The sequence below is a fragment of the Pasteurella bettyae CCUG 2042 genome (genome assembly GCF_000262245.1).
Taxonomy (GTDB): Bacteria; Pseudomonadota; Gammaproteobacteria; order Enterobacterales; family Pasteurellaceae; genus Basfia; species Basfia bettyae.
The window spans coordinates 1-115343 of the sequence record NZ_AJSX01000033.1 but is presented as its reverse complement, the minus strand read 5'-3'; the positions used below and the strand labels follow the sequence as shown (position 1 = coordinate 115343).

Here is a 115343-nt window from a genome sequence, read left to right as displayed (position 1 = left end):
GCCATTTTAGTGTTTGATCATTTTAAAGTGAATAAAGTACGACAAGCTTATATTGGTGAATTATGTGAATTTGATCTTATTGTGACAGATCAACTTTTACCAACTGAATTTGAAGGAAAAATTCCTCAGATTAAGCAAAACTAATTTTTAAATTGCATTTTATATTTATCGTAAAAGTTATTGGCATAGTTGGGTCATTTATTTTATTAATTCCAACGGCATAAAATATTGTATTCAGACTGATTCAAGGCTTGAGAATACTAAAACTGCGGTGCTATTTGAGAAAATTTTTCAATATGATACCGCACTTTAGATTCAGTAAAGTGCGGTGATAGTTTAGAAAATTTTAGGCATTAAGAATATTTTGAATTTTAACCAGGCTCAGATGATATTGGTGTGGACATTGTTTCCATAAATGAAGCATTCTATGGTATTTTTCACACATAGGTGTTTGTGAATCACAACCATGTTCACATTGCATAAATGCTTGGTATTTTCCTTCGATGTTGGTAAGAAAACGCAAATAATTAAGATATTTTTTTTCACGGATTGCATCATAGCCGACAAATTGTAAGCGATGAGCTGAAAGTGCCGTTTTCTCTGTAAGATTTTCATAGGAAATTTGTAGAGCATGATACATTTCAAGAGTATCTAATACACTACGGCATTCTGCTTCAGTCATATTCAGAAAGGCGTTATCTAATTCTTTAAGTTCTAACTCAAATCCCCCTTTTACAATCATTTCGAGGCGTTCGTATTGGGTTGCATGCGTTGGATCTAATAAGCCCATTAACTTATATTGATTAGCAAGAATTAGACGTTGAGTTGATGTCATTTCCATAATGAATTCCTTAAAAGTTAGTCAATACTTTTTAAATCATCTTGTGATAAACCGGTTTCTTTTGCTTTTACATTTCCATCATTCACACGATATTCTAGGTTTTGATAGTAAGCTTCACGGAATGTAATGTAAGGATCTTGTGCTTGATTCAATAGCTCTTCTTTATCCATGGCTTTAGCTCGAGAATCCACAGTTTTAATCACCGTTGGCACTAATGACCAGGCTCCGCCAACCCATTCCCAGAACGGATAAGTATAGGCTTTATCTACCATTGATCCTGTTAATTCTCGAGGCGTGCTTGCACCATAAACAGGTAACATGACATAAACCCCAGGATCCACACCATAGCTGCCTAAAGTGTCACCAAAAGTGCGATTATTTTCAATTTTTAATGGATCACTATAACTCGCCCAATCAATAAGCCCTGCTAAACCAAAAGTAGAGTTAATAATAAAACGGTTAAAATGCACAAATGCTTTTTTGCCTTCACCCTCTAATAAACGGTTTACAAAGCTTACTGGCTCATCTAAATTTTTTGCCGCATTACTTAAACCTGTTGTTAATGGCGTAGGTAATGCGTTCCAGCCTTTAGCGGCAGGTTTTAATAGATAAGGGTCTAATACGTTATAGTTGAAACCCCACATAGTGCGGTTAAATCCTTCAAGTGGGTCTTGACGTTCACCTGTTTGTGCATCAAGGCTGGTACATCCAGTGAGTACCAATGATGCTAGAACAGAAGTCACCAGCAAGTGAGTTTTTTTCATTTTCTTAATCCTAAAATTAGAGGCTAAATAGTTTATAGATAACCACATTGTAAATGAGTTGAGAATAATCTACAAAAGAAATTCTATGTGATTTTTAGTGTGATTAATTATGCAATAAGGCTTAATGCAAAGGGATTTGATATTTACTCAATTTACATAAATAGCTTCAATATGATTCACTATAAAAAATACTTGTATATTTAATATATTTATGCAATATTTATGAATAAATATTTAATTTGGTAAATTTCATAATAAGAAAAATCTAGTATTTTTTATTCGGCACCTGCCATTTCAGTTTAATCTGCGGTGAGTTTTTTTGAAATTTATAATGAATAAATATTGTTCCATACTCAATGATTAGCAATAAAGAGGTGATAGTTTATGTCTAAATCTGCAATTCTTGTGTTGGCCGATGGTAGTGTTTTTTATGGCACCTCTGTTGGTGCTAAAGGTCAAGCTATTGGTGAGGTAGTTTTCAATACAGCAATGACAGGCTACCAAGAGGTGTTAACAGATCCTTCCTATTTTCAACAAATTATTACCTTAACCTATCCACATATTGGTAACACAGGGACCAATGAGGAGGATGTTGAATCTAATGCTGTATATGCTGCAGGTTTAATTATTCGAGATTTACCATTGACTCATAGTAATTTCCGTGCAAAACAAAGCCTATCCGAATATTTAAAAGCCAATAATGTTGTCGCCATTGCGGATATTGATACTCGTCGTTTAACCCGTTTATTGCGCGATAAAGGTGCGATGGCAGGTTGTATTATGACGGGTGAAATTGACGAGAAAAAAGCCCTCGAACTTGCCTTAGCTTTTGGTTCTATGGCGGGAAAAGATTTAGCCCAAGTAGTAACCACAAAAGTTCCTTATCAATGGACACAAGGTGAATGGAAATTAGGGCAAGGTTATGTGGAAGCTAGTCAGCCAGAATTTAATATTGTTGCCTATGATTTCGGAGTAAAACGCAATATTTTGCGTATGCTTGCTGAACGCGGTTGCAATATTACTGTTGTTCCAGCTAAAACACCAGCTAAAGAGGTGCTAGCACTGAATCCAGACGGTATTTTCCTTTCAAATGGACCTGGCGATCCAGAACCCTGCGATTATGCCATTAATGCTATTAAAGAAATTCTTGTTACTAAGAAGCCTGTATTTGGTATTTGTTTAGGACACCAACTTTTAGGTTTGGCGAGCGGTGGCAAAACCAAAAAAATGGCATTTGGTCATCATGGTGCTAATCATCCAGTACAAGATTTAGATAACCAAAAAGTGATGATTACTAGCCAAAACCACGGTTTTGAAGTAGACGAGTATAGCTTGCCTGCCAATGTGCGTGTAACACACCGTTCATTATTCGACCATTCTGTGCAAGGTATTGAACTTACCGAGCAAGTAGCATACTCCTTCCAAGGTCACCCAGAAGCCAGCCCAGGGCCGCATGATGTAGCTTATTTATTTGATAAATTTATTGAAGCGATGAGAACGGCTAAAGCCTAAAAGTGCGGTCTATTTTAAAAAAATTTTCATGAGAAAGATAAAATGCCAAAACGTAACGACATAAACACAATCCTCATTATTGGCGCTGGTCCGATTGTAATCGGTCAGGCTTGTGAATTTGACTATTCAGGCGCACAGGCGTGTAAAGCCTTGCGTGAAGAAGGGTATAAAGTGGTATTGGTGAACTCCAACCCAGCCACTATTATGACTGACCAGAATATGGCGGATGTGACTTACATTGAGCCGATTCAATGGCAAACCGTAGAAAAAATTATTGAGAAAGAACGTCCAGATGCCATTTTACCGACTATGGGCGGTCAAACGGCATTGAACTGTGCATTAGATCTATCCAAACATGGCGTGTTGAAAAAATACAAGGTGGAATTGATCGGTGCTACAGAGGATGCCATTGACAAAGCAGAAGATCGCGGTCGTTTCAAAGAAGCCATGGCGAAAATTGGTTTAAATACGCCAAAATCTTTTGTATGTCACAGCTTTGAAGAAGCTTGGGTTGCTCAAGTGGAAGTGGGTTTTCCAACTTTAATTCGTCCATCATTTACCATGGGCGGTTCTGGTGGTGGAATTGCCTATAATCGTGATGAATTTCAAGCGATTTGTGAACGTGGTTTCGAAGCTTCGCCAACTCATGAATTACTCATTGAGCAATCTGTATTAGGTTGGAAAGAATATGAAATGGAAGTGGTGCGTGACAAAGTAGATAATTGTATTATCGTGTGTTCCATTGAAAACTTTGACCCAATGGGCGTGCATACGGGCGACTCTATTACAGTCGCACCAGCGCAAACTTTAACGGATAAAGAATACCAAATCATGCGTAACGCATCCCTTGCGGTATTGCGTGAAATTGGTGTGGATACTGGTGGTTCAAACGTACAATTTGCGATTAACCCAGAAAATGGCGAAATGATCGTGATTGAGATGAATCCTCGTGTAAGTCGCTCTTCAGCATTAGCCTCAAAAGCAACAGGTTTCCCAATTGCTAAGGTCGCCGCAAAATTAGCCGTAGGTTATACCTTAAATGAATTACGTAACGATATTACTGGAGGGTTAATTCCTGCCTCATTTGAACCTTCAATTGACTATGTGGTGACTAAAGTGCCACGTTTTGCTTTTGAAAAATTCCCAAAAGCAGATGATCGTTTAACGACTCAAATGAAATCTGTGGGTGAAGTGATGGCGATGGGGCGTACCTTCCAAGAATCTATCCAAAAAGCCCTACGTGGTTTGGAAACAGGTATCTGTGGTTTTAATTTAAAAACTGAAGATATGGAAAAATTACGCCACGAAATTTCCAATCCTGGTCCTGAACGGTTGCTTTATGTGGCAGATGCTTTTGGTATTGGTTGGTCATTAGAAGAAGTACATCATTACAGTAAAATTGACCCTTGGTTCTTAATCCAAATTCAAGATTTAGTGCTAGAAGAACTTGCTCTTGAGAAGAAAACCCTTGCCGATTTAAGCCGTGATGAAATTTATCGTTTAAAACGTAAAGGTTTTTCTGATAAACGTATTGCACAGCTCGTAAAATCTGATGAAACTTCAGTGCGTAGCTTGCGTAATGCGTTTAATATTCATCCGGTCTATAAACGTGTAGATACTTGTGCGGGTGAATTTAAATCGGATACGGCTTACTTATATTCAACTTATGAAGAAGAATGTGAAGCTAATCCAACCAATCGCAAAAAAGTGATGATTTTAGGTGGTGGTCCAAACCGTATTGGACAAGGTATTGAATTTGACTACTGCTGTGTACATGCCGCACTTGCTTTGCGTGAAAGTGGGTTTGAAACCATTATGGTGAACTGCAATCCAGAAACCGTTTCTACTGATTTTGATACTTCTGATCGTTTGTATTTCGAACCCTTAACCTTGGAAGATGTGTTAGAAATTATTCACGTAGAGCAACCTTGGGGCGTGATCGTGCATTATGGCGGTCAAACCCCATTAAAATTAGCTAACGCTTTGCATGCTAATGGCGTAAATGTTATTGGGACTTCCGCAGATAGCATTGATGCAGCAGAAGACCGTGAACGCTTCCAAAAAATCCTCAATGATTTGCAATTAAAACAACCTGCAAACCGCACTGCACGTAATGCACAAGAGGCAGTTGGTTTAGCAAATGAAGTGGGTTATCCATTGGTGGTGCGTCCATCTTATGTACTCGGTGGTCGGGCAATGCAAATTGTGTATAACGATGAAGAGTTGAATCGTTATATGCGGGAAGCTGTATCTGTTTCCAATGATAGCCCAATTTTGCTTGATCACTTCTTAAATAATGCTATTGAAGTGGATGTAGACTGTATTTGCGACGGTGAACAAGTGATTATCGGTGGCATTATGCAACATATTGAACAGGCAGGGATTCACTCAGGTGATTCTGCTTGCTCATTACCGCCATATTCCTTGAGTAAACCAATTCAAGATGAAATTCGTCGTCAAACTGCGGCAATGGCACATGCACTAAATGTTGTTGGTTTAATGAACGTTCAGTTTGCTGTACAAAAAAATGTGATTTATGTGCTTGAAGTGAATCCTCGTGCCAGCCGTACCGTGCCATTTGTAAGCAAAGCCACCAGCCAACCATTGGCGAAAATCGCAACACGAGTGATGGCGGGTATGAGCTTAAAAGAACAAGGCATTCAAGGAGAAGTGGTTCCAAAAGGTTTCTTTGCGGTGAAAGAAGCGGTATTTCCATTTATTAAATTCCCTGGCGTGGACACCATTTTAGGACCTGAAATGCGTTCAACAGGGGAAGTTATGGGCATCGGTAAAACTTTTGCCGAAGCGTTCTTGAAAGCTCAAATTGGTGCAGGTGAACGCATTCCGCGCACAGGCAAAGTGTTTGTTTCTGTAGATAACGATGATAAACCACGTTTATTACCAATTGTGAAACGCTTGCAAGAACAAGGTTATGGCTTGTGTGCGACTTTCGGTACCGCAAAATTCTTACATGAACATGGCATTACTGTACAAACCGTGAATAAAGTGCGTGAAGGCAGACCGCACATTGTTGATGCAATTAAGAATAATGAAATTGCACTCATTATCAATACGGTGGGAGGCATATCAGAAAGTGTAGCAGATAGTGCATCAATCCGAGCAAATGCGTTGAAACAAGGCTTGCCAATTTATACAACGATAGCCAGTGCTGATGCGATTAGTTTAAGTGTAGCAAATTTGCATATGCACGAGGTTTGTTCATTACAAAACTTACATGCGATCTTGGCCGTATGAGTTCAGCTAAATAAAAAGTGCGGTTAGAATTTTAAAAATTTTAACCGCACTTTTGGGGTGAGAAACTGGTACGAAAGCTGTCTAGGTGAAATTATTTAGCATAATGGTCAATCAGATATTTCACAATAGCATCACCGACTTGTGCCGTTTTTGCATTGCCACCTAAATCTGGGGTAAGTGTAGTTTTTTCTACCAGTAAATATTCAATCGCTTCAATTAAGTGCTTTGCCCATTGCTTATGCCCAAAGAATTCCAGTAATTGACTCGCTGACCACAGAGTGGCTAATGGGTTGGCAAGTTGTTTACCGGCAATATCTGGCGCCGAACCATGAATAGGTTCGAACATAGATGGATATTGTCGTTCAGGATTTAAATTTGCTCCGGCGGCTAATCCCATACCACCAGAAATTGCGGCACCTAAATCAGTGAGAATATCGCCAAATAAGTTACTGGTGACAACCACTTCAAAACGTTCAGGATGCGTTACCATTAACATCGCTGCGGCATCGACTAAATAGGTTGTAGTTTTTACATCAGGGTAATCTGCTTTTACTTCATTAAAGATTTGATCCCAGAAAACCATGGAATAGTTTAAGGCATTGGATTTGCTAATGCTGGTAACTGATTTATTTTGTTTACGAGCTAATTCAAAAGCATAGCGAATAATGCGTTCACAACCTACTCGAGAAAATACGCTATCTTGAATCACCACTTCATGTGGTTTATTTTTGAATAACCAACTTCCTGTGCCTGAATATTCCCCTTCACTGTTTTCACGAATGAAGATCATATCAATGTCTTTTTCAGTTTTCCCTTTAATGGGACAAGGCGCACCCTTTAATAATTTAACGGGGCGAACATTTACATATTGTTCAAAGTTTTTACGAATAGCTAATAACAACCCCCAAAGTGAAATATGGTCTGGTACGCCAGGATAACCTACAGCACCTAAAAAAATGGCATCAAATTGACTCAGTTGTTCAATACCATCATCGTCCATCATTTTGCCAGTTTGAGAATAAAACTCACATCCCCAAGGAAAATGTGTGAAGTCGAATTGAATGTTTGAATCCAGTTGAGAAATGCAGTTGAGTACTTTGACACCTTCAGTGAGCACTTCAGGTCCGATTCCATCACCTGCGATAACCGCAATTTTGTGTGCCATAGTCGGGCTCCTTATGTAAATTGATAACTCATAGTACTGCGAATAAGTTAGTTGGGCAAAAGGTTTGTTGCAAAAGTGCGGTATGATTTTAGAAAATTTTATATGAATGAAAAAGGCACGTATTGCTACGTGCCTAAGGTTTAATTTGTTAGTTCTTGTCTAAGTTGTTTAGTAACTTTCACCATGACTTTTAATGCTTCAATGGTTTCTGACCAACCTCGAGTTTTTAAACCACAATCTGGGTTTACCCATAAACGTTCCGCAGGAATCACTTTTAATGCTTTACGTAACAGGTGTTCAATTTCATCGGCAGTCGGTATACGAGGGCTATGAATATCATAAACACCAGGACCAATATCATTAGGATAATGAAAATCTGCAAAAGCATTGAGTAATTCCATATCCGAACGTGAGGTTTCGATAGTGATGACATCGGCATCTAGAGCTGCAATAGCAGGCAAAATATCATTAAACTCGGAATAACACATATGAGTGTGAATTTGGGTACTATCTTCACAGCCAGATGAGGCAAGACGGAAAGCCTCCCCAGCCCATTGTAGATATTGTCGCCAATCAGCACGTTTTAGAGGTAAGCCTTCACGAATTGCTGGTTCGTCAATTTGAATCACTTTAATACCTGCTTTTTCTAGATCTAATACTTCATCATTTAAGGCTAAAGCAATTTGTTTGCACACTGTAGCACGGCTAATATCATTACGTACAAATGACCATTGTAAAATTGTCACAGGCCCTGTGAGCATCCCTTTCATTGGACGATTCGTGAGGCTCTGTGCATATTGCGACCAAGCTACAGTCATCGGTTGAGAACGCTGTACATCACCATAAATAATCGGTGGTTTTATGCAACGAGAACCATAACTTTGTACCCAGCCGAATTTGGTGAAAGCAAAGCCTTCTAATAATTCACCGAAATATTCCACCATGTCATTTCGTTCAGGTTCACCATGCACTAATACATCAAGATCTAATTCTTCTTGTGCTTTTACTACTAGCGCAATTTCTTTTTTCATTGCAGCTTCATATTCACTAACAGAAATTTCTCCTTTTTTGAATTTAGCCCGAGCCTGACGAATATTTAAGGTTTGTGGGAATGAACCGATAGTGGTTGTTGGTAAATTCGGCAATTGTAACCAAGCCTGCTGTGCTTTAATTCGTTGTTGATAAGGTGATTTTCGTTGATCAGCATTTTCGGGTAAATTTGCAAGTCGTTCTGCAACCTCACAACGATGAATTAACTGGCTATGAGTACGAGCTTCAGCAGCACATTGGCTTTCGTTTAGTTCGGTTTGAACTCTGCTGGGGCTTTCCACTAAGGCTTTTTTCAAAATGCTCAATTCTTGTACTTTTTGCAATCCGAAAGCGAGCCATTGGTATAGTTCAGGTTGTTTTTCCTGTAGCTGCGTTTCTATTGATAAATCATACGGGCAATGAAGCAAAGAACAGGAGCTAGAAATCCATAAACGTTCGCCTAATAATGCTTTAGCATCTTGTAAATGATCCAATATATGTGGCAGATTTGTTCGCCAGATATTACGACCATCAATAACACCAAGGGAAAGGATTTTTGGGTAATCCGCAAAAGCACTAAATTGTTTATGATCTCTAACTAAATCAATATGCAATCCTTCTACAGGTAAACTTTTTAGCAGTGGTGCATGTTCTGCAACTGAACCAAAGTAAGTAGCAAAAATTTTATTAATTTTGACCGCACTTAATTGTGCATAGGCGGTTTTATAAGCCTGTAACCATTCTGCGGGTAAATCTTGAGTGAGTGCTGGTTCATCCAATTGCACCCATTGTACACCTGCTTGGAGGAAAGCATTTAATAAACTTTCATATACAGGTAATAGTTTATTTAATAAATCAAGACGATTAAAAGTCGCACCTTTTTCCTTGCCTAGCCATAGAAATGTGATAGGCCCGACTAATGTTGGTTTGACTTGATAACCAAGCTGTTGAGCTTCGTGAATTTGCTCAAGGTAATGGTTTGGATTCGCTTTAAATTGAGTGTCCGCATAGAATTCAGGGACTAAATAATGATAGTTAGTATCGAACCATTTGGTCATTTCAATGGCAAATTGTTGCTGATTGCCTCGGGCTAGTTGGAAGTATTGATCTAAACTAAGTTGTTGGCTATCGAAACCAAAACGACCAGGAATCGCACCCGTAGCCACTTGTAAATCAAGCATATGATCATAAAAACTGAAGTCACCGACAGTAACAAAATTTGCATTAGCTTGAGCTTGATGATACCAATTTTTCTCACGGATACTTTTTGCCACATAGCGTAAATCTTGTTCCGATAATTCTTTACGCCAATAACGTTCTTGCGCAAATTTAAGTTCGCGTTTTGCTCCCACTCTAGGGAAACCTAGAAAATGTAATGTAGTCATTGTTTTTCCTCTATAAATATAATCAATTAATGTGGGCGAACACCTAAGGTATGACAAATAGCATAGGTTAATTCACTACGGTTTAAGGTGTAAAAATGAAAGTCTTTAACGCCTTCTCGGGACAGAACCTTCACCATATCAATGGCAATACTTGCTGCGACTAAATTTCGTGTTGCAGGGTCGTTATCTAAACCCTCATACATTTTTGCAAGCCAATGGGGAATTCTGACATTAGTGGATTTCGCCATTTTGCCTAGTTGTTTAAAGTTAGTCACAGGTAAAATGCCTGGCACAATTTCAGCATCAATGCCAATGGTTACACAGCGATCACGAAAGCGTAGATAACTTTCTACATCAAAGAAAAATTGGGTAATAACATGATTCGCACCCGCATCAATTTTTCGTTTGAGATTGATTAAATCTGCTTGTGCGGATTTTGCATCAGGATGTACCTCTGGATAAGCAGCCACCGAAATATCAAAATCGGCAACAGAACGTAATAGCGCCACCAGATCTGCTGCATAAAAGGATTTTTTCTGATAGCCAGAGGGTTCATCACCACGTAATGCGACAATGTGACGAATCCCATTATTCCAATAATCTTGAGCAATTTCTTTTAACTGTTCTGGACTTGCATCAATACCTGTTAAATGGGGAGCCGCTTCAATTCCTGCTTGTTGCTTAATGGATTTCACCACTTGATGAGTACGTTCTCGTTCTCCTGAATTTGCGCCATAGGTAACAGAAACAAATTTCGGTGATAAGGTTTTTAACCGATGAATTGAATTCCACAATAGTGTTTCCATTTCTGCATTTTTAGGTGGAAAGAATTCAAATGAAACATTAATATTGCCGTTTAGTTCAGAAATACATTGATTAAGAGTATTAATTTCCTTTGCATAACTCATTGAGGACCTCCATAGCGAATCAATGGTTATACAATAAGATGAACTTTATTATGCGTCAAATTCAACTTTTTCAAGTTTATTATGAATTTTATTAATGATAAAGTGCGGTGATATTGACAAAAATTTAGAAAAATGGATATGAGATCGTCTCATATCCAATTAAAGTGATTATTCAGAAATAAGATTAGATTTTATCAGAAAGTTATAAATTCCATCATTTTCAATGCGATCTGTGACATAATTAGCCACTTTTTTCAGATCTTCGTGTGCATTGCCCATAGCCACACCAACGCCAACTGTACTCAGCATTTCGAGATCATTTAAGCCATCACCAAATGCCATGACATTTTCCATTTGAAAGCCTAATTTTTTAATCGCAGCTGCAATACCACGAGCTTTTGAGCCTTCGGCATCAAAGAGATCTACGGAGTCTTTATCCCAACGAACTACACGTAAGCCATCTAAAATGCCAGCGTTGGTCACTAATTCATCTTGGCTTTCATCATAGAAAGGTAATAATTGAAAGACTTCATGATGTTTAAAGTAATCTTTATCCACAATGTAATCAGTTAAAATGGGATCAAGTGCAGATTGCTGTTTAGGATTAATCTCTGATACGGCGACATCATCGTCAGATACAAAGGCATAACTGATATTATGTGCATCAAAAAAATCTACTAATTTTTGCACTTTAGCTGTTGGAATCGGGTGTTTTTCTATTGTTTGATCTTTAAAAACAGCCAATTGCCCATTCATAGTGACAAATAATTCAATAGGTTCTTCAGCAATTAACTGTTTGATTTTGGTGGGTAAACTACAACGTGAACGTCCCGTTGCGATAGCAGGAATAATGCCATTTTGTTTGAGTTTGCGAATAGCGGGAAGCACTGTATCAGGCAAAATATCCTCAAATTTCATAATCAATGTTTCATCAATATCAAAAAATACAATTTTAATTTGGTCACGCAAATTTGCTATTGTCATTATTTATCCTTTTTAATTAAAAATTTTTTTAGATTCTAACATCATTGTGATAGAGATCGAAAAAATTGTACATAAATTATGATGTTGCTCTCATTTTCACTATGCTTTAAAAATTTCTTTTGGGAGTTTATATGAATTGGTTTGGATTTCGTTGTATTGCCTGTCATCGTTCCTTAGCCATTCCCTCGCATGGGATATGCAGTTATTGCCATCGTGAAATTAAACGTTTTAATTATTGTGGATGCTGTGGAGCACAATTGCCGATTAATACATTACATTGTGGGAATTGTTTAAGAAATATGCCGAGTTGGCATAGAATGGTCATTATTGGTAGTTATCAGCCACCATTATCAATACTTATTCATCAATTTAAATTTCAAAATTCTTTTCATTTTGACCGCACTTTAGCTCGCTTGTTATTTTTAGCAATCAGGGAAGCAAGATGTTCTCATGCTCTTCCCATGCCAGAAGTTATTTTACCCGTTCCATTACATCATTTACGACAATGGCAACGTGGCTATAATCAAGCAGATCTATTGGCACAGCAACTCGCTAAATGGTTATCCATTCCCTGTGATAATCGGTTACTTAAACGCATTAAACATACTCACACACAACGTGGTTTAACGGCTATAGCACGGCGAAAAAATTTACTTAATGCATTTTGTATCAATAAAGTTTGCCACTATAAATCAGTGGCATTAGTTGATGATGTTATTACTACTGGTGCAACACTAAATGAAATTGCAAAATTATTAAAGAGATATGGTGTTGAGCATATTCAAGTATGGGGATTAGCACGCGTATAAAAATTTGCATAAAAATGGATCTAAGCGTATTATTTCCGACTATGTTAGTCAGTTATAATGACTCGTGAGTGATTAATTTTGGGAATAATTTTATGCAACAAATTCAAATTACAGATGCGGCACAAGCACATTTTCGTAAATTATTAGATCAGCAAGAAGAAGGAACTAATATCCGTATTTTTGTGGTTAATCCTGGGACACCTAATGCGGAATGTGGGGTTTCGTATTGTCCAGCTAATGCAGTTGAAGAAACTGATACTGAAATGAAATATTCTACTTTTTCTGCTTTTGTAGATGAAGTGAGTTTACCTTTTTTAGAAGATGCGGAAATTGATTACGTAACGGAAGAATTAGGCACTCAATTAACTTTAAAAGCACCTAACGCTAAAATGCGTAAAGTGGCTGATGATGCACCGTTAATTGAACGTGTTGATTATGTCATTCAAACACAAATTAATCCACAATTAGCTAGCCATGGTGGACGAATTACTTTAATTGAGATTACTGAACAAGGTGAGGCAATTTTACAATTTGGTGGTGGTTGTAATGGCTGTTCTATGGTGGATGTTACCTTGAAAGATGGTGTAGAAAAACAATTAATTAGTATGTTCCCTGGTGAATTGACTGCTGCGAAAGACGTGACCGAACACCAACGTGGTGAGCATTCTTATTACTAATTTATAACTCTCAGTAAAATCGGCTTAAATGCCGATTTTTTATTGATTTTTTTTGAATAGACGCTGACTGCAAAGAATGAAAGTGCGGTTAAAATAAAAATAAATAATGCACTTATCCATTCTTGGGTAAATAGTTGTTCGGCAATGAATGTGCTAAACAATAAAGTGATAAGCGGAACAACATAAACGAGTAACGCTGAAAAAATGAGTGAGCGTTCTTCTAAGCCTATTTCTACCTGTTGACCCACTTGTAATGGGGTAATGGTTTCTACGGTCAGAATGTGTTCTGACATTTCTCCAGTAAGTTCAGAAAGTACTGAGGTTCCACAAGCCGTTTTTGCTGCACAGCTACCACAGGCACTTTTAGCCTGACATTTAACAGTGGCTTGACCTGCTTGGTAATTAATAACAACAGCACTTTCAGTTAGCATAATTTTCCTATTTTAGTTTAAGTTCTTCTACAATGCGTTTTGCTGTAGCAAGTGGAAGCTGACCAATAATCGTTATTTCTTTTGTATCAAGGTTCTCATTATAAATAGTAAAGGAACCTTGTTTCCACACCTGCTCTTTTTGTTCAGGTAAGGCATTATTAGACACATAAATTGTGAATGAGAATAAACCATCGCTATATAAACGACTTTCTATTTTGTCGTTATCAGTTTTTTCACTATTATAATTAATTACTTCAAAACCTTCTGGCAACCAACCTGTTTTCCAACTTAGTTTAGCTGTTGGTAATGGCGATTTATTCAATGATTGAGGAATCGGTAATTTGTTTAAGAAAGCGAGTAATGGTTCTACTATTTGTTCACCAATATAGTAATTTACTACTCTGAAGCGCTCTAATAAATTGCCATCCTGATCTAACATATCTGAACCTAATAATAAATCAGTCTCTTCATCAATAAAGGCAATATATTGATAGCGGAAATTATCTTTAGGCATAATTCTGATGGTTTGGACTAATTTATCTGCAACACGATTACGACCCATATTCACAAAATCATAATATTGATTAATTTTATCAAAATTCGCATTAATTAAATTAGGTAAGTTATCAATAATTTGAGTGCCTTGAATAGAGAAAGGATGATAACTAGGATGAAAATAACTGATCATTCCATCACGTTGCACAATTTCTTCTTTACCGCCTTCAAGAGTCACTAAATGAGCATAAGATTTATCTTTAACGTTAATATGGCTGTAACGATAAGTATCAATATCTGCCCCGACTTTTTGCATATAAGAAAGTTCGTAATTTAGTTTATCTTTAGCTTGTTGCATATTAATGAGCCATTGTTGAGGAGCAATGCCCTGCGCCCAAGTTGTAAATGATAAACTGGAAGCAAACAAAAGTGCGGTAAGTTTTTTAAACATATTGACAGAACCCTTTCTGAAGAGAATAAATAAATTCACCACCTTTAAGGTGGTGAATTATTTGTATCATATATGAATATGGATTATTTATGGTTTTGAACTGAGTCTGCATACACACGACGTTGTAGTTCATAACTTTGTAACATCGCACCAATGCGTTTATTTTTTTGTTCAAGTTGTTCTTGTGTCACAGCATCTTTATTTGGAGCGTTATAACTTACTTCTTGTACATTATTGCTAAATGGTAAGGTTTGTAACACAGGCGTATCGTTAGCAGTTTGAGAAGGTGCTGAATTAAAAGATTGAACCCCTAATACGGCAACTAAACAAACACCTGCTGCAACAGCGACTTGAACCATTGGAGCAAATAACGTTTTGAATTTTTGCATAAATGGTAAGTTTTCAACTTCTTCTGGTGTCGGTTGTGAAACTTTTATTTCTGCTTCTTCAGCAATCAACGATTCCATTTTCGCAGTAAAATCAGCACCTAAGAAAATATTGCTTTCTTCACGCATCACTGAACGAATAACATGATAATTAGACCAACTTTGTTGTAACTCATTATCACTGCATAATTCTATTGTGATATCCTGATCAACTTGTTCACCATCAATATATGCTGAAAGTAACTCTTTTTGCATTTTAAACTCCAACTCGTTTTTATTCATTTACCGTTGAATGAGTGGTTGAATTTTGCTTTCAAGGATTTCACGAGCTCGGAAAATACGTGAACGTACAGTTCCTACGGGGCAATCCATGATCTCAGCAATTTCTTCGTAACTTAACCCTTCCATTTCACGTAATGTTATGGCAGTTTTTAATTCTTCTTGTAAACTGTTAATTGTTTCAAAAACAACACGTTTTAACTCTGCCGATAGCATTTCATTTTCGGGACTATCAATATCCCTTAAATTACTACCTATATCATAGGTTTCTGCTTCATCAGCCAAAATATCTTCAGTTGGCGGACGACGACCTTGAGCAGTTAAGTAATTCTTTGCAGTATTTACTGCGATTCTATACAGCCATGTGTAGAAAGCACTCTCGCCACGAAACGACTCAATAGAGCGATATGCTTTAATGAATGATTCTTGTACGACATCGGGAATATCATTGCGTGACACATAACGGGTTAATAAACCTGCCACTTTATTCTGATAACGAGAAACCAATAAATTAAAGGCTTTCTTATCCCCTTGCTGCACTCTTTCTACCAAAGCCTGATCTGTTAGCTGTTCAGCCATATAACCTCTTGTTAATAACAAGCTCTAATATCAAGACAGCAAGCTTAAGTATTAGGTTAGAGCTTGTGAAAATAGAAAAGTTCACAGAAATCTAAAAAAAGCTAAATATTCTTTAGCTATAAGTTAGTTTTCGATGACAACTCCTTGTTTTTCAAGGATTAAATTAATCATGTTTTGTAATTCTGAATCTGTTGCTTGAGCACGTTTAAACAGCCAAGAAAATAGTTGTAAATCAGTACAACCAAGCAAGCGAACAAATGTTGCTTTTTGTTGTGCTGTTAACTGTTCAAATTGTTCTAGATAAAATGGCATAATAATTTTATCGAGTTCAAGCATTCCTCGACGACAATCCCATTCTAATCTTAATTTATCGTATTCAGCCATATTTTTCTCATCAAATAAAAATCGCAGCATTATAGCCTTAAATGAGTTTAAAACACTAGCATTTGACTAGTTTTAGTTTAACCAACGGACAATTAATATCCCAATACTTGTACAAATTAAACAACCTAAAAGATGTGATGATATTACTGCTAGTCCGATTAACCATTTGTGTTGAAAGAAGTTTTCAATGACTTCAGAGGAAAAAGAAGAAAAAGTGGTTAGGCTACCTAGAAAGCCAGTAATGATAAAAAGCCGCCACTCTTGGCTAAATTGTGGATATTGCCAAATAGTTGCAATCAGTAAGCCGATAATAAAACAGCCAAGATAATTAGCTATCAAGGTTCCGAAAGCAAAATCTACAAATAGTGGATTGAGTAGTAAACCGATTATCCAACGTAAAGATGCACCTAATGCAGCACCTGAACTAATTAGTAATAAGGATTGCCAAATCATTTAAGAAATCCCAAAGATTGCACGGATATAGCTTGCTACCGATTCATTACTATTTGAACCGATGCGTTCATGATCGGGTAACTCACCGAATAATCGTGGATCGGCATTTTGCATAATACAGCCTTTGCCCACTTCACTGAGCATTTCCATATCATTCATACCGTCGCCAAAAGCGATACAATCAGCTAGTTGATAATCACGTTGTTCAATTAAATGTGAAAGTGTGGTAGCTTTTGAGACATTTTTATTCATCACTTCTAAGCAAGTTGGTGTGGAATATACAATAGAAGTGAATTGACCAAAACGTATTTTCAATTCTTGCTCTAATTCAGCCAAATCTTCAGCATTTTTCCCAATAAAGAAAACTTTTTCTGTATCCTGTCCGTGGTGTTTGCTGAAATCCACAATTTCATACATAAAACCCGAGGCTTGATGATATTTATGTAACATTGGAACATCTTTATTAATAAACCAATTATTATTTTGATAGCTATTTAAACATATACGTGAAGTATCAAATTTTGTTTGCATTACTTCAAATGCTATGTCCTCTGGTAAAAAATTACTGTAGAGGCGGTTTCCTTGTAAATCATGGATTTGAGCACCGTTAGAGGTAATCATTGCCGCATTTTTAATTTTCATTCGGCTAAGAGTTGAAGCCACATCTGTGTAACCTCGTCCAGTGGCCATTACAATATCTATGCCTTTCTTAGCCACTTTTTCAAGGGTATCTACAGTAAAATCGCCGACAATATGATTTGTATTAAGTAAAGTACCATCCATATCAGACACAATGGCACGAAATGGAAATTGTTGCATAATCCTAGCCTAAATTAATAATATTTTTTCTATCATAACAGAATAATGGTATTGAGTTTACTGTTATCTATTGAAATAAATCAGAATGAAATTATGCAAAAAACCTAACGATAATAAAATTTTCTAAAAAACGACCGCACTTTGATTAATAAAAGCACAACTAAATACTAGATTAAAGGTTAAATCTCGTTATAATGAAAAATCACACAACATAAAAAATACAACAATTAAAAAATAAAATAGGAAGTAAAATGAATGGAGCAAATCTTGTAATTGAGTGTTTGAAAAAACATGGTGTTGATACTGTATTTGGTTATCCTGGTGGGGGCAATTATGCCGATCTATGATGCACTTTATGATGGCGGTATTAATCATTTATTATGTCGTAATGAGCAAGGCGCATCTATGGCAGCCATTGGTTATGCACGAGCTTCTGGTAAAACGGGCGTTTGTATTGCAACTTCTGGTCCTGGAGCCACTAATTTAATCACTGGATTAGGCGATGCGTTAATGGACTCAGTTCCTGTCGTTGCTATTACTGGCCAGGTTGCTAGTGCATTAATTGGCACTGATGCCTTTCAAGAAGCTGATGTATTAGGGCTTTCATTGGCTTGTACGAAACATAGTTTCATTGTACAAAATGTTGAAGAATTGCCTAAAATTATTGCAAAGGCATTTAAAATTGCCCAAAGTGGCCGTCCTGACCCTGTACTTATCGATATTCCTAAAGATGTGCAATTTGCGGAATCTTTAGCCCTTCCCGTTGTTTATGCTGTGGATAAACCCGTAGTACTTTCAAAACAAGATCTAGAAAGTGCGGTAGTTTTATTAAAAAATGCTAAACGTCCCGTGGCTTATATTGGTGGTGGCGTAGGTATGGCGAAAGCTGTTCCCGCATTGCGTGAATTTTTAAATATAACAAAAATGCCAAGTGTTTCAACTTTGAAAGGCTTGGGGGCAGTGCCTGCAGATAATCCCTATTATTTAGGGATGATAGGTATGCATGGTACCAAAGCTGCTAATTATGCCACTCAAGAAGCAGACTTGTTAGTGGTACTCGGTGCTCGTTTTGATGATCGAGTAACAGGTAAATTATCTACTTTTGCAACAAATGCAAAAGTGATTCACGTGGATATTGACGCAGCAGAAATTAATAAATTACGTACTGCAACTGTTGCATTAAGAGGTGATTTGAATCAAGCCTTGAAAGCATTCAGCTTTACTCTAGATATTGCACCTTGGTGTAAAGATGTAGAACGATTAAAACAAGATTTTGGTTTTCAGTATGGTGAGAATGACGGTGATCAAGATATTAATCCCTTATTCTTACTTCATCGTGTATCCCGTTTAAAAGATGAGAATGCGGTTGTCGTTACTGATGTGGGACAACATCAAATGTGGACAGCCCAACATATGCAATTTACAAATCCTGAGAATTTTATTACTTCTGCTGGCTTCGGCACTATGGGATTTGGTTTGCCAGCTGCGATAGGCGCTCAAAAATCACGTTTACAGGATCAAGTGATTCTGGTTTCTGGTGATGGCTCTATTATGATGAATGTGCAGGAATTAGGAACAATTAAACGTGCACAAACCCCAGTAAAAATTCTATTAATGGATAATCAACGTCTGGGTATGGTTCGGCAATGGCAATCTTTATTCTTCCATGGTCGTCATAGCTCAACAATTTTAGATGATAATCCTGATTTTGTGACGTTAGCCTCTGCCTTTGGTATTAAAGCCGAACGGATTGAAAAAGCGAGCGAAGTGAATGGGGCAATTGATCGTCTATTAGCAAGCAAAGAAGCCTATTTATTACATGTTTGCATCCATGAAGATGAAAATGAAAATGTATGGCCTTTAGTTCCACCAGGTGCTTGTAATGCTGAAATGATCGAAGAAATGATTTAACCCTATTATTTAATTAAGAATTTTCTTTTTATTTACTGAATGAAATCAAGTTGGAGAAATCTATGAAAAATGAAATGACTATTGTTGCCAATCATTCCCCTGAAACTTTAGAACGTATTCTACGCGTCGTTCGTCATCGAGGCTTTACTGTAACAAATATGAAAATGAGTTTGGAGAGCGGTAAAATCTGGTTAGATTTGAGTATTCAGAGTGATCGCGATATGTGTTTATTAGCTCATCAGTTAGCTAAATTAGAGGATGTAATTGATGTGACCGCTGATGACGAATGTGCTTTCGACGATGTTAACCATTCAGAGGTTAGCTATAAAGACGTTGGATAAGTTTTTATTTTCCAGTTGAACTGGAATTACCTAACAAATTTACTTGGAGATTTTTATGCCTAAATTACGTTCAGCGACCAGTACACAAGGTCGTAATATGGCAGGTGCACGAGCTTTATGGCGTGCAACAGGAATGAAAGAAAAAGATTTTGGTAAACCTATTATTGCGGTGGTTAACTCATTTACTCAATTTGTACCTGGTCATGTACATTTGAAAGATATCGGGCAATTGGTGGCTCGAGAAATTGAAAAAGCAGGTGGTGTAGCGAAAGAGTTTAATACGATTGCCGTGGATGATGGTATTGCTATGGGGCATGGAGGTATGCTTTATTCATTGCCTAGTCGAGATTTAATTGCTGATAGTGTGGAATATATGGTAAATGCACATTGTGCTGATGCTATGGTATGTATTTCTAATTGTGACAAAATCACTCCAGGTATGTTGATGGCTGCAATGCGTTTAAATATTCCGACTATCTTTGTCTCTGGTGGACCAATGGAAGCGGGTAAAACTAAGCTTTCAGATAAATTAGTGAAATTAGATTTAATTGATGCAATGATTCAAAGTGCTGATGCGAATGTATCAGATGCTGATGTTGATGCTATTGAAAAATCAGCTTGCCCGACTTGTGGTGCTTGTTCAGGTATGTTTACTGCAAACTCAATGAACTGTTTAACAGAAGCACTAGGTTTAAGCTTACCTGGTAATGGCTCAATGCTTGCTACTCATGCAGACCGTAAAGAATTATTCTTAAGAGCAGGTCGTGAAATTGTAGATATTTGTCGTCGTCATTATGAACAAGATGATTACAGCTTATTGCCTCGTTCAATTGCGACTTTTGAAGCTTTTGAAAATGCTATGAGTTTGGATATTGCTATGGGCGGCTCAAGTAATACCGTTCTTCATTTGTTAGCGGTGGCCCAAGAGGCAGGTGTAGATTTCAAAATGGCGGATATTGACCGTTTATCTCGTGTAGTGCCTTGCTTAAGTAAAATTGCACCAAACACTAACAAATATCATATGGAAGATGTTCATCGTGCTGGTGGTATTATGGGTATTGTGGGTGAATTAGATCGCGCGGGATTAATCCATAATCAAGTAAAAACTATTCTCGGGTTAACGATGGAAGAACAGTTAAATCAATATGATATTATGCGTAATAAAGATGCTGATTTACATAAATTCTTCCGTGCGGGTCCCGCAGGTATTCGTACCACAGAAGCTTTCTCACAAGATTGTCGTTGGGATACAGTGGATGATGATCGCCAGTCTGGTTGTATTCGTGATCGTGCACATGCAGTCACTGAAGAAGGTGGCTTAGCTGTATTATTCGGTAATATCGCAAAAGATGGTTGTATTGTTAAAACTGCGGGTGTGGATGAATCAATTTGGAAATTTACAGGTAAGGCTATTGTATTTGAAAGCCAAGAGGATGCTGTTGCCGGTATTTTAGGTGGTAAAGTGAAGGAAGGACATGTAGTGGTTATTCGTTACGAAGGCCCTAAAGGTGGTCCAGGTATGCAAGAAATGTTATATCCAACTAGCTACTTAAAATCCATGGGTTTAGGTAAAAAATGTGCCCTATTAACAGATGGTCGTTTCTCTGGCGGGACATCAGGATTATCAATTGGACACGCTTCTCCAGAGTCCGCTTCTGGTGGTGCGATTGGTTTAGTCAATGATGGCGATATTATTCAAATAGATATTCCAAATCGTTCAATTAACTTAGCAATTTCAGAGGAAGAAATGGTAGCACGCTACGCAGCAATGAAAGCTCGTGGTGATAAAGCATGGCAACCATTAAATCGTAATCGTGAAGTTTCATTCGCCTTAAAAGTATTTGGGCATTTTGCCACTTCTGCGGATAAAGGTGCGGTACGAGATAAAACAATGTTGAAATAATCAACAATAAAGGCAGACCATGATGTCTGCCTTTATTATCGGAAATTTATGAATTTTAAAGGCTAAATTGAAATGAAAAATTTATTAAATAATCCTCAACCTAGTAATAGTGAATATGTGAATGCTATTGTTAAACTTGGCTCAAAAGTTTATGAAGCAGCAGTAGTTACGCCGTTGCAAAAAATGGAAAAATTATCTGCACGCCTAAATAATCAAATTTGGATTAAACGTGAAGATCGTCAACCAGTCAATAGTTTTAAATTACGCGGTGCTTACGCCATGATTTCAAGTTTCACAGAAGCGCAAAAACAAGCTGGTGTAATTACTGCATCAGCTGGTAATCATGCACAAGGGGTAGCGCTTTCTGCAAGTAAAATGGGGGTGAAAGCCTTAATTGTGATGCCACAAAATACCCCAAGTATTAAAGTTGATGCCGTACGTGGTTTTGGTGGCGAAGTATTATTATACGGTGCTAACTTTGATGAAGCGAAAGCTAAGGCTATTGAGCTTTCTGACACTAAAAAAATGACCTTTATTCCCCCTTTTGATCATCCTTTAGTCATTGCTGGTCAAGGTACTCTTGCCATGGAAATGCTCCAACAAAATTCAGAATTGGATTATGTATTTGTACAAGTCGGTGGTGGTGGTTTGGCTGCTGGGGTTGCCGTATTACTTAAACAGTTTTGTCCAGAAATTAAGGTCATTGGTGTAGAATCAAAAGATTCAGCTTGTTTAAAAGCTGCTTTGGAGAGAGACCAGCCAACTAATTTAACACATGTGGGCTTATTCGCAGATGGTGTCGCAGTTAAACGTATTGGTGATGAAACCTTCCGTGTCTTACAAAAAAATCTTGATGATGTGGTACTCGTGGATAACGATGAAATCTGTGCGGCGATGAAAGATGCTTTTGAAAATGTGCGTGCCGTGTCAGAGCCTTCAGGTTCACTTAGCATTGCTGGAGCGAAAAAATATCTTAAACAGCATAATATTGAAGGTAAAAATGTTGCAGTAATTCTTTCAGGTGCAAACCTAAATTTCCATACGTTGCGTTATGTATCAGAACGTTGTGAAATAGGTGAAAATCACGAAGCTTTATTAGCGGTAACTATGCCTGAAAAAGCGGGAAGTTTCCTTGCTTTTCGTAAATTATTAGGTGATCGTGCAGTAACCGAATTTAGTTATCGTTATTCAGAACAACAAAAAGATGCTTGTATGTTTGTTGGGGTTCGCACAGCCAATGAAGCGGAGAAAGTGGAATTAGTAAAAGAACTTAGCCAACAAGGTTATAACGTAGAAGATATGTCAGATGACGATATTGCAAAAACTCATGTTCGTTATATGATGGGCGGGCGTGTTTCTCAAGCGGCTAATGAACATTTATATAGTTTCGAGTTTCCTGAACAAAAAGGGGCTTTGTTGAAGTTTCTAGAAATTCTAGGAACAAGATGGAATATTTCATTATTTCATTATCGAGCTCATGGGGCTGATTATGGAAATATTCTTGCTGGCTTTCAATTATTAGAACATGATATTCATGCTTTTCAACAAGCATTAGCTGAATTAGGTTATGTTTATCAGGATGTTTCCCATAGCAAGGCTTATCGCTATTTCCTAAGTTAATTTTTTTATAATATAAAAAATGTTCTGTGCCTTAGGTCGCTATAATAGTAACAACCTGAAGCACAGATTTTTTATGCGTATTTATAGTAACTATCATCATTTTATTCCGAATAATTCCAAAATATTAATCAATTAGAACAAGCATTATACAAACATATTTGTTATCATAGCACGCTAATCTGGGAAAATAAGTAGTCATATAAACAAGCGAATTTTTGCAGATTTTGAGTTCGATTATATTTGTGAAGTGAAGTAATCGTTTGCGTTATTCGCTTGATATATAAAGACCTAAAAATGTGATCTATATCACAGTAATTAAAGAACAATTTAGATACAACTACACGACCAGAAAGCTAATTAAGGAGATTCCACTATGCAAGCTTCGTTACAAGATATTCTTGATGTGGTAAAAGCAAAAAATTTAACCTATCAACAAAAATTAATGAGTTTAGGAAATATTGCTGAACGTTTATTTAATCCAATTGAATTACTCGGCTATACAAAAGAAGAATGGGAATATATTGAAAATCAAATGATTTGTGATTTAAATGAGGGTTATGCGATTTATCGTCCTCGTTATATTCTTCCTGACTATAATGTTTATATGAAAAAAGGTTGTAAATTCCTAGATTTACCTCCTCCAACTAATTTAGATGAAGCCTTAGATGGTTTATTAATTATTTATTCACATGTTCCATCCATTACCACTTTCCCTGTTTATATTGGCCGCCTAGATGTATTGCTTGACCCCTTTATCACCGATGAAGAGCAAGATTACATCAAAATCAAACGTTTCTTAAATCATATTGATAAAACCATTGCAGATTCATTCTGCCATGCGAATGTTGGTCCTTATGATACCAAAGCGGGTCGCTTAATTTTAAAAGCCGTAATTGAGCTAGAAAATACCACACCAAATATGTCCATTCGTTATGATAAACAAAAAACTTCCCGTGAATTTGCTGAACTTGCAGCAAAAGCTTGTTTGCTAGTTTCGAAACCATCTTTTGCTAATGATGCTTACTATACTCAAGATTTAGGCGAAGAATATGGTATTGCTAGTTGCTATAATGCGTTACCAGAATGTGGCGGTGCTTATACTTTAACTCGTTTGCGTTTAGGAACCATTGGACGTGCTTGTTCAAGTTTAGATGAAATGGTCAATGAATTATTACCTAAAGTGGCAAATCTTGCTCTTTCCACCATGGATAAACGCCATAAATTCTTAGTAGAACAAAGTAATTTCTTCGAAAGTAGTTTCTTAGTGCAAGAGGGTTTTATTAAGCGTACTAACTTTACAAGTATGATTGCCATTGTTGGGCTTGCTGATGCAGTTAATCACCTTCTTAAACAAGAAGGTTTGGATGAAACCTTTGGACAAAGTAAACGTGGTGATGAAATGGCAACCTTAATTATGGATAAGTTGCAATCACTCAATGATGCTCACAAAGGACTTTATGTTGAACGCACCAATAATCAATATTTGTTACATGCTCAAGTCGGTGCTAATAATCATGAAGAAGATAAACTCAATACACCGGCTCACCGTATTCGAGTTGGTCAAGAGCCGACATTATTAGCGCATTTAAAACAATCTGCACCATTCCACAAATATTTCCCATCTGGTACAGGTGATTTATTTGCGTTTGATCAAACTTACACGGATCACTTAGATGCTGTAGTTGATATTATTGATGGTTCTTTTGCACAAGGTTATCGCTATATTACAACCTACCTAAAAAATACTGATTTGATTCGTGTAACAGGTTATCTCGTGAAGAAAAGCGAGGTAGAACGTTATCGTAAAGGCGAAGCAGTATTACGTGATACTACTTGGTATGGTGCGGGTACTGATGATTGTGCGAAAGTATTCGATCGTCAATTACGTGACGAAGAAAATGTGAATGCGAAATAATTGAGCACACAATGACCGCACTTTCGGACATTTTTGTGCCACTACATCGTATTATTCCTTTTTCCAACGTGGAAGGACAAGGAAATCGCACAAGCATTTTTCTACAAGGTTGCAAGCTGAATTGCCTTTATTGCCATAATCCAGAAACGATTCCTCGTCATACGGAGGAGGCGAAACAAGTCAGCTTACAATATTTATACGATCAAGTGATGGAGGCGGTTCCCTTTATTCGAGGTGTTACCGTTTCAGGTGGCGAGCCAACCATCCATCACAAAAAATTAGTGCCATTATTTGAAGCCCTTCATCAGCAAGGGCTAACTTGCTATCTTGATAGCAGTGGCTTTTTTGAGTATGAGGTTATTAAACCACTCATTGAGGTGACGGATAAATTCCTATTTGATTTAAAAGGAGATGGTATCGGTTTACAAAGCCTTTGTTTTGATCGCAAAAATCAGCAAGGCAAAGTGCCCACCCAAGTTATTCCAACCCTTGAGCGTATGAAACCTGAAAATTTGGCTCGCAATTTACAAAATTTATCGCAATTATTACCGCTCGGTAAAGTAGAAGAGGTGCGTTTAGTCTATCTAAACGACTTTTATGATGCGCATCATTTGATTCAAAAAGTGGCAAATTTACTCACTCGATATCCTCATGTATTACTCAAAATTATTCGAGTACATACTAAAGGGGCAAGGGATGAAGAAGGGCTGAAGCCTTTCGTGCCGACTATTGAACAGACAGATCAGTTAGCCACTTTTGCTAAACAGTGTGGAATTAGAAAAATCACTACTATTTATTAATTACTTATGGAGACCATATATGGATATATTGATCAGCGTTATCGGTATTTTCGTTCTACTTGCCCTCGGTGCATTATTATCAAATAATCGTCGAGCGATTAATTTTCGTACTGTATTCGGTGCATTAACTATCCAAATCGGATTTGCAGCACTGATTCTTTATGTACCTGCAGGACGAGATGCATTGCTTGCAACGGCTAACGGCGTAAGCAAAGTGATCAATTACGGTAATGAAGGGATTTCTTTTGTGTTTGGTAATTTAGCCGATCCAAGTAATAGCAGCATTGGCTTTGTTTTCGCCGTGAAAGTATTGCCTATTATTATTTTCTTTTCTGCATTAATTTCAATGCTTTATTATATTGGTGTGATGCAATGGGTAATCAAAATTATTGGTGGGGCTTTACAAAAAGTATTAGGAACTTCAAAAGCAGAGTCTATGTCAGCCGCTGCCAATATTTTCGTTGGTCAAACTGAAGCACCTTTAGTCGTTAAGCCTTACATTAGTCGTATGACTGCATCTGAACTTTTTGCAATCATGGTTGGTGGGACAGCTTCTATCGCAGGTTCAGTAATGGCAGGTTATGCAGGAATGGGCGTTCCTCTAACTTATCTTATTGCAGCATCTTTTATGGCAGCACCAGCGGGCTTGTTGTTTGCAAAATTAATGTATCCACAAACTGAAAAGTTGGTAAGTGAAGTAGATGATAATATTGAGTTAGAAAAACCAAACAATATTGTTGAAGCTTTAGCAAATGGCGCAAGTTCGGGCGTAACATTAGCTATTAATGTTGGAGGTATGTTAATTGCTTTTATTGCGGTTATTGCACTTCTTAATGGTTTAATTGGAGGCATTGGTAGTTGGTTCGGTTATGAAGATTTAACCCTACAAATTTTACTTGGCTATCTCTTTCAACCATTAGCGTTTGTAATTGGTGTGCCATGGCAAGATGCAGATATCGCTGGCCAAATGATTGGTATGAAATTAGCGGTAAATGAGTTTGTTGGTTACCTTGAATTTGCAAAATATTTGCAACCTGATGCCATTGTACAATTAAGTGATAAAACTAAAGCAATTATTACCTTTGCATTATGTGGTTTCTCTAACTTTAGTGCGATAGCTATTCTCATCGGTGGTATCGGTAGTATGGCACCTAATCGTCGTTCAGATATCGCTCGTCTTGGATTAAAATCAGTTATTGCAGGTACTTTAGCGAATTTAATGAGTGCAACTATTGCTGGTATCTTTATTGGTTTAAGTGGTGCTGCATTAGGTTAATATGTAATCAGAATCGATAAGATCCAAGTTTAAATAAAAAGAAAAGTGCGGTAATAATTTTTAAAATTGTTACCGCACTTTTTTGTTATGGAGAGATAAGAATAGTTTCTTTATCGAGAAGTTAATTAGTTTTTAATTGATTCCAATATTTTTCATAAATCTCTGTTGCATTGCCCACATCTGATTGAAAAACACCTTTTTCAATTTCTGTTGCAGGTGGAAAGAGTAAAGGATTATTTGCATTTTCAGCACTTAATAAAGCTTTTACACCTTCATTTGGCATTGAGAAGCCCATTCTTTCTATAATCACTTTGGCATGTTCAGGGCGTAACATAAAGTCGATAAATTTATGTGCACCCTCAATATTACGTGCATTTTTAGGAATCGAATAGTTATCCATCCAGAAAATTGCGCCTTCTTTTGGATAGATAAATTTAATATCAGGGTTTTCTTTGGCTGCCATATAAGCAGAACCATTCCAAATCATCCCTAAATCAACTTCGCCTTGAATATAAGGCAATTCTGGCGTATCTGAATTAAATGCGGCTACATTTGGTAAAATTTTAGTTAATCGTTCATAAGCCGTTTTAATTTCATCTTCACTTTGTGTGTTAGGCGATTTCCCATCTAATAATAAAGCAATGTGGAACACCTCACGTGAATCAGCAGTTAATAACACTTTACCTTTAAATTGTTCTTTCCATAAATCCCCCCAGCTGGTGATTTGTTTTGGATCAATTACCGAAGTATTTAAGGCAATACCTGTTAGACCATACACGTAAGGTAAGGAAAATTTATTTTCAGGATCAAAATCTTTATGTAATAAGTTGGTTGGGATTTGTTTAACATTTTTCAATTTACTCTGATCAATTGGAGCAAGCATATTCTCTTTTATCATTTTACTGATGTAGTAACTTGAAGGAAAAACTAAATCGTATCCTGGTTTATCAGCCATTAATTTCAGTTTTGAAAACATTTCTTCATTGCTTTCAAAAGTTGAATAGTTCACTTTAATACCAGTTTCTTGGGTAAATTCGGCAACTAAATCTGATGGAATATAGTCTGTCCAGTTATAGATATACAACTCTTCTTGAGCTGCAAAGAGGGAAGTTGAGAAAAACGTTGCTGCAGTTACAAGCCATGCTCGGATTGAACGAGTGAATTGTTTTGTCATTTAAATGCCCTTATAGTGCGGTAACCAAAATAAAAATTTTTTAATTTCTCCTACTCTCTGTTCTCTAAAACATAATAAATCGGATTTTTACCGATCTAGAGTAAAATCGCGGTGAACTATAGCATACTTTACCTGTTTATGCCCCTAATTTATGAGCTATTGATTGACATCTGATCAGAGGATAGTAAGATCGCCGCAAAATTTATGGAGAATATGACTTTATGTTGGAATTTGCACATCAAGAACACATCAAAACTTATTATTATGATTCTCGTAATCAAGACATTAAGCAGCCTGCATTAACGGATCATCAATTGGCTGATGTTTGTGTGATCGGTGCGGGGTTTGGTGGGCTTTCCGCTGCATTAGAACTCGCTGAGCGTGGTAAAACGGTTATTGTGTTAGAGGGCGCTCGAATTGGCTTTGGTGCTTCAGGTCGAAGCGGTGGGCAAGCAATTAATGGCTTTGAAGATGGTATTGATGAATATGTGAAAGAACTCGGTTTGGAGCAAACTCGCAAATTATGGGAAATGTCTTTAGAAGCTATCGATATTATCGATGAGCGAGTGGCGAAATATAATATTCAATGTGATTGGAAAAAAGGTTATGCAACCCTGGCGTTAAATAATCGCCGTATGGATGATTTGATTGCTATTGAAAAAGCCAGCCATGAAACTTTTGGCTATAGCAATATGCAACTATGGGATAAAGCTCAACTTCAGCAACATCTTGGTAGTGATATTTATGTGGGAGGGCTATATGACACCAATTCAGGTCATTTACATCCTCTCAATTATTGCTTAGGTTTGGCTAAAGCTTGTTTAGATCTTGGCGTACAAATCTATGAACAATCTCCTGTAATTGATTTAGAGATTAGCCCATCAAAAGTGGTGGTTAAAACAGATCGAGGCGTTGTTACTGCGGCTAATGTGGTTATTGCTACAAATGCTTATGTGGCTGATTTACCTTATCGTATTCAACATGGTACGGCACGAAAAATTCTTCCAGTTGAAAGTTTTATTATTGCTACTGAGCCTTTATCGCAATCCTTAGCTGACAGTGTTATTAATAATGGTATGTCAGTGTGTGATAACAATCTTTTATTAGATTATTACCGTTTAAGTGCGGATAATCGTTTATTATTTGGTAGTGACTCGAGTACTAATGTGGATATGGTACAGGTCATGAGACAAAATATGCTACATGTCTTCCCACAATTAGAAAATGTCAAAATTGATTATGGTTGGGCGGGTCCCATTGATATGACTATAAACTCAAAACCTTGTTTTGGTCGTATTTCGCCAAATGTTTTTTATGCTCATGGTTACTCTGGTCATGGCGTTGCTTTAACGGGAATTGCAGGACGTGTGATTGCAGAAGCGATAGAGGGTGATGATACACGTTTTTCTGTTTTTGAAAGCTTAAAAGTACCTTCTATTTATGGCGGACGTATAATAAAAAATCTCGCTACTAAAATTGGTGTGAAATACTACAAATTATTAGATAAATATCGCTAGTGTTGTGTGTTTTTCAACCTTAAACAGTGAATAAAAACCTTATTAGTTTGATTAATAAGGTTTTTTATTTATCAATTGATTAATAATAGCTAGATTTCTCAGCTCTTTTTCTTCTTATGATGTAAGCTCTAGTCCCATTTAATAAAATCTTATAGATAAACTGAATAAAAAAATTTTTAATTTTTTTACCGCACTTTTAAAAAGTTCCCATTGTTTTTGTGATTAAGATCACGATTTGAATGATTTCTTATAATATTTCTTGCCTTATTTTTATAAATACATATGATTAGTATCGATAATTAATAGTGATATTGAGAATCGTTATATTTAAATATAACCAAATGGAATTTAAAAAGCGTTAAAAGGAATTATTTATGTTGATGAAGGGTAAACTTTCAACAATTACATTATGCATATTCAGTTATTGTCAATTTAGCTATGCAGAACATAGCACTTCAACAAGTTTAGATACCATTCAAGTTTCTGCCGAAGCACAATCCATACATGATGAAGTACAATCTCATAAAGTGGGTGAAACCGTAAAAACCGCAAAAACCTTGTCAAAACAACAGGTTGGTGATGCCAAAGATTTAGTACGTTATGATCCAGGCGTTACAGTGGTAGAAGCTGGGCGTTTTGGGCAAAGCGGTTTTGCGGTGCGCGGTGTAGAAGAAAACCGTGTTGCCATTCAAATTGATGGCTTAACACAAGCGGAAACCATTTCATCTCAAGGCTTTAAAGAATTATTTGAAGGTTATGGCAACTTTAATAACACCCGTAATAGTGCAGAAATAGAGACATTAAAACAAGTCACCATTCATAAAGGGGCGAATTCTATTAAAGCAGGTAGTGGTGCATTAGGAGGTTCTGTTGTTTTCGAAACTAAGGATGCTCGTGATTTTTTAACAGAAAAGAATTATCATTTCTCTTATAAACGTGGTTATCAGTCAGAATCTAATCAAAATCTCAATACCTTTACCGCCGCAGGACGCTATAAATGGTTTGATTTTCTTGTGGTTCGTACCGAGCGTAAAGGCCATGAAGAAGAAAACTATGGCTATCGCTATTATGATGGCAATATTCAAGGAAGACAACGAGAAAAAGCCGATCCTTATCGTCGTAAACTAGAAAGTACGTTACTTAAATTATCATTTCAACCGAATGAAAATAACCGCTTAACCGTGGCTGCAGATTTATATGATGCCACCTCAAAAGGGCATGATTTTTCTTATACCTTAAAAAGTTCGAATCTCATCAAAGATTGTAAGGATGCACATTGTATCGAAAAAGAATTACGCCATACCAATGATCAAGTAAAACGTAAAAATTATTCATTTGTTTACGAAAATTATTCAAGTAATCCTTTCTATGACACGCTACGGGTAGCTTATTCAAACCAACATATCCGCACACGTGCGAGAACAGATGATTATTGCGATGGCAATGCCAATTGCCAAGGATTTAGTAACCCGCTAGGTTTACATTTTAATGAAAATAATCAATTAGTTGGCAATGATAATAAACCTGTAGAATATAAAAATACTCCCGCAGTTATAGGGAAAGAAACAATTTTTGAAGAAAAAGTGTTTAAATCTAATGTTTATTGGCTTTTCAATCCTGAAATAAAAAAATACCAAGAAGAATTAAGAACAAAATATAATACAAAACAAGTCTCTTATGATCATTCCACTAATGAAAAAGGTGAAGATGTTATTAAATATGAAGTAACCAAAAGTAAAGAAATTTCTCCAGCGGATAAGCATCTGACCATCAATGGTAAGACATATAAAGATGAAGCGCTTCAATTTAGCCCAGTTCAATTTAATTCCACTTATACCTCTTTAATTTTAGCTTGTGATCAGGCTGGAGGAGTAAATTGTCAAAAAGATACGGTTGAAGCATTTGGACCAGATGGCACGATTAAACATTTGCCTTTTACCGTAGAAACCTTAGCTTCTGGAGAGAAAGTAGCTAAAATTACTGCTCAAAATGAAGAGAGTGCAGATACTGCACCTAGTTTAATCCTGCCTGTTGGAAAAGGTTATTTAGAGAATATTTGGACAGAACGTGATTTAAATACTATGACTCAACAAGTTAATCTCGATCTGACGAAATATCTTCAAATAGGCAGTACAGAACATAATTTATCTTATGGTGGATTATGGTCTAATTCGAAAAAAGAAATGGTGAATCATTCAGGTGATAATGCCATCGCTAAAGGCTGGTGGGCGCTTTATCCAACTGATTGCCAAAATAGTACAGATAAATATAATTCTCTCTGTAATAATCGCAATACCTACTCTTTCTTGATTCCAGTAAAAACCAAAACCGTGGCATTGTATTTTGCTGATGATGCCCGAGTAAATCAATATTGGGGTTTTGATTGGGCATATCGTTATGACCGAATTAAACATTCACCTGAATATATTCCAGGGGTGACTCCAAAAATTCCTGATGGCATGGTCAATGATTTATATACAAGAGAACCGAATTTTAATCGTTTAAACTATACCGATCCTGCAAATGATGCCTTAAGAACAGCAAATGCCAATGCCAATATTCGTGAAATTGCGAAACGGAAGAAATTTTCAGCCAGTTCTTATTCATTGGGTTTAACTCTCGATCCGTTAGATTGGTTAAAAATTCAGGCAAAATATAGTAAAGGTTTCCGTGCCCCTGCTGGTGATGAAATTTATTTCACCTTTTTGCACCCTGATTTCTCTATTGAACCGAATAGAGATTTAGAAGCAGAAACCGCAAAAACCAAAGAATTGGCGTTTACTTTCTATAAACCTTTTGGTTATTTAATGGCAAGCGTGTTTCGTACAGATTATAACAACTACATTGATTTAGCCTTTAAATGCCGTAGTGGTGAAAATGGCTGTCGTCAATTAAGTGGACGTGGGCTTGGTTATCCATTGTATAAAAATGTGAATAGACCAAGTGCCAAAGTGACGGGTTTTGAATTACAAAGTAAATTTTTATTAGGTGAAATTACACCAAGATTAACAGGTTTTAGTGTAGGTTATAAATTTACTTATCAAAAAGGCAAAATGGCATATGATCCAAACATTGACAAATATCGCCCAACGGATGGTTATATTCCGATGAATGCAATTCAGCCACCAACTTCGGTAATTAATTTAAGTTATGTTCATCCAGACAATTATTTTGGCGTGGATTTTTATATGACTCATGTAAGTCATAAAAAAGAAAAAGACACCTATAACCGTTATCACGGCGAACAGCAGGCTGCGAACAGCTATATGAAATGGCGTAGTGATGCATATACTTTATTTGATGTCGTCGGTTTTGTAAAACCAATCAAGAATCTTACTTTACAAGCGGGATTATATAATTTAACCAACCAAAAATACGCTACTTGGGATTCAATTCGTTCCATTAAGCCGTTCGGTACCTCTAATTTGATTAACCAAAATACAGGTGCGGGAATAAACCGTTTTTATTCACCAGGTCGTAATTTCCGCTTAAGTGCAGAGGTAATTTTCTAATAAAATTTTAGAAAAAGAGACCGCAGTTTATATAAGCCATTTGGAATGTTATTTCAAATGGCTTTTTAATTTATATCCGTAACAGGTTGATTTATTAACTTATGAGTTAACCCCTTTTCTACTCTTTTTAGTACGGAGCATCATTCTACTTTTGTATAATAATAAATTGATTTATTTTTATTATTAAGGTTTAATGTAGCGTATATGCTTTAATTTTAACGAATTAATCATATATTCTCATAAAATAAATATACGTGCTAAGGAGGTACTATGCAAAATAGCGCATTGATGATGGATTTCTATGCCCTCACCATGGCGAACAGTTATTTTGAACAAGGTAGAAAAGATGAAATTGCTTACTTTGATTATTTCTTTCGCCGCGTACCTGATGAAGGCGGTTATGCCGTATTTGCAGGTTTAGAACAACTCCTCTCTTATCTTGAGCAATTGCGTTTTACTGCTCAGGAAATTGATTTTTTACGTCATAAAAATCTCTTTTCCGAAAGTTTTCTTGATTATCTTAAGCACTTTCAGTTTCGTGGTGATGTTTGGGCAGTTAAAGAAGGTACGGTAGTTTTTCCACATGAACCTTTAGTTATTATCCGTGCACCCATTATCCATTGTGCATTGATTGAAGCCTTTTTGTTATTTACCCTCAATCATCAAACGTTAATTGCAACCAAAGCAGCGCGTATTGTCAGTGTGGCACAAGGGCGTAAAGTTTTCGAACTAGGGGCAAGACGTGCACATGGTGGAGATGCGGCTCATTATGGTGCAAGAGCAGCTTATATTGCAGGGATAAATGGCACATCAAATGTGTATAGTGATTTTATGTGTGGAATTCCCTCATTAGGTACGATGGCACACGCTTATGTACAAAGTTTTAATCATGAATATGACGCTTTTTTACAATATGCTAAAGATTATCTTAATAATAGCATATTGTTAGTAGATACTTATGATACTTTAAAACAAGGCATTCCTAATGCAATAAGAGTTCATAAAGAATATTTAGCCCCTCTTGGCTATTCTCTTAAAGGCATTCGTATTGATAGTGGTGACTTAGCTTACCTAAGTATTCAAGCACGTAAAATGTTAGATGAGGCAGGTTTAACCGAAACGCAAATTACCGTTTCCAATTCTCTAGATGAATATTCAATTAAAGATTTATTATCACAGGGAGCGAAAATTGATAATTTCGGTGTTGGTGAGCGTTTAATTACGGCGAAAAGCGAACCTGTATTTGGTGGTGTGTATAAAATTGTTGCTTTAGAAAAAGATGGCAAGCTTATCCCTAAAATTAAATTAAGCGAGACCTTACAAAAAACTACGACCCCTGCGTTTAAAAATTTATGGCGTTTATATGATAAAAATCATAAAGCGATTGCTGATGTGATTACTTTACATGATGAAATGATTAAAAGCGGTCAACCTTATCGCTTATTTGACCCTGAATATACTTGGAAAACTAAGCAAGTCACCGATTTTGTTGCGGAACAAAAACTCTTACAGTGGTTTAATCAAGGCAAACGAATGATTGATTCTCCCACTTTAGAAGCCATCCGAACTTACTGTCAGCAAGAAATTCAATCTTTATGGGAAGAAGTTAGACGGCTAGAAAAACCTCATGGTTATTATGTGGATTTATCACAAGATCTCTGGACATTAAAACAAGAACTTATTAAAAAACACTCGGGTAAACAAAGATGAAAACAGCAGCTTATGTGGATTATTTAGTCGCCTGGTTAGAAAGCCAACGGACAGAACTTTATGGCATGGATGGTTATACTTTAGGCGTCAGTGGCGGTATTGATAGTGCGGTGTGTTTGCATTTATTAGCACGCACCAATGCCCCAATTCAAGCCTTAGTTTTACCTGCAGCGGTGAGCAGTCAAGAAGATGTAAATGATGCGCAAGCCGTATTAAAAAGTGCGGGAGTTTCTGGGCAAATTATTTCCATTGCGCCTTGGTATGATTTGATTATGGCACAATTACAACCTGCCTTATATGCCGAGCCTGAACGTGTAAACGTACTCAAAGGCAACTTAATGGCTCGTTTGCGTATGATTGCTTTGTTTACCACGGCACAAAGTCATCGTTCTATCGTATTAGGCACAGATAATGCGGCGGAAATACTAACAGGATATTTTACCAAGTTTGGCGATGGTGCGGCGGATGTGTTGCCTTTAGCGGGGTTACGCAAAGAACAAGTGTTTGAATTAGGTCGTTATCTTGGTGTGCCTAAATCGGTATTAGAAAAAAAACCGAGTGCTGGCTTATGGGAAGGTCAAACAGATGAAGGTGAAATGGGCGTAACTTATGCAGAAATTGATGCTTATTTACGTGGTGAACCTGTGAGTGAACAAGCCTTAAAACAAATCCAATTTTGGCATAATCGATCACATCATAAACGTATGTTACCCCCAAAACCCATGGGGTTAGATGAGTTTAAAGGTAAATAAATGATAAAAATGTCCCTTGTTTTCTAAGGATTTTTTTTATGATTCTGACTAAGAATTATTTTTCATACCAGATCTTATTTACATACAATATCACCTTTCCTGAAGGTGTTTCTACTCGCACTTCATCATCTATTTGTTTTCCAATTAATGCTCGAGCAACAGGCGAATCAATAGAAATCCAGTTTTTAGCAGGATCAAACTCATCACAACCAACAATGCGATATTGTTTCACTTCGCCTTCTTCATTTTCTAATTCAATCCAAGCACCAAAGAACACTTTGCCCTCTTGTTTGGGATGATAATCCACAATCTGCAACACTTCTAAACGTTTAGAGAGAAAGCGAACTCGGCGATCAATTTCACGTAAACGACGTTTACCATAAATATATTCGGCATTTTCACTGCGATCACCCATTGCCGCAGCTTCAGATACCGCTTGTGTAACTTTAGGTCGTTCATCTTTCCATAAAAATTTTAGTTCTTGGTCGAGTACATTCCAGCCTGAACGAGTAATGTAATTGGATTTAGCCATAATATTGATCAATTCCCTATAAAAGTGCGGTCAATTATACCTGAATTTTAATAAATATTTGAGCCACTCAGATAAAACCAGTATGCTATGCACAATTTTGTAACATGGAAATATTAGAAATACGATGTTAAACCAACAAATTAGTCAAATTATTGCAACAGAACTCAGGGTTCAACCACGACAAATTTTAGCCGCTATTCAATTACTTGATGATGGTAATACAATTCCATTTATTGCACGTTATCGTAAAGAGGTGACGGGCGGGTTAGATGATACCCAATTACGTCATTTTGAAACACGTTTAATTTATTTACGTGAATTGGAAGAACGCCGCCAAACTATCCTGAAATCTATCAATGAGCAAGGTAAATTAACGGATGAATTGCATGATAAAATTAATACCACACAAAGTAAAAATGAATTAGAAGATTTATATTTACCTTATAAACCCAAACGTCGCACTAAAGGTCAAGCTGCTATTGAAGCTGGGCTTGAACCCTTGGCAGATTTATTATGGACTAAGCCTAGTTGCGATCCTGAACAAGCAGCAGAAGGTTATATTGATGCGGATAAAGGCGTAACAGATAGTAAAGTGGCATTAGATGGTGCGCGTTATATTTTGATGGAACGTTTTGCGGAAGATGCAGAATTATTGGCAAAAGTTCGTCAATATTTGCAAAAAAATGCGGTGATTATTTCCAAAGTAATTGAAGGCAAAGAAACTGAAGGGACAAAATTCCAAGATTATTTTGATCATCAAGAATTGTTAAAAAATGTGCCATCGCATCGAGCATTAGCTATGTTTCGTGGACGCAATGAGGGAATTTTACAACTTAGTCTAAATGCCGATCCAGAGGCAGAGGAAGGCAGTCGCCATAGCTATTGTGAAGAAATTATTCGTGAACATTTAGCAGTACATTTAACCAATCAGCCTGCGGATAAATGGCGTGAACAAGTGATAGCTTGGACATGGAAAATTAAAGTATCACTGCATTTAGAAACCGATTTGATGGGAGCATTACGTGATAAAGCAGAAGATGAGGCAATTGATGTTTTTGCTCGAAATCTGACCGCACTTTTAATGGCGGCTCCTGCGGGTGCGAAAACGACTATTGGTCTTGATCCAGGTTTACGTACAGGAGTTAAGGTTGCAGTGGTGGATAACACGGGTAAATTATTAGCAATAGACACTATTTATCCACATACAGTCCGTATGAATGAAGCTATGATTTCACTCTATCAATTAGGGAAAAAATATCAGGCTGAGTTAATCGCTATTGGTAATGGTACTGCTTCTCGTGAAACTGAACGCTTTGCTAAAGATGTGTTGAAGCACTCCTCAGATTGGACAGCACAAACTGTGGTTGTCAGCGAAGCTGGAGCATCGGTTTATTCTGCTTCTGAATTTGCCGCAACAGAATTCCCTGAATTAGATGTCTCTTTACGGGGTGCAGTTTCAATTGCTCGTCGTTTACAAGATCCCCTTGCAGAGCTAGTGAAAATTGAACCAAAAGCAATTGGCGTGGGACAATATCAACATGATGTGAACCAAACTCAATTAGCTCGTAAGCTTGATGCTGTGGTAGAGGATTGTGTAAATGCCGTAGGTGTCGATATTAACACCGCTTCTGCTCCCTTATTAACTCGTGTGGCGGGTATGAGCAAAGTGCTTGCACAAAATATTGTAGATTATCGAGATGAAAACGGTCGTTTTGATAGTCGCCAACAGCTCCTAAAAGTACCACGTTTAGGACCAAAAGCTTTTGAACAATGTGCTGGCTTTATGCGCATTGTTGATGGTAAAAATCCACTAGATGCTTCTGGTGTTCACCCTGAAGCTTATGCTGTGGTAGAAAAAATACTACAAGCCACCGAACAATCTATTCAAGATTTAATGGGCAATGCCAATGCCGTTCGTCAGCTTGATGCAAAACAATTTACTGATGAACAATTTGGTTTGCCAACGGTTCAGGATATTTTCAAAGAACTTGAAAAACCAGGTCGTGACCCACGTGGTGAATTTAAAACAGCAACCTTTATGGATGGTGTAGAAGATATCACAGACTTAAAACCAGGTATGATTCTAGAAGGTACGATTACTAACGTGACTAACTTTGGTGCCTTTGTGGATATCGGTGTTCATCAAGACGGTTTAGTGCATATTTCGTCACTTTCCGATAAATTTGTGGAAGATCCTCATCAAGTAGTGAAAACTGGTGATGTGGTGAAGGTAAAAGTATTGGAAGTGGATGTGGCACGTCGTCGTATTGCCTTAACTATGCGTTTAGATGAAAGTGCGGTAAAAAATTCTGAAAAATCTGACCGCACTTTATCGGCCAAATCTCGCCAAAATGATAGTCAATCACGTACAAATGGACAACGCCAAGAACGTGCTCGAGGTAATAACCAAAGCTTCGCTAATAATGCTTTTGCAGATGCATTGAAAAACTGGAAAAAATAAGATTTTTTACAAGCTGGTGCTATTCATATGGATTGTTTAGCTCACAATCCATATGCATTGCTAATATTATTTACAATAAACATTATTGTTTAGCAAATTGTACTAGTGTCGGTTTCACAATTTTTCCATAATCTTCCGTATTTAAAATGATAGAGCGTTCTAAAGTGCCTGCATTAAAAGCGAGTTCATTGTAACGTTCTAGCAAACTTGGATCAGCTATCAACATTAAACTTTCATGAAAGCTAAAAGGTGGGATAGCGCCAAATACGCAATCAGTCAATTCTGTCACTTCCGCAGGGCTTGCAAGTGAGGCTTTTGTGCCTCCTAAGTACTCAGCGATTTTGCTCAAATCCGCTTGGCGATCTGCTGGCAGAATAGCAAGTACGGTTTGCTTGATGCCATTCCCTTTTATTTTACACACAAGGGCTTTTGCGCCTTGCCCTAATTCGGTGCCTCTGATTTTGGCTACTTCTTCTGATTTACCTGCTGTTGGGTGTTCTACTACTCGGTAGCGTGCTTGCTGTTGATCTAAAAGTGCGGTTAGTTTTTGAAAAATTTGTTCAGACATATAGCCTTCCTATAAATGATTTTTGCATAGCATATCACTCTATAAATTTTAGGCAAATAGCGTTATTATTTACCTTAATTTTTAAGGTAGTTAGAAAAGAAAAATGGAAAAACTCTTTGATATTAACGAGCAAGGATTAAGTGTTCGCTGTAAGTTATATTTTGAAAAAGATATTCAGCACATTGAGAATGTAGTGATTGTTTTACATGGTTTTGGTTCATCTAAAGATTTAAAATCAAACACAAAATTTGGTGAACGCTTGATTTCAAAATATAAAAATTATGCGGCACTTGCCTTTGATTTACCTTGTCATGGAACGGATGCTCGTAAGAAGCTGTCAGTGGCAGATTGTTTGGTCTATCTACAATTAGTGATCAATTATGCTACCACTAAACTTAATGCTAAAAACCTTGATGTTTATGCAACCAGTTTTGGGGGGTATTTGGCATTGAAGTATATTGCTGAAAATGGTAATCCTTTTCATAAAATTGTTTTACGTGCCCCTGCGATTAAAATATTTCGTACTTTGATAGACAATCTGTCTGATGAGGAACGGAATAAACTCGCCAAAGGCAAGGAAGTGATGTTGGGATTTGAACGTAAAATGAAAATTAGTAAGGATTTTTTCGATGAACTGGAACAAGGCGATATTAGCAAAAACGATTATCTGGATTATGCCGATGATATATTAATTTTACATGGTACAGATGATGAAATGGTGGCGTTGAGCATATCGCAAGAATTTGCTGAAAATAATGTGATTGAACTTGTTGCGATAGAAGGCGCAGATCACCCCTTTTCCAACCCAAAATTAATGGACTTAGCTATTGGAAAAGCAGTAGATTTTTTGGGAAATATTAATTCGGGGCATGATTGATTACTCTTTTTCTTAAAAGTGCGGTAGATTTTGAAAAAATTTCAGATCATCAATGGGATTCTTTATATTGATGATCTTTTTTATTTCCTAATGCCAACAAAGTACTGAGACCTAATACAGAATATATTAATCCTTTTTTTGTCAATAGGTGTTTGGCTAGCACATTCAACGCAAATGTTTTTACCACAGGAGAAGCCAGTAAAGCGATACTGGTTTCTTTTGTCATTTTTAGAGGTTGCATTATTTCACGCTTAGTTTGTTGGGTTTGTGCTTGGAATTTCATGCGTAAAGCATTGCCTTTCAAAATCAGTAATTCTTTTTCATTAAGAGGACGAGATTCCATAACTTACTCCTTAATATTATCTTGTTTCAATTGCGTGGCTTTTTTCATCGCTTCAATATCTAATTTTACTTCTTGTAATGTGGCTTCCATGAAATGTCGTTGTTTTTTTAATGATGATATTACAATGCCACCCAAAATAAAGACGAATAGGATACCCATACCGCTAATCAAGAAAAATACCCAAACTTTTTGTTCTTCGGAGAGGATAGTATTTAAGCCAAATAATAAGCTAATAAAAGAGATGAGTAAGAAAATAGAAGACAATAACACTAATGCTAATGTTAATATAAGTTGATTTTTTTGCTCATTTAATTCAATACGAGCCATTTCAAGACGAACTTGTGCCAGCTCAAGTAGCGTAAATGCGCTGTTTTTAATTCCTGATTTTAAATTTTGTAACATATGCATAGTGATGCCCTCATAATAAGAAGAACAATAGGCTACATCAAAATGAGAGGTAGCCATCTGTTAGATTATTAGGGACTATCTTCTGCTAATTAATACACCAAGTAATAGTCCAACCACACCAGCTACACCAATAGCTTTATATGGATTTTCTTGAACAAGTATATCTGTTTGTTTTACTACTTGTTTTGCACTTTCAACGGTTTCTTCTTTTAAATTTGAAAGCTGTCCTTTGACATCATCAATTTGTTTGTTTAATTGTGTTCTGAGTCGTTTTAGCTCTGTTGTAGAGGTTTCACTTTTTTCATCTAAAAGTGCTTCTGCGCTTTTTAAGATTTCTTTAATTTCATTAGTTAACTCTTCACGTTTTGCATCTAATTCTTTGCTCATAATATCCTCCTTGGTTTAAATTTAAGGGATAAAGCAAAATATTTTGGAGCCATAAACTAAATTTTAAGCTCACTTTCAGCATACACATTTAAATAAAAATGTCAAATTTGTGTAAGAAAAATGTGAAATATCATATAAAACAATTTGTTTTTCCTATCAATATAATGATTTTAAGAGAAGATAAATTTAAATTTTTAAGTCTTATTTAATCTGTTTTTATTGATTTATTTCTTTATCTTCTTCTCGGAATTTGCAGTATTAATTCCTGAAAAAATAAAATTTAGTAATTAATTTATATACTTATAATAACTGGTATGATGTGGAATAATTATTAGAAATGATATTATGAAGAAAAAATTAAGCACTAAGTAATAACTTTTCGAAATTTTATTTTGTTAAAAATATGTTACATAGTATGATCTTGATATATTGTAAATGATGATTGTAAAAGGAAATTTATATGACCATTTTAGATATAGAAGCAGTTAAAAATCGTGTTATTCAAGGTGAAGAATTGAATAAGCAAGATGCGTTAGAATTGGCTTTACATGCTCCATTACAAGCACTTTGTCAGGCTGCAAATGAAATTCGTGAACAGCTTTGTGGGAAAAAATTTAACCTTTGTAGCATTATTAATGTGAAATCAGGACGTTGTCCTGAAAATTGTAGTTATTGTGCACAGTCAGCCAGATTTGAGACGGATTGTGAAACTTATGATGTGCTCAGTCAAGAAGCCGTTTTACAGTTTGCACAATCTCATGAAGCGGAAGATACACATCGTTTTTCATTAGTTGCAAGTGGGCGAGGTATTAAAGAAAATAGCCGAGATTTGAATAAATATTGTGCTATTTATGAAGCTTTAGAAGATAAAACATCACTGCATCTTTGTGCTTCACTGGGTTTAGCTGATGTGCCTGCACTCAAACAGTTAAAAGCAAGTGGTGTGCAAACTTACCATCATAATTTAGAATCTTCTCGACGATTTTATGCCAAAATTTGTACGACTCATACTTATGAAGATCGTGTGCAAACTTGTAAAAATGCACTTGCGGTGGGTATGGATATATGTAGTGGGGGAATTTTTGGTTTAGGTGAAAATATGGAAGATCGTATTGATATGGCACTAGAACTACGTTCGCTTGGCGTAACCAGCGTGCCAATTAATATTTTGACACCAATTAAAGGTACACCGCTAGAAAATGCACCACCTCTAACAACTGAAGAAATTTTACGCTCTATTGCGATTTATCGATTTTTATTGCCAAAAGCCTATTTGCGTTTTGCTGGAGGACGCAATAATTTGGGGTCAGAGGTAAAAACTGCATTAAAAAGTGGGATAAATTCTGCTTTAACAGGCAATTTTCTTACTACACAAGGCGATACCATTGATAGTGATAAAAAAATGATAAAATCTTTGGGATTTGATCTTGAATTAGGGGATGATCGCCGAATCAAACTCACACCTCTCCATAATCGTTATAAATCTAATTTTACAACTTACTATAAGCAAGGCATAATACCTACGATTAATCGATCCAAGTAGGATGAAGGAATGTTAGAAATCAATGTAGAAAAGCAACTTGGTGAAATGCATTTACAAGCGAATATCATGATTCCATCGCAAGGGGTAACGGCATTATTTGGTTTATCAGGTTCGGGAAAATCTTCATTAATTAATTTAGTCAGTGGTTTATTGACGCCAGATCAAGGTTATATACGGCTAAATGGAAAAACCTTAGTGGATATTTCACAAAAAATGGATTTACCCATTCATCAGCGTAAAATGGGTTATGTTTTTCAAGATGCTCGCCTATTTCCTCATTACACCGTAAAAGGCAATTTACGTTATGGAATGCCTAAAGCGCATGGAGGAACTTTTGAACGGATAGTTCAATTATTAGGCATTGAAGCTTTGTTAAAACGTTATCCTATGACTTTATCTGGTGGTGAAAAACAGCGAGTTGCCATTGGACGTGCTTTATTAACTGCTCCTGATATACTATTGATGGATGAGCCTTTATCGGCTTTAGATGCACCTCGCAAGCTCGAGTTAATGCATTATCTACAAAAACTTTCTAAAGAAATTGAAATTCCTATTTTATATGTCACTCATAGTTTGGAAGAGCTGAAAGCTTTAGCACAGCGAGTTATTTTATTGGAACAAGGCAACGTGATTGCTTATGATGAATTAGATAATATTCTTGAAAGTCCAGTATTTTCACCTTGGATAAACTCATCTATAACATAAAACTGCGGTAGGATTTTGGAAAATTTTTCGAAAACCTACCGCAGTTTTTAGGTAAATTATTTACAGATTTTTAATTCTACAGAGCTTTCTTTGAGCAATTCAAGAATTTCTTTCGGTGGTTCTTGATCGGTAAGTAAGTAATCCACATCTTTTATTGAGGCTAATTTGACAATAGCTTGACGTGAGAATTTTGAATGGTCTGTGACTAGAATGGTTTCACGAGAGCTTTCAATAATGGCTCTTTTTACTTGTACTTCGTGGTAATCGTAATCAAGTAAAGATCCATCTAAATCAATACTACTGATACCTAAAATGCCATAATCCAAACGGAATTGAGAGATAAAATTAACTGTTGCTTCTCCAATAATCCCTCCATCTTTGCGTAGCGAACCGCCTGCCATGGTGATTTGGAAGCTTTCATTCTGCATGAGAATGTGGGCTGCGTTCAGATTGTTGGTTACGATACGAAGGTTTTTGTGATCTAATAAAGCACTAGATACCGCTTCAGGTGTGGTGCCAATATCAATAAATAATGAGGCTCCGTTAGGAATGAGACGGGCTGCAACTTGTGCAATATGGTTTTTTTCAGTAGAAAAGAAATTTTTGCGTTCAAAATAATCACTATTTTCAGCACTAGATGGCGAGGCAGCACCACCATGGTGGCGACGAATCAGATTATTTTCTGCTAATTCATTTAAATCACGTCTAATGGTTTGTGGGCTCACATCTAGTAATGTGACTAATTCTTCGGTACTGATATAGCCTTGTTGTATAACCAGTTCAACGATTTTTTGATGTCGGATGGATTGTTTCATACTATCCTCTAAACGCAAATAAATAACTTGTTGATATTTTAAACCAAATTAAAACTTTTTGTGATCTTTTCTTGGATAAAACCAAGCACTAATCCGATAATGAGTCCACTAATATGTGCAGCATTTCCCATTTCAATGCCAAAAATAGGGCTGATAAATCCAAAAGCAATACCGATAATTAGCATATTAAAAAAGCCTTGTGGGAGTGCAAATTGATGATGATTCAATTTGTCGATGACAACAACACATCCTAACACTGCGTATACTACACCAGATAAGCCAAAAAAATTAGGACCCGAAGCAAAGTTTTGAATAATGCCTGTTATGATAGCTGCACATAAGTAGAGAATGATTAATTTTATTGTGCCAAAAGATTTTTCAATCGCACTAGCAAAAATCCACCACCAAACTAGATTGAAAGTAACATGCATTGTTGATAAATGGACTAATGTGTGGGTTAAATAACGCCATAATTGATGATGTTCTTGAAAATCACTAGGATAATGAGCCCATTGCATAATTTGTTCATCAAAGCCGATAATTTCAAATCCATAGACAATTACACAAATTAAAGTCATGAGTAAAGTAAAAGGACCTGTTTTGAAAAGCTGTTGACGTAAATTACTCGTAGCGTTTTTCGGTAAATCTTTAGTGATGTCTTTTGAAATGGATATATCTCCAGTTTCCCAACTGGCTTGTTCATAGCGATCATCAAGAGGATTGCGACTAAATTCTTCTAGATCTTGCATAATTTCGTCAAAGTGCGGTGTATTTTTAGGAAAATAAACGGCAATGATTTGTTGTTGGAATTCATTTTGTTCAGTTTTTAAAATGAGTTCTATTTGATATTTTTGGCGTATATAATCTCTAAATTGTCGAGGAAAAGTTGGGATTTCACTTCTAAACAGTAATTGCATTTGATATATTCCTAATCTAAATTTTGTTTATTGTAAGGGATAGGAAGGGAATGGAAAAGGAATCAATTAATCAACCACAAAAATCGCCTTCAATGCCAGAGGGTTTTAGTCGTTTTACCTGGGCAATTGCAGCTTTTTGTTTGCCTATTTTTTTATGGCCATTAGCATCATTAGTTTCTACTAACTTAGAAAAAAATCCAGCATTAAGCCAAGGTCAAGTGAGATTTATGTATCTTTGCTTATGGCTTTATCCTTTTGTATTAGCTATTGTGGCACGTATTTGTTATAAGCTGAATCAGCGTAATCATAATCTCGCTAAGAAACTATTAATAGTGAGTACAATCGCTTTTTATGGGTTACTCTATTATATCGTGAGCGTGGGTTTTGGCGCATAATATAACAACTTATGCGTTTTATATTAATCCTGTGAATAAGCGGTTTCTATTGGCATTTTTGCTTTTTCCCAATTTTCAAAGCCGCCAATAACGCTATATACATTATCGTAACCTTGTTCGATTAGGAATTTTCCAACATTGAGACTACTGATGCCGTGATAACAGCTTAGGATAATAGGATCATCAAAATCATATAAATCTTGAAACTTACCATAGGTTTGGTTTGTCAAATGAAATGCCCCTTTGGCATGGCTATAGGTAAAACGTTGTTCATCACGAATATCTAATAGCACAGCGTTTTCGCTATTCATCATGTCCCAAGCTTGTTGTGGTGTAATTTGGATAATTTCTGTCATAATTCTGAGTGATTTTGTCAACTATAAATTAGGGTGTAATATAGCAACATTTTTGTATAGGGTAAATTAAGATAGAGAAAATCTTTTATAAATTTTTAAAAATTTAACCGCACTTTGTGGCAAAGGAATGAAGATAGGAAAAATCATTTAGGTTCTTTCTCAGTCGCAGTATAATAGCTAAAGCTATATTCATTATTAAAGGGTATTTATGTTAAAAAAACTTTCTCTTGTGGCTATGATGGCGGTGCTTTCCGCTTGTTCTACATCTTGGAAAACTTATGTGCCATTTATGGGTGACAATAAGCCAGTAATTAATCTAGATAAAGAGCAAATCGATCAAAAGTCTTATGCTGTAGCTTATGCAGCAACGGTACAATCTTATAAAGGACGTATTAACTTAGATTATGATGTTAATTCTTTTGGTAGCGGAGTAAATGACTGGTATTTAAAACGTATTTTAGTGCCAGTTGAGCAAATTAGAAATAAATTAGCGAGTGGTTTAGATAGCCAATTACATGCTTATTATAGTGGCGTCGTGTTTGCAGCAGATTTACAAAATAACTTTAGTCGTTTGAGTAAAACTTGTTGGTCTAAAATTGATCCAAAAAGTATGACGCAAGGTATTTACGATGCTGTCATTGACTTACGTAAAGACAAAGTACGCTCAGATGAAGATGAATATATCACTAAAGGCAGCGAAGACTTATTAAAGGTCTGTAAATAAGCATTTTTTACTCAATATTGTGAGCAAGTTCAAATTTTTTATTATTGATTTCTTTTTGAACTTGCTCATTTCTCTATTATTCGCAATAATCAACCCATTCATTTGATTTTTTTTAATGAATTAAAAACTGAAACGTTTTTGCAGGTTAAAATAACCAATTTTAGAATAAGGATTCAGAATGTTTAATTTATCAGAAAGTAACATTCACTTATCAGCTCAAGCCTCAAATAAAGAGCAGGCTATTCAGTTAGTTGCACAGGCTCTAGAACAAGCTGATTATGTGGAAAGTGGCTATTTAAAAGGCATGTTAGCACGTGAACAACAAACTTCAACCTTCCTTGGCAATGGTATTGCAATTCCACATGGTACTTTAGAAACGCGTAGTATGGTGAAAAATACTGGTGTTCAGGTGTTTCAATTTCCTCAAGGTATTGTATGGGAAGATGGTCATATTGCTTACGTTGTTATCGGGATTGCTGCTCGTTCAGATGAGCATTTAACTTTACTTCGTCAACTAACACATGTGCTAAGTGATGAAGAAAAGGCTAAGAAATTAGCTACTTTACAAGATGCAAAACAATTTCGTGCAATATTGATGGGAGAAGAAGAAACTTTTGTTATTAATAGAGAAAATATTCACTTAGATGTTTATACTTCTAGTTTACTGGCTCTCGTCGCAATTAATGCAGGGCAATTACAACAACAAAATGCTGTGGATAATCAATTTGTTACAGAGATTATTGCAAATGCGGCATTACCGTTAGGAAAGGGATTATGGCTAGCAGATAGTGCGGTAGGAAATTTGAAAAATTCGCTTGCTTTTAGTCGTGCAAAACATCCTTTCGAAAATAATGGCAAAACTATTCATGCGGTTATTACCATTGCAATGAAAAATGAAAGTCTGAATGATACGCTGATTCGCTTATTAGATGAGAAGGTTCAACATAGTTTATTAACAGGAAATTTAGAGCAAATCCTTGCTGCATTAAAAGGCGATCCTATCTCTATAGAACAAACTCCACCTTCCTTTTCTCAAACTTCACAATCAAGCCATAGCGTCATAGGGACTTTCACTGTGCGTAATGAGAATGGCTTACACGCCAGACCGAGTGCTAATCTTGTGAATTTGGTGAAACCATTTGATACTAATATCACTGTGGAAAATATTAGCCGTGGAACACCAGCTGTTAATGCAAAAAGTTTAATGAAATTAGTGGCATTAGGTGTTATTTGTGGCCACCGCTTACGTTTTGTTGCAGAAGGTAAGGATGCTCAACAAGCTATTGAAGCGATTGCTAAAGAAATCACATTGGGATTTGGTGAACCTGTTTCTGCAGTACCGCCAACAGAACCAGATAGCATTGAAGTAATAGATAATCAAACAAGCCAACCAGTTAAGTTTGAAGAAACCATGGCAGAAGAGGTTGAAGGTGTATTTGTTATACAAAATGATCATGGTTTACATGCTCGCCCCGTTGCAGTATTAGTGAATGAGGTAAAAAAATATCAGGCATCTATTGCCGTTCAAAATCTTGATCGTGATAGTCAATTAGTGAGTGCAAAAAGTGCGATGAAAATCTTAGCACTTGGCACAGTAAAAGGACATCGATTACGTTTTGTTGCCACTGGTGAAGATGCTCAACAGGCAATAGATGGCATTGGTGCAGTAATTGCTACAGGTTTAGGAGAATAACCATGGCGAAAGTTGCAACGATTACCTTAAATACGGCCTATGATTTAGTGGGGCGTTTAAAACGCATTGAATTAGGTGAAGTAAATACGGTTGAAACCTTAGGTTTGTTCCCTGCGGGTAAGGGGATCAACGTCGCTCGTGTATTAAATGACTTAGGTATTCCTGTTGCTGTGGGTGGCTTCCTTGGTGAAGATAATGTTGGCGATTTTGAAACTTTATTCAAAAAAGAAAACATTGAAGATAAATTCCAACGTGTTGCTGGTAAAACACGTATTAATGTGAAAATCACGGAAACTGAAGCTGATGTGACGGATTTGAATTTCTTAGGCTATCAAATTAGCCGTGAAGATTGGAAAAAATTCACAGCAGATTCGCTTATTTATTGTCAACAATTTGATATCGTGGCGGTATGTGGCAGTTTACCTCGTGGTGTGACACCTGAGTTATTTCAAGCTTGGTTAAGTGAATTACATGAAGCCGGTGTGAAAGTGGTATTAGATAGTAGTAATGCTGCCTTAACTGCTGGGTTAAAAGCTAATCCTTGGTTGGTTAAACCAAATCATCGAGAGCTAGAAGCTTGGATTGGTCATCCTTTGAATAGCATTGCAGAAATTGTTACAGCTGCAAAACAGCTAAAAGCACAAGGTATTGCAAATGTGGTTATTTCCATGGGGGCTAACGGCTCATTATGGTTAAATGATGATAAAGTGATTCAAGCCCAACCAGCAAAATGTGAGAATGTTGTCAGTACAGTCGGTGCAGGTGATTCTATGGTGGCAGGGCTTATTTATGGCTTTGTTAAAGGTTTATCCCAACAAGATACTTTAGCTTTTGCAAGTGCAGTATCTGCCTTTGCTGTTTCACAAAGCAATGTTGGTATAAGCGATCAACGACTCCTCGACCCCATTCTAGCTAATGTAAAAATTACAACGATTGAAGGATAATCAAATGAACATTTTTCTTACTCAATCTCCAAATTTAGGACAAGCAAAGACATTTTTATTGCATCAAGTCGCTAAGCAAGTCGCAAAACAGCAAAATTATCAAGTGGTAGAGCAAGCTGAACAAGCAGATATTGCCATCGTGTTTGGAAAAATTTTGCCAAATGAGACCGCACTTTTAGGTAAAAAAGTCGCTTTAGTAGATGAACAACAAGTATTTTTAGCCCCTGAATCTGCATTGTCTGAGGCATTAAATCATGCAATAGATTATGTTCAACCAGAAAACATTCAGCCTGCTGTCTCTTCAACTCGTGTGAAGAATATTGTTGCCGTGACTGCTTGTCCAACTGGTGTGGCTCATACTTTTATGTCCGCAGAAGCCATTGAAACTTATGCAAAAGCACAAGGCTGGAACATTAAAGTTGAAACTCGTGGACAAGTTGGCGTAGGTAATCCAATTTCGCCACAAGAAGTTGCTGATGCAGATTTAGTCTTTGTAGCAGCGGATATTGATGTTCCATTAGATAAGTTTGCAGGCAAACCAATGTATCGTACTTCAACGAGGCTTGCATTAAAGAAAACGGCTCAAGAATTTGAGAAAGCTTTCACCAATGCTCAAATTTATGAAAGCGTTAGTAAGGTTGCAAATGCACCTGAAACTAAAGGCGAGAAAAAAGGGGTATATAAACATTTAATGACAGGGGTATCACATATGTTACCTTTCGTGGTCGCTGGTGGTTTATTAATTTCTATCGCTTGGATCTTAGGTGGTATCTATGCAGGTGCGGAAGAAAATGCAGGTACCTTAGCTTATACATTAAATAAAATTGGTGGAACCGCATTTGGTTTAATGATCGCAGCATTTGCTGGTTATGTCGCCTATTCTATCGCTGATCGTCCTGGATTAGCGGTTGGTTTTATTGGTGGAATGTTAGCCAATGGTGCAGGTGCAGGTATCTTAGGTGGTATCTTTGCCGGTTTTCTTGCAGGTTATATTGTGAAAGCCTTAAATGACTTTATTAAATTACCTGCAACATTCAGTTCATTAAAACCTATCTTAATTCTGCCATTATTGGGGACTGCTATTGTTGGTTTAATCATGATTTATGTGATTAATGAACCTGTCGCTGCCATAATGAAAAGCTTGGCTGAATGGTTAAAGACAATGGGACAAGCTAATGCCTTAGTTCTTGGAGCAATTGTTGGCGGTATGATGTGTGTTGATATGGGCGGTCCTGTAAATAAAGCTGCTTATACATTTGGTACGGGGTTAATTGCTTCACAAGTTTATACACCGATGGCAGCGGTGATGGCTGCTGGTATGGTACCTCCTATTGGTATGGCGATTGCTACATGGATTGCTCGTTCTAAATTTACGGCGAGCCAACGTGATGGAGGTAAGGCATCATTTATCTTAGGTTTATGCTTTATTTCTGAAGGCGCATTGCCTTTTGTTGCAGCAGATCCAATCCGTGTGATCGCTACTAGTATCATCGGTGGTGCAATCGCAGGAGCAATCTCAATGGGGTTAGGCATCACATTACAATCACCACATGGCGGTTTATTTGCACTAACTGCGGTATCTCAACCATTAATTTATTTAGGTGCAATTGCAATTGGTTCGGTGGTCACAGGTGTACTTTATGCAATTATTAAACCTAAACAAATGACAGCCGAATAATTACTTAATATGTAAAGTGCGGTCAGTTTTGACCGGATTTTATCGTAATATTAGCCAAGTCACGAAAAAAGCCACCCTAAGGTGGCTTTTTAATGTAAAACAACGAGGCAATATTCCTATTTATAAGGCATTCTGCAATTATCTTTTTTGTGCTTTACAGCCTTTATATAAAATCTCGCTAGCTGGATTTTGGATATTTACATCTGCTTTGCGGAAGTTATCGAATTCCATTGGATCACCATAAAGACTAAAATTATTTTCATCCCCAAATGTTGTACCTGAAGCATCTGTAGTGTTTAGGTTAATTGGCATAAAACGAGTTTTGCCATTTAATTTGGCTTCTGCATAAGTTGGAATACCTTGTTTATTAAAGCCATATTTTACTGCTAATTTTTTACCATTTTGGCAGCTATATTTTACTTTCGCGGTTTTTACTGTACTTTCGTAAGCTTCTCGTGGATCACTTTGTTCACCTGCTGCGTGTGCTAAACTACTTACCATTAAAGCGGCTGTCGCTAATACAATCAATTTTTTCATAAAACTCTCCTAGTTTAAAATTAAAATTTAGTACATCTGCTGATCGGATGCAGATGACTTATGCCTTTAGAAAGTAACTTTTTTAAAAAGTTTCTTAGTTTCTTTTAGTTGCTTAATTTTTGCCCTCAAGTTCTTATGGTTATTTATTGCTAGATTATGCTGAAAATCTATTACAATTTAATGGGATAGTATGAGTGTTAGACATGAATAATGTTTACATTTATTTACTTTTTAAAGTGAACTAAGGAGAGAATAAAGGGACAAAGAGAATATCTATATACAGGAGGAACAATATGGATTTCAACTCAGTTTTAAATCAAGTATTAAGTGTCGCCCAAGAATAAGTCAAAAAAACTATCAATGGCAATTCAAATACAGATAAAGTGACAAAAATAGGCGGCGGTGCAGCCGCAATTGGTATTCTTTCAATGATTTTTGGACGTAATGGCGGTGCGGGGTTAGCTAAATTAGGTTCATTAGCCGCATTAGGTAGTTTAGCTTATCAAGCTTATCAAGATTATCAAACGAAACAAGTTAAAGGAAATTCTTCTGTGACTGAAAAGGAATTTACCCAATCAGCAGAGCACTCTTCAGCAGATGTGAGTAAAGTCATTTTACAAACCATGATTGCAGCAGCGGCGGCTGATGGTGCAATTACAGAAGAAGAAAAGCAAGCTATTTTAAGTCATGCGGGTGAAGATCCTGAAGTCCAACAATGGATTCAACAAGAAATGTATCAACCTGCAACTGTACAAGAAATTGCTGAGCAAGTAGGTGATAATCCTGCATTAGCCACACAAGTTTATCTTGCTGCACGTGTTGTATGTTCAAATTTGGAACGTAAAGAAATTGTATTCTTAGCTAACTTGGCACAAGCATTAGGCTTAGAAGATGCTTTAGTTGAGCAATTAGAAAAACAAGCAGGTTTCTAATATTATTTCGTTTTTTCTACGGCCATCATTCTGAAAGGTTTTATGGCCGTTTTTATTGATATATTGAGAAGAAAACGACCAACGTTTTTTGTAAGATTGATTCCATTTCTATTTAGTATTAAAGTAATCAATAATTAATTCAAACGAGGAAGAATAATGAAATCAGATAAACCTATTGAATGTGTCGGCTGTAATACTTTTGATGTTGGTTCAATTTTAAATAATGATGAAGTTGAGGCAAAGGTTGAAAAAGTTTTTGCTACTAAAGATCAGGCAGAGCAAGCGTTATCTCAGTTAATTCAAAAAGCACGTGATATTGAAAGTGACCCTTGTACAATTACCAGTGATATTTCTGAAGTTGAAGCTGGTTATAAATTAACTGCAAGTTTTGTGTTTAGTTGCCAAGCAGAATCAGTCATTTTCCAATTAGCTTTACGTTCATTTTAATAAGCTAGAAAGAATAAAGTGCGGTTAATATTTTTAAAAAATTAACCGCACTTTTTTTAATGTAGAAAACCTCATTATTCGCATCAATTGTTTATTGTAGGTATTGTGGGTGGCAACCGCATTGATTTTATTCAGTTTTTTGGTGATTAATCTTTTTTTAATTTTTTGTACATGAGTTCAAAGGCAAATAATATGAAAGTTGGTTTAGTGTTAGAAGGTGGCGCCATGCGTGGCATGTTTACGGCTGGTGTATTAGATGTATTTTTAGACGAAAATATTCATATTGATGGTGCGGTAACCGTATCCGCTGGAGCCTTATTTGGTATTAATTTGCCTTCAAAACAGCGTGGACGAGTGATTCGCTATAACAAAAAATATCTCAATGATAAACGTTATATGGGGCTATACAGCTTACTGACCACCGGCAATATTGTGAATAAAGATTTTGCTTTTTATGAATTGCCGTTTAGCCTGGATCCTTTTGATCAAAAAGCTTTTTTGCAATCAGCAATGGATTTCTGGGTGACGCTTACTAATGTAGAAACCGGTGAAGCTGAATATTTTAAAATCCAAGATGCCTTTAAACAAATGGAAGTATTACGAGCTACTTCCGCTATGCCTTTTGTTTCAAAGATGGTAGAAATTCATGGTCAGAAATATTTAGATGGAGGCATTGCTGACAGTATTCCACTGCAAAAATGTTTTGATCTCGGTTATGACAAAATTATTGTGGTTTTGACACGTCCTTTAGAATATCGTAAAACCCCAAGTTCTATGGCATTGTTTAATTTATTTTATCGTAAATATCCAAAATTAGCGGGACGTTGGGCAAATCGTTATGCGGAATATAACCAAACCGTGGAACGCATTATTGAGCTGAATAATCAACAACAAATCTTTGTGATTCGCCCTTCTCAAAGCCTTAAAATTAGTCGATTAGAGAAAGACCCTAATATGGTACAAGCGATGTATGAATTAGGCTTAGCAGATGGTAAAAAAGCTATTGAAGGGCTCAAAGCCTATTTAGCAAGATAATATTATTTTTATCTATGCGATAACTGCTAGTTTGATCGTTATGATCAAAAGTGCGGTGTCGTTTTAAAAAATTTTCGTCACAATTTGTCGTTATAAAATCAACTGCTTCTAATACTAAATTGTTTACGCCAAGCTTTAGGGCTGATTTGGTGCTTTTTCAGAAAATGTTGTCGGAAACCTACCGCACTTTTAAAGCCAATTTGTTCAGCAATATTTTCGATAGTCAGTTGGCTACTTTCTAATAAATCTCGCCCTTTTTGTAATCGAGTCTCAATTAGCCATTGTGCTACGGACATGCCTGTTGCCTTACGGAAATGACGAGTAAACGTGCTACGGCTCATGGCTAGACGAGTGGCTAGTTCATTAACAGAATGAGGAGATTGTAAGTTTTCTCGTAAGTAATCCAACAACTGATTAATGTTTTCATTTGAGGTTTTTCTTGGTAAGGGCTGTTCGATAAATTGTGCTTGACCACCCTCTCTATGAGGCGAGGTGACAAAGAATCGAGCCATATGATTAGCAGCTTGAGGAATAGCAAAATGGAATAAACTGAAATATTACTTATGAGATTAGCTGAATATTTGAGAAGGGCGTTTGATTATTTCAAACGCCCTGATGGAGTTAGGGGTTACTTAGCGATTTTATCAATCCAAGAGAATAGCTCCACTAAATCATAATCACCTGAATGTGGTATTCCCCAAGGCAAGGCATAATCTACTTGTTTGCCATTCATACGCAATTTTATTGCCAGTATGGCGGAAATAGCATGTGATGTATCGTAATCAGACGAACCAGCACGAATACGCCAATAGGTTGCTGATTGTGGATTATCCATATAATTCATCGCATTCATAATATGAATAATATTGCTATCTGCCATTTTGCCTTTTGCTTGGCTATTTTCGAAACTGTAAGCAGTAAAATGTTTATTGTTGGTGGTTTTATCACCAAATAAATTATTTTCTCCAGAGCTTAAATCCAAGGCATCAAAAGCAGGCGGAGTTTTCATACGTTTTTTGTGTGCTATAAAGGCATCGAAATTAACAGCGGTTACTTTGCCATTCTCAATAGTTAAGTATTTTTCATTTGATAAATCTATACCTTCTGAGATGGCTTTATTTGCCGAAGCTACAATTCGTTCAGCAATATAATCTTTGAAGCTACCATTACCATCAGCATCTAATTGCAAAGGGAGACCTTTGGTGTCTTTAAGATTCAAGCTGTTTAAATAACTAGGGAATTGTGCTTTGAGTTGCTGGGAGACTATGAGCTGTTTGTTATCTAGACTTCCTGTTATCATAGGCATACCTTTAGAGCGATCATTATAGGTTTGCGCTGTTAGTTTGGACATGTCCATTCGTTCATAATCAGTTAATGTATAAAATTGCCATTCATAAGCCATATCTGCGTGTTCTAAATTTGTGATAGGGCAATACGCAGATACTGCGAAAATGCTATCGCTTGCTTGAGCAGCGCCTAATTCTGCAAAATAGTTTTCATAATCTGTACTATTTCCACTTGCACCCAATAATGCCGACATCGCTCCGCCAGCAGAGGTACCATTAGAAATAATTTTATTGGCATCACCAGGCATTTTTGCATCATTTGCATGTAGATAACGAACCGCTGATTTTAAGTCAATAATTATGGCAGGTGCTTTTCCCGTATAATTGCTATCATGACCAAGAGTGCGCCCTCTTGCTCCAACTGAAGCCACTACATAACCTTGTTTTAAGGCTTGTAAAATAGTACTTGTTTTTCCACCCATACCTTTTGCTTCTGCTGTTGCAGCAACTGCTGGCATATATCCGCCAATGCTATTAGGCAAGAAAATAGGAGCAGTTTCTGCGCTATAGCCATTAAGTTTTTTACCTAAGAAATAGGCTTCAGGGACATAAAAATTAATGGTTTGATATTCTGCTTCAACAGGATTTTTTACATAGACAATTTTTTCAATCGCACGATAAGAAATCACCTCTCCATTTACTTGAGTGCTACGTTTTACGAATTTACTTCCATCAAAATCTAAACTAAAACCATGATTAGTTTGATTAGCAAAAGGGACATTTTTTAATGGATTATCACCCATTGGCACAGCATGGGCTACCACCATAAAACTAGATAAAAAACAGCTTGTTAAGATTTTATTAAAGCTCATTATTACTCTCCTAAAATTGAAATAAATGAAATAAGGCTATTTTGAGCCAATATTCTTGGCAATAATCTTTTGCAGCGTAGAAAAATAATGGATAAATGCATGCATATTTTCGGCGCCAAATTCAGCAACAGATTGATATTCTAGCTCAAGTAATGGTTCTATAATCGGCAATGCCAAAGTTTGTCCTTTTTTACTTAATGTTAGATTCTTTTCACGTTTATCTTCAGCATTATCAAGTACATTAATTATTCCCTCTGCAATCCATTTTCGGCAAATGTTATGCACGGTTTGCTTGGGTAATTCCCGAATTGCTCCTATCTGCTTTTGCGTACAGACTTTCTGGGTAACGAGAGAATACAAAACGATCAATTCGTTATAATTTAAGTTAAACCGTTTAGCATATTCACTGTAACTTTGATGAATTAATGTGGTATTTAAAGCTGCTTGATTAATTTTTTTATTGGCAATTAACATAAATTAGTCCTAAAGTTTATTATTAATATAGTAAATTTTAGGACTAATTACAAGAGGTAAATTTTGCTAAAAATAATCGTCAGAATCTTTAATGTATATCTTAATATTTCACTATTGTTATTTAAAAATTAACATATAAAATATAATATATAACGATTCTAGTTATGGTGACATTTATATGAAAAAACAACTATTTTTTAAAACAATAGCGTTTTTATTTTTAAGCTTCACATCATGTTTTTCGGTGGCAAAAGATCCATTAATTGTTGCACATTATGGTGAAATTCATCCTCAACAAGTTCAACATGTATTTAGTGCGGGCAAAGTTTCTGATGTGATGTTAATTTCTATTGCACCTGAGAAGCTGATAGGTCTATCTAGTGGTTTATCTCCTAAAATCCAGCACTATTTTGATCCAAATATTGTGAAATTGCCTGAAACTGGGCGTTTAGCTGGGCGTGGTTCTACTGCACCAATAGAAAAAATTGCCAATTTAAATCCCGATCTTATTTTAGATTTAGGCAGTACTACACCGAGTTATATTGCTACCGCAGAACGAGTTTATCAGCAAACTAATGTTCCTTACCTATTGATTGATGGGCGTTTTTCACAAAGTGCAGAACAGATTAGAAGCATTGGTAAATTACTAAATAACCAAGATAGAGCGGAAAAGCTGGCAATTTTTGCTGAACGTATTTTAGCAATTACTGAAAATATTGGTCGGCAAGATAATAGGTTGTCAGTTTATGTTGCTCGTGGTGTTGATGGGCTTGAAACAGGATTAGAACATTCTATTCATACCGAGGTGATTGAATGGGTTGGCGCAAAAAATGCGGCGGCTGTCATTGGACAGGATAAGACGGTCCGCATTTCTATGGAGCAATTGTTACAATGGCAACCTGATTTAATTATTACCCAAGATCCTAATTTGTATAAAGCTATTCAAACTTCAGCATTATGGCAGAACTTAAGTGCGGTCAAAAATCAGAAAATTTATTTAGTGCCTAATGAACCATTTGGTTGGATCGATAGCCCACCAAGCATTAATCGTTTATTAGGTGCCATATGGTTAGGACATTTACTCAATCCACATAAATTAGATCAAAGTACTTATAGTGCCTTAATCACAGAATATTTTGAATTATTTTATGATCATAAGTTAACGGAACAAGAAGGTTTAGCTTTTGGAGTAAAATAATGCAAAATCTTAAAATGGGAAGTTTACCCATTCTCTTGTTGATTAGTATGCTAATTGCTCTAAATTTGGGGCAATATCCTTTATCTTTAGCTCAATTGTGGCAAGCTTTTATTCATCTTTTTCAAGAGAATATATCAACAAGTGCTGAAACTGTTTTATGGAATATTCGCTTACCTCGTATTATTACAGCAATACTTGTGGGTGCGGCTTTATCTGTAGCTGGGGCAACTTATCAAGGGATGTTTAAAAATCCACTCGTTTCACCTGATATTCTTGGAGTAAGTTCTGGTGCTGGTTTAGGAGCGGTGATTGCGATTTATTTAGGTTATGATTTATTTATTATTCAAATCGCTGCCTTTTGTGGTGGTTTAACAGCCGTTTTCCTTGTTTATCTTATTTCTCAAACCGCACGTCATCATGCTCCGCAGCTCGCTTTAGTGTTATCAGGTATTGCTATTGGGTCTTTGCTTGGAGCGGGTATTTCATTATTAAAGATTTTGTCTGATCCTTATAGTCAACTAACGACAATGACTTTTTGGTTGTTAGGTGGACTCAATATGGCAACTTGGCAGGATATTCTTACCACGTTGCCTTTTATATTAGTTAGCTTAATTCCGTTAATTTTGTTACGTTGGCAAATGAATGTCCTTAGCCTTGATGAAGAAGAAGCTCAAGCTTTAGGAATTAATCCAAAACGTACACGTATCATTTTTATTTTTTCCGCAACATTAATGACTTCTGCGGTGGTTTCTATTACGGGAATTATCGGCTGGATTGGGTTAGTGATTCCACATATGGCTAGATTATGGATAGGGGCGGATTATCGACGTTTATTGCCAGCAAGTTTATTTATCGGAGCGAGTTTCTTAGTACTGACAGATACTCTTGCTCGTAGTTTATTTCAGATTGAAATTCCATTAGGCATTCTCACTTCTGCGGTTGGTGCACCATTCTTTTTGAGTTTGCTGGTTAGAGGCGGTAGACCATGATCTTAGCTACGAGAGATTTATCCATTGGTTACCATAAAAGTGCGGTAGGTTTTGACCTAAATTTTACCTTAAATCAACAAGAAGTAGTGTGCTTATTAGGGGCGAATGGTTGTGGAAAAACCACATTCCTAAAAACCTTATTAGGTTTATTAACGCCTATTGCCGGTGAGGTTTATTTAAACCATAAAGCATTAAGCACATTCTCGGCTAGAGAAATTGCTCAAATGATAGGATATGTGCCTCAGGCTCATCAGTTATTCCCTTATTCGGTAGAAGAAGTGGTGTTAATGGGTCGAACCGCACATTTACCTTGGTATAGCACGCCTAATAAACAAGATATTGCCATTGTGCATCAGAGTTTAGAATCGTTGAATATTGCTCATTTAACTCAGCGTATTTATACCGAATTAAGTGGTGGTGAACGTCAGCTTGTACTGATTGCAAGAGCATTAAGCCAACAAACTAATATTTTGATTCTTGATGAACCCACTTCAAATTTAGATTTTGGAAACCAAATTAAGGTCATGGAACATATTCAAAATTTAAAACGACAAGGTTTTACGATTTTACTGACCACTCATCAGCCTGAGCAAGCAGAGCAAATTGCCGATCGTGTATTGTTGTTTCATCAGGGGCATATTATTGCAGATGCTCCTCCAGAGAAAACACTGACCATTGAGAATTTGGCACAAATTTATGGTTTGGAAGAACAATTATTACGTAAATATAAGGATAAAAGATGAAAACTATCAGAGATGTTGCTTTTGATGAACTTTATCGTAATCATTTTAAATTAGCAGCGAGAAAACCAAAATGTCCAGAAGATTGGGATCGTAAAGCGGAGAAAATGGCGGAATCGAGTTTCGATACAACCGACCAATATGTGAGTGCTTTTTTATCAAAAATGGATCTGCACTCTACGGATACTGTTTTAGATGTTGGTTGCGGTGGTGGTGCGATTAGCCTTGCAGTCGCACCTAAAGTAAAGCATGTATATGCTTTAGATTTTAGTCAAAAAATGCTCGAACTTCTGCTAAAACGTGCTGAAAAACTAGGCATTACTAATATTACACCAATTAATTTAGCTTGGTTTGATGATTGGCATGAGGTGCCTCAATGTGACATCGCCGTGTCTTCCCGTTCTTCAATGGTAGAAGATTTATCTGTTGCACTTAACAAACTCAATGAGAAAGCAAAACGTGCAGTTTATATGACCATGACAGTTGAAAAAGACTTTATTTCTCGTGATATTTTGCAAGCCATAGGACGTGATTCAGTGGGATTTCCTAATTATATTTATGCGGTCAATATACTTTATCAGCAAGGTTATTATGCCTCTGTGAGCTTTATTCAGTCTGCTATGGGTATGCTAGAAAATAAAGCGATGAGTTTAGCAGATTTAGAACGCTCAGTCAGTTGGTCTATAGGTGAATTAACCGAGGCAGAGAAAATCTGTTTGAATGCCTATTACCAAGCCAATAAAACCCAATTACAACTTTATCCATGTTCAAAACAATGGGCTTATGTGAGTTGGAAAAAATAAGGAGATCACAAATGATCTATTTTTCAGAAAAAGAACTCGATGATCTTTTATTAGAAGATATTTATCGTGGTGATTTAACCTCACATGCACTGAATATTGAGAACATTCCTGCAAAAATGCTATTTAAACGTAAAAATTCAGGGATGGTGGCAGGTATTCAAGTTGCAGAGAAATTACTGAAAAAATTAGAATTGTGTCCACAAGTTTATGTAAAAGACGGTGAACTTGTGGATAAAGGTCAAGTTTTGATTGAAGTTAAAGGTACTGCGAAACGATTACATCAAGCTTGGAAAGTCGTCCAACTGGTTTTGGAATGGTCTTGTGGTGTTGCACAATATACTTATGATATGGTGCAAAATGCAAAGCTAATTAATGCCAATGCCGTGGTGGCTTGTACAAGAAAAAGCATTCCTAATACACGTAAACTAGCCACTAATGCAGTATTAGCTGGTGGTGGACATATTCATCGTCAAGGAATTAGTGAAACGCTATTAGTTTTCACTAACCATCGTAATTTATGTAGTCAACCTGAAAATTGGCAACAAATTGTTAGCCAAATTCGTTGTGAAGCTCCAGAAAATAAGGTCACGGTGGAAGCAGATAATTTAGAGCAATTTTCAGCAATGCTTTCTGCAGAACCTGATATTATTCAATGTGATAAATTTTCTATTGAACAAACTAAAACTGCTGTCGCATTATTAACTCAGTATCATCAAGCACACCCAACAGCTAAAATCCAGATTTCTGTGGCGGGCGGGATAAATAAAGATAATGTGGCTGAATATGCAAAAACAGGTGTGAATTTATTTATTACTTCGGCACCTTATTATGCTATGCCCGAAGATATTAAAGTGGTTATTGAAAAGGCGTAATAATATACTAAAAGTGCGGTAAGGTTTTTAAAAATTTTTAAAAATCTTACCGCACTTTATTTTAGAGATTAATAGAAATCAATACGTATATTGGCGTAGTAGTAACGACCTTGCGATGGATAGTAATCATCATAACCTTGATAGTTTTTATTTGATAGATTATCTATTCCTACATTAAATGTCACATATTTCCATGCTTCAGGAGAATAGGACAATTTTAAGTGATAAAGTGTATAGCCTGGGTTGCGAGCGGAACCATTATTCGTGGCTAAGCTACTGCTACGTGCTTCTAAGGATGGCGTGATAGAAATAGATTCTATTGGATGGAATGTCGCATATAAGTTACCAAAATGTTTTGGAATATCTATTAATTGACCATTAGGATTATCACGATTTTTGGCTTGCAAATAAGTATAGGCTCCGCCTAAACTGAAAAATGATGACACATCATAGTTCGCCCCTAACTCAAAACCTTTGCGTTCAATCACGCCTTCAATATTCATATTTTTACGCACTGCAAAACCAGGGTAGCTATCGAAGTCATACCCACTGCGTGTAATGGCATCTTTCGAGCGACTGAGAAATAATGCGGCTTCAAGATTTAGTCCTTCAAGAGGTTTTCCTTGATAACCAATTTCATAATTGATTGCTTTTTCAGGGGATAAGCCAGAATCTTGCACGGTTACTGCGGGTACGCGTCTTCCAGTTTTAGGATTTTTGGTCATATTTCCAGCAGAATAATTTGAATATGCTTCTTTAAAGCTAGGGAAACGGGTACGTTTAGCAATACTTGCGTGGAATATATGGTTTTCAACTGGCTTATAGAATAATGCTGTTTGATAATCCCAAGCATCAATATTAGGCGCAAGCATGGCACTAATTTGTGGATAAGCTTGAATAATGCTTTGTACACCTGAACCTAAGTTAGTGGCTTGTGCTTTACGTTTAGTATAAAGTGCACCAATTTGCCATTCAAATTGATCGCTGAGTTTGATGGTATCTTCTAAAGCTACGGAATAGAATTTTTGTGTTGCTTCTGAATCACTATTAGCTAACACACTGCCTGTAGTTGCATCGGTATCAAAACTGCGGTGTTTTTCACGTTTATAACTCACCATAGTTTTAATTAAATGATCTGCTATTGCAGTTGTACCTAATTCAACAGATGAACCAAAGGCACTATCATCATAGTGACTACCATTCCGACTGCCACCCCAGCCTACTAAAGTATTTTCGAATTTATCATAATAAATACGAGGTTTGATATAGAGTTGTTCATTGAAGAATTTTGTATTTGACATAAAAGAAATGGTTTCACGATCCCAAGCAGGCCATTCCCAAGTGGTTGGTGCAAAACCATTTTTCACAGGACGCGGATATTTTTCTGCAGTTTGTTTTGAGTAGCTAATGACGTATTCATCAGAATCATTGGGAATATAGCCTATTTTCATATTTGCCCGACGATCTTTTGTGTAATAAGCATATTTATCAGAATGGACAGGATTACCATTAGCATCTTCAGTTGCTTCTTCTGAAAGATCAATAAAACGACGTTCTAATTCAGAAGCACCAGCTTGGAAATACCATTTGTTTTGTAAGCTCCCTAGATTGGCAGATAGTTCACGAGTATTACCAGTGGCATAGCCTAGCGTGCCTGTAATATCTAATTCAGAGCGTGGTTTTAAGGTTGTAATATTGATAACTCCACCCATGGCATTATGTCCATACATCACGGAGCTATAGCCTTTTGCAACTTGAATAGAAGAAAGATCTGCGGTGGTGAAACGACCTAAATCGGAATAACCATCATAGGGAATATAAACAGGAATACCGTCCACATAAATCGGCACATAACGCATACCATAGCCACGTACAGTCACAGCTGATTCATAACGATTGCCCTGAGCATAACTGTAAACTACGCCAGGCACACGTGATAATGCAGTACCAATATTTTTATGTTCAAAACGTTCCATTTCCTCTTTAGACACCGTAGTTTCTAAACGATCAGCCAAGGTTTTATTACTATCGTACACATAAATAGTACCGAGAGAGAAAACATCATTAGCTGCCTTTTCTTGTTCAGCTAATGCAGGGAGAACACATGTCATTGCTATAGATATGGCACTAAGTTTAAATAAAATTGAACGCAAAATAGACTCCTTAGATTGATAGAAATTTTAGTCTTGTCACAATATCAATCGCTAAGAAAATTTTCTCATCATCATTTTTTGTGACTTGACGTAGAGTTTGTTGATTAGATTGAATAAAAATTCGATTTTCTTGGAAGGCATCTTTCAATTGTGTTTCATCTAATTGAAAAGTATCGATTAGTTGCTGAATAGTCAGTCCCTCAAACGTCATAATGAGGCGATCTAATGTGCAATAGCTTGGATATTTGCTATGCATAATAACATCATACATTTGGGTTTTTAGTTTACGAAATTTACTACGACGATTAATAAAATGTAGGACGGCAAATAGAACAAGGAAGCATGCACAAGTAAGGTGTAGATAAAGTGATAAAGAGAAGTTAAAACCTAAATATAGGCTTATTCCCGATGCTGCCACCAAACATAGGGAGCATAGTAATAAGCAAATCACCATAAATTTATAAATCATAGGGAAGCTTTTCATAATATATTGTCTTATATAAATAGATTTGTTTGATTATATACCTCTTTATATATTTATCAATATAACGTTTAAGCTAATTATAAAAAGATGGTTTTGTATTTGCAGAAAATTTTTTAAAATTTTACCGCACTTTTGATAGCTTATTTTCTTGTTCCTTTTATTGAATTTTTCTCTTATGGTTTTGCAGAGGAAGATAAATGATTTTTGTTAGGGCAAAGAAAAACTTTGCTATCTAAACTTAAAGCAGATTATTATATTTGCTTAAAATTCATGCAAAAGGAAATAAGATGAGAACGCTTAATGTGGCAATTGCGGGGAGTGGCTATTCTAGTCGTTTGTTTCATGTACCATTTTTAAAAGATGATGCACGTTTTGCTATAAAAAAATTCTATGAACGAACCACTGAGCGTGGTTTACAATGGGTTCCAACTGCTGAAGTTGTACGTGATTATTCACAATTATTAACAGACGACATTGATGCTGTCATTATTACTACGCCAAATCAAACTCATTATGAAATGGTGAAAAAGGCAATTGTTGCAGGTAAGCATGTGTTAGTGGAAAAACCGTTGGTGGCGACGGCAAAAGAAGCATTTGAATTAGGTGAATTAGCTAAACAACATAATGTTGTACTGTATGTCTACCAAAATCGTCGTTGGGATAGTGAAATTGCTACTGCTAAACAGATTATTGAACAAGGTCTGTTAGGTGAGTTAGTGGATTGTGAAATCCGAATTGACCGCTATGCAAAAGCTAAAAATTCAAAACTTTGGAAAGAACTCGGTGATAAAGGCACAGGCTTAGTATATGACTTAGCTGTACATTTAATTGATCAGTCAGTGTATTTATTTGGTCAGCCTAAAGCTGTTTTTGCGGATATTCGTTATCAACATGAGGGAGCCTTAGTGGATGATAATTTTGATATCCATCTTTATTATGAAAATGGTTTAAAAGCTTCCTTATTAGCGAGTAAATATGTGCGTGAAACAGGCAATCATTTTTCACTGCATGGACGTTTAGGTTCTTATGTGAAGAAAGATGTGGATATTCAAGAAAGTTTATTAAACAAAGGGGTTCTCACTAAAGGCGATTGGTTTATGGAATCAATCTCTGGATGGGGAATATTGCATACGGAATTAAATGGTGAACTGATTCGTCAAAGTTATCCTAATGTGAGCTGTAGCTATCAAAATTTATATGATAACTTTTATGAAAGTATTGTGAACCAGCAACCACAGATTGTAACTATTGAACAAGTTATCACGGTATTAAATATTATTGAAAAAGCTTTTGAAAGTTCGGTGCAAGGAAAGAAAATAGCATTGTAATATATAAAAAAGTGCGGTAGCAATTTTTAAAATTCCTACCGCACTTTTTTATTTGCTGTTTGGTGGGTCGTGAGAGACTCGAACTCTCGACCGACGGATTAAGAGTCCGCTGCTCTACCGACTGAGCTAACAACCCAAATCATGTTTATTATATTAAAGAAAAAAATTGGAAAGTGCGATTAAATTTTATCATTTTTTTATAATTATTTGATCTAAACACAAAGTTTATTTGTATAAATATTAACAGGCTTGAATGTTGATTCCTTTTTGAAGAAAGATTATTTATTTAATTTTCTATGTAAACAATATTAATTAGTCATGTCATGGAATCTCCACTTTTTAGATAAAATAATTATTAAAATTAAATAATAAAAAGAATAATTATTATTTAATTTAATGTTATTAAATGTTAAATTATTATCGATTTTGATTAATTTTTAATTATTTAGAGGGAACCATGAAAACGACATTAAGTTATATTGCACTTTTTACTGCTGCCTGCTTTACACAGCAAGCATTAGCGGCTGAAAATGAAAAACTTGAGAAATTAGAGAATATTGTTGTTACTGCAACAGGTACAGTTCAAGAATTAAAAGTTGCTCCTGCTAGTATTAGTGTGGTAAATCAAAAAGCCTTACAAAGTAAACCCGTCAATAATCTTGTGGATGCATTACAAGATGTACCAGGCGTGAATATTGGTGGTACTGGACCAAATAAACAAGATGTATCAATTCGTGGTTTACCTGCCGATTATACTTTATTTATGGTTAATGGACGTCGTCAAAATACTCGTGAATCACGCCCAAAATGGTAATGGTGGTTTTGAATCTGGCTTTATTCCGCCTGTTACAGCAATTGAACGTATTGAGGTAATTCGTGGCCCGATGTCATCACTCTATGGTTCTGATGCAATGGGTGGTGTAGTGAACGTTATTACTAAAGATAGTACAAAAGATTGGACTGGGGCTTTATCTTTCGGTGGCTTTTTACACGAAGATAATGAGTCAGGTAATGGTTATAATGGCAACTTTTTCTTATTTGGTCCATTAGTTCAGAATTTATTAGGTATTCAAGTTTACGGTGGTGGTAATTTACGTAATGAAGATGAATTTGTGGGCGGTTTTAATAAAAATAATAATAAAAACATTACCACTAAATTAACCTTTACACCAACGGAAAAACAAAAATTTGAATTAGAAGCTGGGCGCAATGTTCAGAAAAAAGAAGAAACTCCAGGAAAATCAGTCGCTGCTCAAACATGTCGTGGTTCAAACTGTACAGCAAATAGTTGGTCAACAACACTGGCTAGCCGTAATCATTGGGCATTAAGCCATTATGCGGATTGGGGTTTTATGAGTTCTGAATTTAGCGTATATCAAGAACAAGCTAAACGCCAAGTGAAATATTATTCTGGTTATAACAGCCGTCAACCTGAAATCACGAACTCTGTAGTTGATGCCAAATTTATGGTGCCAGCAGGTATGCATTTCTTGGTATTTGGTGGGCAATATTTACATGCTAAGTTAGATGATGATTCAGTATCAGGTGTTACACGAGTGACTAATCCTCGTACTGGTGCAGTTCGTTCAGTGGCAAATATGGCATTGACTAAAAATAAAGCCATTCAAAAAGCCTTATTCTTAGAAGATGAAATTTCATTCACTGAAGATTTATTATTAACTTTAGGTGCACGTGTAGATCATCATGAAAAATATGGCTCTCACTGGAGTCCTAAAGCTTACTTAGTGTATCACCTAAATGATGAATTTACTTTAAAGGGTGGCGTAGCGAAAGCATTTAGAGCACCAGGTATCCGAGAAGTCAGCGAAGGTTATGTCACTTCAACTCAATCTGGTGCTGGGGTAATTTATGGTAATCCAAATATTAATCCTGAAACCAGTGTGAATGAAGAAGTGGGTGTAACCTATGTTCATAAATCAGGATTTAATGCGAATTTAACCGTGTTTAATACAGACTTTAAAAATAAACTAACTAGCTATAGTACAGGTACTCGAGATCCTATCACTGGAGCAAATTTATACGTGTATGATAATGTGGGTAAAGCGAATATTAAAGGGGTTGAATTATCTTCTCATATTCCATTAATGAAACAATTAGGATTAGATTTAAGTTATACCTATCAACATTCAAAACGTGAATCTGATGAGGATTTATCTGCTTCAGGTCTTTCATTAAGAGGTTTACCATTAGATTACACACCTAAACATTCAGGAAGTGCTAAACTCACTTGGACGGTGAATGATAATTTAGATGTTTACACAAGACTTCATTATCAAGGTAAACAAATTTGGGCAAATCCACGCAATGGCGATAATAAAAATATTGCCCGTGAACGTTCAGGTTTTTCTACTGTCGATTTAGGTGCAAATTATCAAATCAGTAAAAATGTCTTATTAAATTTAGCCGTATTAAATTTAGGTAATGAACGTTTAGATGTTATTGATACCAATGGTGGTAACTGGGCTCGTGAAGATGGGCGCCGTTATTGGGCTAATATGACAGTATCATTTTAATTGCGTTTAATTATATGATTGCACAGGGGGGTTACCTTGTGCAATTTTTTCTATTATGAGTAAAAATTTTTTTATTTTATGGGTATGGAGTATCGTTTTTATGTCAGTAGCTCAGGCTGAACCTATTTTAAAAACTCCTGCGATAGACACTGATAAAACGCCATATTTTAATTTTGTTACGCAAAATATCGAATTTAATCAGCATCAATATCGGTTATTCATTGCTATTCCGAAACAAACAAATGGACCGACACCTGTCTTATATTTATTAGATGGCAATACACAATTTCCTTATGCCGTAAATTCTGTAAAAACAGACCGCACTTTACCGATAATTGTTGGGATTGGGTATAACACGGATTTATCTCAAGTGATTGCGGAACGAACTAGGGATTATACTATTCCTGCATCAGGAGAACGTTTCTCTAAAGGCGGACAAGCAGCTAATTTTTTGGCATTTATTACCCAGAAAGTTAAGCCAAGTATTGAAGCAACATATCTTATTGATAAGGAAAAAGAATATTTCTTTGGGCATTCATTTGGTGGTTTATTCGGTCTTTATGTTTTATTTAATCAGCCCGAGTTATTTGATCACTATATTATTGCAAGTCCTTCACTTTGGTGGGGAAACGGCGCCATTATTCCTAAACAGCAACCTTGGGTGCGTTTTTCACCTCAATCTATTTTAGTGACTTTTGGGGAATATGAAGAACACCCAGAGTTAGATCCTAATATGTATAAAAAGCGCTTAGCAAAGATTAAACATCGCCAACATTTTCTCACAACTAGAGAATTTGCTTCCCAATTAAAAATGCAAGGACTACCCGTTCTGTTTGAATTAATTCCTCAAGCTGATCACGGAGCGGTTATTCAACCTTCCATTCAGGCGACGATAGAAAAAATTCAAAAATGATATCAATATGAGGGAGAACATTATTCTCCCTCATTTCTTGAAAGAAAGTGGGGTTATTCTCAACCTTTACTTGCTATATTTTGCTTACGAACTTAAACTCATCAATAAATTTCTTATGACTGTTAAAACCTTTCTTTTATGAATTCATTGTTAAAAAAAATTAGTTCTGATTGGCTTTCTGAAAGCATAATCAAAACCTTACCTATTTTTATTGCCTCTAATTTAGTGGCTATTGTGATTTGGAATTTACAGATTTCTGAATTAGCGATGCCATTAATATTGGGCGTTATTGCGGGCGGGCTAGTTGACTTAGATAGTAGTATATTTGGTCGGATCAAAAACTTGATTTTGAGTTTACTGGCATTTGCACTTTCCTCCATTGGTGCTCAAATATCTTTAGGCTATGGGTGGATTTTTATTCCTGCGGTGATGGTGAGTGCTTTTTTATTAGTCATGCTAGGAGCTATTGGACAACGTTATAGCACGATTGCTTTTGGAACTCTTGTGGTGGCGATTTATACCTGTCTTAGCTATAACCCTCAATTGCCTTGGCACAGTAATATGACAATGATTCTGATTGGTGCAACGATTTATGGTTTAGTGAGTATTGTGGTCTACTTATGTTTTCCCAATCGAATGACTCAAGAAAATTTAGCCAAGGCTTATGATGCACTAGGTGCTTATTTGCAAGCAAAATCAGAATATTTTGATCCTGATGATGATAATTTAAATGCAAAACAACTGGCTTTAGCTAATGCTAATCGTCAAGTGATGTTGTCTTTTGATATGACGAGAGCATCCTTATTTTATCGCCTACAGGGGCATAATCGTCAAGCCAGAACTCATCGTTTATTACGCTATTATTTTATTGCACAAGATATTTTAGAACGAGCTAGCTCAAGCCATTATCAATACCATGAATTATTTAAGGAATTAGGCAATACGGATTTAATGTTTCGTTTCCAACGAGTAATGGAATTACAGGCAATAGCTTGCCAACACATTGCGAATGCTTTACGTCATCGAGAAACTTACGAACATAGTCCAAGAGGTCAACGAGCATTACAGGGGTTGCTCACTTCACTTCAATATAACCAAGAGAATGGCTTAGTGAATGCCTATCGTTGGCAAATGATTGCCGAAAATTTGCGTCATATTGAAAGCCAAATTGCACAAATTGAGCAAGATAATGGAGAGAATGCACAATCAGAAGTATTATTATCTTCTACTCGCCTTACTGCTGATAATATATCAGGATTAGGTAATATGCTACGAGCTATTTATCATCAATGTACCTTCTCTTCACAATTGTTTCGCCATGCAATTAGATTATCCATTCTTATGGTAATTTGTAGTGCTATAGTGCCTTTATTGAACTTGGATAGTAAGGGATATTGGATCGCTTTAACCGCACTTTTTGTTTGCCAACCTAATTATTCAGCGACTAAGAAACGTTTAGTTCAGCGGATTATTGGCACTATGTTAGGTGTGATATTTGGGTTTGCTTTCCAATATTTATCACCAAGTTTGGAGGCTTCTTTAGGGCTTATGGTGATTAGTAGTAGCCTTTATTATTTTTTCCGTTTAAGTAATTATGGTTCATCTACATTTTTTATTACTCTACTCGTATTTATGAGTTTAGATATTATTGGTTTAGGTTCCCATGAAGGAATTTTACCAAGATTATTTGATACTTTATTAGGCACGGCATTGGCGTGGTTTGCAGTATCTTTTTTATGGCCAGACTGGAAGTATCTTAATTTACATCGTAATTTAAAAAATACTTTACAGGCATGCTCAGAATATCTGCGTCATATTATGGCGCAATTACAATTTGGTTATAATGAACAACTTGCTTATCGAATGGCTCGTCGAGAAGTGCATAATCATATTTCAGCACTAAGTACAGTGATTTCCAATATGCATAGTGAACCTAAGAAATATCAAGCGATATTAAGTTTTGCACCTCGTCTTTTAGGTATGACTTATACGTTATTAAGTTATATTTCAACTTTAGGCGCTTATCGAACAGAAAGTGCAGATTTGAATCATCATGTGGAATTTTCCGCATTATTCTTTCAAAAAGGCAAACAAACCAGTGAAATTCTAGATTGTATTACCAATTTGGATTGTTCCACAAAACATATTAATACTCAGGTGGAAGAAATAGATCAATCTTTGGCTACATTTGAAATCGCTCGCCAAAATCATCATGATCAAGTAGCGTTAGTACTGATACAACAACTGCGAATGATCGTGCAGTTATTGCCACAATTAGAGGTATTAGTAAGAGAAGAACATCATTATGCTGCTGATCAAGTATAATTAAGAAAGGGGTAAGTGATTAAATTACCCCTTTAGAATCTATCTATTTAGAATTTTTGTACGAAGTCAGTGTAACTATTAATAAAGTTTTGTACGCTTGATTTTACTGCTTCTACAGTGATTTCACCTTGTTCATCAAATACACCATTAAATAAACCACCTACATTTAATGCAAATGGTGCCGTTGGCATATTAATAAATGAACCTGATGCAATGATGCGTAAGTGATCTGCTGCACGCATGCCACCCGCCATACCCGCACCTACCGTAGCAATCCCTAATGGTTTACCAATCCATAAGCTTTGTCCCATTGGGCGAGAGACGATATCAATAGCATTCTTTAACATAGCTGAATATGATCCATTGTGTTCAGGGCTTACCCATAACACGCCATCTGCTTTAGCAATTTGTTGACGGATACGAATATATTCATCTGGGCTATTTTCATCTAAATCACGGTTATAAAGAGGAAGGTTTGAAATTTCCACGATATTTAATTGAATAGAGGCAGGAGCCATTTTTTGTAATTGAGATACTAATAATCAGCTGAAAGAAGTTTTACTTGCACTACCGATTAATACTGCAATTTGTTTAGCCATAATAAGTTCCTATTAAACTAAATTTTTTATTAAATTATTCAACTATTGTATGAAATCCGTTAACTGTTAACAATACAGGGGTTTATTGAAAAACTATCAATTTTTAGTAAATAATCTGTTGATGATATGCTTATATAAAAAGTGCGGTAAATTACCGCACTTTTTTAAGAAGATGGAAGAGTTAAACATCGTAAGTTGTTGATGCGGTATCCCCACCACGACCTGTCCAGTTAGTGTGGAAATATTTACCACGTGGTTTATCTGTTCGTTCATAAGTGTGAGCGCCAAAGTAGTCTCGTTGAGCTTGCAATAAGTTTGCTGGCACACGTTCTGAAGTATAGCCATCTAAGAAAGTAATTGCAGACGCCATACAAGGCATTGGAATACCCACTTCAATAGATTTTGCTACTACTTTACGCCAATCCTTAAGAGCATCTTCTAAAATACCTTTGAAATAAGGATCTGAACCTAAGAAAACTAAACCTGGGTTTGCCTCATAAGCATCACGAATATTACCTAAGAACGCACTGCGGATAATACAACCCTCACGCCATAATAGCGCTGTTGCACCGTAGTTGATGTTCCATTCAAAGTTCTCAGAGGCTTCACGAATTAACATAAAACCTTGAGCATAAGAAATGATTTTTGATGCTAATAATGCTTTACGAACCGCTTCAATCCATACTTTTTTATCACCTTCAACTGGCTCAATAGTTTTGTTAAATAATTGTGATGCGGCTACACGTTGATCTTTGAAAGAAGATACGCAACGAGCGAACACAGATTCTGTGATTAGGGTTAATGGAATACCAAAATCAAGAGCATTAATTCCAGTCCATTTACCTGTACCTTTTTGACCAGCCGTGTCTAAAATTTTCTCAACTAATGTCTCACCATCAGCTTCTTTGTAGCCAAGAATATCAGTGGTGATGTCGATTAAGTAGCTATCTAATTCAGTTTTTTTCCATTCTGCGAAGATAGATTGCATTTCTTCGTAGCTTAAACCTAAACCATCTTTTAAGAATTGATAAGCCTCACAGATTAATTGCATATCACCATATTCGATACCATTGTGAACCATTTTTACAAAGTGACCAGCACCTTCTTTGCCCACCCAATCACAGCAAGGTTCACCTTTATCCGTTTTGGCTGAAATTGCTTGCAGAATCGGTTTCACATAAGGCCATGCTTCTTCATTACCGCCAGGCATAATGGAAGGTCCATGACGAGCACCTTCTTCACCACCAGAAACACCTGTGCCGATAAAACGAATGCCTTTTTCTGCTAATGATTTCGCTCGACGATTAGTATCTGGATAGTTTGAGTTACCACCATCAATGATAATATCGCCTTCTTCCAAATGTGGAAGCAATGCATCAATGAACTGATCTACTACATCACCTGCACGCACCATCAACATCACTTTACGTGGTTTTTCCAATTTGGCTGCCAAATCTTCTAATGAATAAGCACCGATAATGTTTGTGTCTTTCGCAGCCCCTTCTAAGAACTCATCGACTTTTGAAGTAGTGCGGTTAAATGCGACTACCTTAAAGCCGTGATCATTCATATTTAAAATAAGGTTTTGCCCCATTACCGCTAAACCGATAACGCCGATATCGCCTTTTGTTGACATTTTACTCTCCTGTTTTGGTTAATCTGTTGGCGGAAAATTTTGGAAATTTTGACCGCACTTAATTGGTTATAATTTTACGCTCAATAGCATGAATCTTCCAGTTTATTCCTTTAAAGTGTTATTCAAGCATTCATGAGGAGACATCACTATCTAAAAGTTATTTTGTAAAAATTGTTGTTAACTGCTCTTTATCCAAAACTACGTCCCCATTTTCTAACACTAATGCTGGAATACCAATATATCCGTTTTTCTTCGCATCATCGAATGCGGAATGGGTGTCTCGTAATTTTAAAAAGGCTTTTAGACCTGCTGAATTGTCCACCATATTCACTTTTTCCACATCAGCATTTAAGCGTGCGAGTTCGGTAAAAAATGGCTCAGTGTCAGGACACCATGGTGCATAGTAAACAACAGGTTTCATAAAAAACTCCTTAAATTATGACCGCACTTTATAGTAATTTTGCAGCCTCATTATCTAAATACCACTCTGTTTTCCCATTTTTTGCTTTAATTTTTGCCGCTGGGTAAGGCAGATTTTCCGCTTCAGTATTTTGGATTTCTTTGAGGATTTCTGCTTTCGCCGCCCCTGTCACTAAATAGGTAATCCGTTTGGCTTTTTCAATCAGTGAAGCGGTTTTAGAAATACGGATTTGCCCTGTTTCGGGGTGTTTAGCAATCACAGCAACATTCTGATCGGCGAAATCTGTTTGGTGAGGGAAGAGCGAGGCGGTGTGCCCGTCATTGCCCATTCCTAGAATAATCCAATCGAACGCCAAATTTGGTACGCAAGCAGTCAATTCTTGTGAAAATCTTGCAAGTTCTTGCTCTACGTTTTCTTCGCCACGAATGCGATGAATGTTTTCTGCTGGGATTTGAATATGATCAAATAGCAGTTTTTGCACTTCGCCATAATTACTTTCTAGATCTTGTGGGGGAACCATACGATCATCGCCCCACCAGAAATGCAAGTTTTGCCATTGGATTTCATTTTTAAAAGGAGATTGAGCCAAAGTTTTGAATAGCAATTTGGGTGTTGAACCGCCCGAAAGCGAAATATGCACAGGGCGATTTTGCTCGCTGTAAGTTTTAAATTCTTCGGCAATTTTTTCAACAGCAGCTTGAGCTGTAGGAAATATAAATTTATTCATAGTTTTTCCTGATAGCGCCTTATTTACAAAGGAGAGCTATGTAATATCAATAAATGAATGTACTTGTCAGAATAGGTTAGTTATCATTTAATTATGACTTTTCTTTCATAGCCCCTGAGGGTTTACGCCATATGCGACCTGTATGGGCAATCAATTTGTCAGCTTCGATAGGCCCCCAGGAACCCGCTTCATATTGATAAACTCTACCACCATTTGCTTTATAATCTAAAATAGGTTGAACAAATTTCCAACAAGCATGCACAGCATCAGTACGAGCAAATAAAGTAGCATCGCCTTTCATTGCATCTAATAGTAAACGTTCATAAGCGGTTAATAAGCTCGCACCACTTAAATCAGAATAACTAAAGTCCATGGAAACTTCTTGGGCATCAAATCCAGCACCTGGTTTTTTCAAACCGAAACGCATTGAAATACCTTCATCAGGTTGAATTCGTAGAATTAATTTATTTTCAGGTGCTTCTTGGCTAAATACAGGGTGTGGTGTCTTCTTAAAGTGAATTACCACTTCTGTGACACGAGTTGGTAAGCGTTTACCTGTTCGCACATAAAATGGTACACCCGCCCAACGCCAGTTGTCTATTTCACAACGTAATGCCATATAAGTTTCAGTTGTTGAATCAGATGGAACACCTTTTTCTTCTAAGTAACCATTAATATGTTCACCATCATGTTCTGTGGGCGCATATTGACCAAGCACTAGGTTATTTTGTAGGGTTTCTTGTTCTAGAGGATGCAAACAATAAAGTACTTTAGCTGTTTCATCACGCATAGAATCTGCATTAATAATTGCAGGTGGCTCCATCGCAACCATTGCTAAAACTTGTAATAAATGGTTTTGGAACATATCACGCATTGCACCAGAGCCATCATAATAGCCACCACGTTGTTCTACACCAATTTCTTCAGCACCAGTGATTTCTACATAGTCAATATAGTTACGATTCCATAATGGTTCAAATAAGCCATTTGAAAAACGTAAAACTAATAAATTTTGAACAGTTTCTTTACCTAAATAATGATCAATACGATAGATTTGATGCTCTTCAAAGAAGCGATGAATTTGTATATCTAATTCTTTAGCGGTTTTCATATCGTAACCAAAAGGTTTCTCAATGATGATACGTTTCCAACCGAATTCTTCAGTATTGAGACCATGGGCTGCTAAACATTCAGGAATAACACCATATAAACTTGGTGGTGTTGATAGATAATAAAGGGTATTTCCACAAGTTTGATAAATATCATGTAATTCATCAAGACGAGGCACTAATTTAGCATAGTCAGAGGCATCTGAGGTATTTACCGCTTGGTAATAGAGATGTGAACAAAACTTTTCTAAATGTTCACCCTCAGCAGACTCATGCTCTACTAAGGCTTGATGCATTTTAGAACGGAATTCTTCATCTGTCATATCAGTACGAGCGACACCTAAAACTGAAAAACTTTCATTTAGACGACCGATTTTATAAAGATTATAAAGTGCTGGAATTAATTTTCGGTGGGTTAAATCGCCTGAGGCACCAAAAATAACGATACAATTATTTTTTGCGTTCATTTTGCTTCCTAAATATATTTAATTATGAAATTTGCATACTATGCAGTATTTCACATGAATTATCTAATAGCTATTACGTATTAAATTGAAAGATTTTTTGCCAATCTAATTTGCAATTGCCCATTACAAAATAAGGATTAATTAGTGTTTCTCTTTGATTATAAGTCAGCGGTTGAAAAGATAAATCAAAAATTTTGCAATCGACTTCATGTAGTAATATGTCAGCCACTGCGGTATCCCATTCTCCAGTATTTCCAAAACGAACATAGCAATCTACGATGCCTTCTGCCACTAAACCCGATTTTAAACTACTTGAACCATAAACGATAAATTCAGGTTGATATGGAGACTTGATAGATTGTCGGATTTTTTCTGGATTAGATGAGCCGATGGCAATTTTTATTTGGGTTCGATTGTGCGGTTGAATTTTGGGTAATTTTTTTGTGATACCATTTTCAATTAAAAATGCACCATGTTCACGCCATGCATAATAAGTTCGATTAAGCATAGGTGCATGAATAACACCAAGCATAGGCTGATTATTTTGAACTAAGCAAATCATTACGGAAAATTGATCCGTATGACTGATAAACTGCTGCGTGCCATCGATAGGATCGATCAACCAATAAGCTTGCCATTGTTTACGCTCATTAAAATCAATATGGCAGTTTTCTTCAGAGAGAACAGGAATATCAGGTGTAATAGAGGTGAGTTTTTGGGTAAGAAATTGGCTAATGAATAAATCAGCTTCTGTCACAGGTGTATTATCAGATTTTGTTTGTACAGTTAGGTTTTTTGCATAAAAAACTTTACTGTGTTCACCAGCCTGTTTAGCAAGCTCCAAAACGTCATTAAGAAGTTGTTGTGTGATTTCCATTGGTATATTCCACCGAAACTGTAATATAACGATTCTAGCAAATCTTTTGGAGCTTGACGAGAAAAGAAATTGATTAATTTAGTCGGAAAAGTGCGGTAAATTTTTCAATAATTTTTGTGTACATATCGTCTTTTCTAGTATAAATCTTCAGTAAAATCCACTTTATTTTGAGTTTTTTAAATAATCTCTTAGAGTATAGAGTGCTACTAAATTTTTAGCTTCATAAAATTCGGGATCGTTTAATAACTTATCTATATTGGCTAAAGGATAACGAATTAGCTCTAACGGTTCAGGTTCATCACCTTCTAATTTTGATTCATAGAAATCAGTGGCTAATAAGATATGCATTGGGCTATTCATAAAACTTGGTGAAGTATTTACGGTGCGTAAAAAGATAATAGATCTTGCCCCTAACCCTATTTCTTCTTGCATTTCGCGATTCGCACTTTGCTCAGGTGTTTCTCCTTGTTCCATCAGCCCTTTAGTAAAACCCAGTTCGTAACGTTCAGTGCCCACTGCATATTCACGCACCATCAGTAAATCATCACCATCAATAGGAAGTACCATTACTGCCGCTTTACGACTAGGCTTTATTCGCTCATAGGTACGTAATTGTCCATTTGAGAATTTTAAATCCACTGCTTGAATTTCAAGAATGCGAGACTTTGCTGCAGTAGTGATATTAAGGATCTCGGTTTTTTGTAATACTTTCATATTGATCTCTTTATTTTACAAACCTGTGCATTAACGATACCATAAAGCAACAGAAATAAGGATCAGTTATGGCAAAAAATTTGCATAAAGATAATGAAAAAGAAAATTCTGATGACATCACTCGTTTAGATAAATGGCTATGGGCTGCTCGTTTTTATAAGACTCGTAGTATCGCTAAAGAAATGATAGATGGTGGTAAGGTTCATTATAATGGGCAACGTACTAAGCCAAATAAAGCGGTAGAAGTGGGGGCGAAAATAAAGCTTCGTCAAGGTAATGAAGAAAAAGAAGTTGAAGTGACCGCACTTTCTACACAACGCAGAGGTGCTCCTCAAGCACAATTGCTTTATGCTGAAACAGCTATGAGTGTGGAGAATCGAGAGAAAATGGCATTAGCACGTAAGATGAATGCAATGCCCCATCCAGATCATCGTCCAAATAAGAAAGAACGACGGGATTTAATTAAATTTAAAAATCAAAATTAAATGATTTTGTTTGCAATGAACAGAATCAGTTGAAATTTTGATAAGGATCCCAATATACAGCAACAATAATTATTAAAATGGACATCATGTCCGTTTTCAACTAAGGAAAACTATGACTTATATTCAGGATAACGACAAATTATATCGTTATTTATTTCAAAATAGAGCCGTGCGTGGTGAGTGGGTTCGTTTAAATCGAACTTTTATTGATACATTAAATACACATCATTATCCCCAAGTCGTTCGTCATTTATTGGGTGAGATGATGGTGGCAACTAACTTGCTTACTGCTACTTTAAAATTTGAAGGGGATATTACTGTTCAAATTCAAGGTGATGGCCCATTACGTTTAGCTTTAGTTAATGGCACAGATGAACAAAATATTCGGGCTTTAGCACGTATTGAAGGCGATATCTCTAATGATATGGGGCTACATCAATTAATTGGTAAAGGTGTGTTAGTTATTACCATCGCTCCTAAAGAAGGTGAACGCTATCAAGGCATTATTGCATTAGATAAACCAACGATCACTGAATGTTTAGAAGAATATTTTGAACGTTCAGAACAGCTTCAGACTCAGTTATTAATTAGAGTTGGGGAATATGAAGGTAAACCTGTTGCGGCTGGAATGTTATTACAAATTATGCCTGATGGTTCAGGTTCAAGAGAAGATTTTGAACATTTAGCCACTTTAACATCGACTGTCAAAGATGAAGAATTATTTGGTTTAAATGCAGAAGAATTGATGTATCGTTTATATCATGAAGAAACCGTAGAAGTGTTTGATCCACAAGTTGTAAACTTCCATTGTGGATGTTCGCAAGAACGTTCAGGCTCTGCGTTATTATTAATTTCTGATGATGAAATTGATGAGATTCTGGCAGCACATAATGGTTCCATTGATATGCAATGTGAATGTTGTGGTACGCATTATTTCTTTAATAAGGAAGCTATTCAGAAATTAAAACAAGCCAGTGATGAAGATGTCATTCATTAATTATTGATGATATTTGTAAAAGAGGATTTTATATCCTCTTTTTTTATGTGCTAAATTGAGGAATGATACAGAGCTAATTCTGCAGAACAAATATAATTAAGAAAAAAACCGCACTTTGATTTTCAAAGTGCGGTTTGATTTTAGAAAATTTTTACAAATTAAGCTTTAGGACCAGCAGCCACTAATGCTTTACCTTCAGCATTTGTAGTGTATTTTTCGAAGTTTTTAACGAAACGACCAGCTAAGTCTTTAGCTTTAACTTCCCATTGAGATTTATCTGCATAAGTATCACGAGGATCTAAAATTGCAGGATCAACACCAGGTAATGCTTTAGGAATTGCAAAATCAAAGATTGGTAATGAACCCATTTCAGCTTTATCAATTGAGCCATCTAAGATTGCATCAATGATACCACGAGTATCTTTGATTGAAATACGTTTACCTGTACCATTCCAACCAGTGTTCACTAAATATGCTTCTGCACCAGATTCTTGCATACGTTTAACTAATACTTCAGCGTATTGAGTTGGGTGTAAGCTTAAGAATGCCGCACCGAAACATGCTGAGAATGTTGGTGTAGGCTCTGTGATACCACGTTCTGTACCCGCTAATTTTGCTGTGAAACCAGATAAGAAGTAGTATTTAGTTTGTTCTGGAGTCAATTTAGACACTGGTGGTAATACACCAAATGCATCAGCAGATAAGAAGATGACTTTAGTTGCTGGACCTGCTTTAGAAACAGGTTTAACGATATTTTGAATGTGATAGATTGGGTAAGAAACACGAGTATTTTCGGTTTTTGAACCATCAGCATAGTCAACATCGCCATTTGCTAAAACACCGACATTTTCTAATAATGCATCACGTTTAATTGCACCATAGATATCAGGTTCGTTTTCTGGTGATAAATTGATAGTTTTAGCGTAGCAACCACCTTCAAAGTTAAATACACCTTCATCATCCCAACCATGTTCATCGTCACCAATTAATTGACGTTTAGGATCTGTTGATAATGTTGTTTTACCTGTACCTGATAAACCAAAGAAGATTGCGGTATCACCATCTTTACCTACGTTTGCTGAACAGTGCATTGATGCGATGCCACGAAGAGGTAAGAAATAGTTCATCATTGAGAACATACCTTTTTTCATTTCACCGCCGTACCATGTACCACCAATTAATTGGATACCTTCAGTGATATTAAAAGCAACAAAGTTTTCTGAATTTAGACCTTGTTCTTTCCAATTTGGGTTAGTACATTTAGAACCATTCATGACCACAAAATCAGGCTTAAAGTTTTGTAATTCAGCTTCACTTGGACGAATAAACATGTTTTTCACAAAGTGAGCTTGCCATGCAACTTCTGTAACAACTCGAACAGATAAACGAGTATCTGGGTTTGCACCACAGAATGCATCAACAACAAATAAACGTTTATTAGAAAGCTGTTTAGTTACGATAGATTTTAAACTTTTCCACGTTTCTTGATTCATTGGTTTATTATCGTTTTTAGCGGCATCTGAAGTCCACCATACAGTGTCTTTAGTTTTGTCATCTAAAACAATATATTTATCTTTAGGTGAGCGCCCCGTAAAAATACCTGTGTCAACAGCAACAGCGCCTTGATTTGTTAAGGTGCCTTTTTCGAAACCTTCTAACCCTGGTTTTGTTTCTTCTTCAAATAAGAATTCATAACTTGGGTTATAGACGATTTCAGATGCGCCTGTAATACCAATAGCAGCAAGTTCTTGTGTGAGTTTGTTTAGATCTGTCATACAGTACCTCATTAATGTTAAAAAATAAAAAACTAATAATTAATAGGTAGATTCTACTCTAATAAAAAATAAAAAAACGTTATCTAGATCAAATTATTCATAATAAAAATCAAATTTTAAAAAATATTTTCTAAAATAAAACCGCACTTATTGGCATATTAAGTGCGGTTTATCATTTATTGATTCATTGACATGGAAAGCAATGTAATAGGATGAATACAGGTCACATTACTAGACATATCAATTTGCCATTTACAGGTTTGGCATTCGGATATGACGTAATCAAATTGCCCCTCATTAATATGTTCAAATAAGTTCTTACCAATGGCTTGTGAGGTTTCATAGTTTTCTTCCTTAAAGCCATAAGTTCCTGCTATACCACAACATTGTGAAGGTAACATCACCACTTCAAGACCAGGAATTTGTTTTAAGATTTCTAAGGTGTAAGGTGCCCAGCCTGCTTTTTCAACGTGACAAGCCGTATGATAAGCCACTCTTAATTTCAATGGTTTCAATGGTAAAGTTTTACCCTCTTGGAATAATTTATACAGAAAAGGGGTGACCATATGAATATGTGGACGTACTTTAGCATTATCGATACCTAAAATATGATGATATTCATCTCGTAAATTTAAGGCACAGCTTGAGGCTTCGCTAATAACATCTAAGCCATTTTCATCCACCATTCTACCGATATAGTCAGTATTAAATTGCGCAATTTTTTTTGCTCTTTCTGGAAATGAATTCACACTTAAAGGTAAGCCACAGCATTTTTCTTTTTCAAGTAAGACAACACCAATATTCATAGCATTGAATACTTCAATAAATTCTTTACCTAATTGAGGGTTGTTGTAGTTTACATAACAACCATGATAGTAAGCTACTTTTTGATCGAATTTGGCTTGTTTTTCTAATTCATTTTTCATATACCAACTACGGAATGTACCAAAAGCATATTTAGGTAAGGTTCGGTGCTTACTCACTTTTAAAGTTTTTTCTAAAATAAATTTAGTCGCTTTTAGCCCCGTAATGGTATTTACAACTGGTGCAAATGGCGTAGCCAATGTTCCCATAATATCTGTGTTACTTAATACTGCATCACGTAATTTGTGGACTAATGGTTTATTTTGTTGTTCGATATGTTTATTACGAGCACGAACAATGATATCACCAATTTTAACATCGGATGGACAGGCAACTTCACAACGTTTACAGTTTAAACAGTATTTTAATGCATCATCATAATAAGAGGCATTTTTAAGACGTAAACGTTCGCCATCTGGACCAGACTGTTTTGGACCTGGATATAATGGGTTATTGCGTGAAACAGGACAAACTGCAGTACAAGCAGTACATTTAATACAACTTTCAAAGCTTTTATCATGAAAAGCTTCCATCACAGCAGGAGATAACATTTCTTGTTTTGCGTGACTAATTAATTCTTGAATATTCATCATCGCCTCCTAGTTCTTAGTTTGTGCTGCAAGAATATTATCAGCAGTTTTTAAGGCTGTAGCCACCGCAACACCTGAACCACATCCTAGTTCAATGCCGTTATAGCCACCAATCACGGAACCAATGGCAAATAAGTTATCAATGGTTTTACCTTGTTTTTGAACTTGACACTGTGCATTGATTAAAACACCAGCAGATTGGTATGGCTGTGGCGCTGAAAACCGTTTATTGATCCATGAAAAACGATTGGTTGCATCAAATTGTTCTGTTTTAATGATATCGGCTCGGAATAATGGCTCATAGATTTCTTCAAATTCAGAAACTAAGCCATTACTGAAGAAACTGCCAGAAGCTAACACAAAATATTTTGCGGTAATTGCATTTTCAAGGTGAAGTTGAGTATAAATTCGAGCAACTTTATTTTCTTCAAATTCTGCACGTAAAGCTCTATCACCATTAAACATTACGCCACCTAAACTTTCAAACCGTGCACGTAATTGACGATGTTGGCGAATACCTAATAATGAAGGAGGAAGTGTCGGTAATTCATAAAGCTCAATACCTGTCGCTTGACGTAATGAATCGAAGAAAACTTGATCATCTAAACCAAAACATGCGGGCAAAAATGCGGCTTCGGCTTCACCTACAGCTTCTTTTATTTCTGCTACTAGATTATTAAAGGATAATTTATGCTCAAGAACTTGTGCAATATTAACACTACGGAATTCACGACTACTTTCACGTAAATGATCTAACTCAGGAATATTTAAGTAGCCAATAGTTAATTCACAATGTGTAAATTGAGGATTTTGTTTGAGATTCTCCGCTAATAATTGTGGTTGAAAATCGTGATAACCTTCAATGCCTAATAATGCAATCTTTGAATAAGGAAAGGCTTCTTCATTCATAATTGTTGGTACACTGGTTGGTGAAAGCCATGTACCTCTTAAACCACCAAGTGCGGTGACTCTTTTATGATTTTTTTGGGTTGATCCCATCAATGATAAATTGAGGGATTTTGCTAGTGCTTCAAATTGTTGTGCTTTTTCTAATACCTCATCTTTACCTAAGATAGCATAAGGATGTTGTGGTGCTTGTTGAACTAAATCAGCATAAGATTCAGAGAAAGAACTTACTGTTTCACCATGAGGTAAACGGGTGAGTAAATCCATAGAACCTGAAGAGAAATCAATAGCTGCTTGACCATTATTGATAATGGCACAATGTATTCCTTTTTCCTGTAGCGTGAGACCACAAGTAAGACCTGCGATGCCTCCGCCAATAATCACGACATCAAAATTCATTGTTATTCACTCCCTGTGCTTTTTCTAGAATCACATCATTTAAGCCAAGTAAGCTGTAATATATCCAGCTTGTGAATTCAGCTTCACGCACCGCATCGCCCCACGCGATTGGACGGATACCTTTCCAACGTTCTTCCATAAAAGCAATTAATTGATCTGTTGATTGACGAGGTGTGGCAACATCAAAACGAGCCATTAGTCCAGCAGCACGACAGGCACATAATTCAGCTTGACATGTTCCCATACCCACTCGAGTACGACGACGTAAATCTACTAAATTATTTACATTAAGTTCGTTTACCGCATAATTGATTTCACCTGCGGTGACGGATTCACATTCACAAACTAAAGAACGATCTAAACGCTGATTATCCAATAATCGTGTTGCTCGTGAACCATGTCGATAAACAGCAGAATTACGAATAGTGGCAGGTAATGAAATCATTTTTTCACTGGTTTCTTTACGGCTTTCATTAGAACCAGGTAAAACTCGATCTGCGGTTTCACATGTTTTACTATTATTGAGTTTTTTACAAACTAAATCGGTTGCCCATTCAGCCATAAGACGATATGTCATCAATTTACCGCCAGTAATTGTAATGAAACCGTCTAAACCATCACGTTCAGCATGATCTAATAAGACGATACCACGGCTGACATTACGACCTGATGGATCATCATCACTTGCGACTAATGGTCGAACGCCTGCATAAGCACGTAAAACTCGGGTATGACGTAGGCTCGGGGCAAGTTTTTCACCTTCACGGAATAGAATATCAACTTCTTCAGGTGTTACTTCCATATTATCAATTTGATCATAAGGAATACGATCAGAGGTCGTACCGATAACGCAAATAGTATCACCAGGCACTAAGATATCTGCATCAGCTGGTTTACGACAACGATTAATAACCATGTTATTAATTCGGTGTCCCATAACAAGTAATGCACCTTTGGCAGGGAACATACGGATTTTTAAATCAGCATATTCTGCAATACCTTGACCCCAAATACCGCCAGCATTAACGACAATTGGCGCAAAAAATTGGCGATCAACTTTATTTTTATGATCATATACTTTCACACCAATTACTCGACCGCCTTCACGAATCAACCCTTTTACTTCACAATAAGTAAAAATTTGAGCGCCATTTTCTACGGCATCAATAGTATTTGCGGCAGTTAAACGGAAGGGATCTATAGAACCATCTGGTACAACCACAGCACCGACTAAGTCAGGATTGACAGAAGGCTCCATATGACGAGCCAGTGCTGGATCAATGGCTTTGGCTTCAATACCAGAGGCACGACAAGCTTCAATGAATTTCTTTTGATAATCAAGATCGTCTTCTGGTAAGGTGATAAATAGACCTTTGGTATCATCTACGCAATGGCGGGCAATATGCTTTAAGATCATATTTTCTTTAATACATTCTTCAGCGGATTCACGGTCATTAACTGCATATCGACCACCACTATGTAATAAGCCATGGTTACGTCCAGTTGCTCCAGTAGCAATATCGTGTCGTTCTAACAATATGCATTTTAGCCCACGTAATGAGCAGTCTCGAGCAATACCTGCACCAGTAGCACCGCCACCAATGATGATTACATCTGTATTGATAGGAGAAAAATCCCCTACATTTCTATAGAGTTGAGATGACATTCCCATATGATGCCCCACAAGATGAATAAATAAATTGAGTATTTGAAAAGTAAATACCTTAATAAACGCTTGTTATTTTATTGTAAATGAGCGTTTTAGAATAGTATTTTGAGCGAAAAAGAATATTTATTGTGAGAGAGATCACAAAATAATGAGATAAATAATGATCTCTAAAAAATTTTATCTTGCGATTTGATAAAAATTTTGTAAAAAAAGACCGCACTTTCATATACACCTTAATCAGTGGGCTAGATGTCCAACTTTTGGGGTGCAGATGAAAGTGCGGTTGTTTTTAGAGGAATTTTTTATTAGAAACGATATTCTAATCCCATATGTAATGTTCTGCCAGGTGCGGTGTTTAATCCCATATTATTGGTATCCAAATAATAACGGTTGAAAACGTTATCCATGGTCATTGTAAGTTTGAGGTTATTGGAAACGCTATAGTTAGCGTATAAATCTACGAGAGAATAAGCATTCCAATCAATACTTGAAGTATCGTCTCTTAATACTGGCACAACACGTTTTCCGTAGTAACTATAACGCACGCCAATATCAAGTTTTTCATCTAACCAGCGAGTGCCCAAAGTCAGTTGATAATTTAATTTTGGTGGTACGGTATTGTTGATGTTGCTAGCATAAATATAGCCATCGTAACATTGTGTATCACCACTACCAACTTGATGAGGCATTAAGCAATATTGGGTTTTAGTGTAATAAGTGCTTGCAAATTTAGCGTAAAATTTACGCATATCATAATAAGCTGATACCTCAAACCCTTCAAGTTTTGCTTTTTGTAAATTAATGGTTTGAGTTTTTCCACTAATTTTATCAAGGCTTCTGGTCAGGTAATTATCAATATTATTATTGAAATAAGCGACTTTCACACCAAGTACATTATCTTGTCCACCTACATTTTCATACAATCCATTGATACCAAACTCCCAATTTTTGGCTCGTTCTGGTTTGAGTTGGTCTAAGTTATCGCTGGTATCTTGCATGCTCCAACCTTTAGTCGCTTGGAATAAACTTGGCGAACGTAAGGCTTGAGCATATTTAGCATATAATGTGGTGTCTTTTGCTACTTCCGCACTTAACATGACAATTGGTGAAAAGCCTTTGTTTTTGATTGGATTTTGTTTATGTGAAACTGTTTTATAAACAATGTCACCAGTGGTTAAATCAACATGATCTTCCACTTGTTCAGAATGAACTACATAATCATTGGTGGTAGAACGGAAATAGCGCACCCCACCATCTGCTTTTAGCCAATGATTAAAAGGATAACTCGCATTAATGAAGCCACTGATTTCTTTACGTTTTCCATCTCGTATATATAGAGGTGCAATAGCATCTTCAGGATATCCTTTAGCTAATACTCGAGCTTGTGCATCTTTCGGTAAATAAATGCGTTCATAACTGTGAGTCAACCCATATTTTATAGCAAGTGGTTGATTATTAAGTTGAAAAATACTGGTATTATCAATGCTCAATCCTTTTTGTTTTGAGGCTAAGAAATGTGCATGACGTTGGGAATAATCATAGCCAAAACTATCCAAATAAGGGGTAAAGTTTGAGGAATCACTGTCAGTGTAATAGGCATTGATATTTAAATTGACATAAGGTGTATCCGGATTATATTGATAACTCAAGTTGTAACGATTCACTTTAACTTCAGAGCCTTCTCCTTGTAACGCTCCATAGCCACGGAAACTTAAAATTGAACTCATTATCTCCCCAAAACGACTATGGTAATGGCTATAGCCTAATCCTAACTTGTGGTGATCATTATAGAAATTCGCTTTTGCTAAATAAGAGGTATTTAGTTGAGAAGTGTTCAATGCTTCTTCGCCTGGTCGATATAAAGTGCTGCGATTTTCCTTAAAATGCACTTTTGACACTTCAACGGTTTCGTATTGATCATTAATTTCTACATAATCTTTGTCTTCTTCTACTTCAATATGATCAATTTCAGGAATTTGCCCATGTTTGCCAACAAAATAGTTGCCTTGTCTGCGTTTGGCATAAGCGAATAGCACATCTGCATTTTCCCATTTATTAGCAAAGGCAATGCTGTAATTATAAGAATTTAAATTTAAACCATTAGATGAGTAACGGGCATTAGGTGAGTGGCTTTGCGTTTGGCATAAACCTGAATCATTGCTTAAACAATTGCTAATATAACGGGTTTGATAACCACCTTTTGTATAATTTGCTGGCGGTGAAACAGTATTTGTCATGGTGCCTAATTTAAGTAGTACACCCCAAGTTTTGCCTTCAGGAATAATATCTTTCCAACCTAAGGTATTCATTCGCACAACCCCGCCGATTGCACCTGTAGCATCTGCAGAAAGGGATGGGCCTTTTTCAATTTCCACTTGGCTAATAAAATCAGGGTCTAAATAAGAACGAGTAGATGAACCCGCATAACCTTGCCAAGAAGGGACTGATTGCAAACCACCATCTACATAAATTGGTACACGGTTTTCGTTAGCAACACCACGAATATTAACGGATAATGCACCACTATTACGCTTGTTACCAGCAATCACGCCTGGCACACCAGAAAGAAAATCGCCTACAGAACTGCCTCTGAACGTATTAATATCAGATTTTCCTAAATAGGAATAAGAACCTGTGGAAACATAGGTTTTCAACAGATTTTCATCATAGCTAGATTTCTCTCCTCCCTCCTCATTCACAAGGATGGTATCCAATTTTTCAGATTTTTGAGTTTCTGCTTGAGCAAAAGAAATTAATGGGATTAAACAAGTTAATCCCATTAAATTCAAACTCCATTTTTGCTGCATAAAATTTCCTTTAGGTTATAAATAAGAATAAAAATCATTTGAAATTTTAATTCATGAAATTTAGAAAATCAATAGTAAAAATTCATTCAAAAATTTTAAAAAAAAGGACCGCACTTTGAGCTTTATCCTAAAACTTGGATAGCGAATTTATTGCCATAATCCTTTAAAAAACTCAAATTGAAGCTGGTTTATTTATGTGTGAAAAAGATTTATCTAAAAAGTGAGAGGAACTTGGCTATCAAAAAAGAGTACATAAGATGTTAGGAGATGGATAAAAAAGTCTGAATGGGCTAGCCGAATTACAAAGCAAGCGGCCCAAATAGATAACCTAACATTAATTAAACTTGATTAAAAAGGACTGGGCCCTGCATAATACAGCGCCCAGTATTTAGTTTATTAAGCTGTCCAAGGTTGGACAGATTAAATTACGATCAGAAAGTATGATTATTTTTCTTTTTTCGGTTGATCTTTACCTAAGAATTTTACTGCTAAATCTGGGAAGTCAGTAAAGAGACCAGTTGCACCCGATTTATTGAACATTGCATCATACATTTGATTTACATCAGAGAAGAAACTCGGTACATCATCTTTACGGATAGTGTATGGATGTAGTTCAAGTTTAGTTTTGGCAATATCTTCAACCATTGGAGTATATTTTACATCACCAAGTTTTGAATTTTTATCATCGACTAACATATACCAAGCTGGACCAACACCATCAGCATATTTAGCCACTTCCGCCATTGCACCTGGTTTGAACATCCATGAATAATCATAGTTTTCCCATTTACCTTGGGCATTTTTAGCTTCAGTTTCATGCCAATCTGAATATGCAATTAATTGAACAAGTTTGAGATCCATGCCCATTTTTGGAAGCAATTCAGTTTTAATACGTTTAAGTTCATTAAAGTCGAAGGTTTGTAAATAAACCATATCATCTTTACTGTCATAACCGTATTTTTTCAAAACTTTTAAAGTTTCTGCTGCGATATCTTTACCTTCTTTATGGTGTAACCAAGGTGCTTTGATTTCAGGATAGATACCAATTTTCTTGCCTGTAGATTTTTCTAGACCTTGAATGAACTCAATTTCGTCTTCAAATGTATGAATGCGGAAGTGTGAACTCCATAATGGAAAGCGATTTGGATAGACTTGAACTTGTTTGCCATTTTCTGTTTTAAAGTTTTCTGTCATTTCTAGAGATTGAATTTCTTTCAATGTAAAGTCAATAACATAGTAACGTCCATCTTTACGTGCACGTTTAGGGAATTTTTTAGCTACATCAGTTAAGCCATCTAAGAAATGGTCATGAATAACGATTAAACGATTATCTTTTGTCATCGCTAAATCTTGTTCGAGATAATCTGCTTTTTGACCGAAAGCAAGAGCTTTACTTTCAAGGGTATGTTCAGGTAAGTAACCACTTGCACCACGATGAGCAATAACGATTTTATCTTGTGAATTCATAGGCTGTGCTTGTTTTGAGGTTTGAGTTGAGCAAGCAGCTAAAGTGGAAAAAGCCAATGCGATAGCAAGGTTTTTTACTCTAAATTTCATTACAATTCTCCTATTGTTTTAAACATACTTGGTAAAGTGCGGTCAAAAACCGCCACATTTTGTGTGAAAAAAAGGAAGAACAATTTAGGTACCGCTCTTCCTTTTAATAAATCAGATTGACTAGAAATTAACTGCCATAGTGGTCATTTAATTGAGCTTTGTGTTTACCCTCAGCAACCATAACGATGAACATTAAGATAACTGATAGGATACCACCCACGATCATGACATAGAAACCACCGTCCCAGCCATAATGTTCTGCTGCCCAACCAACAACTGCTGATGCAGAAACTGTACCACCTAAGTAACCGAATAAGCCTGTGAAGCCAGCAGATGTACCAGCGGCTTTTTTCGGTGCTAATTCAAGTGCATGTAAGCCGATCAACATTACTGGACCATAAATTAAGAAACCGATAGTTGTCATTAAAATAAAGTCTGTTAATTGATACGGGTTTTCATACCATGCTGAATATTGTGCTAATTCTGCTTCAGGTGTTGCTGGGTTTTTCCATAAGGCAACAACAGCAATGGTGGTTAGAATCATGAAGACGAAACCAGTTAAACCACGTTTACCTTTAAAGATTTTATCTGATACCCAACCACATAGTAATGTACCAGGGATTGCAGCTAATTCATAAATAGTATATGCCCATGCAGTACCTTTAATGTTAAAGTGTTTTACTTCACCTAGATAAACTGGAGACCATTTTAAAACACCATAACGGATTAAATATACGAATACGTTAGCAATTGCGATGTACCATAATAATTTATTTTTTAATACATAAGTTACTAGAATTTCTTTTGTACTTAATTCATTCTCATATGATTTTTCATTATAGTCATCTGGATAATCATTACGCCATTTTTCTACTGCTGGTAAACCGCAAGATTGTGGTGTATCTTTCATAACGAAATAAATTGGCACAGCACAAACCATGGCAGCAATACCAGGATAGTAAAGCGCTTGTTGCCATACATCTTTAGCAGTTGCTTCAACGCCAGTATTACTGAAGTATACTGCACTTGCTAATAGCACCATTGCACCAGGCATCATACCACCCACATTGTGAGCACAGTTCCAAATAGAAACAATAGAACCACGTTCTGATTTAGACCACCAGTGAACCATTGTACGACCACATGGAGGCCAACCCATACCTTGGAACCAACCATTTAAGAAGATCATGACAAACATCACTAAAATACCTGATGTTGCCCATGGCATGATTCCCATAAGCGTCATACATAAACCAGAAAGTAATAAACCGAATGGTAAGAATACTCTAGGATTTGAACGGTCAGATACCGTTGCCATAACGAATTTTGATAAACCATAAGCTAAACCTGCACCAGTACCAATAATACCTAGTTCAGCCTTGTTATACATACCTGCTTCAATTAACCCTTTCTGTGCCAAATCGAAATTAGCACGTACAAAGTAATACGCCGCATAACCAAAGAAAATACCCATAAACACTTGCCAGCGTAAGCGTTTATAAGTTGAATCAATTTTATCTGCCGGTAGCTCTGGGATTGCAGCGGCTGGTTTGAATATACCAAACATACTATTCTCCAACTTCACGTCTGTTATTATTAATCTTTACTACTTGAATATTTAAATAGAAAGTAGTTATGTCTAAAATTAGCCCTGAAAAAACTGACTCAAGAAAATCACAAATCTTCAGAGGTTTTTAAGTTTTTATGACAGCGTAAAGATACCGCAAATTCCATTAATAGAAAAATTAAATGTTATTAAATTGTGATATAAATCACGTTTTATATGAGCGTTTACGAATTAAAAGGAAAATAAAATGGTCTTTTAATGATTTTTTTGAGCTTTTTTGAATGGTGCTTTATTTACAACATAGCTGAGAATAATTAATAACAATTTATTAAACATTTTTATTCAAGAAAAAGGGCTAGTAAAATATACTAACCCTTTTACTAAGTAATGTAAGATTACATAATAAAGTTATAACCTAGAGCAGCTATTACGCCACCAATCATTGGTCCTAAAATAGGTACCCAGCCATATCCCCAATCTGGAGAAGTATTCAATTTTTTGCTTAATAAACTTAATGCAATGCGAGGTCCAAAGTCACGAGCTGGATTAATTGCATAGCCAGTAGTTCCCCCTAAGCTTAAACCAATTGCCCATACTAAAATGGCGACAGGTAAGGCACCTACTGAACCTAAACCAATAGGTACAGTGCCTTGTGCATTAGGTAATGTCATTTCACCACCTGAAATATAGAAAATAACCGATACAAGAACTACTGTGCCGATAATTTCACAGAAGAGATTGGTTGAAAAATGTCGAATAGCGGGTTCTGTAGAGAAACAAGCTCGTTTAGCTGCTGGATCATCAGTGACAGCAAAGTGATCTGAATAGAATAAATAGACAATTAAACCACCAAGTATGCCACCTATCACTTGTGCAATAATATAACCAGGAACCATTTCCCAAGCAAAGCTACCTTTTACGGCTAACCCTAATGTCACTGCTGGATTTAAGTGTGCTCCACTATATGGACCTGTTGCTACTACAGCAACATATACGGCAAATGCCCAAGCTGTGGTGATTACAATCCATCCAGAGCTGTTACCTTTTGTTTTGTTCAAACAAACGTTGGCGACAACGCCATTACCCATTAATACTAACAATGCGGTACCTAAAAACTCGGCTAAATATGCGTTCATATTTAGTTCTCCTATATATGATGTATGAGAATAAAATAATATTGTCAATAGTTGTGATTTATCGTTAATTAAATAAGTTATTTCTCATTTTTATCAGCATTTTCTAAATTAATGACATAGAAAATGTGATTCTATTATTAAAATTTTCTGATAAAAAAAAAGTCCTTTTATAGAAATTTGTTAGTCAGTTCACATTTTTATTTTCGATTTGGAAAATAAATGTGATTAAATTCAAATAATCAATAAAAGTATCTTTATTGTTTTCAGGTTTTTAATTAACTTACTCTGGTGATTTTTCGTTTTTAACCAAAATAAGTATTTGTAGTCCATATTCACACATATATTTTAGTGGAGATTCACAATGTCTGAAAAAAAATACATTATTGCGTTAGACCAAGGGACAACAAGTTCAAGAGCTGTTTTATTAGATCATGATGCCAATATCATTGAAATTGCTCAACGTGAATTCACGCAGATTTATCCGAAAGCGGGTTGGGTGGAACATAATCCAATGGAAATTTGGGCAACACAAAGCTCAACTTTAAATGAAGTGGTTGCAAAAGCTGGTATTACTTCTGATGAAATTGCAGCTATTGGGATTACTAATCAACGTGAAACGACGATCGTATGGGAAAAAGAAACAGGTACACCTGTTTATAATGCGATTGTGTGGCAATGTCGTCGTACTGCGGATATTACCGATAAATTAAAAGCAGATGGCTATGAAGATTATATTCGTAATACAACAGGTTTAGTGGTTGATCCTTATTTCTCTGGTACTAAAGTTAAATGGATTTTAGATAATGTAGAAGGCGCAAGAGCAAAAGCAGAACAAGGAGAATTATTATTTGGTACAGTGGATACCTGGTTGGTTTGGAAATTAACACAAGGCCGTGTACATGTGACTGATTATACTAATGCATCTCGTACCATGTTATTCAATATCCATACTAAACAGTGGGATGACAAAATGCTTGAGATTTTGAATATTCCACGTTCAATGCTACCTGAAGTAAGAAATTCTTCTGAAATTTATGGACAAACCAATATTGGTGGTAAAGGTGGTGTGCGTATTCCTGTTGCAGGTATTGCCGGTGACCAACAAGCTGCACTTTATGGTCATTTGTGTGTGAAAGCGGGCCAAGCCAAAAATACTTATGGTACGGGTTGCTTTATGTTATTGCATACTGGTGATAAAGCCATTACGTCAAAAAATGGGTTATTAACCACCATTGCCTGTAATGCGAAAGGTGAACCAGAATATGCATTAGAAGGCTCAGTGTTTATCGCAGGGGCTTCTATTCAGTGGTTACGTGATGAACTTAAAATCGTACACGATAGTTATGATAGTGAATATTTTGCTACAAAAGAATCTGACAGTAATGGGGTCTATGTCGTTCCTGCCTTTACAGGATTAGGTGCACCATATTGGGATCCATATGCTCGTGGTGCAATTTTTGGTTTATCTCGAGGTGCAAATCGCAATCATATTGTGCGTGCAACCCTTGAATCCATTGCATATCAAACTCGTGATGTATTAGAAGCTATGCAATCAGATGCTGGTGATAAATTAAAATATCTTCGTGTAGATGGCGGTGCAACAGCTAATAACTTCTTAATGCAATTCCAAGCAGATATATTAGATGTTAATGTAGAACGTCCTGTGGTGAAAGAAGTGACAGCTTTAGGTGCAGCCTATCTTGCAGGCCTTGCTACTGGCTTCTGGAAAGATTTGGATGAATTACGTGATAAAGCACGTGTAGAGCGTACATTTACACCAGATAATGATAATGAAAAACGTGAAAAACGTTATAAAGGCTGGAAAAAAGCAGTTCGTTGTTCGTTAGAATGGGCGAAAGAGGACGCTGAATAATCTTATTGGATAAGAAAAGTGCGGTTAGTTTTGAGAAAATTTTTTGAAATTAAACCGCACTTTTAATTCTCTAATTTTGTTGATTGAGTTTTTGTAATAGTCGATCCATGGCACGATATCCTAATGCCTCAGCCAGATGTTTTTGATTAATTTGGTTTTCTTCATTAAGATCAGCAATTGTACGAGAAACTTTCAAGATTCGATGATATGCTCGTACTGATAAGCCTAACTTGGTTAAAGCATTTTCTAAGAATAATGCATCTTTATCTTTTAATTTGCAATCCCGTTCAATTTCTTTACTCGTCAGATGTGCATTGATTTTTCCAGATCTCGCTAATTGAATTTCTCTTACTTTTAATACTTTAGTACGCACTTGTTCACTACTCTCACCGCGATCGCCTGTATTTTGTAATGCACCTTGAGGAAGTAGTGGAACTTCAATAGATAAATCAAAACGATCTAAAAATGGGCCAGATAATCGATTCAAATAGCGCATAATTTGCTGAGGGGAAGTGCGGTTATGTGTGCCTTGATAATTGCCCGTTGGACTAGGATTCATTGCTGCAATAAGTTGAAATTTTGCTGGAAATTGGATTTTTGCGGTAGCTCGTGAAATGATAATTTCGCCACTTTCTAAAGGCTGTCTTAAGGCATCTAATACCCGTCGTTCAAACTCGGGTAACTCATCTAAAAATAATACTCCATTATGTGCTAAAGAAATTTCACCTGGTTTAGGGATGGATCCACTGTCAAAGTTACAAATAAGTGGCATAATCGGCAAAACTTAGAACGATAGAATAAGGCTTTAGCCTATTTTTTTACCCTTAGAAGATACTATTTAATGACACAAAAGCTACAAATAGCTGTCAAAACATCTTAAAAGATACTAATAAAGGTCAAATTATTCATGAAAACAGAACCCATTTTCCAACAGGTTCGTAAGATCAAACCAACACGCCTTAGCGTATCAGGTTTACTCCCTTTTAAAGACGGAGTAAGCATTCCTTACGAATCTACACTTGAGCGAGATCTCTTGCTCTATTTTACTTATATGCCTGCGGTAGAGGAAATCGTTTCTCAACCTGTTCGCATTCTGTTTGTGAAAAACGGAATGACTTACCCTTACACGCCTGATTTCTTCATTCGCTTCAATGATGGACGACCATCGCTTTTGATTGAAGTAAAACCAAAATCAAAATGGCAAGAACATTGGCGTGATTGGAAAGAAAAATGGAAGGCTGCAATCGCATTTAGCAAAAAGAACGAATGTATTTTTCACGTTTATGATGAGGATAAAATTCGTCATCTTGCATTATTCAACATTAACGCGGTTCAACGTTATAAGCGATTACAGTGCGATCCAGAAGATATTGAAGCGGTACTCACCCAAGTTAAGTTACACAGCAATACAACAATAGATTTTCTACTCTCTCGATTATTTACAGGTTCACTTTATCGAACCAAAGGATTACAGATTATCTATCACTTATTAGCAACCAAGCAACTAACTTGCAACTGGTTTGAGCCATTATCTGAATTTACCGAAGTTTGGGGGTATTCAAATGACTAAGGGATTTATTCATCCACGCTATCACGGTCGATTAGAGCGTGGTCGTCTTATTTTGCAAAAAGGCAATGTTTATGTAAACCACGAAGATGGCGAACAATATGAGCTGATTGAGTATTTAGATGAAGATGCACAAGTAATGATCCGAAATCTTCATACTCGCCAAAGTAAGATTGCCAGTATTCATCAGCTTGAGAATTTGAAAATTAATGAACGCGAATATGTTTCTGTTGATTTAAGTGCAATCAGTGACGAATACTGGGAAAAAGCGTTAGAAAAATACGAGATGATTAAACCGTTGCTTAATTACGAGCAACATTGCCCTGCTTCTGTAAAAAAACGAGCAAAAGAAGTCGGTGTGAGTGATCGAAGTCTATATCGTTGGATCCAAGCGTACAACTCTCTAACTTCCGTTGCTGCGTTGGTAAGTCGCAAGCGTGGCTGGGCGGAAGGTAATTCACGTTTAAGTAAAGAGCAAGATGAATTGGTAACGGCAGTTATCAATGAGTTTTATCTACATAAACAACGCCCAACAATTGAGCAGACAATCCGTGAAGTACAGCGTGTCGCCAGTCAAAAAGGACTTGATAGCCCAAGTCGTCGCACAATCCGACAACGTATTTTGCGTATTTCAGAAGAAGAAAGATTGCGTAAACGCGGACAGAAAGAGAAAGCGAAGAATAAATTTACACCGAAGCCAAACAGTTTCCCTAACGTAGATTTTCCTTTAAGTGTCATTCAAATCGACCACACGCCCGTTGATTTAATTATCGTAGATAACCAGTATCGTAAACCGATTGGCAGACCTTATTTAACATTGGCAATGGATGTATATAGCCGAATGATTACTGGGTACTATCTATCGCTTGATGCGCCGTCGGTAACATCAGTTGCAATGTGTATTGCTCGCAGCATTTTACCAAAAGAGCGTCTATTACTAGATCATAATGTAAAAGGTGAATGGGCGGTGTTTGGTTATCCGAATAAAATCCACGTTGATAATGGTGCAGATTTCCGCTCGCTTGATTTATCGAAATCTTGTGAGGCACACGGCATTGCTCTTGAGTTCCGACCTGTTGGTCGTCCTGAGTTTGGCGGACACATTGAGCGTGTAATCGGTACGTTTATGAAAGAAGTTCACGGCTTGAGCGGTACAACATTCTCGAATACGAAAGAGAAAGATACTTATCAATCAGAAGCCGAAGCGGTTATGACCTTAGATGAATTTGAAACGTGGCTGATTAACTATATTGTCAATGTATATCACAAACGGACTCATTCTGCTTTAGGTATGTCGCCTGTTCAAAAATGGCGGTTAGGGATTTTCGGTGATAAAGATCACTCTGGTTGTGGTTATCCGCAAATGCCTGTTGATGAACAGACCTTATTACTTGATTTCTTACCAAGTGAAAAACGGACTATTCAACATAATGGGGTAACAATTGATGGTTTACGTTACTACGATGTCGCGCTCAATATGTACATCAACGATTCTGATGAAAGCGGTAAAAATAAGGAATTTTTATTCCGTCGCGATCCTCGTAATATCGGAAAAATTTGGTTCTACGATCCGAAGTTGAAACGTTACTTCCAAATTCCGTTTGCAGACCAATCTTTACCCGATATGAGCATTTGGGAGTACAAACAGGTCCGTCAGTTCTTGAAAGACAAAGATGAAAAACTGATTCACTCGCAGCAGATCCACGACGCGTTAACTGAAATGCGTGAATTGGTTGAACAGTCGGCACAGCGGACGAAGAAAGCCCGCAGACAGGCTCAACGGCAGAAAGTCCACGCGAAAAGTAAGGTGGTTATTCCAACAACTTTACCAGAAAATAAACCAACAGAAACAGTTAAAACACCTGCTTCTAACTTGCTTTTAGATAATGATTTCACATTTGGGGAGATTGAGTAATGGAAAAGCAATATGAGTATGTTCACGAAAAATTCCGTCATTTAGTGACCGCAAGTAATCAGGAACGGATTGAATTTTTAGATGAACCCCGTTGGGTTGGTTATGCTGTTGCAAATAAGATCATTGATAATTTAGTTTCTCTGATGAATAAACCGAAACGCCCTCGTATGTTCAATCTGTTGGTGGTAGGCGATTCTAACAATGGAAAAACTACGCTTATTCGACATTTTTATGATTTGTACGGCATACCTTTCGTGGACAGCCAGTCAGACGGCATACGCCCAATTATTTTGGCAGAAGCACCGCCGAGCGCGAATGAAAAAGAGCTTTATATCTCGTTACTGGAGCGTTTTTATGTTCCATATCGACCAACGGACAGCGTAGCTAAGTTGCGTTATCAGACGATTCACTTATTCCGTGAATACAAAGTGAAAATGTTGATTATTGACGAATTTCATTCGTTGCTTGTAGGAACACCTCGTTTGCAACGCCAAGTGATGAACGCGATTAAAATGTTGTGCAATGAGTTACAAATTCCGATTGTGGGCGTAGGTACAAAAGATGCTATCCGTGTTTTACACACCGATCCGCAGCACGCCAGTCGTTTTGATGTAGCGGAGTTGCCAACGTGGAAATTGGATAAGGATTTTCAAAAGTTACTTTTCCAATTTCAAGGTATTTTGCCATTGAAGAAATGTTCTAATCTACAATCGCCAGAGTTAGCAACAAAGATTCATACGATTTCAGGCGGCAACTTAGGTAATGTACATCGCTTATTAACGGCGTGTGCCGCTGAAGCGATTACAGCGGGAACAGAACAAATCACATTAGACATTATTGAGAATAACTCATGGGTACAACCAACGCAGGGCTTGCGAAAAATTATCGGATAAAATCAGGGATTATCAGAACACCACTCTATCCGAATGAAAGTATCAGTTCGTGGCTTGTTCGTGCCGCTTTAGATTGTGGTACAGAGCCGATTACATTTACTGGATTTTATTGGGATAAGTGGCGATTATGGATATATGATCTAGATAGAGGGTTTGAACCGATTGCAGTACAAATTTATGAAGATATTACAGCATTATCACTTAACCAACAGGTAAACTTAGCTAGTCATTCGCTTTATTCCGTGTTGAAACCGATTAACGGAAAAAATACCCTCATTAAAGGTCAAGCGAAGTGGGTAATTTCAAGAGGCTCTCGTAATCGTTCATTCCGTGTCGGTCAATCTTATTGTCCTTGCTGTTTAGAGGGAGCGCCTTATTTGCATAATGAATGGCGTTTTGCGTGGTATTTTGGCTGCCTGAAACATCAGATTCTACTTGAATCCAAATGCCCTTGTTGTGGTGAACTGTATCAACCGCATTTACTTTCCGCAGAGAAACGACAATTGAATTACTGTCATCAATGCGGTGAGAAATTACAGGTTGTGACAACACCACTTAATGAAGCAGAAATCACAACGATGGAAACGCTTGATAACGTGTTTACAACTAATTCAGGTGAATGCTTTGGAAAACGTATAGCCGCGCAAGTGTACTTTACTATATTGCGTTACTTCATCAATCTTATTCGGCGTGCAGCGGTTGCAAAATCCACTCACGCTTTTGCTAGATTTGTGGAACAATGTGGCATTTCTCAGTCGGAAATATGCCAAACTAAAACCGCCCTTGCGTTTGAGCAACTTCCTGTTGAAGAACGCAAGAATTTACTGGTAAACGCGGTAAAAATCCTTCAACTTTCTTATGAGGATATTGTTCAAGCTATTCAACAAAGCGGTATAACACAAAAAGCATTCACCTTTGAAAACTATCCTGCGGAGCTTAATATACTCTTTAAATATGCACCAGAAGGCAAAACTGTAAGCCGTAAGACAGTAACTAATAAATCTAAGACTGATTCTGTTTTAACTCTAAACCGTCAATGGGAACGCTTAAAACGACAGTTAAAAATCGCAGCATGAAAATCACTAAGATCCGCCCTCAAAAGAGAAATAGTTGCTCTATTTGTGGCAAAGCTCAAGTAACACGCAAATTCCAAGAGGAATATTATTGCGCGAATTGCTACGTCCAGTGGTTTAAGAAAAAGACTTGTAAGCGATGCGGACAACTCAAGCGTATTCATCGTGACGGCGAACTTTGCCTTGAGTGCGAAAAATTAACGGATTGTGTGCGCTGTGGTAAAACCTCAGGTACGTTTGAAATCGGTATGATAAGTCATTACGGTGCAGTATGTAGTTCCTGCACTCGTTATTTCCGAGAGGAAATAGAATGTTCAGAGTGTGGTAAAATGACACGCGATAGATACCGTTCACCAGTAACGAACGAATCTGTCTGTTTGCAGTGCTATCGCCGATATACTTTTTCAACTTGTAAGAATTGTCGCCGTTATCGTAAGGTTCACAACCAAGAGAAACAATTATGCAAGAAATGTGACGAACAGTTACTTTCAACTTGCCCGAAATGTAAAGGTGAAATGCCATCGGGTTACGGTAATGTTTGCCCTGATTGTGCAAGACGAAGTTTATTGTTCAATATGATTCGCCTGAATGGGCATATCTTGCGTAATAAAGCAGTTAAAACCGCCTACAAGAAATTCATTTTCTGGTATATGCGAAAATGCGGCATCAGTGTCGCTTTGCACAAAGGGGCAGATTTTATGCAGTTTTTCATTGATTGCGATGAAATTTGGCAACAAATCCCTAATTATGCTGAGCTAGTTACGCACTTTAAACCGAATGGACTGCGCACTAATTTAACCGTATTACGTTGGCTTCTTGATACGAATCAAATTATTGTTGATGAAGCGTTAAAAGATGATTTAGCTGAATTAGAGCGCATACAAGCCCTCTTTAACAAACTTAAAGAGTCCGTGCCTTGTATTGCAAGCTATTATCAGAAATTGCAACGGCGATGTGATGAGGGGAAAACTTCACTTAAATCAGTGCGATTAGCCTTACAACCTGCAATAGACCTAATTAGCACTAACGAGATTACGGACTATCCTACACAAGACCAATTAAATCAGTATCTTGTGAAAAAATCAGGGCAAACGGCAGCCATAACAGGTTTTATCAATCATTTAAAATCGGAGTACCACCGAGAGCTTGAAATTGACCGTAAACTGATTCAGCAAATTAAGACTAAACAGCTTAAAAAGCATTGTTCTCAACGGTTAGTTGAACTCTACAAAAAGCCAGAACTTACCGACAACGAACAAATGGAACTGATTTATGTGGTGTTATACAGCCTACACAGTATAGAGGTGAAAAAATCAAAACAAGATAAGATTTTGTTACTTGATGGCGTAGCCTACTACCGTAGCGAAGATAAGGACTACTTCTTGCCACAAGACGTTTATCAGCGCATAAAATAGCTGTTTTCGGAAGACAAAATTTTATTTTTGCGATCTCGCTCGAAAAATTTGAACGGATTTCTCGACAGAAATTGCCCGACTGTTAAAGTAGCACCCAGTTATCAACCAATAAACTAACTGGAGGTTATAATGAACAGTACAAACAAAAAATCTACTTTGTCTCTTAAACAGCAATTCAAGCTATGGCTTGAACAAGAGCAAAAAGATGATGAAATGATTGCCTTTGCAACGATTCCGCATATTTTAAGACGGTTTGATCGCCGACTAGCAATCATCAAAGGCAATCAATTTGAGAAACGTTATCTGCGTGAGTGGCGTGAGGCTTTCCGTATAGATAGGGAAATTACAAAAGAATCTCTTAGTTAGTTTAATTATATTATCTGTAATAAAAAGGTGGTTTAACCACCTTTTTAATGAGCTCCACAATAAATTTGTAAAATTAATTTAATGTTTATCTAAGATAGGAATAAACTTAAACGGTATTATGTAACTACTACATAATACCGTTAATTTAGAAAGCTTATAAAACTCATACTATGTTAGATAGGATCATATATCTCTCGAATAAATCTTTCTATAGCTTTTGCACTTGTGAATGCTGCATATGATTGATAATCATCATTTTTTTCAGTATTTGCAAAATCACAAACTGATTTTATTATTATTGAGCCTATTCCTAGTAATTCGCTTGCATAAGCTACCCCATAGGCTTCCATTTCAATTCCAAGAGTATTTCTATGTTGTTCGATTATAGAGTTAACTATATTTTGGTCTTCTAAAACAACTGAACCTGTAGCCAATGGTCCTATATGTAAGCCTAACTGTGAATGTGGTTTTTTACCCGGATAATCACAAAATACCTTATCTAGAAACTCTTTATCTTTTGATAATTGCAGAAAGCCATCTTTATATTTTAGTGGCATAGATATTTGGTGCGGTGCTTGTTTTGTTACACTTATCCCCTCTATTTGAGTTTTTTTACCACTTCCCCAATCCCAACAATATTCTGCGACTAATATATCTCCTAAATTTACTTTTTCTTTTATACCTGCTGCAATACCAGACATTAATATAAGTTTAGGTTTGAATAAAGCTCCTAGTTTTGAAGTTAAGGATGCTGATGCGGCAATTCCCATATGTAAACAAGATACAGCAAGAATTCTTAAGTTCTTATCTTCTAAATTTCTAACGTTACCAAAATGAAATGTATGAGAATCAGATTTTTGGTTTTCTCAATTAAAAGGTAAATTAAGGATTTGATCTAGTTCTTTTTGTAGGGCTGTAATAATTAATATATCTACATTATCATCTTCTTTGGGAGAATGTTTTATATAATTAATTATATTTTCTTTCAACTCACTTTCAGATAATGAGGTATCGTTTATATATAACCTCCACCCTTTTTTGTTAAAATAACTAATATACTGGTCGTAAGCTTCTTTGTGAGATGTAATTCCAATAATATATGTTGGTTTTAATACATTTTCATTTTTTTCTATTTGATTTAGTAATTCTATTGCACCATCACGGTTTATCTCATCACCAAGATTCAGAGGTAGAAATAAATCAGTAACAACTAAATCATATTTTTTAGATTTTAGTTCATCGATAGCATTCTTTACTGTATTCTTTGATTCAATTTCTATATTGCTACAATCTTTTAATAATCTTGCTACAATTCTCTGGTTTTCATAATTATCATCAATAATTAATATGCGTTTCATTAATTAATTTCCTTTAAAAATAAATTTGAGATAAGTTGATCTAACTCTTTTTTCCATTTATTATCAATGGAATTGTAGAATATAGAGCCTTTATAAAAATCACAATATTTAGAGTTGAATAATTTATCCAAATCTTTAAATTCAACGTTAACTCCTATAAATTTAGAAAATTGTGTAATAACAATAGTTGGGATGTTAATATGTCTTAAGTGCATCTGGGATAGAATTTCTGCACCAGCAAAACTCTCTGGCTCACCTCCATTTATATCATCTTCAGAAGGATCATAGCTTGGTAAGCTCATATCTAAAATAATCAAACTATAAGCACTTTGGTTATTGGATATTTCTTTTAATGCCCCTCTAAGAGAGGTTTTATTATTTATTTCTGCTTTAATATCTAAAGATAAAATAAATTTTTCTATTTCATTTCTTTTTTCTTCTTGGTCTTCAACTATCAATATCTTGTTCATAGAGATATTTCCTTAATTTCTATATTAATCATAAGACATTCATTATCATAATAAAATGATGTATTGTGTTCTGTTGTATTTAAATCTCTGGCTATTATTTTCCATATTTTAAATAATCCAGACCCTCCTTCTTGTTGAAGGTATCTTCTCATTTTACTTTCATTTCCATAAGATTCTCTATAGAAATCAAGTTTTCTGTTTAGACAACTAACTGATTCGGAAGATCTATAGTTATTTTTACAGGATATTAATATTGTACCTTCTTCTGGCTGCATTATTGATATTTCAGCATTAATATCATCCTTTTTGGTAAATCCTGATTTTGATATGGAGTTTTCAAACAGTATCAATAGTATATCAACAATATAAGAAAGGTTTTTGCTGGATATTTTAATATCATCAACCTTTAATATTTTTAAAGGTAATGAGAGTATATCTTGGGCTGTTTCAATAGCTATTCTTATATCATAACTTGTATTTTCATTGTCTGCTTCTGAGCGTTCAAACCATGAAGATATTTTCTCTAGGTTTACTTCAAAACTATTTTTGAATCTATTAACCCTGTTAGATAGTTCATTACTTAGTTCAATATTGAAAGATTTTGGTATATTTATTTTGGTTTCTTCAGATAATTTTAAAATGCTATCTTTAAATTCATTTTTTAGATAACTTCTTACAGCTTTAAGGTTTATGTCTGTCCTTTTCCACAGCCAGTCAACTATGACTTTAACAAAATCATTATATGTAGGAGATAAATTAAGATTCTTTTGTATTATGTAAGCTTCTAATGGATTTACATTATATTGGAATAAGGCATTATCATTAAAAAGATTATTATCTTTTTGAATAAGATTATCCAAGATGCTAATCTGAATTTTTTGATCATTTAATCTTTCTATCTTACTTTCTAGGTTCTTAGAAAATCTTATCATAAATTCATTTAATAAATTTATTTCATTTTCACTTTTGGCAAACTTTGATAATTCATTTATACTTTCATCTTCAACATGTTCAGCACATAATATATATTCATCTTGTGCGCATTTTCTTATAATATTAGGTAGCAAGCCATGTCTAATTCTTGTACTTAAAAAATTATTTAACCCTTTTTCTCCAAATGTAAATTCATGCATCATTAATTTCATTAAATTATAAAATGTTACATTTTTTGAGCTAAGGTTTAAATCAACAGGATAAATTGATGCAATTGCTTCATTTATTGAAAAATCATTCTTTTCATAGTCAATATCTTTAATTACCTGATATATTCCTTCTAAGACTTTATCATCTTCTGAACAAATATTCTTTTCACAATGATTTAAATAGCTTTCAAATAAATCTTTATATTTATGTGAATCTCTCCCAAGAAAAACAGATGTATCAACATAAATTCTACTTGTCTCAATATTTTTTTTAGCTTTAGAAAGAGTAATTTTTCTGTTTAACTCTTTAATCTCATCTATAAGCTCTTGATCACTAATATTTTTAGAAATTAAATATTTGCATATGTTTAATCTAGCATTATCAAGATCTGACTGATTGTCAAATAGTAATTTCATATTTGATGTTTTACAAACATTTCTTAACAAGTATTTTTCTTCTAAACTTAACTCGCTTTTTTTTGTGAGCTCTAGAATTGAACTATAATTGTTTTTTTCTAAAAAACTTTCAAGACTTAGTTTTAATAAAGAATCATGTTTGTTATCTATATATAACGAATACATATTTAGAAATATAGGTGTATAAATACTGTTTGAGACCTTCTCAAAGTTATCTTCTATTTCTTCCGTAATAAAAAGTAAATTGTATAGATATAAACTTTTTCTTTCTTCTATATTAATGAAGGCAGTTCTTAATACTCCCTCAAAATCATATTTAAGAGACTCGGAATTTATTAATATTTGCTCCAATTTTGCTTTAATAAATTCATCATGGATATTTTCTTTGTTATCTTTAATAAAATCATTTAATTTGACTAATTCATTATTTTCTATTAGTTTCTTTACAAATAAAAACTTTGCCAGATCAGGGCTTAGATCTTCATATGAAAAAATTAAATCTGCATCTATATCTCTATTTGTCAAATATAAACATATTTTTTCTATAATGTTTTTAACCTCACGTTTCTCTATGTCTAACATAGCTTTATTTTTATTTAAATTAAAAAATAAAAATGGAGTTATAACTTTTGAATAACAAGAAGACCAAGAATAAAAAATCTCATCATTTATTCTAAAAAATGGAGTTTCCCTTAAAAGAAATATATTTATTTGTTGGAATAAAGGTATTCCTCTAAATGATAAAGATATACATTTTAAATATTGATATGAATCAATATATTTATCATTTCTTAATATTATATTTCTTATATTTTTAATTAAAGTGTTAATAAATTTATTTTCTAAAGAGATATTTAATTTTCCGGCGGTTTCTAATAATTCAAAATCTATTTTTTCCGTTTCTATTCTATTAATACTTTCTAAAAATTTAGATTTATCACATCTAATGTAATAATTATATAATTCTAGATGCTCTTGGTCATAGTTGTATTCTTCTTTTTTTGAATATGTGTATTCAACATTGCTAAGAATGTAATAGTTTATATTATCTTTTAGAGTGCGGATTACATGATAAAACTTTATACCAAATAGAGCATGAAACTCATTTTCACCTCTGTATTTCTGTGTATATGTAATAATTTCTATAAGTAATTTGAACATATCAATAAGAGATGTTCTCATCTCATATTTTAATATATGCTTTAAGTCTTGATAATCTTGTAACTCGGAAGAGCCAAAAATCTTCCACTTTATGTATCTTTTAAGGTTTTCGTCTATTGGGGATTTATCTATTTCTATAGTTATATTTTTATATTGAGCAATAAATATATTAGGTTCATTAAATTTATCCTTAATATAATGCTTTATATATGTCATCACTGTGTTTTTATTTTCTAATTCATTAATCCCTAATTTATTTTCTATAGTTCTTCTTATTGATATAGACCATAAAGAAATTCCGCATTCTTTTTCTATATCAGATAATTCACATAAAGCTTTATGAAATTCCTCTTTTAAAAGAAACCTTTCTAAATTTTTTTCTTTATTTATAAAATTAGATAGCTTTTTTTATGAAAAACACAAGAAAATAAAAGCCACTTAAAGTCAGATTCTGTATTAAAATGTCTATAATTTAGAGTGTATAAAGATTCTTCTGTCTGTTCAATTTGAGCAGATAGCCTTAATTTGAATACTTCATATGTACAAAATAAATTAAGGTTATCCAACATTTCCTTTGTATTAATCTCATTTAGAATTGCATTGAATGTTAGAATTGATGTTGAACTTCCTCTCAGAAGATTCAAATATTTTTTATTTTTCATAACTGTTACTTACTTCATTTTTTTAAATTTTTGATGGGGTATATTAGATATACCAGACTAACTTATTTATGAATGATTTATATAAAATATTTTCGTGTGTTTGAGCATGGATCGTCTTTAATTCCATACCGAGAGCACCCCCAGAATTTACCAAATTTACCTTCTCTTAATCGCATAGGACGACCGCATTTATCACAAATAGGAAATGAGTTTTGACAATTTGGATTTTGACAAATGCTCATGTTCGCTGTATCAACTGAAGGTGAACCACATTTTTCACAAATTCTAGGTGAGGAGCGACAAACAGATCCTGATGTACAAGAATAAAAGTTACCGAATCTCCCTGCTTTTAACACAAAGTAACCTGTACTACATACAGGACACTTAAAGATTTTTCTATATTTACTTTTAAAGCCATCAGACACAATATTAAGTTTATACTGCGGTGATAATAATTCGTTAATAAATTCCGATGGAGCATTCACATCTGCAATTAAGTAACTTTCTTTTTTAGCTCGCGTTAAAGCTACATAAAAAAGACGGCGCTCTTCGGAGTGAGGGTAGTCATCAAGCGTTGGTAATAACGCTTCGATAACAGCTTCTTCTTTATTTTCATTTGGGAAACCAGTTTTACCTTGAAAGAATCCTAATAAGATACAGTAATCAGCCTCCAACCCTTTAGAACCATGAAAAGTCCAAAACTTCACATTTTGATCTTTAATGGCATCTTTAGCTTCTTTGATTAGGTATCTGTATCTTGCAAGGACTGCAATCGATGCTTCTGGATGTTGCTCACGGATTTTTTTGTAAATTTCGAATGCTTTTAAACTGATATTACTTTGTTTTTCTCCATTTTTCACAATGTAAGAATCATGTAAGTGAACACAGGATTCACTTACTTGAGTATGAGTTACAACATTCTTTTTGTATTGTTCAGGATTTTGCATAATAAAATGCCCTGCGGTATCAGCAATACTATTGTTGTAACGGTAAGTTTTCTCTAATTTACTCAGTGTATGAGAGCCAATCATTTTATTGAATTGAGTAGTTACTTCTAATTTACCACCAGAAAAACGATAAATAGACTGCCAGTCATCACCAACAACAGTCCAGATTGGTCTAGGTCCTTTTTGATAAATTTCTTTTAATAACTCTAAACGAGCCATTGAAATATCTTGAAATTCATCTACTAAAATATGTTTCCATTTAGGTTTAAAACTACCGTCTTTAATCAGGGAAGTTGCCTGTAAAATCATATCGTCAAAATCAATTTCTTGAGCATCACTTAATTGTTTTACATAAGCATCGTGAATACGCATTAAAAATGTGGCGTACTCTTTAGCATACACAATATTGGCATCGGTCAGACGTTTTAAAACTTGTGCGTAATTTAATCTTTCTGTACGAATAGCCTGCAAGCATTTCAAGTATCTATTTTTTCCTTCCTTAAAGATACTTGATTCTTCTAACGCATCTCTTAATTCTTTATCTGTTCTAGGACGAATAGCAATGAATTGTTCTTGCATTAGCTGTTCTAAGCGTTTGTAGAGACTATTTTCAGTCCAATTGTAATGGTATGTCTCAAGTAAAATTGTATTATGTTCTTGATGTAGTAACCGCTTTTTCTCAATATCAGCATTGTATTTTACAGAATCAATATCAGGGCGGGTTCTACCTTGTCTATCAATACCAAAGTGCTCTAGGTAAACACCATCTCCTAATCCAAAATCAGGCTTATAATCAAACCCAATCTCAATACGTCGTTTTGATACATATCGAGGTTCGTATTCATACTGAATACCATTCATAAACAACCAGTTCGCAATAAGTAGTTCTTGATAGCCTCTGACGCGCTCACCTTGTAAGGTTCTATATTCATTATCTCGAATGTACCTATCGTATTCTCCTTTAGTTTTAAATTGGAATGGATCGACTGGTTGATAAGATAACAATAAGAATAAAGGTAAATTATCAGGATCTTCCTTAATGTAATTTTCTAGCCACTTGGTAAACCATAAATCTAATTTGGCTGTATCTTCTACAAATTTAGATAAGCGAACTGATTTTCCGCAACTTTTTATGATATTACGCCCCAGAGCATGAAAAGTTGATATGCTTGGCGGTACAGCTAATTCTAAGTTAGCTTGTTTTGCGCGTTCTTCTAATCGTTCTGTTAATTCTGTCGCAGCATCTTTGTTATAAGCAAGAATAAGTATTTCATCACTTGTGGCTTTCCCCGAATCAATTAAATCAAGCGCTTTAGCAACCATCACTGATGTTTTTCCAGTACCAGCGGCAGCTAATACCATATTAATATCATTGTTTCGAATAACAGAAAGTCTTTGCTGTTGCGTCAATGGGTTTGATTCAACTACATCGAAAAAATCCTTCCGAGATTTTAAGATATTTTCTTCATAATCTTTTCTTACTTGCTCTTTATTTAGTCCATTAGAGTCAAAGTTAGAACAAATATAATCTAATTTCTTAATCAAATTACTACTGAAGTGTTTATTAAAAATCTCTTTATCGTCAGAGTATCTTGAGACAATAGGTTTTAATTTATCATTTAGTTGTGGTATATCAGAGTCTCTAAGGAACTGTTTCTGAGTAAGAGTATCGAAATCACCAGCAATAAACTTAAATCCATTTTCAAGATTATTTGCAATAACCTCTTCTAATTTTTCATGAAAAAGATCAATATTCTTTTTTGATAAGAATCTGAATGAAATAGCTGACTCATTTAACTTAAAGTTAATACCATTCCCTAGTAAACTCTTACTAAGAGTGGGAAAATATTTGATGTCTTTGATTGAATACTGACTTACATCACCATTCTTAGACGTGCATGAGATCCCATCGCAATTTAGTTCTGCTTTTTTTAATTTTCCAAAAAGTTTACCTATAAAATTAGGGGTTATAGTTAGATTATTCTGTTCGTTATTCATAATAATTAAAATTTATAGTTAGAGTATTAATAAGTATTTTATTGGGCTTCCATTTCATATTCATTGCCATATTCATCAATGACAATCATTACACCATTACGGATCCATTCAGCGTCAGCGTACACCTCGTCACCATTTTCATTAATGAGTGTACAATCGCCATATTTGCCTGTCATCGTGCAGTCTCCATAAGCTCCTGAGCCGTTCATATCTTCTACATTGTAATTGTAGGTGTAAGGTCCTGAGTTACCGAGACGGTAGTTATACATGTAGCGAGGGTCTTGATGGAAAGTTGTATTTCCATACTGAACATTGTTGTAGGTATTATTGTTATATTGGTTACTGTAATTGGCATAGCTCATCCCTGAAATAGCCAACAGTAATAGTGTGAAACTTTTATTCATTATGATTTCCTAAAATTTAGAGTAATTTTTTAATACCGTTCCAAACCCAGTTATTGTTTGTCTTTATAGCTTCTACATGTCTAAATAACGACATTTTCCCGCCCTTAGAATCAACGTAATCGCTGCTTACGCCTTCGCTTGATACAATTTCAATCAATAGCTTGAACAGGTTTTCATCTCGACTATAAATGTCACCTTCACCTGATAGGAATTGTTGAATATTTTGAGGTTCGTAAACAACACTACTAAAACCTGAGTTTTCTTTTTCGTTTCTTGCAGGAAAGCTTAGAACAAAGAATGTTCTTTGTTGCACATCTACTCGCAATATTAACGCTGCGGCTGGATAGTATTGTTCCAGAGAATCAAGGATTTCTTCTAATGAGACTAACGTAAACTTATCGTTTTCCCTAAATCCTAGTTTAGGTGTGTACCAATAGACCTTAGCACCTTGTTCATTGCATAGGCGTTTAGCATGTTCCCAAACGGTATCAAGGCGTGATTTTCCTTTGATTTCATCCGTATTTGGAATATCATAGAAACAGTTGGCAATGCCTGTAAGACCTGTTTTTCCTTGTTTCTCACCTACACCGTAATTTTCTGGTTCATCGTAATTTAAGAATTTAACTTTGCCACCTTTTTCAGTTTCTTGAACAAGCTGAATACGGTTAATTGTTCGCTCTTCACCAAGTAATTTCAGATGTTCAATAACACCAGCCGTTACAAGGTTATTCACGTTATCTAATGCAATATCGAGCTTTTCAAGTTCATGTTCTCGCTCTTGTTTTCGTGTTCTGTATTGAGGTTCTCCGTCTTTTTGTCCTTTACCACCTTTATTTGTTTTTATTGCAGAATGGTAATAAAGGTTAATTGGCTCGCCTTGTGGTTGGCTAATCCCTGTAATCTGGCAGCAAAGCACAGAATTTCCTAACTCAATACCATAGAATGAAAGCATGATTGGTTTGTCGTGCCAGCAAGGAATAAGATAATTCGGATTTTCTTGACCTTTAGAAAAAATGATCTTAGCTGTTACATCTTTTACAACTGCTTTTGTATAAGCATCGTGTTTCAAGTGATAAAGAAAGACCGCATCTTTCGTGGAAAGGTTATTTGGTACAAATACACCTTTTTCTTCAAAGGATTCATTCAGGTGTAGTTTTTTCTCAATCTTACTCCAACTGTCTGTAATCAAGATACGTTTTAACTCACTTGAATAACCATAGTGAGCCATAAAAAAGTGTAGTGGATGAACGATATAAGACTTACTATCACCTTCAGGCTTAATAACAAGTAACCGATTCCCGTCCCCTTTAAATGTTCTCAAATAAGATGGATAAACATATTTATCCGCTTCAAATGGATGTGGTGATTCCTTATCCATCCAAAGTGCCTTATAAGCCAATCCTTTACTCTTTGAGAAGGTAACTTTAAACTCTTTAAGCTTGAACTTATACTCCGATTCACCATTTTTCCAAATGCTACCGAACGGAATTTTATGTAGATAGTTAATAGGTAAGGCAATCTTGAAGAAACTTTGGTACTCTTCACCTGTTTTCTTGTTTGTATAGGTAGGATTGGTTAAATTGATAAAAGTGACTTCAACAAGTGTTTTAGATTTATCTAGCGAAAGACGGTTTTCATACCAAGTAGCAACGTACTCATGTTCTTTATGGTAAAAACCGCGAAGAGGTTTTTCAAAATACTTTTCTAAATTAAGCGAACAACGCCAGCGAACTCTCTCTAAATTATTCTCGTCAAAATATGACATAATCCACTTCCTTTTCAGTCACTTAAATAGGTAAGTAGATTATAAATGATCTAGATTATAAGGCGACAATTATTTGTATCGTTTGACAGTTATTTGTAATTTTAACACCTCCCCCCACTAATGCAGCTAAAGATGCACTATGATGTGGTGCTCTAAACGGGCGTCTTTTCCAGTTACTAAAATTAAGCTCATTATGAATTAAGCTGGTCACCGAGGCGGTTTCAATCGCTTCATGATTAGTCATTTCAGGTAAGAGCCCAGTCAGCCTGCTGGCTAACATGGTTTTGCCTGTTCCTGGCGGACCGAGAAAAAGTAAGTTATGTTGCCCAGCCGCCGCAATAGTTAATGCTCGTTTGGCATGTTGTTGACCAATGATATCTCTGAGATCTTGAATGGGAGAGTGGCTAGTTTGATCTGAGTTTGATGGATTAATGGATAGGGTAGAGGGAAGTTTGATTTGGTGATTAAGAAATTGTACAACCTCTAATAATGAACGTGCTGTATAGCTTTGATGATCAGATATCAGTGCAGCCTCATTTGCATTTTGATGAGCAATAATTGTCGTGCGTTTAGATTGTAGAGCTGCAAGAATTGCAGGAATAACCCCATGGATACCACGTAGATCCCCTGTTAATGCGAGTTCACCAATAAACTCAAATTGATGTAATTTTTGTGCATCAAGATGACCCATTGCGGCAAGCATACCGATGGCAATAGGTAAATCGAAACGTCCACCCTCTTTAGGTAAATCAGCGGGTGCTAAATTGACAGTAATTCTTTTGGCTGGATATTTAAATTGTGCGTTAATCAATGCACTACGAACTCGATCTTGAGCTTCTTTGACAGTTTTTTCAGGTAATCCAACTAAAGTAAATCCAGGCTTACCATTACTAATATGAACTTCAATGGTAACTAAGGGAGCTTGTACACCCATAGATGCTCGAGAATAGACAACTGCTAATGACATATTATCTCCTTACAATATGCAAATAGCAGAAATATAAAAGTGCGGTAGAATTTTGAAAAATTTTACCGCACTTTTTGGGAGCAAGATCGCAAAAATAAAATATTATTCAGTGAAAAGTGGAGCAAACCAACTATTTAGTTTTGAAGAAAGTTTATCAATACCTAATTTGTTTTGAGCTGAAAAAGCCTCAACTTGCACATCGCCTTGGAAGGGGAGAATAGCTTCCCGTACCATTTTGACTTGTTTGCTTCTTTCGCTTTGACTCAATTTATCTGATTTTGTTAATAGTAATAAAATCGGTAAATTTGAGGAGACGGACCATTCAATCATTTGTTGGTCAAGATCTTTGAGCGGATGGCGAATATCCATTAGAATTACTACACCTTGCAAACATTCACGATGTTGTAAATATTCTCCTAAAGATTTCTGCCATTGTAATTTCATTTGCTCAGGAACCGCAGCATAACCATAGCCAGGTAAATCCACTAATTTACATTGAGGTTCAACTTCAAATAAGTTGATTAACTGTGTACGACCTGGTGTCTTTGATGTACGAGCCAAGTTCTTTTGATTAGTTAATGCGTTAAGTGCCGTTGATTTACCCGCATTGGAACGACCAGCAAAAGCTATTTCAATACCACTGTCTTCGGGAAGTTGATTAATTTTTGCTGCACTGGTCATAAAATGAGTTTTATGATAATTCAATTTGAATTCTGACATTATATTTCCTACCTTTACAATTGCCCTATAGGATACCTTATAAAATAGATAAGGACGATAAAAAAATACAAAAGGTGCGACTTTTATGGCAAAATATCGCCCTTATCTAAGGGGAATATATGACAGTTAAATACAGTTGGCCAAAACCGATGGCTATTTATCCTGATCGTGGTAAAAAATCATATCGTTTGAAACGTTTACGTTATCGTTTACGTTCGATCTTGCATTTAGGAAAAATTAAGCAGTTTACTGACTTTGTTAACAAACATGATGAATTAATTCCATTATTAAATGCTCGTCCCAATTATAGTTACCCATTAGTGCATCGTTTTTTAGATAAACGCTTTGGTGCTTCACAACGCTTTTCAGCAATTTGTGATAATTTATTATTTTTATCACAACGCTTGACTACATTGAAATTACCTCAACTTTGGGAACAACCTATTGGTTTTGGTGAAGTTATTGATGGATTTGAAATAATATTAAACATCAATGAACATCAGCCGATGGAAGGATTTTGGGCATTAGAATTACGTCAGAAAGATACACAACAATTAATTTATTTATTGACCTTTGGACAAATTAAAGATGCATTACTGATAGCCGTAATTCAAGGGCCTAATTTTGAAGGGTCAAAAGAAATTGTTAAGTTACTCACTAAGCAATGTCATGGTTTACGGCCAGCATATTTAATGGTTGAAGCGATGAAAGGATTGACCCAAGTACTTGGTTATAAACGCTTGTTGGGTATTCCACAGAAATATCAAAATAAATCTCGCCTAGTGAATAGTAAACGCTATGTGGTAGATTATGATGCTATTTTTAGCGAAAGCGATGGAGTTTTACAAGAATATTGGGAATTGCCTTTAGCATTTGAAACAAAAGATATTTCTGAAATCACCAGTAAGAAACGTTCAATGTATCGAAAACGTTATGCAATGTTGGAAGAACTTAAAGCAAATATGGCTAAACAATTAAGCTAAGAAAAAGTCCTAAAGAAATTCTTTAGGACTTTTTTTATTTTCGATTTAAATTAATTGCACCTTGATATCCAAGTTGTCGCCATGCTTCATAAACGGTGACGGCAACAGAGTTTGAAAGATTCATACTGCGACTATTAGCGGTCATAGGAATACGAATTTTTTGTTCCATTGGCATTTTATCTAAAATACTCATTGGAATACCACGTGTTTCAGGACCAAACATAAGATAGTCCCCTAATTCAAATTTTACTTCACTATGAGCTGGTCCACCTTTGGTTGTTAATGCAAATAAACGTTTAGGTTGTTCTGACTCAAGAAAAGCTTCATAAGTTTTATGCTTTTTGATTTCAGCAAATTCGTGGTAATCCAATCCTGAACGACGCAGGCGTTTGTCATCCCAAGTAAATCCTAGCGGTTCAATAAGATGTAATCTAAAGCCGCAGTTTGCACATAATCGAATAATGTTTCCTGTATTTTGAGGAATTTCTGGTTCATATAAAACAATATCTAACATAATTATATCAGTATAGTGAAAAAGATGAGTGATTGTAGCTCAAATTGAGTGAGATTTATAGCGTATTAAAATTTTCTAGATCAATACCGCACTTTTCTCTCTGTTTAACTAATTTTAAACCAATAA

The 115343-nt window shown here is 35.9% G+C and carries 94 protein-coding genes, 1 tRNA gene and 8 pseudogenes (1 of these 103 running past the window's edge); 48 read left to right on the top strand and 55 right to left on the bottom strand.

From position 1 onward, the window contains the following. On the top strand, positions 1-144 hold the 3' portion of the coding sequence (deoR, locus tag HMPREF1052_RS06600) for a DNA-binding transcriptional repressor DeoR (protein WP_005760950.1). It extends 612 nt beyond the left edge of the window; the window shows 144 of its 756 coding nt (coding positions 613-756); the start codon falls outside the window, past its left edge; the stop codon is at positions 142-144. Between the two features lie 202 nt (positions 145-346). Here deoR and HMPREF1052_RS06595 read toward each other — a convergent pair whose 3' ends face one another. Both HMPREF1052_RS06595 and HMPREF1052_RS06590 read right to left on the bottom strand, forming a co-directional pair. After that, positions 347-841: a YfbU family protein gene (locus HMPREF1052_RS06595; RefSeq protein ID WP_005760813.1), complete on the bottom strand. Its 495-nt coding sequence runs from the start codon at positions 839-841 to the stop codon at positions 347-349. A gap of 17 nt (positions 842-858) precedes the next feature. Next, entirely contained in the window at positions 859-1605 is a 747-nt protein-coding gene (locus HMPREF1052_RS06590; RefSeq protein WP_005760863.1) for an MlaA family lipoprotein, read from the bottom strand. Positions 1606-1989: 384 nt separating this feature from the next. Between HMPREF1052_RS06590 and carA the strand changes: the two genes are divergently transcribed. Both carA and carB read left to right on the top strand, forming a co-directional pair. Then, positions 1990-3117: a glutamine-hydrolyzing carbamoyl-phosphate synthase small subunit gene (gene carA / locus HMPREF1052_RS06585; RefSeq protein WP_005760798.1), complete on the top strand. Its 1128-nt coding sequence runs from the start codon at positions 1990-1992 to the stop codon at positions 3115-3117. Positions 3118-3159: 42 nt separating this feature from the next. Continuing rightward, positions 3160-6372, top strand: coding sequence for a carbamoyl-phosphate synthase large subunit (gene carB / locus HMPREF1052_RS06580; protein ID WP_005760838.1), 3213 nt, complete (start codon positions 3160-3162; stop codon positions 6370-6372). A gap of 91 nt (positions 6373-6463) precedes the next feature. On the opposite strand, the gene HMPREF1052_RS06575 is transcribed toward carB, so the two are convergent. The 4 genes from HMPREF1052_RS06575 to HMPREF1052_RS06560 all read right to left on the bottom strand — a co-directional run bounded on the left by HMPREF1052_RS06575 (position 6464) and on the right by HMPREF1052_RS06560 (position 11843). Then, the gene (locus tag HMPREF1052_RS06575; RefSeq protein WP_005760728.1) at positions 6464-7537 is read right to left on the bottom strand and encodes a tartrate dehydrogenase; all 1074 of its coding nucleotides are present in this window, start codon (positions 7535-7537) and stop codon (positions 6464-6466) included. A gap of 140 nt (positions 7538-7677) precedes the next feature. Further along, the gene (gene metE / locus HMPREF1052_RS06570; RefSeq protein ID WP_005760947.1) at positions 7678-9951 is read right to left on the bottom strand and encodes a 5-methyltetrahydropteroyltriglutamate--homocysteine S-methyltransferase; all 2274 of its coding nucleotides are present in this window, start codon (positions 9949-9951) and stop codon (positions 7678-7680) included. Between the two features lie 26 nt (positions 9952-9977). Beyond that, positions 9978-10859: a methylenetetrahydrofolate reductase gene (gene metF / locus HMPREF1052_RS06565; RefSeq protein ID WP_005760906.1), complete on the bottom strand. Its 882-nt coding sequence runs from the start codon at positions 10857-10859 to the stop codon at positions 9978-9980. A 168-nt stretch (positions 10860-11027) separates the two neighbouring features. After that, positions 11028-11843, bottom strand: coding sequence for a Cof-type HAD-IIB family hydrolase (locus HMPREF1052_RS06560; RefSeq protein WP_005760722.1), 816 nt, complete (start codon positions 11841-11843; stop codon positions 11028-11030). A 131-nt stretch (positions 11844-11974) separates the two neighbouring features. Between HMPREF1052_RS06560 and HMPREF1052_RS06555 the strand changes: the two genes are divergently transcribed. Then, the gene (locus HMPREF1052_RS06555; protein WP_040596389.1) at positions 11975-12652 is read left to right on the top strand and encodes a DNA utilization protein GntX; all 678 of its coding nucleotides are present in this window, start codon (positions 11975-11977) and stop codon (positions 12650-12652) included. Positions 12653-12744: 92 nt separating this feature from the next. After that, positions 12745-13329, top strand: coding sequence for a Fe-S biogenesis protein NfuA (nfuA, locus tag HMPREF1052_RS06550; RefSeq protein ID WP_005760893.1), 585 nt, complete (start codon positions 12745-12747; stop codon positions 13327-13329). On the opposite strand, the gene HMPREF1052_RS06545 is transcribed toward nfuA, so the two are convergent. The 7 genes from HMPREF1052_RS06545 to HMPREF1052_RS06515 all read right to left on the bottom strand — a co-directional run bounded on the left by HMPREF1052_RS06545 (position 13326) and on the right by HMPREF1052_RS06515 (position 17606). Continuing rightward, on the bottom strand, positions 13326-13760 hold the full coding sequence (locus HMPREF1052_RS06545; RefSeq protein ID WP_005760770.1) for a SoxR reducing system RseC family protein: 435 nt from the start codon (positions 13758-13760) through the stop codon (positions 13326-13328). The two genes, nfuA and HMPREF1052_RS06545, sit on opposite strands and share 4 nt — an antisense overlap. Before the next feature lie 7 nt (positions 13761-13767). Next, positions 13768-14706, bottom strand: coding sequence for a sigma-E factor regulatory protein RseB (gene rseB, locus HMPREF1052_RS06540; RefSeq protein ID WP_005760756.1), 939 nt, complete (start codon positions 14704-14706; stop codon positions 13768-13770). Positions 14707-14789: 83 nt separating this feature from the next. Continuing rightward, positions 14790-15347: a sigma-E factor negative regulatory protein gene (locus tag HMPREF1052_RS06535; RefSeq protein WP_005760879.1), complete on the bottom strand. Its 558-nt coding sequence runs from the start codon at positions 15345-15347 to the stop codon at positions 14790-14792. Between the two features lie 27 nt (positions 15348-15374). Continuing rightward, positions 15375-15950, bottom strand: coding sequence for an RNA polymerase sigma factor RpoE (gene rpoE / locus HMPREF1052_RS06530; RefSeq protein ID WP_005760824.1), 576 nt, complete (start codon positions 15948-15950; stop codon positions 15375-15377). 123 nt (positions 15951-16073) lie between these two features. After that, on the bottom strand, positions 16074-16334 hold the full coding sequence (locus HMPREF1052_RS06525) for an FAD assembly factor SdhE (protein WP_040596409.1): 261 nt from the start codon (positions 16332-16334) through the stop codon (positions 16074-16076). A gap of 72 nt (positions 16335-16406) precedes the next feature. Then, a complete protein-coding gene (gene crcB, locus HMPREF1052_RS06520; RefSeq protein ID WP_005760788.1) occupies positions 16407-16787 on the bottom strand; it encodes a fluoride efflux transporter CrcB in 381 nt (126 codons plus the stop codon). Next, positions 16788-17606 (bottom strand): Cof-type HAD-IIB family hydrolase, encoded by an 819-nt coding sequence (locus HMPREF1052_RS06515; RefSeq protein ID WP_005760913.1) that lies wholly within the window; start codon positions 17604-17606, stop codon positions 16788-16790. Positions 17607-17857: 251 nt separating this feature from the next. Between HMPREF1052_RS06515 and ilvG the strand changes: the two are divergent. The 7 genes and pseudogenes from ilvG (at position 17858) to HMPREF1052_RS06480 (ending at position 27372) form a co-directional block, all read left to right on the top strand. Continuing rightward, positions 17858-19517, top strand: a pseudogene (gene ilvG / locus HMPREF1052_RS06510) (acetolactate synthase 2 catalytic subunit). Positions 19518-19552: 35 nt separating this feature from the next. Continuing rightward, entirely contained in the window at positions 19553-19858 is a 306-nt protein-coding gene (gene ilvM, locus HMPREF1052_RS06505; RefSeq protein WP_370446586.1) for an acetolactate synthase 2 small subunit, read from the top strand. A gap of 55 nt (positions 19859-19913) precedes the next feature. Beyond that, positions 19914-21761 (top strand): dihydroxy-acid dehydratase, encoded by a 1848-nt coding sequence (gene ilvD, locus HMPREF1052_RS06500; protein ID WP_005760811.1) that lies wholly within the window; start codon positions 19914-19916, stop codon positions 21759-21761. A gap of 72 nt (positions 21762-21833) precedes the next feature. Continuing rightward, positions 21834-23381, top strand: a complete 1548-nt coding sequence (gene ilvA / locus HMPREF1052_RS06495; RefSeq protein ID WP_005760908.1) for a threonine ammonia-lyase, biosynthetic — start codon at positions 21834-21836, stop codon at positions 23379-23381. A gap of 373 nt (positions 23382-23754) precedes the next feature. Continuing rightward, positions 23755-25296: a YjjI family glycine radical enzyme gene (locus HMPREF1052_RS06490; RefSeq protein ID WP_005760747.1), complete on the top strand. Its 1542-nt coding sequence runs from the start codon at positions 23755-23757 to the stop codon at positions 25294-25296. A gap of 11 nt (positions 25297-25307) precedes the next feature. Continuing rightward, the gene (locus HMPREF1052_RS06485) at positions 25308-26096 is read left to right on the top strand and encodes a 4Fe-4S cluster-binding domain-containing protein (RefSeq protein ID WP_005760853.1); all 789 of its coding nucleotides are present in this window, start codon (positions 25308-25310) and stop codon (positions 26094-26096) included. Between the two features lie 19 nt (positions 26097-26115). Then, positions 26116-27372 (top strand): NupC/NupG family nucleoside CNT transporter, encoded by a 1257-nt coding sequence (locus tag HMPREF1052_RS06480; protein ID WP_005760733.1) that lies wholly within the window; start codon positions 26116-26118, stop codon positions 27370-27372. 121 nt (positions 27373-27493) lie between these two features. Here the strand turns inward: HMPREF1052_RS06480 and HMPREF1052_RS06475 are convergent, their stop codons facing one another. Then, positions 27494-28546, bottom strand: a complete 1053-nt coding sequence (locus HMPREF1052_RS06475; protein ID WP_005760936.1) for an ABC transporter substrate-binding protein — start codon at positions 28544-28546, stop codon at positions 27494-27496. Positions 28547-28767: 221 nt separating this feature from the next. On the opposite strand from HMPREF1052_RS06475, the gene HMPREF1052_RS06470 reads away from it, so the two are divergent. From HMPREF1052_RS06470 to nadE, 4 genes are all read left to right on the top strand, one after another. Continuing rightward, on the top strand, positions 28768-30063 hold the full coding sequence (locus HMPREF1052_RS06470; RefSeq protein WP_005760933.1) for an NAD(P)/FAD-dependent oxidoreductase: 1296 nt from the start codon (positions 28768-28770) through the stop codon (positions 30061-30063). 374 nt (positions 30064-30437) lie between these two features. Further along, a complete protein-coding gene (locus tag HMPREF1052_RS06465; protein WP_005760837.1) occupies positions 30438-33575 on the top strand; it encodes a TonB-dependent receptor domain-containing protein in 3138 nt (1045 codons plus the stop codon). Positions 33576-33845: 270 nt separating this feature from the next. Next, positions 33846-35285 carry a nicotinate phosphoribosyltransferase gene (locus HMPREF1052_RS06460; RefSeq protein WP_005760935.1) on the top strand — a complete coding sequence of 480 codons (1440 nt, stop codon included), beginning with the start codon at positions 33846-33848 and terminating at the stop codon, positions 35283-35285. Next, positions 35282-36037 carry an NAD(+) synthase gene (gene nadE / locus HMPREF1052_RS06455; RefSeq protein ID WP_005760842.1) on the top strand — a complete coding sequence of 252 codons (756 nt, stop codon included), beginning with the start codon at positions 35282-35284 and terminating at the stop codon, positions 36035-36037. The genes HMPREF1052_RS06460 and nadE overlap by 4 nt, the downstream gene beginning before the upstream one ends. 55 nt (positions 36038-36092) lie before the next feature. Here nadE and greB read toward each other — a convergent pair whose 3' ends face one another. Then, positions 36093-36569 (bottom strand): transcription elongation factor GreB, encoded by a 477-nt coding sequence (gene greB, locus HMPREF1052_RS06450; protein ID WP_005760896.1) that lies wholly within the window; start codon positions 36567-36569, stop codon positions 36093-36095. Between the two features lie 124 nt (positions 36570-36693). Between greB and HMPREF1052_RS06445 the strand changes: the two genes are divergently transcribed. Then, positions 36694-39030 carry a Tex family protein gene (locus HMPREF1052_RS06445; protein WP_005760846.1) on the top strand — a complete coding sequence of 779 codons (2337 nt, stop codon included), beginning with the start codon at positions 36694-36696 and terminating at the stop codon, positions 39028-39030. An 82-nt stretch (positions 39031-39112) separates the two neighbouring features. Here HMPREF1052_RS06445 and HMPREF1052_RS06440 read toward each other — a convergent pair whose 3' ends face one another. After that, complete coding sequence (locus HMPREF1052_RS06440) at positions 39113-39598, bottom strand: YbaK/prolyl-tRNA synthetase associated domain-containing protein (protein ID WP_005760855.1); 486 nt, start codon at positions 39596-39598, stop codon at positions 39113-39115. A 103-nt stretch (positions 39599-39701) separates the two neighbouring features. Here HMPREF1052_RS06440 and HMPREF1052_RS06435 point away from each other — a divergent pair, with 103 nt between their 5' ends. Beyond that, on the top strand, positions 39702-40475 hold the full coding sequence (locus HMPREF1052_RS06435; protein ID WP_005760736.1) for an alpha/beta hydrolase: 774 nt from the start codon (positions 39702-39704) through the stop codon (positions 40473-40475). A 49-nt stretch (positions 40476-40524) separates the two neighbouring features. Here HMPREF1052_RS06435 and HMPREF1052_RS06430 read toward each other — a convergent pair whose 3' ends face one another. The 3 genes from HMPREF1052_RS06430 to HMPREF1052_RS06420 form a co-directional block, all read right to left on the bottom strand. Next, positions 40525-40818: a hypothetical protein gene (locus tag HMPREF1052_RS06430; protein WP_005760942.1), complete on the bottom strand. Its 294-nt coding sequence runs from the start codon at positions 40816-40818 to the stop codon at positions 40525-40527. A gap of 3 nt (positions 40819-40821) precedes the next feature. After that, the gene (locus HMPREF1052_RS06425) at positions 40822-41220 is read right to left on the bottom strand and encodes a phage holin family protein (protein ID WP_115172958.1); all 399 of its coding nucleotides are present in this window, start codon (positions 41218-41220) and stop codon (positions 40822-40824) included. Between the two features lie 81 nt (positions 41221-41301). Further along, positions 41302-41613, bottom strand: a complete 312-nt coding sequence (locus HMPREF1052_RS06420; RefSeq protein ID WP_005760841.1) for a DUF883 family protein — start codon at positions 41611-41613, stop codon at positions 41302-41304. 460 nt (positions 41614-42073) lie between these two features. On the opposite strand from HMPREF1052_RS06420, the gene bioB reads away from it, so the two are divergent. Continuing rightward, the gene (bioB, locus tag HMPREF1052_RS06415; protein WP_005760946.1) at positions 42074-43156 is read left to right on the top strand and encodes a biotin synthase BioB; all 1083 of its coding nucleotides are present in this window, start codon (positions 42074-42076) and stop codon (positions 43154-43156) included. A gap of 9 nt (positions 43157-43165) precedes the next feature. Then, positions 43166-43852: pseudogene (modC, locus tag HMPREF1052_RS06410) on the top strand (molybdenum ABC transporter ATP-binding protein); the annotation flags it as partial. A gap of 65 nt (positions 43853-43917) precedes the next feature. On the opposite strand, the gene HMPREF1052_RS06405 reads toward modC, so the two are convergent. Beyond that, positions 43918-44676, bottom strand: coding sequence for a DeoR/GlpR family transcriptional regulator (locus tag HMPREF1052_RS06405; RefSeq protein WP_005760862.1), 759 nt, complete (start codon positions 44674-44676; stop codon positions 43918-43920). Positions 44677-44714: 38 nt separating this feature from the next. Next, positions 44715-45593: a rhomboid family intramembrane serine protease gene (locus HMPREF1052_RS06400; RefSeq protein WP_005760888.1), complete on the bottom strand. Its 879-nt coding sequence runs from the start codon at positions 45591-45593 to the stop codon at positions 44715-44717. 50 nt (positions 45594-45643) lie between these two features. Here HMPREF1052_RS06400 and HMPREF1052_RS06395 point away from each other — a divergent pair, with 50 nt between their 5' ends. Beyond that, positions 45644-45988, top strand: coding sequence for a DUF5389 domain-containing protein (locus tag HMPREF1052_RS06395; protein WP_005760772.1), 345 nt, complete (start codon positions 45644-45646; stop codon positions 45986-45988). A 23-nt stretch (positions 45989-46011) separates the two neighbouring features. Here HMPREF1052_RS06395 and glpE read toward each other — a convergent pair whose 3' ends face one another. After that, positions 46012-46344, bottom strand: coding sequence for a thiosulfate sulfurtransferase GlpE (gene glpE / locus HMPREF1052_RS06390; protein WP_005760921.1), 333 nt, complete (start codon positions 46342-46344; stop codon positions 46012-46014). Between the two features lie 208 nt (positions 46345-46552). Between glpE and HMPREF1052_RS06385 the strand changes: the two genes are divergently transcribed. The 4 genes from HMPREF1052_RS06385 to HMPREF1052_RS06370 all read left to right on the top strand — a co-directional run bounded on the left by HMPREF1052_RS06385 (position 46553) and on the right by HMPREF1052_RS06370 (position 51383). Beyond that, complete coding sequence (locus HMPREF1052_RS06385; RefSeq protein ID WP_005760784.1) at positions 46553-47068, top strand: hypothetical protein; 516 nt, start codon at positions 46553-46555, stop codon at positions 47066-47068. A 178-nt stretch (positions 47069-47246) separates the two neighbouring features. After that, positions 47247-48761 (top strand): fused PTS fructose transporter subunit IIA/HPr protein, encoded by a 1515-nt coding sequence (fruB, locus tag HMPREF1052_RS06380; protein ID WP_005760835.1) that lies wholly within the window; start codon positions 47247-47249, stop codon positions 48759-48761. Between the two features lie 2 nt (positions 48762-48763). Then, entirely contained in the window at positions 48764-49705 is a 942-nt protein-coding gene (gene fruK, locus HMPREF1052_RS06375) for a 1-phosphofructokinase (RefSeq protein WP_005760751.1), read from the top strand. Between the two features lie 4 nt (positions 49706-49709). Continuing rightward, on the top strand, positions 49710-51383 hold the full coding sequence (locus tag HMPREF1052_RS06370; RefSeq protein WP_005760891.1) for a fructose-specific PTS transporter subunit EIIC: 1674 nt from the start codon (positions 49710-49712) through the stop codon (positions 51381-51383). A 138-nt stretch (positions 51384-51521) separates the two neighbouring features. On the opposite strand, the gene HMPREF1052_RS06365 is transcribed toward HMPREF1052_RS06370, so the two are convergent. Continuing rightward, entirely contained in the window at positions 51522-51920 is a 399-nt protein-coding gene (locus HMPREF1052_RS06365) for an ACP-like domain-containing protein (RefSeq protein WP_005760720.1), read from the bottom strand. A gap of 293 nt (positions 51921-52213) precedes the next feature. Between HMPREF1052_RS06365 and HMPREF1052_RS06360 the strand changes: the two are divergent. The 3 genes and pseudogenes from HMPREF1052_RS06360 (at position 52214) to HMPREF1052_RS06350 (ending at position 54334) form a co-directional block, all read left to right on the top strand. Further along, positions 52214-52852: pseudogene (locus HMPREF1052_RS06360) on the top strand (tellurite resistance TerB family protein). Between the two features lie 156 nt (positions 52853-53008). Then, the gene (locus HMPREF1052_RS06355) at positions 53009-53299 is read left to right on the top strand and encodes a YfcZ/YiiS family protein (protein ID WP_005760944.1); all 291 of its coding nucleotides are present in this window, start codon (positions 53009-53011) and stop codon (positions 53297-53299) included. Between the two features lie 192 nt (positions 53300-53491). Beyond that, the gene (locus HMPREF1052_RS06350; RefSeq protein WP_005760780.1) at positions 53492-54334 is read left to right on the top strand and encodes a patatin-like phospholipase family protein; all 843 of its coding nucleotides are present in this window, start codon (positions 53492-53494) and stop codon (positions 54332-54334) included. Positions 54335-54432: 98 nt separating this feature from the next. Here HMPREF1052_RS06350 and HMPREF1052_RS06345 read toward each other — a convergent pair. The 3 genes and pseudogenes from HMPREF1052_RS06345 to HMPREF1052_RS06335 form a co-directional block, all read right to left on the bottom strand. Then, positions 54433-54855: pseudogene (locus HMPREF1052_RS06345) on the bottom strand (helix-turn-helix domain-containing protein); the annotation flags it as partial. A 107-nt stretch (positions 54856-54962) separates the two neighbouring features. Then, positions 54963-56492: a subtype B tannase gene (locus HMPREF1052_RS06340; RefSeq protein ID WP_005760817.1), complete on the bottom strand. Its 1530-nt coding sequence runs from the start codon at positions 56490-56492 to the stop codon at positions 54963-54965. A gap of 36 nt (positions 56493-56528) precedes the next feature. Beyond that, a complete protein-coding gene (locus HMPREF1052_RS06335; RefSeq protein WP_005760873.1) occupies positions 56529-56966 on the bottom strand; it encodes a MarR family winged helix-turn-helix transcriptional regulator in 438 nt (145 codons plus the stop codon). 178 nt (positions 56967-57144) lie between these two features. Between HMPREF1052_RS06335 and HMPREF1052_RS06330 the strand changes: the two genes are divergently transcribed. Genes HMPREF1052_RS06330 through modD form a run of 5 tightly spaced genes read left to right on the top strand, consistent with a single transcriptional unit; the run spans position 57145 to position 61568 of the window. After that, positions 57145-58164 (top strand): iron ABC transporter substrate-binding protein, encoded by a 1020-nt coding sequence (locus HMPREF1052_RS06330; protein WP_005760925.1) that lies wholly within the window; start codon positions 57145-57147, stop codon positions 58162-58164. After that, positions 58164-59153 carry a FecCD family ABC transporter permease gene (locus HMPREF1052_RS06325; RefSeq protein ID WP_005760877.1) on the top strand — a complete coding sequence of 330 codons (990 nt, stop codon included), beginning with the start codon at positions 58164-58166 and terminating at the stop codon, positions 59151-59153. The genes HMPREF1052_RS06330 and HMPREF1052_RS06325 overlap by 1 nt, the downstream gene beginning before the upstream one ends. After that, positions 59150-59896 (top strand): ABC transporter ATP-binding protein, encoded by a 747-nt coding sequence (locus HMPREF1052_RS06320; RefSeq protein ID WP_005760719.1) that lies wholly within the window; start codon positions 59150-59152, stop codon positions 59894-59896. The genes HMPREF1052_RS06325 and HMPREF1052_RS06320 overlap by 4 nt, the downstream gene beginning before the upstream one ends. Continuing rightward, positions 59893-60696 carry a class I SAM-dependent methyltransferase gene (locus HMPREF1052_RS06315; RefSeq protein ID WP_005760741.1) on the top strand — a complete coding sequence of 268 codons (804 nt, stop codon included), beginning with the start codon at positions 59893-59895 and terminating at the stop codon, positions 60694-60696. The genes HMPREF1052_RS06320 and HMPREF1052_RS06315 overlap by 4 nt, the downstream gene beginning before the upstream one ends. 11 nt (positions 60697-60707) lie before the next feature. Next, on the top strand, positions 60708-61568 hold the full coding sequence (modD, locus tag HMPREF1052_RS06310; protein WP_005760757.1) for a ModD protein: 861 nt from the start codon (positions 60708-60710) through the stop codon (positions 61566-61568). A gap of 68 nt (positions 61569-61636) precedes the next feature. Here modD and HMPREF1052_RS06305 read toward each other — a convergent pair whose 3' ends face one another. Together HMPREF1052_RS06305 and HMPREF1052_RS06300 are read right to left on the bottom strand one after the other, a co-directional pair. Beyond that, positions 61637-63721 (bottom strand): TonB-dependent receptor plug domain-containing protein, encoded by a 2085-nt coding sequence (locus tag HMPREF1052_RS06305; RefSeq protein WP_005760833.1) that lies wholly within the window; start codon positions 63719-63721, stop codon positions 61637-61639. Positions 63722-63731: 10 nt separating this feature from the next. Beyond that, complete coding sequence (locus HMPREF1052_RS06300; protein ID WP_231284619.1) at positions 63732-64190, bottom strand: hypothetical protein; 459 nt, start codon at positions 64188-64190, stop codon at positions 63732-63734. A 302-nt stretch (positions 64191-64492) separates the two neighbouring features. Here HMPREF1052_RS06300 and HMPREF1052_RS06295 point away from each other — a divergent pair, with 302 nt between their 5' ends. Next, entirely contained in the window at positions 64493-65533 is a 1041-nt protein-coding gene (locus HMPREF1052_RS06295) for a Gfo/Idh/MocA family oxidoreductase (protein ID WP_005760828.1), read from the top strand. 60 nt (positions 65534-65593) lie between these two features. On the opposite strand, the gene HMPREF1052_RS06290 is transcribed toward HMPREF1052_RS06295, so the two are convergent. Continuing rightward, a tRNA-Lys gene (locus tag HMPREF1052_RS06290) sits at positions 65594-65669 on the bottom strand. A gap of 321 nt (positions 65670-65990) precedes the next feature. On the opposite strand from HMPREF1052_RS06290, the gene HMPREF1052_RS11505 reads away from it, so the two are divergent. The 4 genes from HMPREF1052_RS11505 to yccS all read left to right on the top strand — a co-directional run bounded on the left by HMPREF1052_RS11505 (position 65991) and on the right by yccS (position 71305). Then, the gene (locus HMPREF1052_RS11505) at positions 65991-66347 is read left to right on the top strand and encodes a TonB-dependent receptor plug domain-containing protein (RefSeq protein WP_005760927.1); all 357 of its coding nucleotides are present in this window, start codon (positions 65991-65993) and stop codon (positions 66345-66347) included. Then, a complete protein-coding gene (locus tag HMPREF1052_RS06285; protein WP_231284618.1) occupies positions 66304-68067 on the top strand; it encodes a TonB-dependent receptor domain-containing protein in 1764 nt (587 codons plus the stop codon). Before HMPREF1052_RS11505 ends, HMPREF1052_RS06285 begins: the two co-directional genes overlap by 44 nt. 100 nt (positions 68068-68167) lie before the next feature. After that, positions 68168-68980 carry an alpha/beta hydrolase gene (locus tag HMPREF1052_RS06280; protein WP_005760724.1) on the top strand — a complete coding sequence of 271 codons (813 nt, stop codon included), beginning with the start codon at positions 68168-68170 and terminating at the stop codon, positions 68978-68980. A gap of 138 nt (positions 68981-69118) precedes the next feature. Next, on the top strand, positions 69119-71305 hold the full coding sequence (yccS, locus tag HMPREF1052_RS06275) for a YccS family putative transporter (RefSeq protein ID WP_040596379.1): 2187 nt from the start codon (positions 69119-69121) through the stop codon (positions 71303-71305). Between the two features lie 47 nt (positions 71306-71352). Here the strand turns inward: yccS and HMPREF1052_RS06270 are convergent. From HMPREF1052_RS06270 to nudE, 7 genes and pseudogenes are all read right to left on the bottom strand, one after another. Beyond that, positions 71353-71904: pseudogene (locus HMPREF1052_RS06270) on the bottom strand (NADPH-dependent FMN reductase). A 181-nt stretch (positions 71905-72085) separates the two neighbouring features. Further along, positions 72086-73540 carry a decarboxylating NADP(+)-dependent phosphogluconate dehydrogenase gene (gnd, locus tag HMPREF1052_RS06265; RefSeq protein ID WP_005760875.1) on the bottom strand — a complete coding sequence of 485 codons (1455 nt, stop codon included), beginning with the start codon at positions 73538-73540 and terminating at the stop codon, positions 72086-72088. Positions 73541-73697: 157 nt separating this feature from the next. After that, positions 73698-73961, bottom strand: coding sequence for a hypothetical protein (locus tag HMPREF1052_RS06260; RefSeq protein ID WP_005760860.1), 264 nt, complete (start codon positions 73959-73961; stop codon positions 73698-73700). 28 nt (positions 73962-73989) lie between these two features. Beyond that, positions 73990-74688 (bottom strand): 6-phosphogluconolactonase, encoded by a 699-nt coding sequence (gene pgl / locus HMPREF1052_RS06255; protein ID WP_005760750.1) that lies wholly within the window; start codon positions 74686-74688, stop codon positions 73990-73992. 91 nt (positions 74689-74779) lie between these two features. Beyond that, entirely contained in the window at positions 74780-76264 is a 1485-nt protein-coding gene (gene zwf, locus HMPREF1052_RS06250) for a glucose-6-phosphate dehydrogenase (RefSeq protein WP_005760887.1), read from the bottom strand. A gap of 73 nt (positions 76265-76337) precedes the next feature. Then, a complete protein-coding gene (gene cysQ / locus HMPREF1052_RS06245; RefSeq protein ID WP_005760844.1) occupies positions 76338-77141 on the bottom strand; it encodes a 3'(2'),5'-bisphosphate nucleotidase CysQ in 804 nt (267 codons plus the stop codon). Between the two features lie 162 nt (positions 77142-77303). Beyond that, a complete protein-coding gene (gene nudE / locus HMPREF1052_RS06240) occupies positions 77304-77855 on the bottom strand; it encodes an ADP compounds hydrolase NudE (RefSeq protein WP_005760923.1) in 552 nt (183 codons plus the stop codon). A gap of 68 nt (positions 77856-77923) precedes the next feature. Between nudE and hslR the strand changes: the two genes are divergently transcribed. After that, entirely contained in the window at positions 77924-78340 is a 417-nt protein-coding gene (gene hslR, locus HMPREF1052_RS06235; protein ID WP_005760808.1) for a ribosome-associated heat shock protein Hsp15, read from the top strand. Between the two features lie 112 nt (positions 78341-78452). After that, the gene (hslO, locus tag HMPREF1052_RS06230; protein ID WP_005760850.1) at positions 78453-79337 is read left to right on the top strand and encodes an Hsp33 family molecular chaperone HslO; all 885 of its coding nucleotides are present in this window, start codon (positions 78453-78455) and stop codon (positions 79335-79337) included. A 158-nt stretch (positions 79338-79495) separates the two neighbouring features. On the opposite strand, the gene pckA is transcribed toward hslO, so the two are convergent. From pckA to HMPREF1052_RS06190, 8 genes are all read right to left on the bottom strand, one after another. Further along, complete coding sequence (gene pckA / locus HMPREF1052_RS06225) at positions 79496-81112, bottom strand: phosphoenolpyruvate carboxykinase (ATP) (RefSeq protein WP_005760779.1); 1617 nt, start codon at positions 81110-81112, stop codon at positions 79496-79498. A 176-nt stretch (positions 81113-81288) separates the two neighbouring features. Next, complete coding sequence (gene glpC, locus HMPREF1052_RS06220) at positions 81289-82566, bottom strand: anaerobic glycerol-3-phosphate dehydrogenase subunit GlpC (protein WP_005760777.1); 1278 nt, start codon at positions 82564-82566, stop codon at positions 81289-81291. Positions 82567-82575: 9 nt separating this feature from the next. After that, positions 82576-83871, bottom strand: a complete 1296-nt coding sequence (gene glpB / locus HMPREF1052_RS06215) for a glycerol-3-phosphate dehydrogenase subunit GlpB (RefSeq protein WP_005760790.1) — start codon at positions 83869-83871, stop codon at positions 82576-82578. Beyond that, positions 83861-85543, bottom strand: coding sequence for an anaerobic glycerol-3-phosphate dehydrogenase subunit A (gene glpA / locus HMPREF1052_RS06210; RefSeq protein ID WP_005760749.1), 1683 nt, complete (start codon positions 85541-85543; stop codon positions 83861-83863). The genes glpB and glpA overlap by 11 nt, the downstream gene beginning before the upstream one ends. A gap of 302 nt (positions 85544-85845) precedes the next feature. Further along, positions 85846-88347: a TonB-dependent receptor domain-containing protein gene (locus tag HMPREF1052_RS06205; protein WP_005760820.1), complete on the bottom strand. Its 2502-nt coding sequence runs from the start codon at positions 88345-88347 to the stop codon at positions 85846-85848. Between the two features lie 444 nt (positions 88348-88791). Then, entirely contained in the window at positions 88792-89904 is a 1113-nt protein-coding gene (glpQ, locus tag HMPREF1052_RS06200) for a glycerophosphodiester phosphodiesterase (RefSeq protein ID WP_005760732.1), read from the bottom strand. 127 nt (positions 89905-90031) lie between these two features. After that, positions 90032-91471: a glycerol-3-phosphate transporter gene (gene glpT, locus HMPREF1052_RS06195; protein WP_005760816.1), complete on the bottom strand. Its 1440-nt coding sequence runs from the start codon at positions 91469-91471 to the stop codon at positions 90032-90034. Positions 91472-91866: 395 nt separating this feature from the next. Next, on the bottom strand, positions 91867-92607 hold the full coding sequence (locus tag HMPREF1052_RS06190; RefSeq protein WP_005760711.1) for an MIP/aquaporin family protein: 741 nt from the start codon (positions 92605-92607) through the stop codon (positions 91867-91869). Between the two features lie 361 nt (positions 92608-92968). On the opposite strand from HMPREF1052_RS06190, the gene glpK reads away from it, so the two are divergent. Next, a complete protein-coding gene (gene glpK / locus HMPREF1052_RS06185; RefSeq protein ID WP_005760786.1) occupies positions 92969-94480 on the top strand; it encodes a glycerol kinase GlpK in 1512 nt (503 codons plus the stop codon). A gap of 70 nt (positions 94481-94550) precedes the next feature. On the opposite strand, the pseudogene HMPREF1052_RS06180 reads toward glpK, so the two are convergent. After that, positions 94551-95225: pseudogene (locus HMPREF1052_RS06180) on the bottom strand (ATP-binding protein); the annotation flags it as partial. A 162-nt stretch (positions 95226-95387) separates the two neighbouring features. Between HMPREF1052_RS06180 and HMPREF1052_RS06175 the strand changes: the two are divergent. The 6 genes from HMPREF1052_RS06175 (at position 95388) to HMPREF1052_RS06150 (ending at position 101709) form a co-directional block, all read left to right on the top strand. Further along, on the top strand, positions 95388-96050 hold the full coding sequence (locus HMPREF1052_RS06175) for a heteromeric transposase endonuclease subunit TnsA (protein WP_005760874.1): 663 nt from the start codon (positions 95388-95390) through the stop codon (positions 96048-96050). Next, positions 96043-97962: a Mu transposase C-terminal domain-containing protein gene (locus HMPREF1052_RS06170; RefSeq protein ID WP_005760718.1), complete on the top strand. Its 1920-nt coding sequence runs from the start codon at positions 96043-96045 to the stop codon at positions 97960-97962. Before HMPREF1052_RS06175 ends, HMPREF1052_RS06170 begins: the two co-directional genes overlap by 8 nt. Next, entirely contained in the window at positions 97962-98855 is an 894-nt protein-coding gene (locus HMPREF1052_RS06165; RefSeq protein ID WP_005760763.1) for a TniB family NTP-binding protein, read from the top strand. The genes HMPREF1052_RS06170 and HMPREF1052_RS06165 overlap by 1 nt, the downstream gene beginning before the upstream one ends. Further along, complete coding sequence (locus HMPREF1052_RS06160) at positions 98813-99931, top strand: TniQ family protein (protein ID WP_005760886.1); 1119 nt, start codon at positions 98813-98815, stop codon at positions 99929-99931. Before HMPREF1052_RS06165 ends, HMPREF1052_RS06160 begins: the two co-directional genes overlap by 43 nt. Further along, positions 99892-101343 (top strand): hypothetical protein, encoded by a 1452-nt coding sequence (locus HMPREF1052_RS06155; protein WP_040596377.1) that lies wholly within the window; start codon positions 99892-99894, stop codon positions 101341-101343. The genes HMPREF1052_RS06160 and HMPREF1052_RS06155 overlap by 40 nt, the downstream gene beginning before the upstream one ends. A gap of 129 nt (positions 101344-101472) precedes the next feature. Continuing rightward, positions 101473-101709, top strand: coding sequence for a hypothetical protein (locus HMPREF1052_RS06150; RefSeq protein WP_005760822.1), 237 nt, complete (start codon positions 101473-101475; stop codon positions 101707-101709). A gap of 173 nt (positions 101710-101882) precedes the next feature. Here HMPREF1052_RS06150 and HMPREF1052_RS06145 read toward each other — a convergent pair. From HMPREF1052_RS06145 to yihA, 9 genes and pseudogenes are all read right to left on the bottom strand, one after another. Then, positions 101883-102548 (bottom strand): annotated as a pseudogene (locus tag HMPREF1052_RS06145) (5'-methylthioadenosine/S-adenosylhomocysteine nucleosidase family protein); the annotation flags it as partial. Positions 102549-102575: 27 nt separating this feature from the next. After that, positions 102576-103067 carry a response regulator gene (locus HMPREF1052_RS06140; RefSeq protein ID WP_005760738.1) on the bottom strand — a complete coding sequence of 164 codons (492 nt, stop codon included), beginning with the start codon at positions 103065-103067 and terminating at the stop codon, positions 102576-102578. Then, positions 103067-103537, bottom strand: coding sequence for a response regulator (locus HMPREF1052_RS10940; protein WP_005760905.1), 471 nt, complete (start codon positions 103535-103537; stop codon positions 103067-103069). Before HMPREF1052_RS10940 ends, HMPREF1052_RS06140 begins: the two co-directional genes overlap by 1 nt. Continuing rightward, complete coding sequence (locus HMPREF1052_RS06130) at positions 103534-106476, bottom strand: hypothetical protein (RefSeq protein WP_155811591.1); 2943 nt, start codon at positions 106474-106476, stop codon at positions 103534-103536. The genes HMPREF1052_RS10940 and HMPREF1052_RS06130 overlap by 4 nt, the downstream gene beginning before the upstream one ends. Positions 106477-106996: 520 nt before the next feature. After that, entirely contained in the window at positions 106997-109864 is a 2868-nt protein-coding gene (locus tag HMPREF1052_RS06120; RefSeq protein WP_005760725.1) for a UvrD-helicase domain-containing protein, read from the bottom strand. Positions 109865-109902: 38 nt separating this feature from the next. Further along, entirely contained in the window at positions 109903-110133 is a 231-nt protein-coding gene (locus tag HMPREF1052_RS11500) for a hypothetical protein (protein WP_231284617.1), read from the bottom strand. A 151-nt stretch (positions 110134-110284) separates the two neighbouring features. Then, positions 110285-112033, bottom strand: coding sequence for a hypothetical protein (locus HMPREF1052_RS06110; protein ID WP_005760834.1), 1749 nt, complete (start codon positions 112031-112033; stop codon positions 110285-110287). A gap of 106 nt (positions 112034-112139) precedes the next feature. Continuing rightward, positions 112140-113000: pseudogene (locus HMPREF1052_RS06105) on the bottom strand (YifB family Mg chelatase-like AAA ATPase); the annotation flags it as partial. A 102-nt stretch (positions 113001-113102) separates the two neighbouring features. Next, entirely contained in the window at positions 113103-113720 is a 618-nt protein-coding gene (gene yihA, locus HMPREF1052_RS06100; protein WP_005760746.1) for a ribosome biogenesis GTP-binding protein YihA/YsxC, read from the bottom strand. A 119-nt stretch (positions 113721-113839) separates the two neighbouring features. Here yihA and HMPREF1052_RS06095 point away from each other — a divergent pair, with 119 nt between their 5' ends. Next, positions 113840-114703: a VirK/YbjX family protein gene (locus HMPREF1052_RS06095; protein WP_005760827.1), complete on the top strand. Its 864-nt coding sequence runs from the start codon at positions 113840-113842 to the stop codon at positions 114701-114703. A 34-nt stretch (positions 114704-114737) separates the two neighbouring features. On the opposite strand, the gene trmL is transcribed toward HMPREF1052_RS06095, so the two are convergent. After that, positions 114738-115217, bottom strand: coding sequence for a tRNA (uridine(34)/cytosine(34)/5-carboxymethylaminomethyluridine(34)-2'-O)-methyltransferase TrmL (gene trmL / locus HMPREF1052_RS06090; RefSeq protein WP_005760839.1), 480 nt, complete (start codon positions 115215-115217; stop codon positions 114738-114740). Between the last annotated feature and the right edge of the window lie 126 nt (positions 115218-115343).

Coding starts and splice junctions, on each gene's coding strand:
- HMPREF1052_RS06595 (WP_005760813.1), bottom strand. CDS start 841: ATGGAAATGACATCAACTCAACGTCTAATTCTTGCTAATCAATATAAG.
- HMPREF1052_RS06590 (WP_005760863.1), bottom strand. CDS start 1,605: ATGAAAAAAACTCACTTGCTGGTGACTTCTGTTCTAGCATCATTGGTA.
- carA (WP_005760798.1), top strand. CDS start 1,990: ATGTCTAAATCTGCAATTCTTGTGTTGGCCGATGGTAGTGTTTTTTAT.
- carB (WP_005760838.1), top strand. CDS start 3,160: ATGCCAAAACGTAACGACATAAACACAATCCTCATTATTGGCGCTGGT.
- HMPREF1052_RS06575 (WP_005760728.1), bottom strand. CDS start 7,537: ATGGCACACAAAATTGCGGTTATCGCAGGTGATGGAATCGGACCTGAA.
- metE (WP_005760947.1), bottom strand. CDS start 9,951: ATGACTACATTACATTTTCTAGGTTTCCCTAGAGTGGGAGCAAAACGC.
- metF (WP_005760906.1), bottom strand. CDS start 10,859: ATGAGTTATGCAAAGGAAATTAATACTCTTAATCAATGTATTTCTGAA.
- HMPREF1052_RS06560 (WP_005760722.1), bottom strand. CDS start 11,843: ATGACAATAGCAAATTTGCGTGACCAAATTAAAATTGTATTTTTTGAT.
- HMPREF1052_RS06555 (WP_040596389.1), top strand. CDS start 11,975: ATGAATTGGTTTGGATTTCGTTGTATTGCCTGTCATCGTTCCTTAGCC.
- nfuA (WP_005760893.1), top strand. CDS start 12,745: ATGCAACAAATTCAAATTACAGATGCGGCACAAGCACATTTTCGTAAA.
- HMPREF1052_RS06545 (WP_005760770.1), bottom strand. CDS start 13,760: ATGCTAACTGAAAGTGCTGTTGTTATTAATTACCAAGCAGGTCAAGCC.
- rseB (WP_005760756.1), bottom strand. CDS start 14,706: ATGTTTAAAAAACTTACCGCACTTTTGTTTGCTTCCAGTTTATCATTT.
- HMPREF1052_RS06535 (WP_005760879.1), bottom strand. CDS start 15,347: ATGCAAAAAGAGTTACTTTCAGCATATATTGATGGTGAACAAGTTGAT.
- rpoE (WP_005760824.1), bottom strand. CDS start 15,950: ATGGCTGAACAGCTAACAGATCAGGCTTTGGTAGAAAGAGTGCAGCAA.
- HMPREF1052_RS06525 (WP_040596409.1), bottom strand. CDS start 16,334: ATGGCTGAATACGATAAATTAAGATTAGAATGGGATTGTCGTCGAGGA.
- crcB (WP_005760788.1), bottom strand. CDS start 16,787: ATGATTTGGCAATCCTTATTACTAATTAGTTCAGGTGCTGCATTAGGT.
- HMPREF1052_RS06515 (WP_005760913.1), bottom strand. CDS start 17,606: ATGCAACAATTTCCATTTCGTGCCATTGTGTCTGATATGGATGGTACT.
- ilvD (WP_005760811.1), top strand. CDS start 19,914: ATGCCTAAATTACGTTCAGCGACCAGTACACAAGGTCGTAATATGGCA.
- ilvA (WP_005760908.1), top strand. CDS start 21,834: ATGAAAAATTTATTAAATAATCCTCAACCTAGTAATAGTGAATATGTG.
- HMPREF1052_RS06490 (WP_005760747.1), top strand. CDS start 23,755: ATGCAAGCTTCGTTACAAGATATTCTTGATGTGGTAAAAGCAAAAAAT.
- HMPREF1052_RS06485 (WP_005760853.1), top strand. CDS start 25,308: ATGACCGCACTTTCGGACATTTTTGTGCCACTACATCGTATTATTCCT.
- HMPREF1052_RS06480 (WP_005760733.1), top strand. CDS start 26,116: ATGGATATATTGATCAGCGTTATCGGTATTTTCGTTCTACTTGCCCTC.
- HMPREF1052_RS06475 (WP_005760936.1), bottom strand. CDS start 28,546: ATGACAAAACAATTCACTCGTTCAATCCGAGCATGGCTTGTAACTGCA.
- HMPREF1052_RS06470 (WP_005760933.1), top strand. CDS start 28,768: ATGTTGGAATTTGCACATCAAGAACACATCAAAACTTATTATTATGAT.
- HMPREF1052_RS06465 (WP_005760837.1), top strand. CDS start 30,438: ATGTTGATGAAGGGTAAACTTTCAACAATTACATTATGCATATTCAGT.
- HMPREF1052_RS06460 (WP_005760935.1), top strand. CDS start 33,846: ATGCAAAATAGCGCATTGATGATGGATTTCTATGCCCTCACCATGGCG.
- nadE (WP_005760842.1), top strand. CDS start 35,282: ATGAAAACAGCAGCTTATGTGGATTATTTAGTCGCCTGGTTAGAAAGC.
- greB (WP_005760896.1), bottom strand. CDS start 36,569: ATGGCTAAATCCAATTACATTACTCGTTCAGGCTGGAATGTACTCGAC.
- HMPREF1052_RS06445 (WP_005760846.1), top strand. CDS start 36,694: ATGTTAAACCAACAAATTAGTCAAATTATTGCAACAGAACTCAGGGTT.
- HMPREF1052_RS06440 (WP_005760855.1), bottom strand. CDS start 39,598: ATGTCTGAACAAATTTTTCAAAAACTAACCGCACTTTTAGATCAACAG.
- HMPREF1052_RS06435 (WP_005760736.1), top strand. CDS start 39,702: ATGGAAAAACTCTTTGATATTAACGAGCAAGGATTAAGTGTTCGCTGT.
- HMPREF1052_RS06430 (WP_005760942.1), bottom strand. CDS start 40,818: ATGGAATCTCGTCCTCTTAATGAAAAAGAATTACTGATTTTGAAAGGC.
- HMPREF1052_RS06425 (WP_115172958.1), bottom strand. CDS start 41,220: ATGTTACAAAATTTAAAATCAGGAATTAAAAACAGCGCATTTACGCTA.
- HMPREF1052_RS06420 (WP_005760841.1), bottom strand. CDS start 41,613: ATGAGCAAAGAATTAGATGCAAAACGTGAAGAGTTAACTAATGAAATT.
- bioB (WP_005760946.1), top strand. CDS start 42,074: ATGACCATTTTAGATATAGAAGCAGTTAAAAATCGTGTTATTCAAGGT.
- HMPREF1052_RS06405 (WP_005760862.1), bottom strand. CDS start 44,676: ATGAAACAATCCATCCGACATCAAAAAATCGTTGAACTGGTTATACAA.
- HMPREF1052_RS06400 (WP_005760888.1), bottom strand. CDS start 45,593: ATGCAATTACTGTTTAGAAGTGAAATCCCAACTTTTCCTCGACAATTT.
- HMPREF1052_RS06395 (WP_005760772.1), top strand. CDS start 45,644: ATGGAAAAGGAATCAATTAATCAACCACAAAAATCGCCTTCAATGCCA.
- glpE (WP_005760921.1), bottom strand. CDS start 46,344: ATGACAGAAATTATCCAAATTACACCACAACAAGCTTGGGACATGATG.
- HMPREF1052_RS06385 (WP_005760784.1), top strand. CDS start 46,553: ATGTTAAAAAAACTTTCTCTTGTGGCTATGATGGCGGTGCTTTCCGCT.
- fruB (WP_005760835.1), top strand. CDS start 47,247: ATGTTTAATTTATCAGAAAGTAACATTCACTTATCAGCTCAAGCCTCA.
- fruK (WP_005760751.1), top strand. CDS start 48,764: ATGGCGAAAGTTGCAACGATTACCTTAAATACGGCCTATGATTTAGTG.
- HMPREF1052_RS06370 (WP_005760891.1), top strand. CDS start 49,710: ATGAACATTTTTCTTACTCAATCTCCAAATTTAGGACAAGCAAAGACA.
- HMPREF1052_RS06365 (WP_005760720.1), bottom strand. CDS start 51,920: ATGAAAAAATTGATTGTATTAGCGACAGCCGCTTTAATGGTAAGTAGT.
- HMPREF1052_RS06355 (WP_005760944.1), top strand. CDS start 53,009: ATGAAATCAGATAAACCTATTGAATGTGTCGGCTGTAATACTTTTGAT.
- HMPREF1052_RS06350 (WP_005760780.1), top strand. CDS start 53,492: ATGAAAGTTGGTTTAGTGTTAGAAGGTGGCGCCATGCGTGGCATGTTT.
- HMPREF1052_RS06340 (WP_005760817.1), bottom strand. CDS start 56,492: ATGAGCTTTAATAAAATCTTAACAAGCTGTTTTTTATCTAGTTTTATG.
- HMPREF1052_RS06335 (WP_005760873.1), bottom strand. CDS start 56,966: ATGTTAATTGCCAATAAAAAAATTAATCAAGCAGCTTTAAATACCACA.
- HMPREF1052_RS06330 (WP_005760925.1), top strand. CDS start 57,145: ATGAAAAAACAACTATTTTTTAAAACAATAGCGTTTTTATTTTTAAGC.
- HMPREF1052_RS06325 (WP_005760877.1), top strand. CDS start 58,164: ATGCAAAATCTTAAAATGGGAAGTTTACCCATTCTCTTGTTGATTAGT.
- HMPREF1052_RS06320 (WP_005760719.1), top strand. CDS start 59,150: ATGATCTTAGCTACGAGAGATTTATCCATTGGTTACCATAAAAGTGCG.
- HMPREF1052_RS06315 (WP_005760741.1), top strand. CDS start 59,893: ATGAAAACTATCAGAGATGTTGCTTTTGATGAACTTTATCGTAATCAT.
- modD (WP_005760757.1), top strand. CDS start 60,708: ATGATCTATTTTTCAGAAAAAGAACTCGATGATCTTTTATTAGAAGAT.
- HMPREF1052_RS06300 (WP_231284619.1), bottom strand. CDS start 64,190: ATGATTTATAAATTTATGGTGATTTGCTTATTACTATGCTCCCTATGT.
- HMPREF1052_RS06295 (WP_005760828.1), top strand. CDS start 64,493: ATGAGAACGCTTAATGTGGCAATTGCGGGGAGTGGCTATTCTAGTCGT.
- HMPREF1052_RS11505 (WP_005760927.1), top strand. CDS start 65,991: ATGAAAACGACATTAAGTTATATTGCACTTTTTACTGCTGCCTGCTTT.
- HMPREF1052_RS06285 (WP_231284618.1), top strand. CDS start 66,304: ATGGACGTCGTCAAAATACTCGTGAATCACGCCCAAAATGGTAATGGT.
- HMPREF1052_RS06280 (WP_005760724.1), top strand. CDS start 68,168: ATGTCAGTAGCTCAGGCTGAACCTATTTTAAAAACTCCTGCGATAGAC.
- yccS (WP_040596379.1), top strand. CDS start 69,119: ATGAATTCATTGTTAAAAAAAATTAGTTCTGATTGGCTTTCTGAAAGC.
- gnd (WP_005760875.1), bottom strand. CDS start 73,540: ATGTCAACAAAAGGCGATATCGGCGTTATCGGTTTAGCGGTAATGGGG.
- HMPREF1052_RS06260 (WP_005760860.1), bottom strand. CDS start 73,961: ATGAAACCTGTTGTTTACTATGCACCATGGTGTCCTGACACTGAGCCA.
- pgl (WP_005760750.1), bottom strand. CDS start 74,688: ATGAATAAATTTATATTTCCTACAGCTCAAGCTGCTGTTGAAAAAATT.
- zwf (WP_005760887.1), bottom strand. CDS start 76,264: ATGAACGCAAAAAATAATTGTATCGTTATTTTTGGTGCCTCAGGCGAT.
- cysQ (WP_005760844.1), bottom strand. CDS start 77,141: ATGGAAATCACACAACAACTTCTTAATGACGTTTTGGAGCTTGCTAAA.
- nudE (WP_005760923.1), bottom strand. CDS start 77,855: ATGAAAGTATTACAAAAAACCGAGATCCTTAATATCACTACTGCAGCA.
- hslR (WP_005760808.1), top strand. CDS start 77,924: ATGGCAAAAAATTTGCATAAAGATAATGAAAAAGAAAATTCTGATGAC.
- hslO (WP_005760850.1), top strand. CDS start 78,453: ATGACTTATATTCAGGATAACGACAAATTATATCGTTATTTATTTCAA.
- pckA (WP_005760779.1), bottom strand. CDS start 81,112: ATGACAGATCTAAACAAACTCACACAAGAACTTGCTGCTATTGGTATT.
- glpC (WP_005760777.1), bottom strand. CDS start 82,566: ATGAATATTCAAGAATTAATTAGTCACGCAAAACAAGAAATGTTATCT.
- glpB (WP_005760790.1), bottom strand. CDS start 83,871: ATGAATTTTGATGTCGTGATTATTGGCGGAGGCATCGCAGGTCTTACT.
- glpA (WP_005760749.1), bottom strand. CDS start 85,543: ATGGGAATGTCATCTCAACTCTATAGAAATGTAGGGGATTTTTCTCCT.
- HMPREF1052_RS06205 (WP_005760820.1), bottom strand. CDS start 88,347: ATGCAGCAAAAATGGAGTTTGAATTTAATGGGATTAACTTGTTTAATC.
- glpQ (WP_005760732.1), bottom strand. CDS start 89,904: ATGAAATTTAGAGTAAAAAACCTTGCTATCGCATTGGCTTTTTCCACT.
- glpT (WP_005760816.1), bottom strand. CDS start 91,471: ATGTTTGGTATATTCAAACCAGCCGCTGCAATCCCAGAGCTACCGGCA.
- HMPREF1052_RS06190 (WP_005760711.1), bottom strand. CDS start 92,607: ATGAACGCATATTTAGCCGAGTTTTTAGGTACCGCATTGTTAGTATTA.
- glpK (WP_005760786.1), top strand. CDS start 92,969: ATGTCTGAAAAAAAATACATTATTGCGTTAGACCAAGGGACAACAAGT.
- HMPREF1052_RS06175 (WP_005760874.1), top strand. CDS start 95,388: ATGAAAACAGAACCCATTTTCCAACAGGTTCGTAAGATCAAACCAACA.
- HMPREF1052_RS06170 (WP_005760718.1), top strand. CDS start 96,043: ATGACTAAGGGATTTATTCATCCACGCTATCACGGTCGATTAGAGCGT.
- HMPREF1052_RS06165 (WP_005760763.1), top strand. CDS start 97,962: ATGGAAAAGCAATATGAGTATGTTCACGAAAAATTCCGTCATTTAGTG.
- HMPREF1052_RS06160 (WP_005760886.1), top strand. CDS start 98,813: ATGGGTACAACCAACGCAGGGCTTGCGAAAAATTATCGGATAAAATCA.
- HMPREF1052_RS06155 (WP_040596377.1), top strand. CDS start 99,892: ATGGGAACGCTTAAAACGACAGTTAAAAATCGCAGCATGAAAATCACT.
- HMPREF1052_RS06150 (WP_005760822.1), top strand. CDS start 101,473: ATGAACAGTACAAACAAAAAATCTACTTTGTCTCTTAAACAGCAATTC.
- HMPREF1052_RS06140 (WP_005760738.1), bottom strand. CDS start 103,067: ATGAAACGCATATTAATTATTGATGATAATTATGAAAACCAGAGAATT.
- HMPREF1052_RS10940 (WP_005760905.1), bottom strand. CDS start 103,537: ATGAACAAGATATTGATAGTTGAAGACCAAGAAGAAAAAAGAAATGAA.
- HMPREF1052_RS06120 (WP_005760725.1), bottom strand. CDS start 109,864: ATGAATAACGAACAGAATAATCTAACTATAACCCCTAATTTTATAGGT.
- HMPREF1052_RS11500 (WP_231284617.1), bottom strand. CDS start 110,133: ATGTATAACTACCGTCTCGGTAACTCAGGACCTTACACCTACAATTAC.
- HMPREF1052_RS06110 (WP_005760834.1), bottom strand. CDS start 112,033: ATGTCATATTTTGACGAGAATAATTTAGAGAGAGTTCGCTGGCGTTGT.
- yihA (WP_005760746.1), bottom strand. CDS start 113,720: ATGTCAGAATTCAAATTGAATTATCATAAAACTCATTTTATGACCAGT.
- HMPREF1052_RS06095 (WP_005760827.1), top strand. CDS start 113,840: ATGACAGTTAAATACAGTTGGCCAAAACCGATGGCTATTTATCCTGAT.
- trmL (WP_005760839.1), bottom strand. CDS start 115,217: ATGTTAGATATTGTTTTATATGAACCAGAAATTCCTCAAAATACAGGA.